General features: G+C 43.2%; 103 protein-coding genes and 1 other annotated feature (2 of these 104 cut by a window edge). Of the genes, 18 read left to right on the forward strand and 85 right to left on the reverse strand.

The features are described 5' to 3' along the window. The 19 genes from IAE45_RS06185 to IAE45_RS06275 form a co-directional block, all read right to left on the reverse strand. A protein-coding gene (locus IAE45_RS06185) for a LysM peptidoglycan-binding domain-containing protein (RefSeq protein WP_008380639.1) crosses the window boundary here: on the reverse strand, nt 1-129 show its beginning. 489 nt of this gene lie to the left of the window's left edge; the window shows 129 of its 618 coding nt (coding positions 1-129); the start codon lies at nt 127-129; the stop codon falls past the left edge of the window. A gap of 328 nt (nt 130-457) precedes the next feature. Continuing rightward, on the reverse strand, nt 458-1,741 hold the full coding sequence (locus IAE45_RS06190; RefSeq protein WP_016612741.1) for a uracil-xanthine permease family protein: 1,284 nt from the start codon (nt 1,739-1,741) through the stop codon (nt 458-460). Nucleotides 1,742-1,781: 40 nt separating this feature from the next. After that, nucleotides 1,782-3,146, reverse strand: coding sequence for a guanine deaminase (gene guaD, locus IAE45_RS06195; RefSeq protein ID WP_200125444.1), 1,365 nt, complete (start codon nt 3,144-3,146; stop codon nt 1,782-1,784). A 252-nt stretch (nt 3,147-3,398) separates the two neighbouring features. After that, nucleotides 3,399-3,674 carry a helix-turn-helix domain-containing protein gene (locus IAE45_RS06200; protein ID WP_005228477.1) on the reverse strand — a complete coding sequence of 92 codons (276 nt, stop codon included), beginning with the start codon at nt 3,672-3,674 and terminating at the stop codon, nt 3,399-3,401. Then, the gene (locus tag IAE45_RS06205; protein WP_060791427.1) at nt 3,661-4,029 is read right to left on the reverse strand and encodes a type II toxin-antitoxin system RelE/ParE family toxin; all 369 of its coding nucleotides are present in this window, start codon (nt 4,027-4,029) and stop codon (nt 3,661-3,663) included. The genes IAE45_RS06200 and IAE45_RS06205 overlap by 14 nt, the downstream gene beginning before the upstream one ends. A 169-nt stretch (nt 4,030-4,198) precedes the next feature. Then, nucleotides 4,199-5,533, reverse strand: coding sequence for a hypothetical protein (locus tag IAE45_RS06210; RefSeq protein ID WP_200125446.1), 1,335 nt, complete (start codon nt 5,531-5,533; stop codon nt 4,199-4,201). Between the two features lie 156 nt (nt 5,534-5,689). Continuing rightward, nucleotides 5,690-6,031 carry a PTS lactose/cellobiose transporter subunit IIA gene (locus tag IAE45_RS06215; RefSeq protein ID WP_061053195.1) on the reverse strand — a complete coding sequence of 114 codons (342 nt, stop codon included), beginning with the start codon at nt 6,029-6,031 and terminating at the stop codon, nt 5,690-5,692. 1 nt (nt 6,032) lies between these two features. Beyond that, nucleotides 6,033-6,332 carry a PTS sugar transporter subunit IIB gene (locus tag IAE45_RS06220; protein WP_010749922.1) on the reverse strand — a complete coding sequence of 100 codons (300 nt, stop codon included), beginning with the start codon at nt 6,330-6,332 and terminating at the stop codon, nt 6,033-6,035. A gap of 28 nt (nt 6,333-6,360) precedes the next feature. Then, on the reverse strand, nt 6,361-7,626 hold the full coding sequence (locus IAE45_RS06225; RefSeq protein WP_200125448.1) for a PTS sugar transporter subunit IIC: 1,266 nt from the start codon (nt 7,624-7,626) through the stop codon (nt 6,361-6,363). Nucleotides 7,627-7,641: 15 nt separating this feature from the next. After that, nucleotides 7,642-8,427 (reverse strand): tyrosine-protein phosphatase, encoded by a 786-nt coding sequence (locus IAE45_RS06230; RefSeq protein ID WP_200125450.1) that lies wholly within the window; start codon nt 8,425-8,427, stop codon nt 7,642-7,644. A 3-nt stretch (nt 8,428-8,430) separates the two neighbouring features. Continuing rightward, entirely contained in the window at nt 8,431-10,311 is a 1,881-nt protein-coding gene (locus tag IAE45_RS06235) for a BglG family transcription antiterminator (protein ID WP_200125452.1), read from the reverse strand. A gap of 244 nt (nt 10,312-10,555) precedes the next feature. Next, nucleotides 10,556-11,581, reverse strand: a complete 1,026-nt coding sequence (locus tag IAE45_RS06240; protein WP_200125454.1) for a LacI family DNA-binding transcriptional regulator — start codon at nt 11,579-11,581, stop codon at nt 10,556-10,558. A gap of 3 nt (nt 11,582-11,584) precedes the next feature. After that, nucleotides 11,585-13,711 carry a glycoside hydrolase family 65 protein gene (locus IAE45_RS06245; protein WP_200125456.1) on the reverse strand — a complete coding sequence of 709 codons (2,127 nt, stop codon included), beginning with the start codon at nt 13,709-13,711 and terminating at the stop codon, nt 11,585-11,587. Then, nucleotides 13,698-14,534 carry a carbohydrate ABC transporter permease gene (locus IAE45_RS06250; protein WP_016612747.1) on the reverse strand — a complete coding sequence of 279 codons (837 nt, stop codon included), beginning with the start codon at nt 14,532-14,534 and terminating at the stop codon, nt 13,698-13,700. The genes IAE45_RS06245 and IAE45_RS06250 overlap by 14 nt, the downstream gene beginning before the upstream one ends. Nucleotides 14,535-14,539: 5 nt before the next feature. Further along, complete coding sequence (locus tag IAE45_RS06255) at nt 14,540-15,448, reverse strand: carbohydrate ABC transporter permease (RefSeq protein WP_008380619.1); 909 nt, start codon at nt 15,446-15,448, stop codon at nt 14,540-14,542. Between the two features lie 62 nt (nt 15,449-15,510). Next, on the reverse strand, nt 15,511-16,788 hold the full coding sequence (locus IAE45_RS06260; protein ID WP_200125458.1) for a sugar ABC transporter substrate-binding protein: 1,278 nt from the start codon (nt 16,786-16,788) through the stop codon (nt 15,511-15,513). 11 nt (nt 16,789-16,799) lie between these two features. Then, nucleotides 16,800-19,127: a glycoside hydrolase family 65 protein gene (locus IAE45_RS06265; RefSeq protein WP_200125460.1), complete on the reverse strand. Its 2,328-nt coding sequence runs from the start codon at nt 19,125-19,127 to the stop codon at nt 16,800-16,802. A gap of 50 nt (nt 19,128-19,177) precedes the next feature. Next, nucleotides 19,178-19,471 carry a hypothetical protein gene (locus IAE45_RS06270; protein WP_005234082.1) on the reverse strand — a complete coding sequence of 98 codons (294 nt, stop codon included), beginning with the start codon at nt 19,469-19,471 and terminating at the stop codon, nt 19,178-19,180. Beyond that, nucleotides 19,449-19,862, reverse strand: a complete 414-nt coding sequence (locus IAE45_RS06275) for an RDD family protein (protein ID WP_200125462.1) — start codon at nt 19,860-19,862, stop codon at nt 19,449-19,451. Before IAE45_RS06275 ends, IAE45_RS06270 begins: the two co-directional genes overlap by 23 nt. Nucleotides 19,863-20,090: 228 nt before the next feature. Here IAE45_RS06275 and IAE45_RS06280 point away from each other — a divergent pair, with 228 nt between their 5' ends. Beyond that, a complete protein-coding gene (locus IAE45_RS06280; protein ID WP_200125464.1) occupies nt 20,091-21,305 on the forward strand; it encodes an amidohydrolase family protein in 1,215 nt (404 codons plus the stop codon). An 89-nt stretch (nt 21,306-21,394) separates the two neighbouring features. Here the strand turns inward: IAE45_RS06280 and rbsK are convergent, their stop codons facing one another. The 11 genes from rbsK to IAE45_RS06335 all read right to left on the reverse strand — a co-directional run bounded on the left by rbsK (nt 21,395) and on the right by IAE45_RS06335 (nt 33,180). After that, nucleotides 21,395-22,330, reverse strand: coding sequence for a ribokinase (gene rbsK, locus IAE45_RS06285; RefSeq protein ID WP_200125466.1), 936 nt, complete (start codon nt 22,328-22,330; stop codon nt 21,395-21,397). A gap of 4 nt (nt 22,331-22,334) precedes the next feature. Beyond that, nucleotides 22,335-22,829: a GNAT family N-acetyltransferase gene (locus IAE45_RS06290; RefSeq protein ID WP_200125468.1), complete on the reverse strand. Its 495-nt coding sequence runs from the start codon at nt 22,827-22,829 to the stop codon at nt 22,335-22,337. Between the two features lie 4 nt (nt 22,830-22,833). Then, entirely contained in the window at nt 22,834-24,204 is a 1,371-nt protein-coding gene (dcuC, locus tag IAE45_RS06295) for a C4-dicarboxylate transporter DcuC (protein WP_200125470.1), read from the reverse strand. 12 nt (nt 24,205-24,216) lie between these two features. Further along, the gene (rihC, locus tag IAE45_RS06300) at nt 24,217-25,137 is read right to left on the reverse strand and encodes a ribonucleoside hydrolase RihC (protein WP_200125472.1); all 921 of its coding nucleotides are present in this window, start codon (nt 25,135-25,137) and stop codon (nt 24,217-24,219) included. 140 nt (nt 25,138-25,277) lie between these two features. Further along, on the reverse strand, nt 25,278-26,291 hold the full coding sequence (locus IAE45_RS06305; RefSeq protein ID WP_008380606.1) for a LacI family DNA-binding transcriptional regulator: 1,014 nt from the start codon (nt 26,289-26,291) through the stop codon (nt 25,278-25,280). A 151-nt stretch (nt 26,292-26,442) separates the two neighbouring features. Continuing rightward, complete coding sequence (locus IAE45_RS06310; protein ID WP_016621637.1) at nt 26,443-27,252, reverse strand: alpha/beta hydrolase; 810 nt, start codon at nt 27,250-27,252, stop codon at nt 26,443-26,445. A gap of 10 nt (nt 27,253-27,262) precedes the next feature. Then, a complete protein-coding gene (locus IAE45_RS06315; protein ID WP_200125474.1) occupies nt 27,263-28,729 on the reverse strand; it encodes an alpha-L-fucosidase in 1,467 nt (488 codons plus the stop codon). After that, nucleotides 28,726-29,382, reverse strand: a complete 657-nt coding sequence (locus IAE45_RS06320) for an SGNH/GDSL hydrolase family protein (protein ID WP_200125476.1) — start codon at nt 29,380-29,382, stop codon at nt 28,726-28,728. The genes IAE45_RS06315 and IAE45_RS06320 overlap by 4 nt, the downstream gene beginning before the upstream one ends. Before the next feature lie 138 nt (nt 29,383-29,520). Next, nucleotides 29,521-31,269, reverse strand: coding sequence for an ABC transporter substrate-binding protein (locus IAE45_RS06325; RefSeq protein WP_081117917.1), 1,749 nt, complete (start codon nt 31,267-31,269; stop codon nt 29,521-29,523). Between the two features lie 21 nt (nt 31,270-31,290). Beyond that, nucleotides 31,291-32,223 carry a carbohydrate ABC transporter permease gene (locus tag IAE45_RS06330; RefSeq protein WP_005234069.1) on the reverse strand — a complete coding sequence of 311 codons (933 nt, stop codon included), beginning with the start codon at nt 32,221-32,223 and terminating at the stop codon, nt 31,291-31,293. A 15-nt stretch (nt 32,224-32,238) separates the two neighbouring features. Continuing rightward, complete coding sequence (locus IAE45_RS06335; protein WP_005228459.1) at nt 32,239-33,180, reverse strand: ABC transporter permease; 942 nt, start codon at nt 33,178-33,180, stop codon at nt 32,239-32,241. A gap of 235 nt (nt 33,181-33,415) precedes the next feature. On the opposite strand from IAE45_RS06335, the gene IAE45_RS06340 reads away from it, so the two are divergent. Both IAE45_RS06340 and IAE45_RS06345 read left to right on the forward strand, forming a co-directional pair. Then, complete coding sequence (locus IAE45_RS06340) at nt 33,416-34,021, forward strand: YesL family protein (RefSeq protein ID WP_005234068.1); 606 nt, start codon at nt 33,416-33,418, stop codon at nt 34,019-34,021. Next, a complete protein-coding gene (locus IAE45_RS06345) occupies nt 34,018-35,814 on the forward strand; it encodes a sensor histidine kinase (RefSeq protein WP_086298007.1) in 1,797 nt (598 codons plus the stop codon). Before IAE45_RS06340 ends, IAE45_RS06345 begins: the two co-directional genes overlap by 4 nt. A gap of 58 nt (nt 35,815-35,872) precedes the next feature. Here the strand turns inward: IAE45_RS06345 and IAE45_RS06350 are convergent, their stop codons facing one another. From IAE45_RS06350 to xylB, 7 genes are all read right to left on the reverse strand, one after another. Beyond that, entirely contained in the window at nt 35,873-37,336 is a 1,464-nt protein-coding gene (locus IAE45_RS06350) for a glycoside hydrolase family 43 protein (RefSeq protein ID WP_200125478.1), read from the reverse strand. Beyond that, nucleotides 37,337-39,607, reverse strand: a complete 2,271-nt coding sequence (yicI, locus tag IAE45_RS06355; protein ID WP_200125480.1) for an alpha-xylosidase — start codon at nt 39,605-39,607, stop codon at nt 37,337-37,339. Continuing rightward, the gene (locus tag IAE45_RS06360; protein WP_096741644.1) at nt 39,604-40,503 is read right to left on the reverse strand and encodes an ROK family protein; all 900 of its coding nucleotides are present in this window, start codon (nt 40,501-40,503) and stop codon (nt 39,604-39,606) included. The genes yicI and IAE45_RS06360 overlap by 4 nt, the downstream gene beginning before the upstream one ends. Nucleotides 40,504-40,640: 137 nt before the next feature. Continuing rightward, complete coding sequence (locus tag IAE45_RS06365) at nt 40,641-42,050, reverse strand: response regulator (protein ID WP_200125482.1); 1,410 nt, start codon at nt 42,048-42,050, stop codon at nt 40,641-40,643. A gap of 36 nt (nt 42,051-42,086) precedes the next feature. After that, nucleotides 42,087-43,553 carry a glycoside hydrolase family 1 protein gene (locus IAE45_RS06370; protein WP_200125484.1) on the reverse strand — a complete coding sequence of 489 codons (1,467 nt, stop codon included), beginning with the start codon at nt 43,551-43,553 and terminating at the stop codon, nt 42,087-42,089. Between the two features lie 141 nt (nt 43,554-43,694). Further along, nucleotides 43,695-45,002: a xylose isomerase gene (gene xylA / locus IAE45_RS06375; protein ID WP_008380597.1), complete on the reverse strand. Its 1,308-nt coding sequence runs from the start codon at nt 45,000-45,002 to the stop codon at nt 43,695-43,697. 117 nt (nt 45,003-45,119) lie between these two features. Further along, nucleotides 45,120-46,616 (reverse strand): xylulokinase, encoded by a 1,497-nt coding sequence (xylB, locus tag IAE45_RS06380; RefSeq protein ID WP_200125486.1) that lies wholly within the window; start codon nt 46,614-46,616, stop codon nt 45,120-45,122. Nucleotides 46,617-46,866: 250 nt separating this feature from the next. Between xylB and IAE45_RS06385 the strand changes: the two genes are divergently transcribed. Next, nucleotides 46,867-48,045, forward strand: a complete 1,179-nt coding sequence (locus IAE45_RS06385) for an ROK family transcriptional regulator (protein ID WP_200125488.1) — start codon at nt 46,867-46,869, stop codon at nt 48,043-48,045. Between the two features lie 55 nt (nt 48,046-48,100). Here IAE45_RS06385 and IAE45_RS06390 read toward each other — a convergent pair whose 3' ends face one another. From IAE45_RS06390 to IAE45_RS06405, 4 genes are all read right to left on the reverse strand, one after another. Then, the gene (locus tag IAE45_RS06390; protein WP_005228444.1) at nt 48,101-48,934 is read right to left on the reverse strand and encodes a carbohydrate ABC transporter permease; all 834 of its coding nucleotides are present in this window, start codon (nt 48,932-48,934) and stop codon (nt 48,101-48,103) included. Beyond that, on the reverse strand, nt 48,935-49,846 hold the full coding sequence (locus IAE45_RS06395; protein WP_042890501.1) for a carbohydrate ABC transporter permease: 912 nt from the start codon (nt 49,844-49,846) through the stop codon (nt 48,935-48,937). It abuts the gene before it with no gap. A gap of 128 nt (nt 49,847-49,974) precedes the next feature. Continuing rightward, the gene (locus IAE45_RS06400; protein ID WP_200125490.1) at nt 49,975-51,300 is read right to left on the reverse strand and encodes an ABC transporter substrate-binding protein; all 1,326 of its coding nucleotides are present in this window, start codon (nt 51,298-51,300) and stop codon (nt 49,975-49,977) included. After that, the gene (locus IAE45_RS06405) at nt 51,297-52,913 is read right to left on the reverse strand and encodes a glycoside hydrolase family 43 protein (RefSeq protein WP_096741650.1); all 1,617 of its coding nucleotides are present in this window, start codon (nt 52,911-52,913) and stop codon (nt 51,297-51,299) included. Before IAE45_RS06405 ends, IAE45_RS06400 begins: the two co-directional genes overlap by 4 nt. A 266-nt stretch (nt 52,914-53,179) precedes the next feature. On the opposite strand from IAE45_RS06405, the gene IAE45_RS06410 reads away from it, so the two are divergent. Continuing rightward, nucleotides 53,180-53,974, forward strand: a complete 795-nt coding sequence (locus IAE45_RS06410) for an AraC family transcriptional regulator (RefSeq protein ID WP_172634710.1) — start codon at nt 53,180-53,182, stop codon at nt 53,972-53,974. 263 nt (nt 53,975-54,237) lie between these two features. On the opposite strand, the gene IAE45_RS06415 is transcribed toward IAE45_RS06410, so the two are convergent. The 11 genes from IAE45_RS06415 to gnd all read right to left on the reverse strand — a co-directional run bounded on the left by IAE45_RS06415 (nt 54,238) and on the right by gnd (nt 63,524). After that, nucleotides 54,238-54,960 (reverse strand): HAD family hydrolase, encoded by a 723-nt coding sequence (locus IAE45_RS06415; protein WP_200125492.1) that lies wholly within the window; start codon nt 54,958-54,960, stop codon nt 54,238-54,240. A 96-nt stretch (nt 54,961-55,056) separates the two neighbouring features. Continuing rightward, complete coding sequence (locus tag IAE45_RS06420; protein WP_200125494.1) at nt 55,057-55,674, reverse strand: bifunctional 4-hydroxy-2-oxoglutarate aldolase/2-dehydro-3-deoxy-phosphogluconate aldolase; 618 nt, start codon at nt 55,672-55,674, stop codon at nt 55,057-55,059. Then, the gene (gene uxuA, locus IAE45_RS06425) at nt 55,671-56,768 is read right to left on the reverse strand and encodes a mannonate dehydratase (protein WP_005228437.1); all 1,098 of its coding nucleotides are present in this window, start codon (nt 56,766-56,768) and stop codon (nt 55,671-55,673) included. Before uxuA ends, IAE45_RS06420 begins: the two co-directional genes overlap by 4 nt. Nucleotides 56,769-56,788: 20 nt before the next feature. Further along, on the reverse strand, nt 56,789-57,244 hold the full coding sequence (locus tag IAE45_RS06430) for a PTS sugar transporter subunit IIA (protein WP_081117905.1): 456 nt from the start codon (nt 57,242-57,244) through the stop codon (nt 56,789-56,791). Nucleotides 57,245-57,436: 192 nt separating this feature from the next. Then, nucleotides 57,437-58,144, reverse strand: a complete 708-nt coding sequence (locus IAE45_RS06435; RefSeq protein WP_233618972.1) for a hypothetical protein — start codon at nt 58,142-58,144, stop codon at nt 57,437-57,439. 102 nt (nt 58,145-58,246) lie between these two features. Next, entirely contained in the window at nt 58,247-58,753 is a 507-nt protein-coding gene (locus tag IAE45_RS06440) for a PTS system mannose/fructose/N-acetylgalactosamine-transporter subunit IIB (protein WP_005228434.1), read from the reverse strand. 17 nt (nt 58,754-58,770) lie between these two features. Beyond that, on the reverse strand, nt 58,771-59,628 hold the full coding sequence (locus IAE45_RS06445; RefSeq protein ID WP_008380577.1) for a PTS system mannose/fructose/sorbose family transporter subunit IID: 858 nt from the start codon (nt 59,626-59,628) through the stop codon (nt 58,771-58,773). A gap of 19 nt (nt 59,629-59,647) precedes the next feature. Next, nucleotides 59,648-60,481 carry a PTS mannose/fructose/sorbose/N-acetylgalactosamine transporter subunit IIC gene (locus IAE45_RS06450; protein ID WP_081117903.1) on the reverse strand — a complete coding sequence of 278 codons (834 nt, stop codon included), beginning with the start codon at nt 60,479-60,481 and terminating at the stop codon, nt 59,648-59,650. 11 nt (nt 60,482-60,492) lie between these two features. After that, nucleotides 60,493-61,596: an iron-containing alcohol dehydrogenase family protein gene (locus IAE45_RS06455; protein ID WP_142424704.1), complete on the reverse strand. Its 1,104-nt coding sequence runs from the start codon at nt 61,594-61,596 to the stop codon at nt 60,493-60,495. 15 nt (nt 61,597-61,611) lie between these two features. Beyond that, on the reverse strand, nt 61,612-62,613 hold the full coding sequence (locus tag IAE45_RS06460; protein ID WP_074535420.1) for a D-isomer specific 2-hydroxyacid dehydrogenase family protein: 1,002 nt from the start codon (nt 62,611-62,613) through the stop codon (nt 61,612-61,614). Nucleotides 62,614-62,624: 11 nt separating this feature from the next. Next, nucleotides 62,625-63,524 carry a phosphogluconate dehydrogenase (NAD(+)-dependent, decarboxylating) gene (gene gnd / locus IAE45_RS06465; protein WP_200125496.1) on the reverse strand — a complete coding sequence of 300 codons (900 nt, stop codon included), beginning with the start codon at nt 63,522-63,524 and terminating at the stop codon, nt 62,625-62,627. Between the two features lie 152 nt (nt 63,525-63,676). On the opposite strand from gnd, the gene IAE45_RS06470 reads away from it, so the two are divergent. Further along, the gene (locus IAE45_RS06470) at nt 63,677-64,528 is read left to right on the forward strand and encodes a MurR/RpiR family transcriptional regulator (protein ID WP_005228428.1); all 852 of its coding nucleotides are present in this window, start codon (nt 63,677-63,679) and stop codon (nt 64,526-64,528) included. 256 nt (nt 64,529-64,784) lie between these two features. Here the strand turns inward: IAE45_RS06470 and IAE45_RS06475 are convergent, their stop codons facing one another. The 3 genes from IAE45_RS06475 to IAE45_RS06485 all read right to left on the reverse strand — a co-directional run bounded on the left by IAE45_RS06475 (nt 64,785) and on the right by IAE45_RS06485 (nt 67,574). Further along, nucleotides 64,785-65,156 (reverse strand): YccF domain-containing protein, encoded by a 372-nt coding sequence (locus IAE45_RS06475; RefSeq protein ID WP_010749951.1) that lies wholly within the window; start codon nt 65,154-65,156, stop codon nt 64,785-64,787. A gap of 161 nt (nt 65,157-65,317) precedes the next feature. After that, on the reverse strand, nt 65,318-66,382 hold the full coding sequence (locus tag IAE45_RS06480; RefSeq protein WP_008380562.1) for a DUF1002 domain-containing protein: 1,065 nt from the start codon (nt 66,380-66,382) through the stop codon (nt 65,318-65,320). Nucleotides 66,383-66,560: 178 nt separating this feature from the next. Further along, a complete protein-coding gene (locus IAE45_RS06485) occupies nt 66,561-67,574 on the reverse strand; it encodes an acyltransferase family protein (protein WP_200125498.1) in 1,014 nt (337 codons plus the stop codon). Nucleotides 67,575-67,806: 232 nt separating this feature from the next. Between IAE45_RS06485 and IAE45_RS06490 the strand changes: the two genes are divergently transcribed. Continuing rightward, nucleotides 67,807-68,598: a helix-turn-helix domain-containing protein gene (locus IAE45_RS06490; RefSeq protein WP_200125500.1), complete on the forward strand. Its 792-nt coding sequence runs from the start codon at nt 67,807-67,809 to the stop codon at nt 68,596-68,598. Between the two features lie 48 nt (nt 68,599-68,646). Here the strand turns inward: IAE45_RS06490 and IAE45_RS06495 are convergent, their stop codons facing one another. Continuing rightward, nucleotides 68,647-69,315: a CPBP family intramembrane glutamic endopeptidase gene (locus IAE45_RS06495; RefSeq protein ID WP_144771260.1), complete on the reverse strand. Its 669-nt coding sequence runs from the start codon at nt 69,313-69,315 to the stop codon at nt 68,647-68,649. A gap of 389 nt (nt 69,316-69,704) precedes the next feature. Here IAE45_RS06495 and IAE45_RS06500 point away from each other — a divergent pair, with 389 nt between their 5' ends. The 4 genes from IAE45_RS06500 (at nt 69,705) to IAE45_RS06515 (ending at nt 72,649) form a co-directional block, all read left to right on the forward strand. Next, nucleotides 69,705-70,679: an ABC transporter ATP-binding protein gene (locus tag IAE45_RS06500; protein WP_200125502.1), complete on the forward strand. Its 975-nt coding sequence runs from the start codon at nt 69,705-69,707 to the stop codon at nt 70,677-70,679. After that, nucleotides 70,676-71,479, forward strand: a complete 804-nt coding sequence (locus IAE45_RS06505) for an ABC transporter permease (protein WP_081117894.1) — start codon at nt 70,676-70,678, stop codon at nt 71,477-71,479. Before IAE45_RS06500 ends, IAE45_RS06505 begins: the two co-directional genes overlap by 4 nt. 5 nt (nt 71,480-71,484) lie before the next feature. Continuing rightward, on the forward strand, nt 71,485-72,258 hold the full coding sequence (locus IAE45_RS06510; protein ID WP_200125504.1) for an ABC transporter permease: 774 nt from the start codon (nt 71,485-71,487) through the stop codon (nt 72,256-72,258). A gap of 223 nt (nt 72,259-72,481) precedes the next feature. Further along, nucleotides 72,482-72,649, forward strand: coding sequence for a hypothetical protein (locus IAE45_RS06515; protein WP_005234033.1), 168 nt, complete (start codon nt 72,482-72,484; stop codon nt 72,647-72,649). Between the two features lie 667 nt (nt 72,650-73,316). Here IAE45_RS06515 and IAE45_RS06520 read toward each other — a convergent pair. From IAE45_RS06520 to IAE45_RS06535, 4 genes are all read right to left on the reverse strand, one after another. Next, nucleotides 73,317-73,580 carry a type B 50S ribosomal protein L31 gene (locus IAE45_RS06520; protein ID WP_005233979.1) on the reverse strand — a complete coding sequence of 88 codons (264 nt, stop codon included), beginning with the start codon at nt 73,578-73,580 and terminating at the stop codon, nt 73,317-73,319. 99 nt (nt 73,581-73,679) lie between these two features. Beyond that, a complete protein-coding gene (gene rho / locus IAE45_RS06525; RefSeq protein WP_005228301.1) occupies nt 73,680-74,975 on the reverse strand; it encodes a transcription termination factor Rho in 1,296 nt (431 codons plus the stop codon). Nucleotides 74,976-74,977: 2 nt separating this feature from the next. Next, nucleotides 74,978-76,237 carry a UDP-N-acetylglucosamine 1-carboxyvinyltransferase gene (locus IAE45_RS06530; RefSeq protein ID WP_074536819.1) on the reverse strand — a complete coding sequence of 420 codons (1,260 nt, stop codon included), beginning with the start codon at nt 76,235-76,237 and terminating at the stop codon, nt 74,978-74,980. Between the two features lie 174 nt (nt 76,238-76,411). After that, on the reverse strand, nt 76,412-77,281 hold the full coding sequence (locus tag IAE45_RS06535; RefSeq protein WP_005228297.1) for a class II fructose-bisphosphate aldolase: 870 nt from the start codon (nt 77,279-77,281) through the stop codon (nt 76,412-76,414). A 368-nt stretch (nt 77,282-77,649) separates the two neighbouring features. Here IAE45_RS06535 and IAE45_RS06540 point away from each other — a divergent pair, with 368 nt between their 5' ends. Further along, complete coding sequence (locus IAE45_RS06540) at nt 77,650-78,105, forward strand: YehR family lipoprotein (RefSeq protein WP_195266128.1); 456 nt, start codon at nt 77,650-77,652, stop codon at nt 78,103-78,105. Between the two features lie 261 nt (nt 78,106-78,366). Here the strand turns inward: IAE45_RS06540 and IAE45_RS06545 are convergent, their stop codons facing one another. Beyond that, a complete protein-coding gene (locus IAE45_RS06545; RefSeq protein WP_005233972.1) occupies nt 78,367-79,974 on the reverse strand; it encodes a CTP synthase in 1,608 nt (535 codons plus the stop codon). A gap of 748 nt (nt 79,975-80,722) precedes the next feature. Between IAE45_RS06545 and IAE45_RS06550 the strand changes: the two genes are divergently transcribed. After that, on the forward strand, nt 80,723-81,403 hold the full coding sequence (locus IAE45_RS06550; RefSeq protein ID WP_200125508.1) for a hypothetical protein: 681 nt from the start codon (nt 80,723-80,725) through the stop codon (nt 81,401-81,403). 56 nt (nt 81,404-81,459) lie between these two features. Here IAE45_RS06550 and IAE45_RS06555 read toward each other — a convergent pair whose 3' ends face one another. The 8 genes from IAE45_RS06555 to IAE45_RS06590 all read right to left on the reverse strand — a co-directional run bounded on the left by IAE45_RS06555 (nt 81,460) and on the right by IAE45_RS06590 (nt 89,053). Next, nucleotides 81,460-82,167 (reverse strand): zinc metallopeptidase, encoded by a 708-nt coding sequence (locus IAE45_RS06555; protein ID WP_016612795.1) that lies wholly within the window; start codon nt 82,165-82,167, stop codon nt 81,460-81,462. 94 nt (nt 82,168-82,261) lie between these two features. Next, a complete protein-coding gene (locus IAE45_RS06560) occupies nt 82,262-82,594 on the reverse strand; it encodes a zinc ribbon domain-containing protein YjdM (RefSeq protein WP_005228268.1) in 333 nt (110 codons plus the stop codon). A 183-nt stretch (nt 82,595-82,777) separates the two neighbouring features. Continuing rightward, on the reverse strand, nt 82,778-83,437 hold the full coding sequence (locus tag IAE45_RS06565) for a methionine ABC transporter permease (RefSeq protein ID WP_010749973.1): 660 nt from the start codon (nt 83,435-83,437) through the stop codon (nt 82,778-82,780). Then, on the reverse strand, nt 83,430-84,455 hold the full coding sequence (locus IAE45_RS06570) for a methionine ABC transporter ATP-binding protein (protein WP_200125510.1): 1,026 nt from the start codon (nt 84,453-84,455) through the stop codon (nt 83,430-83,432). Before IAE45_RS06570 ends, IAE45_RS06565 begins: the two co-directional genes overlap by 8 nt. Nucleotides 84,456-84,469: 14 nt before the next feature. Then, nucleotides 84,470-85,327 (reverse strand): MetQ/NlpA family ABC transporter substrate-binding protein, encoded by an 858-nt coding sequence (locus IAE45_RS06575; RefSeq protein ID WP_200125512.1) that lies wholly within the window; start codon nt 85,325-85,327, stop codon nt 84,470-84,472. A 50-nt stretch (nt 85,328-85,377) separates the two neighbouring features. Then, nucleotides 85,378-85,612: a binding site (T-box leader), on the reverse strand. Between the two features lie 93 nt (nt 85,613-85,705). After that, nucleotides 85,706-86,539, reverse strand: coding sequence for a diaminopimelate epimerase (gene dapF / locus IAE45_RS06580; protein WP_077452097.1), 834 nt, complete (start codon nt 86,537-86,539; stop codon nt 85,706-85,708). 23 nt (nt 86,540-86,562) lie between these two features. Further along, nucleotides 86,563-87,879, reverse strand: coding sequence for a diaminopimelate decarboxylase (gene lysA / locus IAE45_RS06585; RefSeq protein WP_086291711.1), 1,317 nt, complete (start codon nt 87,877-87,879; stop codon nt 86,563-86,565). A gap of 4 nt (nt 87,880-87,883) precedes the next feature. Then, a complete protein-coding gene (locus tag IAE45_RS06590) occupies nt 87,884-89,053 on the reverse strand; it encodes a M20 metallopeptidase family protein (RefSeq protein ID WP_200125514.1) in 1,170 nt (389 codons plus the stop codon). Nucleotides 89,054-89,275: 222 nt separating this feature from the next. On the opposite strand from IAE45_RS06590, the gene dapA reads away from it, so the two are divergent. The 3 genes from dapA to dapD are packed head-to-tail and all read left to right on the forward strand — an operon-like array spanning nt 89,276 to nt 91,652. After that, complete coding sequence (gene dapA / locus IAE45_RS06595; RefSeq protein WP_008380503.1) at nt 89,276-90,157, forward strand: 4-hydroxy-tetrahydrodipicolinate synthase; 882 nt, start codon at nt 89,276-89,278, stop codon at nt 90,155-90,157. A 13-nt stretch (nt 90,158-90,170) separates the two neighbouring features. Further along, nucleotides 90,171-90,926, forward strand: a complete 756-nt coding sequence (dapB, locus tag IAE45_RS06600; RefSeq protein WP_005233953.1) for a 4-hydroxy-tetrahydrodipicolinate reductase — start codon at nt 90,171-90,173, stop codon at nt 90,924-90,926. A 12-nt stretch (nt 90,927-90,938) separates the two neighbouring features. After that, nucleotides 90,939-91,652, forward strand: a complete 714-nt coding sequence (dapD, locus tag IAE45_RS06605; protein WP_005233952.1) for a 2,3,4,5-tetrahydropyridine-2,6-dicarboxylate N-acetyltransferase — start codon at nt 90,939-90,941, stop codon at nt 91,650-91,652. 140 nt (nt 91,653-91,792) lie between these two features. Here the strand turns inward: dapD and IAE45_RS06610 are convergent, their stop codons facing one another. From IAE45_RS06610 to IAE45_RS06645, 8 genes are all read right to left on the reverse strand, one after another. After that, nucleotides 91,793-92,746, reverse strand: a complete 954-nt coding sequence (locus tag IAE45_RS06610) for a DHH family phosphoesterase (protein WP_200125516.1) — start codon at nt 92,744-92,746, stop codon at nt 91,793-91,795. 54 nt (nt 92,747-92,800) lie between these two features. Beyond that, the gene (locus IAE45_RS06615) at nt 92,801-94,132 is read right to left on the reverse strand and encodes a DRTGG domain-containing protein (RefSeq protein ID WP_005228249.1); all 1,332 of its coding nucleotides are present in this window, start codon (nt 94,130-94,132) and stop codon (nt 92,801-92,803) included. A gap of 37 nt (nt 94,133-94,169) precedes the next feature. Continuing rightward, nucleotides 94,170-94,853, reverse strand: a complete 684-nt coding sequence (locus tag IAE45_RS06620) for a metal-dependent hydrolase (RefSeq protein WP_200125518.1) — start codon at nt 94,851-94,853, stop codon at nt 94,170-94,172. A gap of 198 nt (nt 94,854-95,051) precedes the next feature. Further along, the gene (locus IAE45_RS06625; RefSeq protein WP_015510327.1) at nt 95,052-96,491 is read right to left on the reverse strand and encodes an MFS transporter; all 1,440 of its coding nucleotides are present in this window, start codon (nt 96,489-96,491) and stop codon (nt 95,052-95,054) included. 242 nt (nt 96,492-96,733) lie between these two features. Further along, on the reverse strand, nt 96,734-98,416 hold the full coding sequence (locus tag IAE45_RS06630) for a ribonuclease J (RefSeq protein ID WP_010749981.1): 1,683 nt from the start codon (nt 98,414-98,416) through the stop codon (nt 96,734-96,736). Between the two features lie 122 nt (nt 98,417-98,538). Continuing rightward, complete coding sequence (locus tag IAE45_RS06635; protein WP_200125520.1) at nt 98,539-99,591, reverse strand: aspartate-semialdehyde dehydrogenase; 1,053 nt, start codon at nt 99,589-99,591, stop codon at nt 98,539-98,541. 304 nt (nt 99,592-99,895) lie between these two features. Further along, nucleotides 99,896-101,683: a glycoside hydrolase family 13 protein gene (locus IAE45_RS06640; RefSeq protein ID WP_200125522.1), complete on the reverse strand. Its 1,788-nt coding sequence runs from the start codon at nt 101,681-101,683 to the stop codon at nt 99,896-99,898. Between the two features lie 160 nt (nt 101,684-101,843). After that, nucleotides 101,844-102,329 carry a MarR family winged helix-turn-helix transcriptional regulator gene (locus IAE45_RS06645; protein WP_008380390.1) on the reverse strand — a complete coding sequence of 162 codons (486 nt, stop codon included), beginning with the start codon at nt 102,327-102,329 and terminating at the stop codon, nt 101,844-101,846. Nucleotides 102,330-102,467: 138 nt separating this feature from the next. Here IAE45_RS06645 and IAE45_RS06650 point away from each other — a divergent pair, with 138 nt between their 5' ends. Both IAE45_RS06650 and IAE45_RS06655 read left to right on the forward strand, forming a co-directional pair. Next, nucleotides 102,468-104,810, forward strand: a complete 2,343-nt coding sequence (locus IAE45_RS06650; RefSeq protein ID WP_200125524.1) for an ABC transporter ATP-binding protein/permease — start codon at nt 102,468-102,470, stop codon at nt 104,808-104,810. Nucleotides 104,811-104,967: 157 nt separating this feature from the next. Continuing rightward, nucleotides 104,968-106,317 (forward strand): Nramp family divalent metal transporter, encoded by a 1,350-nt coding sequence (locus IAE45_RS06655; protein ID WP_200125526.1) that lies wholly within the window; start codon nt 104,968-104,970, stop codon nt 106,315-106,317. A 43-nt stretch (nt 106,318-106,360) separates the two neighbouring features. Here the strand turns inward: IAE45_RS06655 and IAE45_RS06660 are convergent, their stop codons facing one another. From IAE45_RS06660 to IAE45_RS06695, 8 genes are all read right to left on the reverse strand, one after another. Next, complete coding sequence (locus IAE45_RS06660) at nt 106,361-107,584, reverse strand: DUF1015 domain-containing protein (protein ID WP_200125527.1); 1,224 nt, start codon at nt 107,582-107,584, stop codon at nt 106,361-106,363. Then, on the reverse strand, nt 107,584-108,768 hold the full coding sequence (locus IAE45_RS06665) for a phosphoglycerate dehydrogenase (RefSeq protein WP_200125529.1): 1,185 nt from the start codon (nt 108,766-108,768) through the stop codon (nt 107,584-107,586). The genes IAE45_RS06660 and IAE45_RS06665 overlap by 1 nt, the downstream gene beginning before the upstream one ends. After that, on the reverse strand, nt 108,769-109,848 hold the full coding sequence (gene serC / locus IAE45_RS06670; RefSeq protein WP_005228215.1) for a 3-phosphoserine/phosphohydroxythreonine transaminase: 1,080 nt from the start codon (nt 109,846-109,848) through the stop codon (nt 108,769-108,771). It abuts the gene before it with no gap. A 125-nt stretch (nt 109,849-109,973) separates the two neighbouring features. Further along, a complete protein-coding gene (locus IAE45_RS06675; RefSeq protein WP_200125531.1) occupies nt 109,974-110,900 on the reverse strand; it encodes an alpha/beta fold hydrolase in 927 nt (308 codons plus the stop codon). A gap of 204 nt (nt 110,901-111,104) precedes the next feature. Continuing rightward, nucleotides 111,105-112,511: a glycoside hydrolase family 43 protein gene (locus tag IAE45_RS06680; protein ID WP_200125533.1), complete on the reverse strand. Its 1,407-nt coding sequence runs from the start codon at nt 112,509-112,511 to the stop codon at nt 111,105-111,107. A 30-nt stretch (nt 112,512-112,541) separates the two neighbouring features. Further along, nucleotides 112,542-114,335, reverse strand: a complete 1,794-nt coding sequence (locus IAE45_RS06685; protein ID WP_200125535.1) for a glycoside hydrolase family 2 protein — start codon at nt 114,333-114,335, stop codon at nt 112,542-112,544. A gap of 18 nt (nt 114,336-114,353) precedes the next feature. Beyond that, a complete protein-coding gene (locus IAE45_RS06690; protein WP_081117855.1) occupies nt 114,354-115,187 on the reverse strand; it encodes a carbohydrate ABC transporter permease in 834 nt (277 codons plus the stop codon). Between the two features lie 11 nt (nt 115,188-115,198). Beyond that, nucleotides 115,199-115,343, reverse strand: the final stretch of a protein-coding gene (locus IAE45_RS06695; RefSeq protein ID WP_016612866.1) for a carbohydrate ABC transporter permease. Its footprint extends 731 nt past the window's final position; 145 of the gene's 876 nt are visible here — the last part of the coding sequence; its start codon lies off the right edge, out of view; the stop codon is at nt 115,199-115,201.

Here is a 115,343-nt window from a genome sequence, read left to right on the forward strand (position 1 = left end):
GATTGTTGATAATGTATCACCAGATTGAACAGTGTATTGTTCGTCTGCAAAGGCGTCTTTCCCACCTAAGAAAAGGCCGAAACCGGCAAGGACAGCTGTACTAAGTAAAACAGTTTTTAAAGACTTCATATAATTAAATCTCCTTCTTTGAAACTCATTTTGCGTCATTTGAGATGACTCAAGCGCATAAACAAGTCTAACACCGAAGAATATTTCATAGGTAAAGAAATCATTACAGATGATTACGAAAACGACAGTTGCCTTACGTTTCGTAAGAATCGGAAAAGACTATCATATCAAGCTTTTCTCTGCTGTAATTTTTAACATTACAGTTATTTTGTTTTTAGGTAAACCAGTTAACCTTAGAAAACCTTTCCTATATTACAAAAAACCCTCTTTTTACACAGGTTTGTAACAAAAGAAGGAACGAGACAAAGGCTCATTCCTCATTTACTTCCTATTTTTTCTTCACTGGGATCAATTTATTCATGACGATCGCCGCAATAGCGCTTAAAGCAATCGGTGAATCTAATAAATATTGTAAGAATTGAGGCGCAGATTCTTTGATTTCTGCTGGCATAAACAACAAGCCGATGGCAATAATCAACGGTACCCCGATAATATACAACTCCCGCTCGGAAAACTCTTCATTCTTAATGACCCGAAAGCCGCTCAACAAAATAATGACGCAGACGACCGCGAACACGCCGCCGATGACAGCAGAAGGTACTGCGTGAATCAAGGCTGAAAGTTTTCCCATAAAGGACAATAGGATAAACCAGACGGATGCCATCACAAAGACTTTTTTACTAGCAACCCCTGTGATCGAAATGATCCCTGCATTGGTAGAATAACCAGTCACAGGGGTCGTTCCTACTAAGGCGGCAACCAAGCAGCCTAGCCCTTCGCCGATCACGCCTTTATTGATCTGTTCATCTGTAACAGGTTCTTCTGTCACAGAACTGACCGCATACCAAGTTCCTGTTGTTTCTGCTAGGAGTACCATATAGATCACTAGCATCGTTAAGATCGCTGAAACATCAAAGTGCAGGCCATAGTTTAGAAATACCAGTTTTGGCAGACTAAAGAAAGAAGCATCCGCCACCGACTGAAAATCAACGCCCCCCATAAAGGAAGCAATCACGGTACCGATAACCAATGCAATAATGACTGAACTGATCCGGAAGTATTTTCCCATTCCCGGAAAATAATCACCTAACATAGAAAACAAGATCAAAATCGCCGCAGTAATCGCAGCTAACAACATGTTTTGATTGGCACTTAGTGTTTCAGTGGCAGGATAGATATTGCTGGTAAATGCCGTTGGCAGCAAGGTCAACCCAACGATCATAATGATCGTTCCACTGACGATCGTAGGAATAAAATGACGAACGATATACTTATAGATGCCCGTAAAACCTAGTAAAATGACTGCTGCGGCACCAACGATGCTGGCTCCTAACACCGTGTCCATGCCGTTGGCACCAAAATAAATACCGATGATCGCTCCAACGGGGACAAAGGATGGTCCTTGACATACGGGTAATTTCAAGAAAAAGAGGACTTGGATCAAAGAAGCGATCCCTGCTCCTAAAAAGGTCGATTGGATCAAACCTGATGCGTCTGAAGAGGACATCGCCACCGCCGTTGCGATAATAAATGGCGGCACATACACGTCCATTGCCAACACATGCTGCAACCCTAAAAGTACTGCTTGACCAAAGGGAATGTCTTCATTCATTCCGATCGTTAAATGTTTGTTTTTCGTTGATTCCACTGTCTCATTCTCCTCGTTTTTCGTGTACTTTTTTTCCTTGGACCCAGACTTGGCGAATATTTTGCATCGTTGCTAAGTACAGGATTTTTTGTAATCTTGCTTCGGGTGAGGTGAACACACCGAAGTCAGGCAAAGGATTTTCTTTTTGTCGCTTATCGATCACTTGCACATCAAACGCATAACCTTCTTTGATGACACCTACAGGTAATTTCAGTGCCTCACCGCCGCCTTTTGTCGCCAATGAGAACGCATCGATCACGGATATACGAGAATCAGCTACTCCTCGTGTGTTTTGGGGAAGCGTGACGTCTACACCATCTTCTAACATTCTCGAAGACATCACAGCTTGTTTGATGTTGTCATACAAACTCGGTGAAAAACCACCGGAGATATCCGTCCCTAACCCAATCGTGACCCCTTGCTCTTTCAAGCGCTTGATTGGGATCACACCATTGGCAAAGTAGGCATTTGAGATGGGACAGTGCGCAACTGCGGCGCCGCTTTCGACAAAACGGGCGCCGTCAGCTGGGCTGATGAAATTGCCATGAGCCATCACTGCTTTTTCTCGCAACAAGCCGAAATCTTGCAGCACTTCGGTATCCGTTTTGCCAAATCGTTCTTGAACAAAGTCATGTTCCCATTGCCCTTCACTGCAGTGGGTCTGAACATGGACATCATACTTTTCAGCCAATGCGCCTAACCCTGCCAAGCCTTTATCGGTACAGCTGGGGACAAATCGCGGAGTAACCACAGGATAAACGCCTTGAGGTGCAGTCTTTGCGATTGCTTGTACTTCTTGAATAAAACGTTCTGTATCCGCTAATGCCTCTTCTGTTGACGCGTCCCGATAAAAAGCAGGATTGGCTTGGGGATCGTCCATAACGACTTTTCCGACTAATCCCCGTTGACCAAGAGCGGCACAAGTCTTCGCCAATTGAAGGCTCGCTTCTAGATGGATCGTTGCAAAATAAAGAACCGTTGTCGTTCCTCTTGCCAACAACTGTGCCACCAAATCCTGATAGACAGCTTTGGCAAATGCCGGATCGGCATATTTTGCCTCCAGCGGAAACGTGCATTCATCTAACCAGACATTTAACGGTTCATCTAACGCGATCCCTGCTTGCGGCCATTGTGGTGCATGGACATGCAGATCGACAAACCCTGGTAAAAAACACTGGCCTGCAGATAAAGCCTGCAGATTCTCTGATGCTTTCGCCAGCTCTGACTCATACCCTTGATCTGTTTTAGCAGTGACTTTTGTGATGATCCCTGCGTCATCGACTTGAATCAAAGCTTCTTCTATATACTCCAATTTTCCATCACTTGGCGTATGGAAAACATCTCCTTTAAAATAGCGAATGGTTGCCATTTGGTTGATTTCCCCCGTTCTCTAAGACATTGTCAGGAAAAAGCTGTTCATTTAATGTTCCTTTTTCACTAACACGATGTTCTTATTTTAACGCTATTCGAAAATAGTGCAATAAAATTCACTATCATAAAGGAAGATAAAACGCTGAACGTTCGGTTTTTATGCGATTTCAAAAAAAGACACCGTCTAGAAATAAGACAGTGTCTGCTTTTTGAGAATATTCGCTTGGTTTATCTATAACTAAGGCGTTACCTAAACTAGACTAACGGTCAGGGTTTTTCCGAGGGCGGAAGCAAGTTTGGATAATGTTTCGAAACTTGTATTATCCCCTCTCTCAATACGTGCAATGGTTGACTGAGGAACAGCGGCGAGCTCTGCAAGTTCTCTTTGTGTGAGTCCTGCACTTTCTCGCGCTTTCATCAATGCTACAGCACTAGCAAGTTTCGCTTTTTCAGCTTCATATTCAGCTTTGAATTCAGTGTCTTTCATTTTTTCTTTTAAAAAATCATTGAATTTAACTGTTGGCATCTTTGATCTCCTCCTCAAATTCTTTTCGGATCTCTATCGCTTTTGCTATTTCTTGAATTGGCGTCTTCTGCGTTTTCTTGGTGAAACCATGGGTAATAATGAATTTAGAACCTAGCCAATGAAAATATAAAGCTCTTTGAATGTTTCCTCCAATTCCTGATCTCAGCTCAAATAGGTTATCTCCCAGTTTTTTCACCCATTTCATTTTTTGAGCGATCAGTATTCCATGTTCTTCCACATTCGCAATGACTGCTAACATTTTTTTCTGGTCTTTCTCAGGTAACTGTTCAAAAAACTCAATAAATTCATTGTGTCCATTTGGTCGCTCATAAAACTCAAACTTAGGTTTGTCCATATACAAATGATAGCATATATGCCATCATTTGTCGATTCAAGTTACCGTTCATTATTCTTTCTTAGACTTTATTCCCTATAATTGGTTTCATCTTTTTTTCTAGTTGATACAAAACTACTTAACATTCTCTTTGTCGATGAAACCGAATCAACTCCAAATCATTTCTCCATCATTTTTCTTTACGATTCCTACGAAAAACCACCAGTCCACCTACTAGCAAACACAGTAATCCTGCAATCGAGCCCCATTTTGCTGGCTCTAAAAAGCTTTGGATCCTTGAGGTTTGATTCGTTGCCGTCGTTCCTGATAGCTGAAACAAGAACGCCAGCGGCTGATGTTCAAAACGAAGAATGACAAATAGGAGTGTCATCAAAAGAAATTGATGTACCAGACTCCCTTTGCTTTGTGTGGCATACTTGGCTAAGCTCTGCTGTTCAATTGCTTCCGGTTTTGCCGCCAAATACTGTTTCGTGAGCCATTGATTCAATCCCGCATTAAAGAAACTAATGACAAATAAACTTATTGGGATCAAAAGATCGCTGCTAAATAGAAGAACACCAACCATCAATCCAAGCAAATACGCCGGTACTAACTGTTTTTCTAGCAAGCGTGCGAGTTTTCCTCCGAGAAACATTGCGCCAAAGAGGCCCAGTGCATAAGGCAAGTAAACGTGAGTACTGAGCGCTTGTGCCCCAAATCGACCGGTAACATAGACCGAGCCGAAAAGAAAAAGAAAGTTACCGATCACTCCCCGAATAAAGGTGAGGATGTTCAAGTGAAGCGGCTGTCTCCACGACTTACTGCGTTTCGTTAAAGTGATCAGCAGCAAAGCAAAGAGAAACAAGAAACCAGTGATCGCCCACTCAAAGAGGGCATTCGACTTGATCAGCCTGGCTGCTCGCAAGCCAAACAGTAAGAGAAAGAAAAAGAAATACAACAAAAATTGCTTGTTGAATAACTGGTTGCGCTGCATCAGCGGTCTTTTCGGTAGGTTTTTGAAGGTTTGACTACTCTTAGCCGCAAGCACAAAGAGTGCAAGATAACTGCCAAATAGACCAATGCCTTGAAGGTCATCAGGCAACCGTAAGGCAAACAATAAAACGAAAAGAAAGAACAGCGCCTCCTTCCAATCATTTTTCAGCGGCTGTTCAGTGAGCTTGGCTTTTTGGCGTACCATCAGGTCAGCTGGCGGCAACCAAGAAGCACTGATCCCCAACAAACCAGCAGCTGGCAAGAGTGCAGCGCTCCACCAAGTGCTCAAGATACCTACCAATGCGCCGGCGCCGCCGATCAAGACACTGGCTGCTAAGAGCGATGGTGCGAAAAGCGCCGTAAGCGTCTGTAAGAAAAAGACCCCTGTCATGCGAAAGGTATAAAAGAGCGCAAAGGCTAATGCTGCACTTAGCGACTGCTCTTTGCTCAAAGATAAAAAATAAAGATACGGGATGATCGTGATCGTATTGCTGATGATCAAAAGTGCGGTATGGGATTTGAAAGCTTTCATCGTCCGACTCCTTGGTTTGATTTAAGGTTCCATCTTTCTTCTATCCTACACCTTCAAGCAATCCTGTCAACTTGCGTGTCAAATTTAAGCAAAAAGAAACCAAGTGTGTTGTCAAAGGACTGACACTTCGTTTCTTTTTCTTATTGCGATTTTCGGTTAGGAGCCAGTAGACTGAATCGTTTGCTTAATTGCCTGAATTTCTTCATACAACCCTTGAAACTCTTTTGCAAGCTCACTCATGATGTCTGCGCTCATCAAAAGATCTTCCGCATGACTTAATAGTAAGGACATCCAAACTTTGTCCCCTTGTGCTTCTTGTTGAACTAACTTCCGATGTGCCAAATGGGCTTCATGATAGTGTTCTTTTCCTTTTTCGATTGCTTGCAGTGCAGCCAGATTCTGGGCTTCTCTTCCTTTTTGAATACTTTCAAAAAAGCAACTTCTTGCCATACCCGCTTGCGAGATAATCTGAAAACAAATTTGTTCTTTTTCTTCCATTCTACTCTCCTATTAGTTCAAGTGCTTGTTCCAATGCTTTTTTTCCATCCATCATGCCATAGGTGCGCATGTCGATACTGGCTGCTGGACAAGCAACTAAACCTTGGACTTCATTTAATCTGTAAGAAACTTGCGGTCCTAACAGTACGCAATCAGCATCTTTTGCTGCAGTCGTGACCGATTCAATGGAGAACGCATCGATCGCCACCGTTTCTCCTTTTTCTTGCGCTGCTTTTTTCATATTATTTACTAAGACGCCAGTAGACATGCCGCCAGCGCAAACTAACACTATTTTTTTCATCATTGTTCCTCCATTTTCTCGTTATTTGTTACTCAACGACTGCCGCTTGGGTTTGCAGATTCTTTTCTTCAGCGAGTGCTGCTTTGTCTTGCAGACGCATAAAAGGGATGTAGATAATGACACATAAGACAAATTGAATCAATTGTGCAATGATCCCTTGCCAGCCATTCACTAAGAAGCCACCGAAAATAATCGGAAATCCAGTTGGGATATTGACTCCATTGTGATAAGGCAAAAAGCCGACAATTGTTAAGAGATATGCTGACAACACGGAAACAGCCGGTGTTAACATCAAGGGAAGCAGCATTCTGATATTCATCACCTGAGGAATCCCAAATTTGATTGGCTCAGAAATACCAAACATGGAAGGGATTAAACCAATTTTACCAACAGCTTTTAGCTGCTCTGATTTGCAACCAAAAATAGCCAATAAAGCGACTGCAAATGAACGAGCCCCGCGATTGTTCAAAATAAACCCAATCGTAAACAAATGTGGTAATGCTTGGCCGGCACTGTACGCCGCCAGATTATCAAGCCCTGGTTGGTAAAAGACCAACATCAAGATCGGATAAACAGCCAACACTCCATGAATGCCAAAGAACCAAAGAAATTCGATAAACGCCACAATGATCATACAAGCAAAAATATTCGCTCCTAGCAAGGTCAATGGAGCTTGTACCCAAGTATAGATCATATCTGTCAGCGTGCCGTAAGGCGTTGCCGCCATGCCCACATAAATGATGCCCATAATGGCTGAAACAATAATTGCTGGCACGATCGCTGCAAAGGATTTGTTGACGATCGGCGGTACCGAATCCGGCATTTTGATCATCAAATTCTTCTGTACACATAAAATGTAAATTCTGGCACCCAACAATCCGCCAAACATGGCGACAAACATCCCACCGGAGCCAAGGGACGACAACTCCATCGTACGGGTTTCTTCTAAAGTCGAAATCGGACTCAAGATCAAAAATGAGACCAAACTCATGATACCGGCATTTAGTTGATCCGCATTTAAATGCTCGGCTAATTTATAGCCGACTAGAAAGGCGACATAAACGGAAACGACATCGATTGTCATCGCGTTGACTTGGGTTAATAATGCTTTCAAACCAATTTGTTCCATTATCTGTTGCGTTGCCCCAATGTCGATCGCATTGATCAAGGAAGCAATGGAACTGATCATCATGACGGGCATTAAGCCCATCATTGCATTGGCAATGGCTTTCATATAAATATTGTTTTGTACTTGAACGGCTGCAGCTAGTATTTTATCTTTCAGTGTATTCATAAGGTCCTCCTTCACTTAATCCCGCAAGTATTTATCTTTAAGCAGCTGGATTTTCTGCTGTGAAAAACCCAGTTCTTCTTTTACATACGTTTCAATCCCCCCATGAGCCTCAATCAAATCCAAAGCGGTTTGTAAAAAACACCGATCAGCTTCTTTGAAGTATCGCATTGCTGCCACAAAATCGGGGTTGTTCGTTTCTTCTTGTATCAGCTTGAGACTCTTGGTATTTTTCTCCCTTTTGTACTCGTTGGTCAGCAGGTAATCTTCCATGACCTCTTCATAACTGACACCCAACAGTAACTGAATCAGGGCAACCCCATACCCGGTGCGGTCTTTGCCACCACGGCAGTGCTGAACCACTGCACCTTCAGCTTCCAAATGAATGTCCAATACTTCTTTAAAAACGGTCTTGCATTGACTGTTTTCAACAAATTCATAATTTTGCCGAATCATCAATTCTTTTGCAACTTCGGCGGTGATTTTTTCTGCAGAAAGCGCCATTGGCTCCCCTTCTTCTGAAGAAGCTAAAGCAGCAATATCAGCAATTGGCGTCAAATAAAGGATCTGAGCATTCCCAATGGGTTTGTCTTCATTGTCTGCTCTTTCTTGGGCATTACGGTAGTCAATAATTTTCTCAATTCCCAGAGCTGCTAATTTTTTTTGATCGGCTTCTGTCAATTTGCTCAACTCGTCTGAGCGGTATAGTTTTCCAGTCACTACGTATTTGCCCTCTTTGGTCCGATAGCCGCCAAAATCGCGAAAATTATACGCACCCTCTAAGGATACTTTTTCATTTGTCATATACTACTCCTTTAAAAAATTAATGAACGTCATAAAGTCCGTTGTCGCAGCTAGTTTGTTTACTTTATCCAACGAAGAACATTGTTTGATCAAATGATCATTCAGCGGTTTCACTTTTAAATGATCTTGTTCCGCAATCACTAATAAAAAAACGAGACGAACCGTCTGTTTGTACCAGAACACTGGCTTTTTCAAGTTTGCAACGGCAATCACGGTTTCTGAACCAATCAGTGCATTGGGATGAGGGAAAGCGACTGACGGTAAGAAATCGGTTCCAAAAAAGGCTTCTCGTTCAAAAACCAATGTTTCAAAATTCTCAGGCATTGAATACTGTTCTTTGATTTGTTGGCATAAAAAATGCAATACCGCTTCTTTTGTTTCAAATTCTTGTTCACAGATGAATAACGATTCCCTAAAGTAGTTCAAAAGCACTTCTTCTGTGAAGACAGCGGCCAATGCGGCTTCGATCTTTTTGATCATATCCGGTTGCATAAAATAATCAACATTCATAACAGGAATCGTTCCTTCGTAAGGAAGTGGAATCGAAGAAAAGATAAAATCGAACTCCTGCTCTTCGATCATTTGCAAAAATTCATATGGATTGCATACCGTGACTTTCTTGATATAATTGCGAAAATAAAACTCAAATTTCTCTTTAAGGAAGGTATTGGCCGCTCGGCCGAGGTCATTGACCACTAAAATATACTTGCGCTGTGTTTGCGAATCTTTCTTATTTAAAGCCACATCAAAGTGCATCGCCAAATAGCTGAGTTCATGATCACTGATGGTCTTTTCAAATTGCTTTGCAATGACTTGACCGGCAATGATGGCTAAATCATAAGCGACATTACAGTGTACCTTCACCTCATTCAACAAAGGATTTTTCAGCTCGATCCCCAATTCGATCCGATCGATCAGCGGAGCAAAGTGCAACATCAACATCGTTTGCAGATCCAAGTCTTTACTGAAATCGATTTGGCGGCTTTCCTTGATCGCTTTTAAAATTTTGCTGACCAATTCTGCTGCTTCATCAGAGACAGTCATCTTTTCATTTCTAGGGACTACTCGTTTGCCAACGATTTGCCCTAAAACATAATTTCGCTCGTATTCGGTAAAATGTACAGCACACTCTTTTTCAATTCTGGCGATGATTCGCTCTCCTAATAATGTCTGTTCATCATTGGTCCTGCCGCTGATCGGTAGGTTTCGATCTAAGTAGCGGCCGCTTTGCATGCGTAAGACAGCGATCGCTAAATGATTTACCAGATTGTTCAAAATAGCCTCCGACATGGGGTAGGCTTTTTGCGAAAACTCCGACGAAACGATCGCTTTTATCTGCTGGTGAAGAAGCGACGGTGTATTTTCGCTGATTGTGCCCTCTTCTAACTGCTTGATATGGGTTCTTTGCAAATAATTACTAGCCATAAATCGTCTCAAGTCAAATTCGCTGCCGCTAAGTTTCATTCCGTAATACGGCTTCGTTTGAATGGAGAGCTGGTAATGGCTTAGTATCCGTCGCAGCTTTTTCAATTCTTGAGATAGCTTGCTTTGAGAAATGAATAAGCGTTCGCAAAGCATTTCGGACTTAATATACGTTTCTTCTTGAATAAAGAATTCAATAATTCTAGAAACAAAGTCGTCATTGTGGGACGCTTGTTCTTTTCTTCGCTGAAAAGCTTCTTCGTTCGTTATTTGTAAATACAACCCACTCCCTTTTTTCGCTTGAATCATACAACCGTATCGTTCATGATGCTGGTTGATTTCTTCTGCATAACGGCGAACGGTTTTCCTGCTAACACCCAACTCGGCAGCAGCCGCTTTACTCGTCATAAAACCGTCATGCTCCGAAAGTGTTCTTAACAACAATAGGCTTAATTTTTCCATCTCTCTCTCCCTCGCTTACTAGTTTAGAGTCAAACCCAAACAACCTCCATAGGTATATCTTCCCTTTCATTAAGGGAAATTTCTACAAGAAGTTGCTTGACTTGTGCTTTGCTTCTTATCAAAAAAACGAATGGTCGTGACTTTCACTTTGTTGTTGCCACATATGACCGACCAATTTGTTTGAGTTTTCTTCTCCACAAAAAAAGACATGATCTTCACTAAATGAAGGTCATGTCTTTTTTATTTAGCAAACCTCGCTGATTTTCTCTACCGACTGTCGCACTTTTAATTGATGGGGACTAATTTTTCGATGGCTCGTTTCTGCTTGATTGGTGATGATGTCTGCTAGTAATTCAGCTGCTTCATAACCGATTCGTTCCATATCTTGAGCAACGGTTGTTAATTCAGGCGTTACGTAGCTAGCCAAAATAATATCATCGAACCCGATGACCGAAATGTCTTCAGGAACCCGCAAGCCCATGTCTTTGATTCCACGTATCGCTCCGATTGCCATAATATCACTAGCACAGAACAGTGCAGTGATTTCTTGATTGTTTTCTAACAGATTTTTACAAATCAAATAGGCAATTTCTTCTTCATAGTTGGCGTACTGGATATACGACTCATTCACTAACAAGCCATGCGCTGCCAAAGAAGCGCGGTAGCCTTTTTCTCTAAGTTCACTGACATTGGCATCACGACTCCCGTTGATCATGCCAATTTGTCGATGATTATTGGCAATCAAAAAATCCACAGCTTCTTGCGCCGCTTTTTCATTGTCAATCGAAACCAAGCCGATCTTAGGATTGTCGATTTCCATATCAATCAGAACTGTCGGCAAAGAGGTTTGCTGTACTTCCTGGTAGTAAGGATCGGTGGTTTTTAACCCTTGGATCACTACACCAGTGATATTGTGCTCATTGCAGAACTGACTAAACGTCTTTTGCTTTTGTTTCTCAGTACTTGTCCCATAAAAGACAAACTCAAAATCTGACTGATCCGTATAACGATAGACCCCATTCAACACTTCCAAAGGCATCGTTGATTTTCGGTTGAAATTCAACTCATTTAAAATCAAGGCGATGGTTTGTTGTTTCTTGGAAGACAGTGTCCTTGCTGCCATGTTTGGGGAATAGTCTAATTCTTTCGCTATTTTTAAAATTTCTTGCTTGGTTTGCTGGTTGATATCACTATACCCGTTAAAAACTTTGGATACAGTTGCTATTGATACACCGGCTGCCTTTGCCACATCGCGAATCGTTGTTCGCATTTGCTATCTCTCCTTTATCCAAATACCACTATCAGCTTTTGTAGCGAGCAATTGGGTTGTCTCCGCTAACTGACAGTCAATATCGCGATCCTTTAAACTGATTTTAACAGGTTCTCCTTGATAAAAGAGCGTAAATTTTAGTTCTTTTATTTTCTGTGGCAAGTGATTCGCTAATCGCAACCCTTGATCGTAATACAAACCAGCAAATCCGTAAATCAAGCTCAGCCAGCTTCCGCCCATATTGGCTGCGTGAATGCCATCGACAACATTTTTTTGTAAATCCGTTAAATCCATCAAAGCCGTATCCATGAAATAACGATACGCCTTCTCAGAGTCCCCAATTCGACTCGCCATCACGCTGAAAATAGAACGAGATAAGGAGGAATCATGCGTCGTTACTTGCTCGTAATAATCATAATCTTTTTTTAATTGCTCAAGACTGAAATCTCCTGTATAAAGCATTTGGGCCAAAACCGTATCGGCTTGTTTACAGACCTGATGTTTATAGATGACCATTGGATGATAATGTAACAGGAGAGGATACTTTTCAGCCGGTGTAGTTTCAAACGGCCAGACTGCTTGTTCTAAGAATCCATCATCTTGTTTCGTAATGCCTCGCTGTTCATCGTAGCCAAAATACATTAAATCGGCTGCCTGCTGCCAAGCACTAATTGATTCTTGGTATTTTCCAAATCGCTGTGCTAACTCAATTGCGTAGTAAAGATTGTTTTGAACCATTTTATTCGTATAAAAATTATTATTAACAAGGGCACTGTACTCATCAGGCCCAGTCACTCCATTGATGCAAAAGGCAAGCTTGCCGTCTTTTTCTACTAGATCGCCATAGCTCAACCAGAATTTCGCCGTTTCAAAAACAACTTCACTGCCAACCGTTTCGATGAATGCCTGGTCGCCAGTCACTCGTTCATACAATTGGAATGCATAAACGATATCCGCATTGATATGGACTTGGGCAGTTCCCGCTGGATAATAAGCACTCGTCTCATTTCCATCAATTGTTCGCCAAGCAAACAAAGCACCCTCTTGGCTTAGCTCCTGCGCCCGTTGTTTGGCTTGCGGCAAGATCTTCCCGCGATAGGAAAGCAATGCCTTGGCTATTTCAGGGTTCGTGAAAATAAAAAATGGCAACAGATACATTTCCGTATCCCAAAAGTAATGCCCTTCATATCCCTCGCCAGTCAATCCTTTGGCTGCGAAATTTGTTCTGCCGTCTCGCCCCGCACCTTGATTCAAATGAAACAAATTGAACCGAATGCCTTTTTGAAGAACTGGATCTCCTTCGATTTGGATATCACTTGCCGCCCAAAATTGCTGATAACTTTGTTGCTGCTCTTGCAAGAGAACTTCAAAATCGGCTAACTCTTTGTTAAAAGGTGTTTCGTGATTTTGATTATCTTCAAGTAGTTTCATTTGGAAAACCGTCGTAAGCGTTTCCTCTGCTTGTAATTGCTTTTCGCCATTGATTACTCGAATTGCTATACTTCGTTGACTATTTTCAGCCGTCCAAATCGCATAATCCTGATAATCAGCTTTTCGTAAGTGATGTGCTTTACTGGCAACCCGAGGATCATCTGTTTGAACAATTGCTGCTTTTTGTTCTAACGGATGTGTCATGGAAATTGGCTCTGAGAAATTGGTGTTCTTAATTTGATACTGACAGACGTAGAGTTCACTTCGTGTCACAGAGGCAAACGATTGCATCACCAATTCAAAAGTTTTACCAAGTGGCGTTACTACTTTATAGGATTCATCCAACACGCCTTTTTCCAAATCTAAAGTCATCTGTATAGGCTTTACTTGCCATTCTAAAGCACTAGAGTCCTCGTCACCAATCTGTAAACGTACGCCTCTTAGATTCGGCAGCTTGATGATCGTCTGATGCTCTTTGGCATAGCCGTATGCCCATTCACCATATTGGATCGGCTCACTATCAAAAAAGCCATTAACAAAGGAGCCTGGGTTTCCCTCGTAAAGCTCATTGACTTTTAAGGGATGACCTGCCCGCACGCCAATTTGACCATTGCCAACTGCAAACAATGTTTCTAAGTATTCAGGGGTTTGATGAGAAAGTTCCTGTGCTCTTACTTTAAATGAATCATTTTTCGCCATCCATTCGCACTCCTTGTAAGAAATATTTGTTGAACAGCAAGTAAATGATCACAATGGGAATGATCGTGATCACACTTGCCGCCATCGTCTGATCCCATCGTACACCACCATTTCGACTTTGGAAAGTCTGCAACCCTAGAGTCAAAGTATATTTACTTGGCGTGGTCAAATAGAGCATTGGTTTCATGAATTCATTCCAAAAGCCCATAAAAATAAAGACAGCTTGGGTTGCGATGGATGGTTTTGCTAATGGCATCACGATACGAAAGAATGTTTGAAATCTGCCGAGACCATCGATTGCCGCAGCTTCTTCCACATCTTTTGGAAAAGATAAAAAGAATTGACGCATCATAAAGATATTCCCGATGTTGATCGCAGCTGGTAAAATCAACGCTGAAAAACTATCTAACATTCCTAGATTCATCAAGATTAAGTAATTTGGAATCAACAAAACCTGAGCTGGCACCATCATCAATGCCAAAAACCCATAGTAAATTCGTTCACGCCCCGGAAAATTTAATCTTGCTAAGGCATAACCTGCCATCGTATTTAATAAAATATTGATGGTCGTTCCAATAACGGATATAATCACGGAGTTTAGAAACCAGCGCATAAACAAAGAAGAGCGCCCCAAGACATATCGAAAATTGTCTAAAGTAAACTCATTGGGGATCAAACTCATATCCCCAGAAACAATTTCTCTATAGGGTTTGAAAGATGCAGCAATTGCCCAGACAAAAGGATAAAAGGTCAGTACTGCATAAAGAATCAAGATCGTATAGAGCAAGATCTTTAAAATTTTTGTTTTCTCTTTTCCTCTCACGGACGTTACCCTCTTTCTTTGTTCAATTTTTCTGCTAAAAGTGACGTGATAAAGATAATAATTGCTAAAACGATCGCTAATGCTGCCGCATACCCCATCGTGTTCATTTGTCCAAAGGCGTATTGGTAAATCATTAGTGACAAGGTCAGAGTCGAATTGTTGGGTCCCCCTGATCCGTTCGAGAAGATATACGCCTGGTCAAACATCTGAAAGGTACCAATGATCCCCGTCAGCAGTACATAGGTAGTGATTGGGCGTAGATAAGGAATCGTGATATACCGTAATTTATCCACGGTTGTCGCACCATCGATCTCTGCTGCTTCGTACAAAGAATGAGGCAGATCAACTAAAGAAGCCAAATAGATTGTCATATAATAAGGCACGGTCGACCAGATATTCATTACCATAATCACTTTCAACGCATAGGCCGGTTCTTGTAAAAAATTGATTGGTTCTGAGTAAAATCCTAAATTCATAAATAAGTCATTGACTGGACCGTAAATATTAAAAATAAACATAAAGATGATCGTCAATGCTGAACTAGAAGTTAAAGTTGGCAAAAAATAAACCATCCGAAACAGTTTCTTCCCCTTGATTCCTTTGCTGCTTAAAATATACGCGATAATCAAAGCAAAAATCGTTTGTAACGGAACGACGACCAAGGCAAACGTGGCCGTATTTCTAAGAGCGATTCGCGCTTTTTGATCGGTGAAGATACGTAAATAGTTTTCTATCCCTTTAAAAGAAAATGTATTGGTAAACAAATTGACGTCGTTGAAAGATAGATAAAAAGCAAAGAGAACAGCTAAGACGAAAAAGATTCCTACGACAATGATTGCTGGAGCCAGAAAGAGCCACGCTTGTCGGATTTCTTGCCATTGGCTTTTTGTATAGTTAGTTTTTTTTCGTTCCATCATGTTGTCACCTTTCCCAAAAGAAAAGAGAGAGGAGTTCCTCTCCCTCGTTCAAATTCAGACTAGTTTGCTGTAATATCTGCGTTCGCTTGTTCATCAGCAGCTTCCATTGCTTCTTCAAAGGTCATGTTTCCATTTAAAGCATTCGGTAAAAAGTTTTGATAGGCTTTGTTGATCGTATCTAAAGTGGTGCCCTTTTGCCAAATCGTTGCATAATCCCAAGCCTCTAGGTGAACATTCAAGTCACTGTTTTCTGTGATTTTAGCTGCATCTGCTACATCTTGACGACTAGGTAATGTCCCGGTTCCTTCAACCCATGCTTGCATACCGCTTTGACCAGTAGCGTGTTGAATCCATTTATCTGCCAAGGCACTTTTTTCAGTCCCAACATATTTTCCCCAACCGACAGAAAACATCATTGACCCTTCCGTTCCTTTATACGTTGGCATTTCTTTTACAACAAAAGGAATATCAGGAAATTCTGTCTTAAGTGTCTCATACACCCAGTTTCCTTCATCCATGATCGCAATTTTTCCAGATCCAAAAGCTTCGCCATTCCAACCTGTTCCGATATCTTGCGGTGTAACAGCTGCTTTCGTATCGACCAACTCTTTTAAAATCGAAAGATTATCAACTACTGCTGGATCAGCTAAATTAGCCGTCCCATCTTCATTGACTGGTTGAGCATTTTCACGCGTTGCAAGATGATAGTTGCGAGCCATATCTTGGTTATAGCTCATGGCAAAAACATTTCCGTCACCATATGCCTCATTGATTTTTTCTTGGAACGACGGCAGCCACTCAACATACGCTTCAAGTGTGTCTGGCACTTCATCGATCGATACACCCGCTTCTTCAAAAATCGCTGTATTGAAATAGAGTGCTAAAGTTGACATATCTTTGGGAACAGCTTGCAGTTGTCCATCCGAAGTCGTAAAAGCATCGATCAAGCTATCATAAAACTGCTCACTTTCAAAATTAGCCGGATCCAGCTCTGCAAGTGTGCCATTCTCTGAGAACCATGGGAACATATAGGCATCCACGTAAAAGACATCTGGTGCCGTTCTACCAGCCATGTCAGCTTGAATTTGGGTATTATAATCGGTATATACTTTCTTTTCAATTGTTGCACCCGTTGCTTCTTCAAAAGATTGGATCATCTCATCCAACGATTTTTCTTCTGCCTCGTTGCCACCCCAAACACCGATCGTTAACGAATCCCCTGTGAAATCCGTCTGATTTGTCGAACTACTGGTGTCTTCGTTTCCGCCACAAGCTGCCAGCACCACTGCTGCAGACAATAGAAGCCCTGTTCCTACTACTTTTTTCCATCCAGTCATTTTATTTCCCCCTAAAAAGTGATTTTGATTTGTTCTTCAAGCAGATAAACCTTATCAAAAGCGATAAACTCAATCGCTTGTTCCCCATGGTTGGTGACCGTAAAACCTTCCTGTGTGACCTCAATCTTTAATGGCTGTTGGTGCCACATAATACCAAATTCAAGTGCTTCCCAAGCCTTTGGTAAATGTGGTTCGATTCTTAACTGGCCGTCTAAACAACGGACACCGCCATAGCCGAAGACCGTCATTTGCCAAATACCGCCGAGTGATGCTGCATGGATCCCTTCATTAGAAGACAGCATATTTTCTCCCATATCAATGTTGATTGCTTGTTGAAACAGATCATAAGAAAGTGCTATTTCCCCTAAATCAGCAGCGAGGATGGCATGTGTCGATAAGGATAAGGAAGAATCATGCAACGTTTTCGGCTCATAGTAATCCCAATTCAACCGTTTCTCTTCTTTTGGAAAAAGGTTCTCAAATAAGAACAAGAGCAAAAGAACATCCGCTTGTTTCGAAACTTGCATCTCGTTGACTTGTTCTAAGTTATACTCATGGAACAGTGTGCCTACCTGCGAATCATTTTTATATTTCGTGAGATCGATCTCTTTTTTCGTCAAATAGGTATCATCTTGCGGGATGATTCCCGCTTCATTCGGTTGCGGTAAATAAATAGCAGCTACTTTTGTTTGCCATTCTTGATAAGCTTCATTTAATGGTAATTTTTCAGCTAGTTTCGCAAATTGTTCTGGCTGGTTCTTTTTCAACTCTTCATACAATGAAATGGCTAATTGAATGTTCCAGTGCGCAGTATGATTCGTGAAAGCATTGTTATCGACATGCTCCTTATATTCATCTGGTCCGACTACGTCTAAAATTTCAAAGCGCTGGTTTTCTTCGGACCACTCTAAACGACTCGCCCAGAAGATCGCCGTATCAAAAATCACTTCATAGCCTTTTTCCCATGCAAATTGTTCATCATTCGTTACATCAATAAATTGTTTGATGCCATAGGTGACATCACTGGTAATATGCTGTTCAATAAATCCTGACCAAATTTTCGTTGGTAAGCCCGTAAGGATATCCGCAGCGCCCCAAACTGGCGTAGTCTCACCATCTTCAGGCCAAGCAGCTTCCCACGGAAATTGGGCGCCTTGATAGCCGTTCTCAGTAGCTTTTTTATGGGCACCAGCCAAACCTAAATAGCGATAAGTCACTAATTTTTTTGCGATTTCTGGGTGTGTGAAGGTAAAATATGGCAGCATAAAAATCTCTGTATCCCAAAAGGTATGTCCTTTGTACCCTTCACCAGATAGGCCTTTGGCACCTATGTTCATGCGTTCGTCATGGGCTGGTGTCATCACATGTAGATGATATTTTGCAAAATGAATCGCTAATTGATCTAGTGTGTTCTCTGTCTTGATTTTGATTGGAAAGACGGACCAGACTTCTTTGTCCCATGCCGCTGCTGAAGCTTTTGCTAATTCCTGATAGCCGTTTTTGCGAATCTCTTTCAGCTCTTCAAGGGCAATCTTCTTCAAATCTTGTGGTGTCTTTCCTAAATGCTCTTTGTCGATCGTGGTATAAACAGAAGAAAACTTCTCAAGCTTCAACGTCTCATTAGGTGCCAAGGTTTGCCAGTAACGATTGTAGATTTTCCGTCTTCCCATCTCGATCCGCTTCTTGGTTCCATCATAACAATCTTCCTTTTTTTCTAAATTATGTGCTGTCGAAAGAACAAAGGCGATCTTAGATTGAGTGGTCTTTGGCATCATTTGTAAGAAACGATTTTCTGTTAATGATTTGTCACCTTCAGTAAAATGCTGCGAGCCGCTATTTGTCTTTTGTCCGTCAATACCAGAAATAATTTCCAACGTGACTTCTTTTCCTAAATTTTTGACCAGCACTTGTTGCGCAAACACATGCTTTTGGGCAAAGGAAACACATCGCTTAAAGGTCAGTTCGACATGAATCTGACCATGTTTCCATTGAAAGGAGCGCGTGAGTTCCCCAGTTCTCAAATTTAAGACACGTGAATAGTTTGAATATTTGCCTTTTGATAAATCTAATCGTTCGCCATCAAAAAGGAGCTCCATTCCAATCATATCCGGCACATTAGGAAGCTCAGTCACTTCATTTTCGTCGAATTTATTAAAGGTTCCTGCAACAAAAAGATTACGCGTTTCGCCAACATATTTCTCTTCTGTCACAGAGCGCATCCCCAGATACCCGTTGCCCAAACACATGATGGCTTCTGCTTTGCCTAACCATTTTGTATCAAAGGTCTTTTCCGTAATTTTCCAAGGGTCTTCTTTTAAATACTGCATCGCTGTCTCCATTTTTTCCTCCTATTTCTTCAGAAAACGTTTTAGTTTCTTTCAAAAATTTTTTATTTATAAAAATAGTTATTGGACCGAAACAAAAGTACAATCAAGCCCATGAAATAACTACCAATTACTAGGACAATTGCTGCGTTAAGAAACACCCATCCTACGATCAAGTGGAGTGGCGCATAGTAAGCATAATCTCTAATTATTTTTGCGGCTTGGTATTCGTTTCGCCACTTCCAAGCAATAAGACTAGCACTAGCCCAAGCAAAAATAACTAACAAAAGTAGCGCTTGTGTATTGATCTCCAATAAAGGATTCCCTGTTAACAACTCATCGAAGGAGGTTTCGTTCATACTGATCATTCCCCTGTTTCTTATTGAACCCCACTACACTTTGTCCTAAAATGTCGTGTAACGTTTTTTTCGTACCTAGATAGAGGAAGAAAGAACCAGTGAAAAACAACCAACCGATCATTGGTAAAAAGTAGAGCAATTTTGCTACTTCCCTCATTCCTACAGTTAATATATTACGTTGATTCGTAAAAACAACGAGTTTCGCAAAATGTTTGCCAATCGTTTTCCCCTCAAAACTACTCAAACAAATCATGTTGTAGACCACAAAGAGAAGTTGTGGCAAGACAATCGTTACTCCAGCAGGTACCATTAGGAGATAGCTAAGCATGGTACTTGGTAAAAAAATGATCATGCAATCAATCAAAAATGCTAGCAATCTTAGTAACAGCATATTTGTCCCCTCTTTCCGAAAACCTTTTCGTTACATCCACATATTACCAGACATCTTTTCTCTATTCAAGCGTTTTCATAAAAAATAATTTTTATTTTTTTCGATTTCCTAATGGAAAATCGCGCAAACACTAAAACGTTTTAGATTGTCTGTTTTTTTGCAAGCGATTTGGTTGGGAACCAGCTTTACTTGTGATACCATGAAGCAAATACGAAAGAAGGCGATTTCTTGGATTTATGGCTTACAAATGTACAACTTGAGACGAGTTATTTAAAAGAAGGCGATTGGTCTTATGGAACCAAAACAGAAAATAAAGCAATCGGGATCAACGATGGAAAAATAGCGGAGATCGTGCCGATGACCGAATGGCAGGCATCAAGCGAAGCGACGATCATTGATGGGGAAAATCAGTTATTGTTGCCAGGATTGATCGAAAAACATTGTCATTTGGACAAAAGTAAATTAGGTACTCCTTGGCGTCCAGTAACGCCGGCAGCTAGCTTGGTAGAAAGATTTGAAACTGAGATTCCCCAATTAGATGCCTTACCACTATCGATCAAAGGACGTGGACAAGCGCTGATTGATTTAGAACTGCCTCATGGTGCGGTGATGTTCCGCTCACATATTGATATTGAACCAATGACTCAGCTGCGTTATTTTGATGCAATTACCGAATTAGTTGCCGAACAACCTTTTGGCTCGGAGTTGGTCTTATTCCCACAACATGGCTTATTGCGCTCAAATGCTGCTTCTTTGATTGAAGAAGCCTTAGCAACGGGCAAAGCTTCTTTTATTGGCGGTGTTGATCCGTATACACTCGATCAAGATTATAAAACTTCCTTACGGACAACTTTTGAACTTGCTCAAAAAGGGCATGTCGGTATTGACCTCCATCTTCATGATCGGCAAGAAGCTGGCAGAGCGACCGTCAAAGAAATGATTCGTTTGACGAAGGAATTCAATATGCAAGGAAAAGTGGCGATCAGTCACGCCTTTGGTCTAAATGACTTTGAAGGCGCAGAACGCAAAGAAGTCTTTCAAGCGTTAGCAGATTTAGAGATCCATATCATTTCAAGTATTCCCATCAGCCCTGGCACGATTCCACCGCTTAAAGAATTGCAAAGCTATGGCGTTGCTGTTCATATTGGTTGCGACAACGTCTATGATTCCTGGTCTTCTCTAGGAGATGGTTCTTTACAAGAAAAACTGGCCCGCTATTTAGAGATTTTTGCCGTCAAAAGTCAGGAAGACTTGACGCAAGCATTAGGTTTAGTCACGGATGGCAAAGTGCCATTGGATAAAAACGGTGCGCAGCAATGGCCTAAGGTTGGTGACTCAGCTGATTTCTTACTGACACCAGCTGCTTGTACGGCAGAATTCGTTGCCCGCAAAGGCTTCGTCAGCAAAAGTTTTTATCAAGGGAAAAATGTTTTCACCGCATAAAATTGCTTATATCAAAAGCAGCTGCGCTTCTAAAAGAAACGCAGCTGCTTTTTTGTACCCAAACAACGATTGTTAATGTGCAGAACTTTTCAGGCAAGTGAATCTGCATCTGCCTGCTGTTTCATAAACTCTTCTATTTCGCTTTTCAGAGGCATCCCTGTCTGAGCGCCAAGCTTTTGAACGGACAAACTAGCTCCATTATTCGCCATAGAAACGGCTTCATAAAAATCCGCTCCTTCCCCTAAAGCTGCTGCCAAGATGCCATTAAAGGTATCCCCCGCACCGGTAGTATCTACAACTGAAACTTTGTTCGATGGAATCGTCACAACTTGTGACTTTTCTACAAATGTTACCCCTTTGCTTCCTCGTGTGACAACGATTCGCGTAGCGTAGTTTTTTTGCCAATCAGCAATGACCTGCTCAATTTCGTCTTCCAAAATGGCCTCTTTACCGATCAAAGCGGCAAATTCCGTTTCATTTGGTGTCAAAATATCAATATATGGCAGGAGTTCCGGTACGATCTCATTGTAAGGAGCAGGATTCAAAATCGTCAGAACTCCTTTTTTCTTAGCAAGAATCAATGCTTGTTTGATTGCTTCCACAGGAATTTCCAGTTGAGTAAGTAAGATATCCCCCTGTGAAAGTTCACTGATCGTTTGCTGAACATACACTTCATCGATCAGTCCATTCGCACCAGGAACGACAGTGATACAATTATCCTCTGCTAATTTAAAAATACTCGCAATTCCTGTGAAAATATTTTTTTCACGGGAAACAGCCGACAAATCGAGAGCTTCTCTGCTGAGGTGCTGAAGAACCTTTTCCCCAAAAGTATCTTCCCCGATTTTCCCTAAAAATTTTGTTGATGCACCGTAACGAGAAGCTGCCACTGCTTGATTTGCTCCTTTGCCCCCGACAAAATAATCAATTTGCTCCCCAATGATCGTTTCGCCAATCCTCGGCATTCGTGTTGTCGTGATCACGATATCCATGTTCACACTACCTAAAATCGTTATCTTACTCAAAAAATCACCTATTTCTCTTGAATATATAAAAAGGACCAAAGGCTTCCCGACCCTCAATGGTCGTTTCACCAACCTTTAAAAACCCTGTTTTTACAAATAATCGCTGCATGGGCAGATTGGTATGATTTGTGATTGAAAGAAGTGTTTCCCCTTCATCACACTGTTGTTCCAAACAGCTTCTGATCCACTGGCGGCCAAAGCCTTGCCCCGCTTGAGATGGTCTCGCAACGAGTCGCTGAATCGTTCTTATCCCATGATATTCTTTGCTACAATTTGACAATGAGTAAACTGACAAAACACCGGCACTTACAATGTTTTTATTTTCATCCTTCAACACCAACAGTTCCTTTTTCTCGATATCCTTCGCTAAGATTTCTAGGGAGGGATAAGTATCAGTCCACTGGTAGATTTTCCTTCTATTCATCTGCTGCTTTGCTTCGATGAACATTTGAAAAATCTCTGCTAATTCTTGTTGTGACGCCCTTTGAAGTTCATTCATGACTCTAGTAAGGGAGCAATACCAACGACAAAATGACCACTGCTATAATCCCAACGATCGTTGGAACGCTGGTTCGTTTCAGTAACCGAACAGGGCTGACGTCGATTGAAGAAGACACAATCATAATTACAGCGGCAACTGGTGAGATCGTTCTGCCAAGATTGGCGATCATCTGCATTGGCAAGGCGATCAAAATCCCGTCAATTCCCGCTTTAGCGGCAATATCGGGAATCAGTTCAATCACAGCGTAAAACATCGCCAATCCTCCGCCACTCAAAATACCGAACAATGCGGTTGCGCCGCTGAATATCAATGCCGTTAACACGCCAGCAGATTGAGAATTTTCTACCGCACTCATTAGTGAATCAATCACTCCTAAGCTTTGGATAGCTGTGGTAAATAATGATCCACCCACAACCAACATGACTACTTGACTAAACCCTTGTCCCATTCCTTTGAATAGTTCCACTGCACTTTCTTGCGCGATTTTGAAAGATTTCTTTCTCAAACATTCAATCAGTAATGAGACAAAAAAGGAAATCATCGTTAGGACGAAAATATCCATTGTTACACCTTCTTTGAATATACCGATTATACCAACGATAATGATCAACACCAAAGGAAGGAGTGGTAAAATTGCATAAAATCCAGGAACAGCCGTTTCTTCTGACTTACTTTCAATTTCTTTTAGTTCTACAAAGGCATCTTTGCCTTCTTTTTTATCACAATACGTTTGCCAAAAGTAATGAACAATGGCCATGATCAGCAGTGTTGGGATGGAAATTTTCGCATGGTACAGAACATAAGTTAAGATGTTGTAATTCAATGTCTGAGCCGCAATCACATTATCCGCACCTAATGGCGTCGGCATGATCGTGGCAGTCATTGCGATAACTCCGGCTGCTGTTAAGGAAGAGATACCAATCCCTTGAAGCAGTGGATAAAGGATTGCCATCAAAATTATTGCCAAACTAGATGCACTTGGGACGACTAACGACATCAAATTCCCTAATAAGAAAACGATCGGAATAAATAATGCCTTAGACTTGATTTTGGTCATTGGCTGAACCAGGATATTGACAGCTTTTTGATTGGCACCAATGAGATTCATATAACCTGAATATCCGAATAAGATCATGATCACTAGACCAGCAGAACTTACTTGAGAGATGATCGTATCTTTAAGCTTTAAAAAAATATCGAATAAGGCCAAGCCAGTCCCTTCGCCTTCTGGGTAAAGCGGATTTCCTAAAGCAACGGATGCACAAAGCAATGCAAGTGCCCCAATAATCAAAATCAATGCTGGATTATAACTCTTAATAATAAAATATCCGACGATCCCCAAAACAACGAGTACTAAAATCGCTTCTATCATTTCTTTCCCCTCCTATTTACACTTGCTGATTGCCTGTAAAAACCATTCTTTAAAGAGCGCTTCATCGATATCGACACAAACACGGCAATTGTTTTTCTGCTTCAGACGATTGTTGAGATCGACAATTGTCGCACCTGCTGTGTAGGCTCCTTGTGTTTCGATCGCAACAAAAGTCTCTTGAACAGTGAACATCTCCGGATACAAAAGATAAGCGATCGCGCAACTGTCATACATTTTCAGCCCCGTACCAAAACTGCCACCACGGTATTTTTTGAATAATTGAACCATCATATCTCCGGTTTGATTCATTTCTTTGATTTTTGCACTGTCTTCTGGGTAAACAAGCGCTTTGGCGCCCACATCTAATGGTGCTACAGAAAGTGGTAAGCCGCTCTCAAAAACAATCGTTGCAGCCTCGGGGTCAATCGCAATATTGAACTCTGACAATACACCAAAGTTTCCTCTGCCTAAGGCTCCGCCCATTAAAACGATCTCATCGATTTTTTCTTTGACTTCTGGATAAATCTTAAGCAAAAGAGCAATATTCGTTAGAGGACCTAATGCGACAATTGTGATTTTTTCTTTATTCTTTTTGATCGTTTGATACATCGCTTCCACAGCTGAAGTTTCCAGCAGCAATGAACGATCTGGTTCTGGAAATGAATAGCCAGCCATTCCTGTGACCCCATGAACATCGCTGGCATCTTTGACTGCTCGCGTTAGTGGCTGAGATGCACCTTGTGCTGCTGGAATCGACAAATCCCAAAAGGAAAGCAGTTTCAGTAAATTATTGGTGACATGTTCAATACTAACATTTCCGGCCACTGTCGTGATCAACTTGACCTCCAAGACTTCACTAAATAGAGCAATTCCCAACGCAACTGCATCATCGATCCCCGGATCCGTATCAATAATGACTTCTTTTTTTGACATACGTATTCTCCTCTCACCTTTGATAAAACGTTTTATCATTTTTCTAAAAAAAGTGAACATCTGATAAAGCGTTTTATCTAATGTTCACACAAAGAATAGCATCGTTTTAAAGCGCTGTCAATAGTAAAAAAAGAGTTTCTCTAGGAAACTCTTTCAGTCACACTGTTCTTTTTTATCAATCTAGGTGTCAATTGGACGTAACGTGGCTTCTGTCCGCTGATTGCATTCATCAAGGCAAGAACCGTTTTTTCACCTAAATCATTTACATCTTGTTCCACAGACGTTAGAGATACTTCTAAAAGATCATTCAAAACAAGATTGTCGTATCCTACGATCGAAACATCCTCTGGAACCTTGATTCCTAGTTCTTTGGCACGCTTCATAATTCCCAATGCAATCAAGTCGTTGCCAGCAACAATGCCGGTTACATCTCGGTTTTTTAAGAGAATGTCTGCTTTTTCATAGGCGTCTTCAAATTGGAACTTTGTTACCACATGCCAACTGTCTTTTCGTTGGAGATTGAATTCCTTCAGCGCATCTAAATAGCCTTGGTATCGATACACACAATTGATATTTTTATCAGGGTTCATCATCGTGCCGATCTTTTTGTGTCCTTTTTTTATTAGCTCACTGGTAGCAATATATCCCCCATGCCGATTATTATAAAAGACTTGATCGACCTCAAAGTTATCTATTCCTCTATCAACCAAAACGATTGGAACCGAAAGATTCTTCAATCGTTCTTTGGTTTGTACCTCATCCGCGTAGGATTCGGTTGAAAGGGCGATGATCAACGCATCAACGTTGCGGTCAATCAGGAGCTGAATCAATTCCTTCTCAACGTCAACTTTATCATCTGAGTTGACCAAAATCAGCAGATACCCCTGTTTTCGCAGCAAATCTTCTAAGACCTTGGCCAAGTTGGCAAAAAAAGGATTGTTGATATCTGGGATGATCAGTCCGATCGTATTGGTTTTTTTCAAAACCAGGCTTTTAGCCGCAGCATTCGGCGTATAATTGTTTTCTGCCGCCAAGCGCTTGATTTGCTGTTTTTTTTCTTCTGTGATCCGAATCGGTTTGTCATTTAACACTTGAGAAACGGCTGCGATCGATACACCTACTTCTTTTGCAATGTCTTTTAATCTGACTTTCACTGAATACCCCTTTCGCTTTCCTAATTTTGTAAATGAACCAAGCACTCAATCTTGTGTTTTCAGTAAATCCTTTTTATGCTGCTGAAAAAACGGATTTGAGAATTAGACAAAGATGATTGATTAGAGATTATACTGTTTTCTTGCATTCCTCTTAGATGTTCCACTTCACCCAATCAGCAAACAATTCTGGCCAACGGACAACCGATGCTTCGATCCCGTGTTGATTGCCGTTGGCGGTTTCCGGTGTTCCTAAACTTAGTCCATGACCACCGCGAGGGAAAATGTGCAGCTCATAAGGTATATTAAATTTGCGCAGCTGTTCGGCAAAAAGGAGGCTGTTTTCCGCCAAGACTAATCCATCTTCTAACGTATGCCAAAGAAACGTCGGCGGTGTCTGTTCATTGACTAAAGTCTCTAAAGACAAGGCGGCTTTTTCTGTTTCATAGCGATCTGCTAATAATGAACGGAAGGAATCTTGGTGTCCAAGTTCACCACTAGATAAGACCGGATAACTCAACAGTAACCCGTTAGGTCGCCATTCTTCATTGGCTCCTTGTAAAGCCTCTGCTAGAAAAGGTTGCTGCCAAGACACACCCAGATTAGCAGCTAAGTGACCACCAGCTGAAAAACCGGCAACAATGATTCTTTCAGGATCGACGTGCCAGACCTCATGATTGGTGCGCACAAGACGAACGGCAGCCGCCAATTCCTTTAAGGCTAGCGGATAGACAGCCGGTTTGATACTATAATGCAACACAAAGGCTTGGAAACCAAAGCTCATCATTTTGATGGCGATGGGTTCCGCTTCACGATCCGACAACATTTCATAGCCGCCGCCAGGACAGATGATGACCGCCGGTCGGACACGATCTGGTTCCATTTCAGGAGAATTTTCGACGACATAGGTAGTTAAACTGGCTTGGCTTTCTGGTAAAAGTGCGGTTATTTTTTCATGTATCACGGATTGCGCCTCATTTCATTGTAATTTTATAGACAATTGGTTGGTCGGCTTCAATTGGTTCAAAAGTTAGTTGCAAGCCTTCATCGGTCACTTGCCAATCAACAGAATGTTCTTCGTATCCTAGAATCGTCACGGTTTGGATGATGCCGTGAAATTCTGGCAAATTTTGATCTTTAGACTGGGCCAGTGCTTGGATCCTTGCGTGTCCATTCTCAGGACTTGCCATGCCAATAGCATACAACGAATCCCCCTGAACCGTAAAGCGGAAATCCTGGCTCGTGTATGTCGTCGCCTGTGCCTCTTGAAATTGTCCTGAGACAACGGTCGTGGGTCCTTCACCGGCTTTGCGCCATGGTTTCGCTTCATAAATGGCTTCACCGTTTACATCCAGCCACGCACCGATTTCTTTTAAGATCGTTTGATCTTTTTCTGGGATCGAACCATCCCCTTTCGGCCCGATATTCAAAAGAAGATTGCCATTTTTACTGACGACTTCGATCAAATCCTGTAAAATCTCACGTGTTGTTTTGTAATCCAACGTTGTGGTATAACACCATGAATTACGAGCGATCGCTGTATCTGTTTGCCAGTAAAAAGGTTGTGGTTCGGCAAATTTTCCCCGTTCGATCTCCACAATACCACTGCCAAACATCATGGCATCATGTTTGTAACAGATACCAACTTGTTTGCCCCATTCAGACCCACGATTGTAATAGTAAGCAGCGAAAAGTTGCAGGTGCTCCTTGAAGGCTTCGTGTTGGATCCACCAATCAAAATAGAGCAGCTCTGGTTGATAGTTATCGACGAGTTCACAGGTTCGCAGTAGCCAATCATCTAAAAACTCTTTTGATGGATATGGCTCGCTATACAAATCTTGATTATCAGGTTCTGGCATAGCAGGCCAATAAAAGTCGCCTTTTTCTAACGGTTCCTTGATGTCGCTGTCGAATTCCTTACCGTGTCCCATAAAAAACCAATGTTCGGCACGATGAGATGATGTGCAAAAATGCAGGCCTTGTTCCTCAGCTGCTTCTTTTAATTCCGCAAGAATATCTTTTTTCGGTCCCATAACTGCCGCATTCCATTCAGACAGCTCGCTTTTGTACATCTGAAACCCATCGTGATGTTCTGCAACGGGAAAAAGATAATTGGCACCGGCTTGTTTGATCAGTCGAATCCACTCATTTGCATCGAATTTTTCTGCAGTAAACATGGGAATAAAGTCTTTGTAGCCAAAGTTTTTTTGTGGACCGTAGGTGTTGATATGGTGATCGTATTCCGGATGGTCTTTGATGTACATATTTCTGGAGTACCACTCGTTATTAAATGCAGGAACACTATACAATCCCCAATGAATGAAGACCCCGAATTTTGCTTTGGGGAACCATTCTGGTAGAACAAAAGCACCCAATGACTGCCAATTTGGGAAAAAGGGACCTTGGTGCGCGACTTGGCGGATCGTTTCTACTGTGATCATGGTTTTTCCTCCAAAATACCGACTGTTTCCAGCCATGTTTTTGCAATCAACACATGTCCTGCAGTCGACGGATGCACACGATCACTGCTTAAGACATAGGATGACTGATAAAGCAAAAAATCATCAAACTTTTCCTGCGTATCTCCTAAAAGGATACCATACTCTTGCGCTACTTTAGCAAGCACTTGTTGGTAGTTGGTAAGCATTTCTCTTAGTGGATCTTCTTTGTTGGCTTCAACCATAAACGGGGTCAAGAGAATCATTCCTTTGACACTCGGTAACGTCTGAGCGATCAAATCACGCAACTCTGATTCAAATCTTTCAATCCCCACCAGTTCCGTTTGAGCAAATGTGCCATCAAAATGCCGCCACACATCATTTACACCGATCATGATCGTTACCCAATCTGGTTGAAATGCCAATACATCATCCTTCCAACGCTTCTTCAAATCGACGACTGTATCTCCACTGATGCCTCGGTTAACGATCATTAATTCCATTTGTGGGAGTAATGCTGTGGTATAGGCGTTGATCAGATGAACATAGCCGTCCCCCCATGACGACCATCCCGCAGGTATCGCTTGATAATTTCGATTACTATCTGTGATCGAATCCCCCATAAAAAGCAGACGATCTTTTTTATCCACTATCATTGTTTTCCTCCTTAAAGAAAGAAGACTGATCCGCTGGTGCTGGATCAATCTTCTTAAGTGATTGCTTAACCAAACGCTGTTTACTCACTTTTGTCAAGGAACCGTTGACCAACCATTTCTATGATTCTTTGTTTTTGATTAGTCCCCAAATTCTTTTGCTACTTCTACCCGTTTTTCGTTTTGATCTTTCGCATTATTCATGTCAAATTCTAGCACTGTTTGATAGCCTAAGCCGTCTGCTGTTTCTTGCATTTCTTTTAGCAATTGGTCAAATTCTGCTTCATCTTTGGCAAAAACCATTCGCCAAGAGTACTCGATGATCGTCGCTTTGGCTTGATTCCGCAACGTAGAGATCTCTGAACTATCTTCTGGCGCTACATAGCTGGCACCAGGGGCAACTAACAATTGGTCGTTCTCCTCTAAATAGCCAATGGTCGATTCTGCACCACCCATATTTTTTGACCAATCTTCTTTTACAGGATCGGTTGTTTCATTTTGATAGCTTTCCCACATTGTGTAAGCATATGGGAAGCCGGTATCAGGATTGATATCGATCGGTAATACCGTATTGACGTTTAGTGCGGATACACCATCTTTGTAACTTCCGCCACCATATTCTTCTGGCACATCCCCATCGCCATCTAGCAACGCTTGTTTTCCGAACTCAGTTAAGACAGGCTCGCCATCTTTCATTTCCCAAGTTAAGCCTTCAGGGCCACTACTACCGCTTGTTTGAGAAGAATTTGCTAACACGCCTTCTGAAGAGTAGAGCCAGTCAATAAAGGCTGCGATTCGCTCTGGGTCTTCGGCATTTGAACCGATCCCGATAAATTGTTTGCCACCGTAAACTTCCGCACCATAAGAGAAGATTTTTTGGTCTTGAATCGGTGCCAACATAAAGCCTTTTCCTTCATTCAAGTTCGTAGTCGTATTAAAAGCCGCTTGACCTAACCAAGGCCACCATGAGAATAACACTTGTCCTTCTTGGAATTTGGCGAAAAGTGTATCGTAATTTTGCGTCGTTGATTCTGGATCTACTAAGCCCATTTGGTTGGCTTGGAAATAAAACTTAAGTGCGCGAATATATTCAGAATCACTATCGAGAATGCTTTGATAATCAGAACCATCCGCTTTTGCCAAGACAAATCCTGATTCATCGTACCCATAGTAGGTGACTAGCTGTTTGCCTGCATTCATCATGTTGCCGTCCCAATCGCTGAATAGAGAAAACCCATAAACTTTTTTCCCAGAATCTGTTGTTGGATTGTCTTCTTGCATTTTTTGAATCACAGGAAGCAGGTCTTCAAGTGTCCCGATTTCTGGGTATCCTTGCTCCCCATAAAGATCCCAACGCACGTAAGCACCAAATGTAGGGTCTAATCCTTCTGAGGGATCGGTGGCTTTTAATGTAGAAACGGAAGTTGGAAAGCCATATAGACCATCGGCATCTTTGTTTAGATTTTGAACAGCCGCATCAAAGCGCTGAACATTTTCCATAGTTTCATAATACTCGCTCGCATCGGTCAACAAACCAGCTTCAACCAATTCGTTGTATTGTTGGCCATTATCAACAATGATCAAATCGCCCAAATCACCTGCTGCCGTCCTCGTTTGATAAAGAGTGTCTCCGTTTCCAGCAACGTTTGGTGCGATGATGTTCAATTCCATATTGAATTTATCTCGCACGATTTTGGCAAACCAACCTTCTTGCATCCCCATATAGTTGGCTAACCCATTATAGACATCGATCGTGATCGTCTCATCGTAACCACTTTCGCTAGAAGCAGCGTCTGTGTCAGATTCAGCCGCTCCTCCACAGCCGGCTAAACTACCTAGCAATGTCATGCCTAACAAACCTGTTGTTACATATTTCGACATTTTTTTCATTTTCTTCCCTCTTTCTTTTTATTAACCTTTCACCGCACCCAACATAATTCCTTTGACAAAATATTTCTGGAATAGCGGATAAATGAACATGATTGGTAAAACAACAATGACTGAAACGGTCATGCGAATCGAAGTCGGCGTCTGCGTTGTCGCTGCTGAAGCGATGCTGGAAAGTGATCCCGATGTATTTTTGACCATTTGTGCCAACGAATTGGCTTGATTGATATACGTATAAAGAAGGTATTGCAAGGAGTAGAGACTTTGATCCGTAATGTAAATCAGTGTATCTTGGAAAGAATTCCATTGACCAACTGCCGAGAAGATCGCAACTGTTGCTAAAATCGGCGTACAGTTGGGTAAAATTACCCGAAAAAATACTTGAATGATGCCAGCTCCATCCATTTCAGCTGCTTCTTGCAACGATTTGGGGATTGACTCAATATAGGTTTTCACTAAGATGATGTTAAAAGGCTGAACGACAGCCGGCAAAATATAAACCCAAAAATTATTCGTTAAACCTAATGTCTTCATCGTGATGAATAATGGAATCAGCCCTGCATTGAAATACATTGTAATCACGACAAAGCGATACCAAAATTTTCGTTTCCACATTTTTTCTTGGGTAAACATAAAGCCTAAGAAGGCTGAAGCTAAGACGGTTGCTGCTGTTCCGATCACCGTTCTAGCCACCGAAACGGTTGCGGCTAATGGCAACCCTTTTAGTTGTAACACTTGACTGTAGTTTTCAAAATGGATCTCTTGTGGAAAAAAGCGAATTTGTCCTAACGCACTCAACTCATTATTACTGATTGAATTAATAATCAAGTAATAAAAAGGATACGCGCAAATCAACGTAATCAGAAAGAAAAAGGTATAATTGAGGATACTAAACGTCAGGTTTTCACGTTTGGGTACTTTTTTCGCCTTTTTCTTTTCACTAATCGATAGTTCCATAGATATCCTCCTCTCCTAAATAATGGAAGTCCCCCGAATTTTTTTCGAAGCAATATTGACGATGGCTAACAAGGCAACAGAAATGACACTTTTTAGCATACTGATCGCGGTAGCCAGAGATAGACTATTTCCGCCCATCCCTAAATTGTAGACATACAAATCGAGGACTTGGATCGTATTTCGATTGAATGCATTTTGGAAAACAAAGTACTGATCCATCCCGTTGTTCAGCAAGTTGGCGATAGACAGCATCAGCATCACAAGGAACGTCGGCATCAAGGCAGGTAGTGTGATATGACGCATCAGATGGAAACGATTCGCCCCATCGATTCGTGCCGATTCATACAATTCGGGGTCAATTCCTGAAATGCCTGCCAGATACATGATGGCACCCCAGCCCAAGCCTTTCCAAATATTCCAAAGACACATCATCAGCCATGTATGATTGCCGCTATCCAAAAATTTGACTGGATCGGTAACGAAGCCCCATTCTTGCAGCAACGTGTTTACCAGCCCTGTTGAAGAAAACAAGCTAAAGGCGATCGTATACACCAAAACCCAACTGATAAAATTTGGCAGCGTGGTCAGCGTTTGGACCAAGTTTTTAAACCATTTGCACTTAATTTCGTTCAGTAAAATAGCGAAGCCTACTGGTAGGATCGAAGTGGCGATCCCTAAAAAACTCATGGCAAAGGTGTTTTTCATTACTTGTACGATCTGATCCACTTGTGTTGGACTAGAGACAAGAAGTCGAAACCATTTGAAGCCTACAAACTCGCTGCGCGCTAAACCTAATGCTGGTTTGTAATCATAAAGTGAATAAATCCATCCGTGCAAAGGAAAATAAGAGAACAAAAACACGAGAATCAGGAAGGGAACGATACATAAAAACAAAATCTTCCCTTCTCGTGTCACCCGCTTATTTTTTCTTGGGACACTGCTTAATTTACTTTCCATTTTCCTCCCCCTTTTTTTGTAACCGCTTTTACATTTTTAATACTAGCACCTGAAATCTTATTTGCCACCTGTTAAAAATAGAGGTCAATCCGTACATTTTAGACTTTATTTTTCTTTTATTTATAAGGAATGCTGATATATCAAGGTTTCAGATAAAAGACACCTAAATGGTAAGGCTTTCAATATTTGTTTTTTGCGAGTACTATAGGAATATATCAATTTTGGAGGGATAAAAATGAAGTACAATCCTGATGGTCAACTGTACAAAATAACCACCGTTTTTTCACAATTCACATTGTTAAATTTACTCTATATCATTAGCTGTTTGCCAATTATTACGATTGGAGCTGCGACAGCTGCCCTTTATGAAGTGACGATTCGTTATGCGGATGAAGAGCGTGGTGAATTGATCGTGGGCTATGTCCGAGCGCTACGAGCAAACTTCATGAAAGCAACCGGTAGTTTTCTCCTTCTTGGGTTGCCCATGGTAGCACTACTGTATAGTAGCTTGTTTTGGTTTTCCTCAAAAACCATTCTTGCCAGTATTTTTGCCTTCGTCCTAATTGTTACAGCTATTTATCTGTTTATTGTGTTAGTCTATTGCCTCGCGTTAATTGGACGTTATGAAAACAGCTTTAGGCAAACATTAAAAAACGCGTTTCTGTTACCGATCGCGGACCCTATCCGTTCGTTAGCCCTCGCGCTTATTCCTATCGCTGCGTTTTGTTTTGTTGTTTTATTTCCGTTGTTTAAATTCCTCTTGTTGATTTTTGGTTTTTCTTTTGTTATTTATTGTAGCTCGTTCCTGTTGCTTTCTATCTTTCGTAATCAACAAGCATGAAAAGAATCAGTCATCTCTCACTTTTTCGTCGTCTGAGTCAGTTTTCCATTCGGCGACAATTGTTCATTCTTTATCTACCTGTTGTTTTTTTATCCACAGTGACTATTGGTCTCTTATTGGTCTACGATTCAACCAAACAGCTGACAGGCAATTACCAACACTTGGCTGAGTTAAATGCTCAGCGTGTCAAATCTGTTCTTTTTGATACAACAAACACGCTGACCAACACGGCGAGTTCCTTATCAAACGATACTCATCTACGTCAGCTTTTAACTGCCAATTACCTTGACGACCAAGAAGCGATCGTGGACATCAATAGCTATGATCAGCTAGATGAGATCAGAAATCTTCAAACCTCGATTGCGAAATTAACCATCTATACGACGAATCAAACCATTCCGAACTATAAATATTTTCAACAGGCAGATGACACGATTCAAGCGACCGCCTGGTACCAAAGAGCTCTCAAGCAACCCGATGCTTTTTTGATGACGATGCCAGAGGATTACAAAGCAAATCGTTTGAGTCTTTATAAAACGTTGCCTTTGCCTTTATCAAAAGAAACTGCCGTTTTGGAGATCCAAGTCGATTACAATTATCTCAGTAACCGACTTCGTAATTCATCCTATGAATTGGAATTACAGTTAAATGATGATGTCATCTTTTATAGCGACAAAATCAATCAAGTTGGGGAACCGGGACAGCTGACAGCTCTTTCTGAGCCGCAAACGAGTGCTGCCTTTTTAAAAAATGATGGTACCAAGGTGATGCTGACCAAAAGCACCTTACCCATGAGTAACAAAGAAGACATCATCACGATTTATAGTGCGGATACCAATGCCTATCGCAATCTACGCGCCAATCTGATCCGGTGGAGCACGATCGTTTTGGTGATTTTGATCACTACTTTCATCATCGTCTTTCTCTTTGCTCGATTCTTTACCAAACGAATTTCTCAACTGCAGCAGGCGGTCTACTTTGCCTCGATCGAGGATTATGATTTCTTTCAAAATATTAGCGGCGAAGACGAGATTTCACAGATATCTCTTGATTTCCACAAGATCATTCAACGAATCAAGAAAAAAGAAGAAGAGATCTACCGTTCACGTTTGGCACAGCAAGAGCTGTTGACTCAGCAGCAGCAAATGGAATTTAATATCTTAGCGGGGCAGATCAATCCCCACTTCTTGTTCAATACATTAGAAACGATTCGTATGATGGCGCTGACTTCCGGCAATTCTGACGTCGTTTATGCCATCAAATTACTGGCAAAATCGATGCGCTATACGCTAGAAGCCCACGGAACCAAGCGAACGAGTTTAGAAGAGTCCTTAGATGCCGTTCACGTATATGTCAAGATCCAGCGGATGCGCTTTGGCGATCGAGTCAACTTTTCCTATTCAGTCTCCAATGAGATCGACCAAAAAGAGGTCCAAATATTGCCCCTCCTGATTCAACCATTGGTGGAAAACGCCATCTCCCATGGCTTGGAAGGCATCACCTATCCAGGATTTGTCCGTTTGACGATCACCAAAGACGGCCATGATCTGGTGATCGTGGTACAAGACAACGGCAGCGGGATACCGCCAGAAAAACTCGAACACTTGCAGCAAAAAATCAAGACGCCCTCCACCCATGCCAAAAAGAACATTGGGCTAGCCAATGTCAATCATCGGGTCAAAATGTTTTATGGACCTGAATACGGCTTAACGATCGAGAGTGTGTTGGGCAGCGGCACACAAGTCACCTTGCGGATCCACGATCTAAGCCAAGATTCATTTTCTCCTCGCTAAAACAGTAAAGCCCCCCTTCGATTCCTGTTTCAGAAATCGAAGGGGGGCTTTTGATTGATTAGAAATCCCGCACACGAAGGGTTTGTTGTGGTGAAGAAGCACTGGCGTAACAGCCCACCATGATTCCAGTAAAGACACCACCGACTTCAGTGGTCAGATATTTTGTTTCTCCACTGCCTAAAGGCTGTGCTTGTCCTTGTTCATCAAGAACAGAAAAACGATAGGTTTCTTTATCGGCGCTCAGCTGAAAGGTGACCGTATCCGCTGCATAAGGCAGTTTCTTTTCCACTTTCCATAAGGAACCGATTTGTCGGCGGAAAACCAGCTGCTGACTGGTCGCTGTTTTTTCCAGGTATCCCTCATAGTGATGGGTGGCATTTAAGAAAACCGTCAATCCCGCTTGTCCATCCGTTAGTTGCCGACAATCAAAGGTTGCTTGAAATTGTTGCTCAAAGGCGGTTTGCCGTTGGAACACAGCCGCGAGTTTGCCTTGATCAGACAGACCCGTCTGATTAGGATGCAGCAAGAGGCTATGTGGCTCTTCTTCAATCAATGTTGGGTCCCATTCGAATAAAGTCACGTAATCAGGCTTGCTGCTCTCCTTTCGTGTTTCCTTTGATGCTGCCGCTGTGTCTACCTGAATGGTTTCTGGCAAATGACCTTTTTCGCCAAACACCGGCCATGAGTTTGACCAGTCTACTGACAGCAAACATGTTTCCCGCCCTAACAAATGCCTCAAAGGATAGCTGATGGAGCGTACTGCTAGACAGACTGCCCACCAGTTGCCTTTAGTATCTTGCACGAGATCCGCATGCCCTGCGGCTTGCAGTGGCAAATTCGTACTGCGATTGGTCATCACTGGATTGTTGGGGCATGCTTCGTAGGGTCCCGTCAAGGAACGGCTGCGGGCCATGGTCAGCATATGCCCATAGGACGTTCCGCCTTCGGAGATCAACAGGTAGTAATAGCCGTCTTTTTTATACAAGTGGGGGCCTTCTGGATCAGCCGCTCCGCTGCCCGTCCAAATGTTTTGGCGCGGGCCTAGTTCTCCAGAAACCAAATCGATCGTCCGCAGATAGATCTCCTTATGGGTGCCTAAGTAATAGGTCTGTCCATCGTCATCTGCGAAAATCGTCGGGTCGATCCCAGGAGTGTCCAGCCAAATCGGGGCAGACCATTCACCGGCGATGTCATCCGTCCAGATCAGAAAGTTGCCTTCTCCTCCTTCGTTTGCGCCAACGTTGGTGCAAACGAGGTAAAAGCGGTCCTTGATAAAACGCAAGGTTGGGGCATACAGACCAAAAGCATTGGGATTTTCAGTCGATAACTGCAGCTGCTCAGGTCGCGAAAGTCCATGGCCAATCAGCTGCCAGTCTGCCAAGTTTTTACTGTGATAGATTGGTAATCCAGGAAAATATTCAAAGGTACTCGTCACCAGATAAAAGTCTTCACCGACACGGCAAATACTGGGATCTGGATGAAATCCAGGCAAAATTGGATTCGTGATGGTTCGCATGGGCATCTAGAACTCCTTTATCGTGGTTTGGTCAGCGGTCAGCTCATGGCTCGTTTTTCCAGCAGTCGTGTGAATCTGCAAGGATGCTTGCTGGATGCCAGTCAGCTTGACGATCAGTTCTTGAGCGACTCTTTCGACAGCTACCTCGCCAAGCCATTCACCGTGGTGATCATAGATAGCGGCAGCGGTCTTGTCTTGCGGATCAAAGAGATGGATCGTTGGATGTTCAGCATAGTCATAGACTGCTTTGGTTTGTTCATGGCCTTCGACAATCAGTTGATTTGGTCGGACTAACAGTGGCAAGTGGAAATAATCGTAGGTTTCTTGGTACCAGCGTCCGCCCTCGTAGGCTTTGCCAGATAAGTAGTCGATCCAATGCCCCTTCGTCTTCGGTACGTAAAAGGAGACCGTTCCTTGATCATTAAAAATGGGTGCAACTAAAAGGTGTTCCCCCAGCATGTATTGGCGATCCAAATGATGGGTCATCTCGTCTTCAGGAAACTCTAAGACCATCGCCCGCATCATCGGAATCCCCGTTTGGGCGGTTAGCACCGATTGGGCTTGCAAGTAAGGCATCAAGGACAATTTTAACTTGGTGAAGGCTTTGGCTACCGCCACGGCTTCGTCGTCATAAACCCATGGCACTTTGTATTCCCAGCTGCCATGGTAACGGCTATGGGAAGACAGCAGACCAAATTGTGTCCAGCGCTTGTAAAGGTCTGGGGTTGAACCAGCTTCAAACCCTGAGATATCGTGGCTCCAATACCCAAAGCCGCCTAACCCAAAGGACAGACCTGCCCGCAGTGACTCTGCCATCGATGGATAATCTGAGGTACTGTCGCCACCCCAGTGTACAGGCAAACGTTGCGAACCAACCGAAGCTGCCCGCGCAAAAACGATGGCTTCTTCTGCTCCCTTGACTTCTTTCAGCAAGTCAAAGACGACTTTATTGTATAGGTAGGCGTAATAATTGTGCATTTTTTCTGGATCAGAGCCGTCATAGTATACCGCATCGGTGGGAATCCGTTCCCCAAAATCCGTTTTGAAGCAATCCACACCCATGTCTAATAAGGCACGCAGCTTGCTATTGTACCAAGCGACCGCTTCAGGGTTGGTGAAGTCGACGATCGCCAAACCTGCTTGCCATTTGTCCCATTGCCAGACATCTCCATTGGCGCGTTTCAAAAAGTAGCCATTGGCCATCCCTTCGTCAAACAAGGGGGATTTTTGCCCAATGTAAGGATTGATCCAAACACAGATTTTCAATCCTTTGGCTTTCAAGCGCTGCAGCATTTTTTCCGGTTCTGGGAAAGTTCGTTCGTCCCACGTGAAGTTGCACCACTCGTATTCCTTCATCCATAAGCAGTCAAAATGAAAGACCTCAAGGGGAATCTCACGTTCTGCCATACCGTCTACAAAAGATGTTACGGTTTGTTCATCATAATCCGTCAAGAACGAGGTACTTAGCCACAACCCAAAGGACCACGCAGGCGGCAGCGAAGGTTTCCCCGTCAAATCAGTGTAGCGCTGGATCACTTGTTTTAACTCATCACCGGCGATCACAAAGTACTGCAGCAATTGTCCTGGACTGCTGAATTGAACACGCGAAACTTTTTCACTCCCCACTTCGAATTGCACCCGATCTGGTGAATTGACAAAGACGCCATACCCTTTATTACTTACATAAAACGGAATATTTTTATAAGCTTGCTCTGTACCAGTGCCCCCGTCGGCATTCCAAATATCAACACTTTGGCCATTTTTCACGAAATTAGTAAAGCGTTCCCCTAAACCATAGATCGTTTCTCCCACATCCAGGGTCAACTGTTCGCTGATATGGGTATTTGCTTGCGAATCAATCACTAAGGCTTTACTGCGAGGTTTGCTTTGGGTAATCAGCTGGTCTTTGTAATAAAACGAAGCTGTCACATTTTCCTCTTTGCTAATCACGACTTGCAAGTCTCCCGAGCGAAAAACATACGATTGCTCATCTTCTGAAATATCAGGAGTGATTTCTTCTGTCATCAATTCAAAATCGGGGGCTTTGGCTTGGACTCCCTTATAATTGTAGAGGGTGATCCCAATGATATTGGTTCTAGGGGTAGTGACTTCCATCGTTAACAATCCGCCATCCAGTGTTGCCCCTTTATGCCCGACATAGCTATAAGGCAGATATAAGACCAATTTGTTTTCTTCTTTACGGGCATCGTAGACATGCACCGCAAATTTCACATCAAATCCTTCACGAAATAACCAACCGCCATCTGAAAATTTCATTTTTTTCCTCCTTGCTGGATCAATGTCAACGCCCCTAACAGACCGGAATCATTATAGTAACGACAAGTCTCGATCGGCACTTGGAAATCCGGCCAATGGGGGTTCTCATTGATTGCTTGTTTGATTATAGCTAATAGATCAGGGTTTTGGCTGATGCCGCCGCCGATCAGTATTTTTTCGGGATTCATCGTGACAGCTAGGTTGTAAATCGCAAGTGCGACATAACGTGCCCACTGTTTCAGAATCTCCTGCGTTTCAGGATCACTCGACCGCTGCTGCATGATGGTTTCGCCTAAAATCTCCTCTGATTCAGGAATCGCTTTTGCCCGTCGATAGGCAGCAATCAGTCCTCTCGTTGAAGCTAGATCATGGAGGGTCGCAAAAGAAGATGCTTGAAAATCAGTGATCATCATCCCGAATTCTCCTGCCCGAAACCCATTCCCGTGAATCAACTGGCGCTGATGAACGAGCGCGCCACCAATACCGGTACCTAATGTGATCATGACAAAATCTTGTACGTCAGTAGCATTGCCGGTCGAAAGTTCTGCTAAAGCAGCACATTTCGCATCATTTTCGATCCAGATCGGATAGGGCTTGGTTAAACGCTGCTGCAGCTCTTGTACGACAGCACAGCCGTGTAAAGGAGCCAACGCCCCCGCCATGATCGCTCGGCCATTGACTGAATCAATGAAACCAGGAAAACTCAGCCCGATCGCTTCGATAACATGCGCTTGCTCGACTTCTTGTATTTTGGCAGCTAAGGCAGCAAAAAATTCATCCCGCGTATTACTCGGGGTTTTGATTTTGCCTCGGTCCAGCCATTGATTCTTCTCGGTAAAAACCCCAAATTTGATATAGGTCCCGCCTACATCAAAGCACAGGCGTACATCTGTCATTTTTCCTCCTCCGTTCAAAAAGCGCTTACAGTTTCATCTAAATTATATAAAAGAAAAAAAAGAAAGCCTACCAAGCAATTTAGTCATCGTTACCCTAAAAAATAGATGTCCGTAGAAAATCACGGACATCTTTGTGGTTATTCATTTTTCCGAAACTCATTTGGTGAAACCTGATGGTATTGTTTGAACTTTTTGTAGAAATAATCAACATTGCTGTAGCCTACCAATTCAGCGACTTCATAGACCATTAGATTGGAATGACGCAAGATTTCCACCGCCTTTTCCATTCGCACTTCATCCAAGAACGCCAAATAATTTTTACCGGTTTCTTTGCGAAACTTCTTGCCTAGATAGGCACTATTGTAATTGAAATGTTCCCCGATTTTTTTCAAGGTCAAATCTTCTTGATAATGCTTTTTTGTATATTGGATCAATTCTGCAATGATATCGATTTGGTTCAAACTGCTGGCGACTGTTGCTTGCAAGGCTGCTAGTTTTTCGGCGATGACCTTTTGCAGCATCGGAAACGTTTGGGCGAGAAAAATCTGCTGATGCACTTCGTCTGTCGACCATTCGATTGCTAAGGCTACTTTTTCACTGATTTGATGCTGCAACCATTCGATGTCACCATTGATTTGCCATTTGATCTCTTCTTCCAATGCCAATGAATGATAAAAGGTTTGATAATAGCGGAATAACGGCTGTTCCAACGGATCGTTTGCCAAAATCGCTTTTACTAATTCTTCACGCAAATCGCTTCGTTCTTCTGCTTCTTGGGTCGTATCCAAAACATGGTGAGAAATGACTTGATTGGGAAATAAGAAAATCAATTTACTCAATGTCTGGATATCGATCATCAATGGCTTCAAGTTATCTTGCGCCGCAAACCAGCGGGAGATCAAGATTTCTTGATGAGCCATTTTTTTGCGGCACCACGCATCGATCGCCTCGTCGGGAAAGCGTTCCTCGTTTAACAAAACCAAATACCGATGATGCCGATGGATCAAGGTGATGACTTGCGCCACTTGCTCCTGCAATTTCTCAACCAGCTTTTGGGCATCTGCCTCCTCGGGAAGTCGCAATAGCTTGATGGCTTGTGCGTCTTTGATCCCCGTTGGATCCCCGCCAAACAATTTCTCCATCAACTGACTCTTCTGATTTTTCTGCTGATCGGTCTTGGCTTTTTGATCGATTTTCGTCAAAATACCGATCAGCTCTTCTTCATCAACTGGTTTCAGCAAATAGGTCACAGCGCCCAGTTGCAACGCTTGCTTGGCATAGTCAAAATCTGAGTAGCCGGACAAAATAATGGCAAAAAACAAAAGCCCTTCCTCCGATGCTGCTTGTACCATCTCAAGACCATTTTTTCCCGGCATACGGATATCAGCGATCACAACATCTGGCTTCAATTCGCGGATCATTGCCAAGCCAGCTTCGCCGTTATCCGCCGCCCCGACGATTTGATACCCCAGACGTTCCCAATCGATGATCAGAGGCAGTCCATTTCGGATCGATGCTTCATCGTCAACGATCAACACTTTACGCATTTTCCAACCTCCATTTTCAGCTACTCCTTCGTTACATCATGTTTCACTTGTCAAACTTGCCCCGTTAGTGCGAATCACCTCTTGATACCAATAAAAACTATCTTTCGGGATGCGGGCCAACTGACGTTCGCTTTGATTGTCGCGATCGACATAAACAAACCCATAGCGTTTTTTGTATCCATTCAACCAGCTCAGTAGATCTGTAAAGGACCAAGCACAATAGCCGATCAGCTCAACCCCATCCGTGATGGCCTTTTGCAGTTCCACCAGATGTTCCTGCAAATAGGTGATGCGGTAGGGGTCATGGATCTGCTTGTCTTCTGTCAATTGATCGATGGCGCCTAACCCATTTTCAGTAATAAAAATCGGCAAGTCATAATTGGCTTGGATGCGCCGCAAGGCTACACGGAAACCAACGGGATCGATCTCCCAACCCCAATCCGTTTTTTTCAAGTGAGGATTTTCCGCCGTCGCAAACATGGTTTCTTCGGGTGAGAACTCACCAGCTGCCGCTTGCATCAAATACGGATCGACTTTAGAAAATTCTTTCTTTTCAGCTGACTGCTTTTGCAAATTGTTTTGCTGGGCCGTCCCACCGTGATAGTAATTGATTCCTAAGAAATCAGGTTTTGCCTGTTTTAATAGTGCTTGATCTTCTGGAGTGACTTCAGGAGCCAAGCCAACTTTGGCTAATTGCTTGTACACAAATTTCGGGTATTCGCCTTTGCAATAGACATCTAAAAACCACGCGTTGTTGAAGGCTTCGCCATTTTCTGCTGCTAGCACATCTTCTGGGTCACAGCTAAACGGATACATCGGTCCATAGCCAAAACTTGGGCCGATCTTGCCCTGAGGAACCAGCTCATGGAACAAATTGATTGCCTTAGCATTGGCAAGGTTGATGATATGATTGGCTGCATACATCCGTTTTAAGTCCTTCAAGCCCGGTGGATGTGCCGCCCAACGGTACCCTAAGGAAGTGAAGACATTTTGTTCATTCATGGTGACCCAATAGGTGACTTTCTTTCCTAAGCGTTCAAAAAGGATTCGGCAATACCGTTCAAATGCCGCTGCTGTTTCTCGCCCCTCCCATCCTTGGTACTTGTCTTGCAAAGCCTGAGGAAGGTCCCAATGATACAGCGTCAAAATCGGCTCTACTCCTTGCCGAAGCAATTCGTCCACCAGCTTTTCGTAAAACGCCACACCCGCTTCGTTGACCGCGCCTTCGCCATCAGGTAAGATTCGCGACCACGCCACGCTGAAGCGATAGGCTTTCAAGCCCATTTGCTTCATCAAGGCAACATCTTCTTTGTATCGATGGTAGTGATCGATCGCCACTTTGCCGTTGGTTTCCTCAAAGGTATTGCCGGGAATTTGGGCATAGGTATCCCAAATCGACGGACCTTTGCCGTCTTCTGCCCACGCACCTTCAATTTGATAGGCCGCCGAAGCCGCCCCCCATAAGAAGTTTTCTGGGAAAGGATCTAAGTTTGTGTGAAACATCAAGTTGCCTCCTTCAATTCCTAAACCGAGTTAAATCGGTTACATTTTATCGTATCATAATTTGGTTGATTCGTAACAATTGCCAAAAGATATTTTTTAGGTGAAAAAACTGTCGCTCCTCAGAACGACAGTCGTTTCTTATTAAAACAGGTAATCATTCAAACGAGATTTCACATATTCAATGTGGCTGGATTCTAATTCGATTTGATCATGCGCCAATGCGTAATCTGTCAGTGTTTCTAAGTTTTCCTCATCAGCAACGATCTTCGCTCCGATACCTTCTTGGAAAGAGGCGTACCGTTTTTCCTTCAACTCGTCTAAGAAGCGGTCTTCTTTTAGTTTGGCTGCTGCTTTCAACGCTCGGGCATACGTATCCATACCAGCGATGTGGGCTAACAACAGATCTTCCATTTCAAATGACGAACGACGGACTTTAGAATCGAAGTTGATTCCTCCCGGTGCGATGCCGCCGTTTTCTAAGACTTCGTATAAAGCGAGTGTCGAGTCAAAGACGTTGGTTGGGAATTCATCCGTATCCCATCCTAACAGCATATCTCCTTGGTTGGCATCCAGTGAGCCTAATGCGTTATAGCTGCGGGCAACAGCGATTTCATGTTCAAAGGTATGGCCAGCTAATGTTGCATGATTGGCTTCTAGGTTTAACTTGAAATCTCCTTCTAAGCCGTAGTGCTGAATGAAGGCCATCGTTGTCGCTGCATCAAAATCATATTGGTGTTTTGATGGTTCTTTTGGTTTCGGCTCTAATAAGAACTGCGGTTTATGACCGATTTTTTCTCCATAAGCGATCGCCATTTTGAATAGACGGGCGATGTTGTCTTGTTCAAATTTCATGTCTGTATTCAACAAGGTTTCATAGCCTTCACGGCCGCCCCAGAAGACATAGTTTTCACCGCCTAATTTTTTCGAGATATCTAAGCCTTTTTTAACTTGGGCTGCTGCATACGCGTAAACTTCCGCATTATTGGTGGAAGCAGCGCCGTTGTTGAAACGAGGGTGTGAGAACATATTTGCTGTATTCCATAATAGTTTGATTCCCGTTTGTTCCATTTTTTCTTTGATCAAATCGGTGATTTCGTCTAAGTTTTGGAAAAATTCTTCTAACGTTTCTCCCGCAGGTGCCACGTCAACATCATGGAAACAGAAGAACTCTGCCCCTAATTTTTCGCAAATCTCAAAGAAGGCTTCTACTCGATTTTTCGCCGTTTCCATTTCGGTGTCACCAATCCACGTCCGTTTGTTGACAGGTGCGCCGAAAGGATCAGAGCCGTCTTGCGTCATGGTATGCCAATAGGCGATTGCAAAACGTAGATGATCTTTCATTTTCTTGCCTAAAACAACTTCTTCGGCATCGTAGTGGCGAAATGCAAACATATTGTCTGTTTTAGGACCTTCGTAGCGGATTTTTTCGATCTCTGGGAAATAAGTCATTGTTGTTGCCTCCATTTTATGTTTTTTAGTGTAATAAACTAACTTACTTGTTTCCAATCATTTAGAACCAAAAACGATTCCTCACTTTGATCATGTAGATTGCCTGCTGCCTTTACGCTACTCGATTTGCGCCAATGCATGGCAAATAGGTGAGGTTTGTTGGTAGACGGTGCGGTAGATCGCATAAATTTCTTGGTATTTGGCGACATTTTCAGGAATCGGTGCAATGGCCTTGCCGTATTTGACAAAGCCGTTAACACAAGCGGCCGCATCTGGATAAATGCCGCTGCCGATTGCTGCCAGCATTGCTGCGCCCATACCTGGACCTTGTTCAGTAGATAAAGTCAGCATTTCTGCATTAAAAATATCGGCTTGCATTTGCAGCCATTCGGCATTTTTCGCACCGCCCCCCACAGAAACGATCTGGGTGAATTTCCGCTGTGCTCGTTCTTCCATGATCATTTGGGAATCTTTCAAAGAGAAGGTGATCCCTTCTAAGACGGCACGACTGAAATGCTTTTCGCGATGCCGTGTGTCAATGCCAATAAAACTTCCTCTGATTTGGCTGTCGGTATGTGGGGTGCGTTCGCCCACGATATAAGGCGTAAACAGCAGGCCTTCTGCCCCCGGTTTTACCTCACTGATCGCTGAAAGCAATTCCTGAAACGATTGGTTGGGGGCAAACGTATCACGATACCAGCTTAAGGAATTTCCAGCGGCTAACGTGACCCCCATTGAATACAACTTGTCTTTGATCGCATGACGGAAAAGGTGTAGATCGCCTTGATAATCAACCTCTTGCGCTTCTTCAAAGGATAAGAACACACCGCTAGTGCCAATCGACACCATGCCGACACCTTCGGCGATGATCCCTGAACCTAATGCAGCACAGGCATTGTCTGCGCCACCTGCACAGATCGTCACCTCTTGTTCAAAGCCAAAGGCTTCTTGCAGTTCTTTTCGCATTTGCCCTACTGGCGCTGCTGATTCAAAAAGCGGCGGCAGTAAATCCGATGCGATGGCGAATTTTTCTAGAATGGCTTCAGACCAGCACTTCTTTTCTATATCCAGCAGTAACGTACCCGCCGCATCAGAATAATCCATCGAATAGTTACCAGTCAGCCAAAAAGCCAAGTAGTCTTTTGGCAGCATCATGTGACGAACTTGTTGCCAATGTTCAGGCTCATGTTCTTGAACCCATAAAATTTTTGGTAAGGTGAACCCTTCCAAAGCAACATTCTTGGTGATTGCTTTTATTTCCTCTCCAAAGGATGCCATGATCGCTTGGCATTGTTTGGTGGTTCGAACGTCATTCCATAATATTGCCGGACGAATGACTCGGTTATCTTCATCCAATAAAACAAGACTATGCATTTGCCCGGAAAAGCTGATGCCGATCAATTCTTTCTGCAGCGTTGGAAGCTGCTGAATCAAGGTTTTGATTACCTTGTCTGCAGCCTCTTGCCAATGCACCGGCTCTTGCTCACTGAACCCCAGTCTAGGGGATGACAATGGATAGTCAGCACTTGCTGTTCCTTGGAGTTCCCCGGTTTGATCAAAAACTAGGCCTTTTAACGCACTTGTTCCTAGATCCAACCCTAAAAAATAAGCCATCTCTTCTCTCCTTCCTCTGTTTGAAGCAGTTAACCATTGATCCTCAATCGGTTAATTAGCATTCAAAACTAACTAATTGGATAGTAAACGATTCTCGCATTCCTGTCAAGCGCTTTCAACGATTCTTTTATGGTTTTTCGTTCTCAAACTACTGTTCCTACATTCTTCGTTTTTTCTTTATTCTTCAGCTTGCACAATATTAATTTGCACGGTAAACTAACACTAATCACATCTACGAAGAGGAGAACACATGATTATCAATAAAATGGGCATACGCGAACAAAATGAAGCGGCTGTATTGAAGACAATCATTGACAATGAAAATGTGTCAAGAGCGGAAGTGTCAAATTTGACCCATCTCAATAAAGCGTCTGTTTCTCAAATAACCAAAAAACTAATCGACACGGACTTCGTGCGCGAAGTCGGCATTGGGGATTCCACTTCGATCGGTGGTCGCAAACCGATTCAATTGCAATTCAATCACCGTAGCAGCTTAGCTGTTACCTTTGACATCGGCTATAACTATGTTCGTGGAATGCTTTCTTATATCAATGGCGAGATGATCGCCTCCGCCGATCATTCTCATGAATTGATCACCAAAGAAAATGTACTGGCGACGATCGATTCTATGATGAAAGAATTTTGGCCGCAAATGCCGCAAACCACTCATGGATTAGTAGGAATCTGTTTGGCGATCCACGGCATCGTTCACAATCAGACGATCACCTTTGCCCCCTACTACGACTTGGAACACTTTGATTTGATCGCCCCTTTGAGCCAAAAATACAATACGGCGGTCTATATAGAAAACGAAGCCAATTTAACAGCTTTAGGCGAGTACTGTTTTTCTTCTGATTCCACGAATTTACTGAGCGTCAGCGTCCATAGCGGGATCGGTGTCGGAATCATCGTTGATGGGCAGTTGCAAACCGGTACTCACGGTATGGCGGGGGAAGTTGGCCATTCTACGCTCTTTCCTCACGGCAACTTGTGCCCTTGCGGCAATCGAGGCTGCTTAGAGCAATATGCCTCGAACAAAGTCTTGTTTGACACCTACAGTCACTATACAAAAACTGCCTTCGTAAATTCGGATACCTTCGCACAAGCCTACCATGCCGGAGAAAAATCAGCAGTCGAATTGGCGCTACAAAATGTTGAGTTTCTTAGCATTGGGCTAAACAATGTCATCACTTTTTCTGATCCCGAAGAAGTCTATATCAACAGCTCGGTCTATCGCAAAATTCCTGATTTATTACTGGCGCTTCAGCAAAAATTGACCAGCCAGTTCACCAAAAACACGAAGATCAAAAACAGTCGATTAGGCGATCAAGCCCCGCTGTTTGGCGGTAACGTTCTAGTGGCAAAACATTTCTTGAATATCAACGATTTGCGCTTTGCAGCACTTGATCTCTCCCATGCGATCCGTTAAATGAACGCTGGACTGAAAACTCAGTCCAGCGTTTTCTTTTGGTAAAAAGGTCTCGCTATCCTTTGATTCCGCCAGCCGTCACACCGCCCACGATGTATTTCGAGAGAAACAGATAAATCAGCAGTAAAGGAATAATACTTAATGAGATCCCTAGATACATACTGCCAAATTCAGTACGGTAAACATCGGTTTTCAGCAATTGGACCAGCATCGGCAACGTATACTTTTCCGTATCGTTGATCAAGATCAAGGGCATCAAGAAATTATTCCACGAGGTTACGAATGAGAAAATCGCCATGGTGGCTAAGCCCGGTTTCATCAAAGGCAACATGATGCGATGGAAAATTTTGATTTCGCCGGCTCCGTCTAAACGAGCAGAATCTGCCAAATCAGGATGATAGATCGTTTCTAAATATTGCTTTAAGAAAAAAACGGTAGCGGGTGATGCGATCGCTGGTAAAATCAATGGCAGAAAATTATTTAAGAGCCCTAAGCGATTCATAAATTGATAAAAGCCAATCATGCTAATTTGCTGAGGAATCATGATCAGCCCAAGAATGACAGCAAACAGGACTTTCTTGCCACGAAATTCATAGGCGATCACGCCATAAGCCGTCAGCGCCGAAAAATACACATTGAGAACGGTAGCACCAGCAGCAATCAGGAAACTATTTTTAAACCCATTGAAAACATTGAAGCCTCTGCCCATTAAGACGGACCAGTTGTATTGGAGATTACCGCCGGGCCACAAGGACAGCCCTTGCTGGATCTGTTCCGCTGAACGGGTCGCATTGACTAAGACGACCCAAAACGGCAGTATACTTAGGATGGTCAGCAACACCAAAAAGACATAGATCAATAATCGTTTTGCTCGATAGCTATTTTCCATTTATTTTCGCCCCACTTTGCTGTTTTCTTTGAAAAATTGAAACAATAACGTGCTTAATACGATTGAAAGTACCAATAATAGTACCGACGCGGTTGCGGCAACGTTGAAATTCCGACTCCCGGTAAAGGCCTGGTTGTAGATAAACATCGTGATCGTTAAGACGCTATTGTTGGGATTGCCATTTGTCAGCAAAAAAGGAATATCGAACATTTGCAAGCCGCCAATCAAGGACGTCACCAATGTATAAAGCAAGATTGGTTTTAACAAAGGCAGCGTAATCTTGCGGAAAATTTGACCATCATTGGCTCCATCGACCATTGCTGATTCAAAAAGAGCATCATCAATGCTCAAAATGCCCGAAACCAAAACGATCGTGGTCTGACCATACCACATCCAAAATTGGATAAAGGAAACGATCAGCCGAGTGCCCGTTTCACTACGGAAAAAGTCATAGGGCTGGTCCAAAACACCGAAATGCTGCAAGACTAGGTTGATCGGACCTAACGGAAAACTGAACAAAACAAAAAATAAGATTGCTACTGAAGCGGCAGTAATGATGTTGGGTAAGTAAAAAGCGACTTTGAAGAATCCTTTCCCCCGCAAGCGCAGCTTGATATTGGTAAACCATGCCGCCAGCAACAAAGCCAAGCCAATTTGAGGAACAAAGTTTACGCCCCACAAAATAAAGGTATTGCTGATCGATTTTAAAAATAACGGGTTGCGAAAAATCGCAAGATAGTTATCCAGTCCGACAAGATTGGCAGTCGGATTCCACCCTTTTAGATCTGTAAAGCTCAGGTAAATCGTATAGAGAATTGGATAAAGCTGAAAAACCAAGAATGCTAGAAAAAATGGTGCGATAAATAATAGCCCATAGCGATGATACTGTTCAAATCTTCTCTTATTCTGCATCGTAATCCCCCTGATATTTTTTTCTTCCACTGTCAACTTTTGCCTATAAAGACAAGCCATTTAAGCAGCGCATAGTACCTAGAAAAGGTAGAAACCGACCCCGTCTTCGGTGCCGGTTTCTACAACACCTAATCTACTTGAACATCTGGATAAGCATTGACGACCGCATCTTTAAAGTTTTGGATCGCCGTTTCCTGATCCACCTCGCCTTTTGAATATGGTGTCAAACAACTATCCGTAAAGAGGGTTTCAATCGTCTGGTCATACTCGGTCAGAATTTTCGCGTTGATGTCTTGAACCATATCGGCAAATTCTGCATAGTGGTTTTGACCGCCTAAAAATTCCTCTTCATATTCGCCTTTAATTTCTTCAACGACTCGCTCATTTGATACAAAATCACCGGTATCTTCGGCCCATTGCTTTAAAAATGCTTGATCTGTGGTCAAGTAAGCCACCAATTGCGCCGCTTCTTCTTGCATCTCAGAATTTGCCGTAGCACCGATCCATGTGCCGCCCCAGAACCACGACGAAGGTCCTTGGATCATGCGCCAGTCCCCTTCTGTTGAGCTGGAGTTATCGGCAGCTGTCGCATTTGGTTTTAACCAATAGTGCAGCCCCCATGTCGGCAAACTATAACCGAATACATTGTCGCTATTCATTCCAGCAAACCAAGCTTCTGATTGTCCTTCTGTATCTTGTGTCAGGCCTTCTTCTACAAATTTTCGTGATACATCCAACAAGTCATACAAACTGTCGTCGATCACTAATTTGCCGTCTTCAACCCAGCCATGTTCGCGTTGACCATAAAAAGGCTTCGCCAAATCTTGGACACTAGAGATCATATAGGTGGTTCCACCACTTTTTTCTTTGACTGCTTTGGCTTCCTCATAGAACTTGTCGTAGTCTGACAAGGCCGCTTGCGCAGCCGCTGGATCATCGATCCCTAGCAGCTCTTCTGCCATCGACGCCCGGTAATAAAACCCGCCAGGAGCAGCTTGCCAAGCCAAGGCATGAAGAACCCCGTCTTTTGAAGTTCCTACGTCTTTGACATATTGATACGTATCTGCCGCGGCTTCATCAAGTCCCAGTGAACCAAGGTCTGCCATCATGCCTGATTCCACATATTTTTTGACAAAGGCAGATTCTAAAGCAATCACATCTGGTGCATCTTTGGAACCGAGAATCGGATCGAGCTTGGTCTCGAATTGGTCAGAAGGAATCTCCACGATCCGAATGTCATAGGCCAAATCGTCATGCGCCGGTAAATAGTAATCATTGATCATCGTTGATAATTCTGAAGTAAAGGTCCAAACCACGAGTTCATCCTTGCCACTACTTCCCGTTTCGCTATTATCTGAGCCGCTGTTTCCGGAACCATTCCCGCAGCCACTAAGCATAAAAGCCGCTAAGCCCGCCACTGACGCTGTTTGTAAGACCCGTTTCCAATTTTTCATCTTTCTTCCTCCTCGATTTTTTGATAGTCAAATGAATCAAAATCAGCCGCCAAACGATTGCCGGTCGTATCGATCGCAAACATCCCTACAAAAGCCCCTGTAAAGAACCCACCGTAATGTTCTGCTACATAGTCGTCAGACAATTGCAAGCTGTCAAATAGCTGATCGATGACCTGCCACTCTTTTTGATCAAACGAGTACGCGTATTGATAGTGGGCATAATTGACGATCGTCTTGAAATAGACTGTCTGTACATCGGCTGGTATCACAACTTCTGGTGCTTTTTGACTCTTCAGTTGGCCCTTTTCGCTTGCCAATACAGTGATGATTCTGCCTTTCGTCTCATCATGAGTGATGTAGATCGCCGACCAGTTTTGTGTATTGTAGTAATTCGTCATGCCTGCTAACTGTAGAAACGAGGTCGGTGAAAATTCGACGGCAGTCGTTGCTTCGAAACGAAAATCGCTCCATCTTCTTGCCACCAGTGCTTGATGGAACAAGGAATTGAACGACTCTCGCCCATACAAGCGCAAGTACCCTGGTCGTGCGGTCAAACTACCGATTTCCTCAGAAAAAGGAATCCGCAAGGTTTGAAACACTGGTGCCAACGACGCCTCTTCAAAATCATCAAACCCTGATTCTGTTTCCCACGGATGTTCGGGCAGCTGTGGCTGTGGGACTTCCTCTTTTGGAAAGTTTCCGCCTGTGATATACGGCCAATCATTTTCCCAATAAACAGACTGGATCGCTGTTTCCCGTCCGAGCGGGCAATAGCCGCGATTTTCTAAGAGGGGCGTTTCTGGATACTTCAGCGCTCGCCCTGTTAAGTGAACAAAATACCATTCATCGGTCTGCGTTTTCACAAATGAACCATGGCCAGCTTTTTGTAGCAGGATCTCTGGCTGTCCCCAGGAACTGATCAGAGGGTTTTGAGGATGAACTTCATAGGGGCCTTCAATGTGCGTTCCACGAGCGATGGTACTTGCATGTTCAAACTTGGTGCCACCTTCTGCCGTCAATAAATAATAATAGCCGTTTACTTTATACATAACCGGTGCTTCCGTCAATTTGCGCTCTGTTCCTTTGAAGATAATTTTGGGCTGCCCCACCAATTTCTTGGCTTGCCAATCAAACTCTTGAAGAGCGATCCCATAAAAGGAATGGTTTGTCGGGCGATAATCCCATACCATGTTCAGAAAATATTTTTTGCCGTCGTCGTCATGAAATAACGAGGGATCGAAACCAGAAGAGTTCATATAGATTGGTTCTGACCACTCCCCATCAATGGTTTCACAGGTGATCAAATAATTGTTCACATCTTTCCAGCTATTGGATTGGGTTTTGACATCTGAATAAATCAACCAAAAACGACCATCACTGTAACTTAAGTTTGGCGCCCAAACGCCCCCAGAATCAGGGTTTCCCAGCATATTCAACTGACTGACACGATTGACTGGTGTACTGATCAAGCGCCAGTTCTTCAAATCCTTCGAATGGAAGATGCGCACACCTGGAAACCATTCAAAGGTCGATGTAGCAATGTAATAATCTTCTCCTGCACGACAAATACTCGGGTCTGGATGAAAGCCTGTTAGTATCGGATTGGTAATCAAAAAAATTTCCTCCTCTTTCCCTTTTTGGCATTTTGTGATTCAACTGAGTGTCAATAGGAATAAGCAGCTTTCAGTTAGTAAGTTTTCTTTACTAATATACCTAACTAAAAAAAGAAACTTGCTGCTGTAGTTCATTTTAAAAATATTCACTAATCATTGTTCTATTTACTTTCTTCAGCTGAACTGTCATAATTATAAAATGAAATCGCTATCATTCACAGGACGATTTCCACACATCGATAGACAAAAAATGGAGGGAAGATTGCGTGACTATTTTAGAAGAATACCATTTTGGCGAATATCTAGGCGTTTCCAGTTACCATCCCTACTCGCTTAATTACATGGAACATTTTCATCGTTCCTTTGAATTGCTTTTTTGTAGTGACGGCGAAGCGGTTGTCAAAATCGAAGAAAGTCCCTATGTCCTTACAACTGGCCAAGTGTTATTAGTCATGCCTTACCAGACCCATGCCATCGAAACCCCTAAGGAATCACAACTACATATTCTGGTTTTTTCGCCGGAGTTTATTCCAGATTTTTATGCCAAAACCAAAGATTTCGCTTTGTCAGATCCCGTTATCACCATTGATCCGTCTGTCGCAAATCAGCTGTATTATCCTTTATTTGAAACGGATTCCCTCTATTTACGAAAATCGGCACTGTATCAAGTCCTTTACCTTTTTGAGCACCAAACGACTTTACTACCAGCCAAAAACCAAGAGGATATCCTGATCCAGCTGCTTGCCTATATCGAGTCACACTTCAAAGAAGAGCTGACGCTCGAAAAACTAAGCAGCAGTATCGGTTATAGTAGCGTCTACGTTTCCAGAATGATCACTGAGAAATTGAAAAGCACCTTTCCTCGGCTTTTGAATCAAGCAAGAATTCGCCATGCCTCTTTTTTGCTGACCCATAGTCTCTTGCCGATTACGGAAGTAGCAGAACAAGCTGGCTTTCAAAACGTGCGAACCTTCAATCGAAATTTCAAAGCATTGACCTCACTGACTCCGAAAGAATACCGCTTAACACACAATGCTCATTTTTCGTTGCTGAAGGAATAGCGTAAAAAAGCAGCTTCACTTACCTATAAAGTGAGCTGCTACAATCTTACTCGTTATTCTAGTCAACCTTTTGCCACGTTCCCAGAAAGTAGTGAAAAACGTTCTAACGCTCCCCTTCTTCATAGAGAAATGAGCAGGAAAAAACCAATTGCCAAAACCAACCTTTGTTGTTTTATCGATTCCGCAACACTATCCCTGATTTACAGCACTGTATGTTCTTGCTTAATGCCCGTTTGCTTGATCGAAGCTTCTTTAAATATCGATCAAGCCCAAGAAAAATGATTTACGACTAGCCAGTCTCTGACTTCCGTCAGATCAGAAAAAGTTTTCACCTGTGCAGCTACTTCTTGCTCAAGTTTTGGCTGTTTAAGCAAAGGATACTTCCCATTTTTTTTGACTGGCAAAGCACTCAAATCATCCGCAATCAGAAAAGCTGGGATCTCGGCTTGTTTTGCGGCTTTTATGCCGGCGAGAGAATCTTCTAATACCAAGGCTGCTTCAGGCTTTACGCCTAATTGTTGGCAAGCTGTTAGAAAGATTTCTGGATCAGGTTTGCCGTTTCGCACTTGATCCCCAGAAACCACCGTATCAAACCAATCTGGCATCTGTTCCATTTCAAAGTACACCTTGATTTTTTCTTTCGATGAAGAGGATGCCACGGCTATCAAGCAATCTTGTTTTTTTAATGCTTCCAACAGTTCAAGAAGGCCGGGCTTTTTGAACACCCGTTTCTCTTCAGCTAAAATCACTTCTTTCTGACGATTCATCGCTGCTCGCCACCGATCCGTTGGTACCGTACTGCCATAAAGTTCCTGCATCCCTATACGAATATCGGCTTCCGTTCTGCCAGTCAGGTAATAATAAACTTCTTGGCAAACTTCAAAATCATATTCCTCCGCGGCTCTTAAATAAGCGCGATAAGCTAGACGACCTGTTTCAAACATCAAACCGTCCATATCAAAAATCACCAGTTTTATCTTTTTCATCCTATAGCCTCCTTTACTTTTCTGCGAATAAAAAAGCAATGGTACCAAAATCCTTTGGCACCCATTGCTTCACCTTGTTTATTTACAGCTGACTGCTCAACTTAGCAATGATTTTACATGCGCCAAATGGCTGTCAGCCTTTTCCCGACCTTCTTTTACTAGTGATTCTGAAAGAATGAAGGAGCCGCCAACTGCTAGCACCTGCGGATCAGATAAATAGTCTTGAACATTTTCGAGAGTGATTCCGCCAGTTGGAACAAATCGAATATCATAAAACGGACCACTGAGGGCTTTGATTGCCGGTAAGCCCCCGTAGATATCCGCGGGGAAAAATTTCACAACTGATAAGCCATATGCCGCTGCTCGTTGAATGTCATTGGGGGTAGCTGTCCCTGGAAACACTGGAATGTTTTCGGCAAGACAAAATTCCACCACATCAGGTACAAGAGCAGGGGAAACAATAAAGCGCGCCCCTTTCTCAACTGCTGCTTTCGCTTGTTCTAAGGTGCGTACCGTGCCTGCGCCTACGATCAATTTGCCCGATTGAGAGAGTTCTTCAATCGCTGCTAAAGCAAGGTCACTGCGGAAGGTCACTTCAATAAAGGGTAGTTCATGTTCGATCAACAGTGATTCTACTACTGGCAAATAGGTAAGGTCTGTTGCCGTGTAAAGAGGCAATACCCTTGTTTTTGCCAATTGTTCATAGAGTGTCATACACTCTTTCCTCCCTTCGTTTCCTTCGATTGCATTTGTTCTTTCAAGACGGCTTCATGAAGCCCTTGAAGATAACTGATCCCAATCGCGCGATCATACAGACCATAGCCTGGCATCGCCACTTCCCCCCAGATCGTCCGTCCGTGATCAGGACGGATGACGCCATCAAAACCGACCTCAACCAAGGCTTTCATGATGGCATACATGTCTAACGATCCTTCAGTGGAAAGATGGGCAGATTCTTTAAATTTGCGTTCCCCCATAAACAACACATTGCGGAAATGAACAAAGTTGATGCGGCCTTTTAAGGCATGAACGATCTCCACCATGTCGTTTTCTGGATCGGCACCTAACGAACCGGTGCACAACGTCACCCCATTATAAGGTGAATCCACGATGGCCATGATTTTTTTCAAGTCCTCTAAATTTTTGGTGATCCGTGGCAAGCCAAAAATTTCCCAAGGTGGGTCGTCCGGATGGATCGCCATTTTCACATCTACTTCTTCACATACAGGAATGATTCGCTTTAAGAAATAGCTTAAGTTATCAAAGAGGATCTCTTGAGTGACCCCTTCATAAGTTGCCATCAAACGCTGGAACTTTTTCAGTCGTTCTTCTTCCCAACCTGGCAATTTAAAGCCTTTTGATTGGCTATGAATCAGCGTATACATCTCACTAGGTTCCATATCGTCTACAACGGCTTGATCATAGAGCAAGGAGAAACTGCCATCCTCGTTTTGATAAAATAGGTTTGTTTTTGCCCAGCCGAAGATCGGTTTGAAGCTATAGCAGATCATATGTACATCACAAGCTGCTAAATTCCGAATCGTTTGAATATATTGATCGATGTAGTGATCCCGTTCCTCTGTTCCGGCTTTGATCGCATCGTGGATTGCCACACTCTCAATCCCTAATAGCGAAAGATGCTCTTTTTCAATTGATGCTTTTAGTGCATTGATTTCGGAAATCTCCCAGACATCTCCGGGCATTTTATTCAGAAGTGTTCCTACAATGCCGTGCATTCCTGGAATTTGTCGAATATTCGTTAACGGGATCGTATCCCCTTCCCCGTACCATCGAAACCCCCATTGCATTTGCTGTCATCCTTTCGTTTTTAAAAATCATCGTCCTCATCAGTTTCTTTGCTACTATCACCTGCCGAAGAATTGTGCCAAAGCGCCACACTGTTTTCTCCTTGCTGGATCACTGCTGCCACCGCCTGTTCAATCGGTGTCGCCAAAAATTGGTGATTGATTGCTTCTAATACCATCGGCAGATTCACTCCGCCGATCACATACGTCTTTTCCTGAAGAGGTTCTTCTAATTGATTGATCGTTACAACCGACTGATTGTAGGGACTCGCACTCAATAGATCAGCAAACACCAATACACCGTCCCCTTGATCTGTTTCATGGATTGCTTCATGGATTTTGTTTCCCAGAAGTTGAATATCCTCTCCGTGGTTCAAATTAACGACCGCAATATTTTCGACACTGCCCATGATCACCTCTGCGGCATCTTTAAAACCAGTACTCAGCTGTCCGTGAGTTGCCAATACGATTCCTAACAAATGTTGTTCCTCCTTTTTCGCTTCCTAACCAAATAATGCAAGGACTTTTTGCATATTCCTCAGATTCAGCTCTTTTTGCTTTAATTGTTTTCTAGGCAACACATACGTCTGATCCTGTTGCTTTTCTGCACAAAACAGATAGTTGATGCTGCCCATTGCTTCACTGCTGTGTTCGATCGCCAGCTGCTGCAGTTACCCTTCATTGAATTGCTTGCCGATAGCTCGAATCGGCGCATCGGCACCAATAGAATCTAAATAATAAATCTTCGCATTCGGCCTTGCTGAATCACGTAACACTTCCAACCCGCGTTCTCCGTAACTTCCTTCATCAAGAAATGCGAAGGCAGTCGCTGTTTGACTGTTTTGACTGATCAGTGACAGCAGCGCTAAGATAGAGGAGGTATTGCGGGTCAAATTTTGCTCAAATCCTGCCCCGCGGCTTACGCGATTTAATAGCAGAAAATAAATACCGACTCCTAAAGCAAAAAGCGCTGTTTGCCATGAGAGCAAGGGAAATCTCCCTGAGGCAAAGTGGATATAAAGCCAGGTACCCAACAACCCTAAAAGAATCATCACTGCTGAAGCAGTCAGAATAAATTGATTTGTTTTGCGCCCTTGCTCCTGCCGATCAAAAAAATGGTAATCACCGAAATGCTGTGGCGGTGTATCATAATATGTGCAGATGATCCGTTTTGCTTTGGTCAGATCGCCAACATACAAATTGCGTGAGGCGTTTTTTTTCGTGTGATCATACTCGATCACCTGAAGGTCTTTGCGAAATGGAATGATATCCGCGATGAGTGCCTTCAAAAATCTTTGTTTGCTTTTATCCGTGGATCGCGACCGATAGACATACCGATAACGAAACAGCCAATCACGAAATGCTTCTGTTTGATTCATGGCGAATTCTCCTATTCACAAATTACCGACAAGGAAGGAGGAACTCTTTTTTTATAAGATCCTCCGCCTTCCTCTTCAACAGATGACGAACTCGCTCAATGATTACAAATTGAACTGCTTCAACACATCTTTAAGGGTTGATTTCGGTGCAGAAGGTGTTGCTTGAAAATAGATTGATTCCACACCGTACGCTTCGTTCATTTCTTTGAGTTTTTGCGCATCCGCTTGATTTAAATAAACAGATTTTGTAACGAGAAGGTCCTTTTCAGGATCTTTTTGGGCGATACCGCCTATGTTTAATTCTTTCATCGGCACGCCGTGTTTGACTAAGTCGTACATCACACTGACAGTTTTGGCGATCAAAATACAGTTGTAATCTTTGAAGTTGTATTCATCCCAGTAAAATTTGGCTTTTTCTGGTGTCACGACGATCGTTTTTTGTCCTGTGCGGCTACCGGCATTTTTGTATAATTCCCGCATGAACTTATCCTTAGCTACTACCTCATCCACTACAAAGATCGAGTTGACTCCGCTTTTTTGCGATAAGGTCATCATGACCTGCCCATGGATCAATCGTTCGTCGACTCGTGCTAAATTTACTACACCCATTTTTGACACTCCTTTTCTTATAAAATACCGACACCGGCTAAAATAATCAGAATCAAGGTCAGCCATAGTAATGCTTGCGTGACTTTTAATCCTTTCTTTGTATAGAACCAGTAGACGCCCATTACAACTGCTAACGGCAAAATCCCTGGTACAATCTGATCAAGGATATCTTGGATAATAAATTCTCGTCCAGAAATATCAAACTGTAGCGAAGAACTGACTTTGACATAGTTTCCAGCCAGAACCCCCATCATAAATAAACCGAGAACCGACAGTGTTTCAATTGCGGTTTGGACGCCTGTACTCTGCATCAAACCAGTTGCATTGCGCCCCATCGAAAATGCTTGACGGGCGAAAAACATTCCTAGAGAAACTTGATACAGTGCAAAGCAAATGAATGGGAACAACGCACCTAGCGGACTTCCTTGCTGTGCCCAAGGGACGGCAATCGCAATAAAGATATATTGAACGGTTCCTGAGTCGATGGCATCCCCAATTCCTGCTAAAGCCCCCATCAAACCAGCTTTCGTGTTGTACATTAGATCATCTTGCATCAAGATCTCTTTTTTCTCATGCTCTTCCTCGGCCCGCTGTTGTTCCATTGATGACATCAGCCCAGTGATGACTCCGCCACCCCAACTCAGCTGGGTATTGAAAAACAGCAGTTGGCGTTTGTAGGCAGCTTTCAGTGCCTCATCGTCTTTGTAAAGTTTGCGCAAAATCGGCATCATGGCGTATAAAAGCGAGGGTGATAAATACCGTTCAAATGAATGCGGGATCTCATTGGCGAAATGCCATCTTAGGTATGCTTTTGTGACATCTTTCTTCGTGATTTCTTCCGGTGCGCCTTGCGCTTTTTGAATTATTTCGGTCATTACTGCTCCTCCTTATCGATTAGAACCCGTCATCATAGTCATCGTCATCATCAAAGGATGGTGATGCTGTATTCGTTTCTGGGGCTGGGGCCAATTTTCCTTTTTGTGACTGAACAAAAATCAACGCGATCAAAATACCAAAAATCGCATAGGTGACCATGGTAATTTCCAGCGAACTGAAAACTACACTCATGAAATAGGCCAAGAAGAAAAAGACCATATAATCTTTTCGACCGATCACATAGACGGTAGTTGCAATCCCGATCGCTGCCAATCCGCCACCGACTACTTCTAAAATATGGATAACGACTGTCCCCTCAAGGGCATTGATGACATCAGCAATCAGTGGAGCGCCTAAATAAAGTGCAATAAATACCAGCGGAACAAATAAAATAAATGAAGCCAACGTTGGGTATAAAATAATTGAACGAGTCATTGCTTTGGCATTCAGATCTTCTACTGCTTTATCCGTATACTTTCCTAAGAAGGTATTGATAAAGAAACGGAACTGATACAAATAACTCCCTAGCAACCCAACAGGAACGGCAACAGCAATCGCTGCTTCTGGTTGCAGATTTCCTAGCAAAGCTACCGGTACGGCAATCGCCGCAGCAATCGAAGGTTCCGCCGGCATGGATCCGCCAGGAGAAAATACCCCCATGTAAATCATTTGTAAAGCGGCAGTGACGATCATGGCTTGAGCCACATTTCCCATCACCAGTCCGACAACTAATCCCGTCATCAATGGTGAAAAACGTAAAGTCAGTGTGGCGCCTCCGCCGAGCCAACGAGACATGACTGCTGCAACCCACAGCGCAATCAGTAAACTTTGTGTAACACTTAATGTATCCATTTTTCCTCCTCCTAAACTTCTTTCAAATAGTTTTCTAAATCAAGAACAGCTTCTTTCAAGCGTTCTTTGGTGATTAAGACTGGAATCAAGTGTACTTTTTCTTTCGAATCTATGAACTGCACCAACTGATCGATGACCTGTGCATCTTCAGGAAAAATACCCATTTGATGTAAACTCATTGGTAAGTGCAATTCTTGATAAAAAGGGATCAACTGATCGATGACCGTCCATTTTTCTTCAAGGGCTAATTGATAAAACATCCCATAGGCAACCTTTTCCCCGTGAAGAAAACGATGACTTTCAGGCAGATATTTACTAATGGCATCATGCATCGCATGCGCCGCTGCATTGCGGGCATATTTATCGCCTAGCCCGCCTACCATTCCAGCAACTGCAATAACGATCTCCGACAAATGACAAAAGGCGTCTGTCACTTCCTGCTGCTTCATATCTTCAATCGCTTGTTTCGATTGTGTCAAAATAGCTGTTTCGCATAATTTTGCTGTATAGCCTGCCATTTGCAAGAAGGGCTCATTTTCCAAATGTGGTTGGGCTAAGATTGCTTCCGATTCAATCCATTTTGCCAACGTATCTGCTAAACCGGCGATAAAGTAGGAGACTGGTGCATCGATCACTAACGTCGGATCGGTAATCAAAAAAGCAGCCTGTCTTAAATAGTGTTCCGACTTTCCTTCAGATTCTCCTGACTCTTTATACATGACAGACAAGGGTGTCCATGGTGCACAATTGCTGGCCAATGTTGGGATCAGTCCAAAGGGTCGATTGACTACATGTGCTGCATACCCCACTAAGTCGGCTAACTTTCCGCCGCCAACCCCCAGAATAAAATCGATCGCCAGTTCTTCAACAAGATCAGCAATCAGTCCAGCGCCATAATAACTACATTCTCCTGTGTAGCGATGATAAAAAATTTCCAAATGCGCATCTTCTAAAAAGGGTAATTTTGGTTTCGCTTTTTCCCAAGAAACCGTTCCATGTACGAGCAGCAGGCGTTTTACTTTATACTCTTTTAATACTTCCGGCACATAGTCGATCGCGCCTTCATGGTAACGATAAACTTGCGGTCCAACCTTTACTTTTAAATCCGTTAGCACGAGTTTCACTCTCCTTTATACAGCTAAAAACCGACTTTCCGCTTGAACAGCACGGTCTGGCAGCAGTCCCTTAACGATTCGTTCAATATCCGTGACACATTTGTTTCCCATCTCTTCTAAGCATTCCATAGTATAAGCTGATGTATGCGGTGTCATCACTACATTTTCAAAAGCTAAATACGGATGATCTTTATGACCAGGCTCTTCCTCTAAGACATCGGTGGCAAGACCAGCGATTTTCCCACTTTTTAATCCGCTTACAATTGCCTCTTCATTCAAAAGTGCGCCACGGGCACTATTGGAGAGATACACTTGATCTTTCATTTTTGAAATTTCTTCAAAGGAAATCATATGATAATTTTCCTCCGTCAAGTTAGCACATAGACAAATAATATCTGATTTTGCTAGCAGCTCGTCTAGCTCGACTTTTTTTCCGCCATAGCTTTGAATATGCAAAGCGGACTTATATGGATCGTATGCCAAAACCTCGCAGCGGAAACCATTTCTCAATATTTCTACTACACAACTTCCAGTATTGCCGACACCGATCACTCCTACCGTCTTGTTAAATAATGCCCGTCCGACAAAGTCCGCTCGTTTTTCCCATTGATCTTCGCGGACCTTTGTATTCGATTCAACTGTACAGCGCAGAAGCGCCAATAGATTGGTCACATTATTTTCTGCTACTGCATCTCGCTCGACCAAAGCTGGAATGATCGAAACAATCGTTTGGTGGTCCTTCGCTGCTTCTAAATCAATATTGTTATAGCCGATCCCGTGGCGTGTGATCAGTAGCAATTCATCTTTGTACTCAAAAAATTCTTTGGTAAAAAACGGGGTAACACTTGCTATAATGATGTTGTATCCCTTAAGCTTTTCTGCTAATTCTTTCCCATTGATTTCGCTATCGAACGTGAAATGACTGACAGTTCCGATTGCTTTCAACCGCTCGATATGTTGCGGAAAGATTTTTCCAAAGCTGCTGGAATTCACTATAGCGATCTTAAACTGTTCCATATTCTTCCTCCTTACTCTTTTGCAACAATCTCGTGACCACCAAAACCATTCCTTAGCGCAGAGACGACTTTTGCTGAGAAACTGTCTTCTTCTTGGGACAAATTTCTCATAAACAAACTCATAGCGATCGTCGGTACAGCAACATTCATCTCCAAAGCCGTTTCCACTGTCCACCTAGCTTCACCAGAAGCTGCAACAACCCCGCGATATTCCTCCAACTTAGGGCTCTCATTAAATTGGGCCGCTGCGATTTCCATCAGCCAGCTGCGAATAACAGATCCATGATTCCATACCTCTGCGACGGAAGCCAAATCAAAGTCATAGGCACTTTGTTCAATCAATTGAAAGCCTTCACCGATCGCTTGCATCATCCCGTATTCGATACCGTTATGGATCATCTTTAGAAAATGGCCGCTTCCTGATTCCCCTGCATAAAGGTAGCCTCCTAAAACAGCCACATCTGCAAACAAAGATTCCACCTCTGAAAAAGCGATTTCATTCCCGCCAATCATCAAACATGCATCTTTTCTAGCTCCGGAAACCCCACCAGATGTCCCACAATCAAAGTAATGCACCTCTTTTTCTTTAAACCAGGCTGCTCGGCGAATCGAATCTTTGTAATTAGAATTTCCGCCTTCAATCACGATATCTTTCGCTGATACAAGGGGCCATAGTTTTTCAAGAACCCCCTCAGTCACAGTTCCCGCAGGAAGCATCAACCATAAAATCCGTCGGCCGCTAAAAGAATTCGTCAAATCAGCTAGCGTTTGATAGAGTGTAATTCCAGCTTCTTGCGCTGTTTTCTGCGCATGTATCGAAAGATCCAGCCCTTTTACTTGATAACCTTGATCTTTTAAATTGAGGGCCAAGTTCAATCCCATTTTTCCAAGTCCGATAATTCCTACCTCCATGACAGCGCCTCCATTTCATACTTTCATTATACAAAAAAATATTTTTTTGTAAACATAAAAAATAAAAATAATTTTTATTTGCTTTTTTTCTTTAAAAGAGGTAACGTAACAATACAAAGATAATAATGTTCATATAAAGGAGGTAACCGTCTTTGACTGTTTCGATTCGCCTGCAAATAAAAACGCTTTATAAAGACTTAAGTCTCAAAGAACAAGCGATTGCCGACTACATTTTGGAAAATCCTAGTAAAGTCAGCCACAGTTCAATCAGTGATTTATCCAATGAATTAGGCATCGCTGATTCGACCTTTTTTCAATTCACAAAAAAACTCGGTTACAACGGATTTAAAGACTTCAAAATGGCAATGCTAATGCAGGAAAATGATTTTTCTGCCATTTCGATCCATGAAAATATCCAGAAGTCTGATAATGAATTGACTATGGCTCAAAAAGTATTTGATTCCAATATGACCACATTGACTGATACTAAAAATCTTTTGAAAGAAGAAGATTTAAAGCTTGCTGCTGCAATGATCAATCAATCTAAACGACTTTTTTTCTTCGGCGTTGGTGGTTCAGAGATCGTGGCAACCGATGCCTATCACAAATTTTTGCGCTCGCCGATCACTGTTTTTCACAGCAGTGATTATCACATCCAACTGATGGAGGCTTCATTGTTGACGCCAGATGATTGCGGCATTTTTATCTCTCATACTGGAAAATCAAGAGAAACCATTGAACTAGCTCAAGTTGCCAAAAACAATGGTGCCAAAATTATCGTCATTACTAGCCATGCTGCTTCCCCTTTAGCCAAACTCGGCGACGTGGTTTTCATCTCTATTTCCGAAGAAACTGAGTTTCGCTCAGAGGCATTGGCATCTAGAATCGCTCAACTGAGCATCATGGATTCCCTCTATGTCATCTTAATGTTTATTAATCGAGACAAAGCGCAACAATCGATTGCCAAAATTCGGCGCTCCATTTCAAAAATCAAAGAACCCTGAGAAGGGAAGAAAAAAACTTAACATTTTTCTGTGTTTCGCTAAATCTTTTGTGAATCACAGTTGATATGCAAAAAAACTTGTGCTTTTTTCTGTACTCTTCTTTGGTTTCTTATCAACTTTTTCAGTTCTGAAATTCAACTGCGGTGAGCCTGCCAAAAATCTTGTCCCTTACTCTTGCTGATGGTCGCAAAAAAACCACATCACAAAGCTATCCGCTCTGTAATGTGGTTTTTTAAGACTCTTTTTTTTTGGTAAATCAATAACGACTAGACACAATCTCTGCTCCAAAGGGCATCAACGCTAAGCGCGCCATTTTCAATGATTGCGCCGCAAATGGAATGCCGATGATCGTGATGGCTAGAATGACTGCGCTAGCTAAATGTCCTAAAGCCAGTGGTATACCAGAAAAAATCAACCATAAAATATTTAGAATCACGGACACGCCACCGCCACGGTAAACGATGTCTTTCCCAAATGGTGCGAGTGACAAAGTCGCAAACTTAAAACATTGCAGACCAATGGGAATGCCGATGATGGTGATACACCATAAACACCCAGCCAAAAACCATGAGATCGCACCAATCAAGCCGCCAAAGACAAACCAAATCACGTTGCCTAAAAAATTCATCTGATTGCCCTCCTTCTTTTTTAATAAAGACTGCTCCTGTTTTAGCAAAGAAAGCAGGGGACATCGTTAGAACTCAGACATGCGCTATCGTCTGGTGCTCCTTCCCCTGCGCGCTTCTCTTTTTTCTTAATACGAGCGAAATGTGTTATTTTGTAAAATGCTTATTGCCCAGAATCAACCGTTGATTCGCTGCTATTGTTGGACTCATTTGAGTCATTGCCGAAGACACCGGTGATCGAAGACCAGATGCCGCTAAAGAAGCTCTTGATATTTTCCCAAAGGCCCTTAGAGGTTTCTTCGATTTGCTTGCGGGCTTCTGACAGATCCAATTCTTTGATGAAGTCATCGAAGATATTGTTGTCTCGCATGTCGCTCATTAAAGAGGTCAATTCAGAAATTTGATTTTCCGTAACGATTCCTTCAAGTCCATTATCCTTCAAGGCTTTTTCTACTGTCTCTTGAATGTCTGCTTGGGTTAATTCCGTACCGTCTGCGGTTTGAGCAGCCAAATCGGTTTTCGCTTGTTCTTGCGCTGCATTCAATGCTTCATCGGAATAGCCTTCTTTGTCTTTGTTCTCTTCGGTGATCGTCGAAAGCACATCCATCTCATCTTGAGCTACAGCTACTCGATTCTGATTGATGACGCCGCCTGATTCTTCAACGATTTTGTATACCCCAGCTAAAGCTCCGGAACCGTCGATCGGTACGGCAGAAGCAACCGTTAACTTCGCATCAGTGATCCCTGCCGTCAGCGCTGCATTTTGGTACTGGGCTGCAGTGATGCGGGTAATGTTATCTGGTGTCGCGATATCGACAGTGATTCCTGCCCCGCTTTCTAGCGTCTGCATTCTGACCGAGCTATAGACCGCCCAATCTGCGGTAAAGCCGCCATCGGGAATGTATTTCATCAAGTCATTACCGTTTGTCGTATAGATCGGTGTTTCGCCTTGGATGCCTAAGCGCTCAAGTGTGTAGTCTTCTTGTGCTTTCGTCAAGGCATTTCCGATCGCCACAGCATTGACTTGCAAACGATCTGAACTGCTGTCAGAGGTACTTGTTTGACTGTCGGTAGTGGCTGTCGTTGCGGTAGAACTGCTTGTTGCAGTGGAACTGCTCGTCGTTGAATTGGTTTCGTCAGCAAAAACTTGTGGTGCTGCTAATAAAACTTGGCTAGATACCAAGAGAGTCGCTAAAATCATCGCTGGTTTTCGAGTCTGTTTTTTCATCACTATATCCTCCAAGTGTTGCTCTCTTTTTTCAGGGATTTTCCCCTCCTACTGCTGTTATTGTACTATAGGTTTTCTTGCAAAGCCTACGTCTAGGGTCTGAAATGAAGAAAAACTTAGAACTCTGCTGCTATTAAAAAAAGGTGTAACTTGGTTTTATCCTTGGTGCAGCAATACTTTAGGCGTTTTTCTTTTCATCAACTGTTTTTTTAGCAAACCCAACCGCATAGGATTTTAAACTTCTGCCCACTTTCCTCAAGCCGAGAAAGACTCCCGTTAAAACTATCGTATAAAAGAACAACGGAAACCCTCCTAGTGAAAAAAAGACTTTCCCGGATTCCAGAAACAGCGGGTGACTCAGAAAGATCAATCGACTAGCCTCAGCTGCTTGTTTTGCTTGCCAAGTCCGCTTTTGTGGTTGCTGCTTGATCAGCCAAGCAAGGAAAAAAAGAGTCGTCGGCACAAAGAACAGCATGAAATTCTTATCGTCCCCCTGATTGAGATACACCTGTCGACCTTCAATGCCTAATAAACAAAGAGAGACCGCGAATTTTCTGCCAAGATGCTTCGTGAAAAAAGGACGTTTCTGGTGTTCACCTAAACAAAACCCGCACAGCAAAAAAAGAAACCCATAAAAAAGACCGTTTCTCGTTGTAAAAAATAGGGTCCGATAATTTTGATAAAATACCAATAAAGGTCCACTTAAATAACTGCTGTACGTTTCAAGACAGCCAATCACATACAAACTGATCGCCAGTAAAAACTGCCGCCGATAGCCAAGAAAGCGAGTTTTTCGTACTAACCACATGCCAAAGAGCAACGCTGGAAAATACCAAAGATGGTACCAGACCCCTACTGTAAAAAAGCCAGTAGCCAAACCGATGACCCGTAATGAATCAGCAAGATTTTGCTGCCCTAAATAAAACCAGCCTAAGGGAAGATACACGATCGACCAACGCAAGTAAAGCTTGAGTTGTCGTTTGCACCATTGCTGCCATGAACAGGTACTCTTTTGAAAAAAATAGCCATTCAGCAGCAGAAAAAAAGGAACCGCCAAACGACATAAGAGACTCTTTAACAAAAAATGAAGCCCGTTGTTTTCTGCCAGTCGGCCACAATGAACGAGAATCACCAATAAGGAAGCGATGAATTGGATGTAGCCAATTGGAACCATAGGTTGTTTTGTCTTCATTCAATCGTTTCTCCTTTCTCCGTCAAATTTGATCAAACATACTTCACTCTACTGGTCCTTTCTTTTTGTGACCAGCACGGAAAGCTTCCAAGATAGAAAGGCAGCGCAACAAGTAGAAACATTGATAAATAAAGATGTTACCCTTTGTTGCATCGCTAATTTCATAGATCCTCGTTCGCATAGAAAAGAGTTTGCTATAATATAAGAAGAATGATGGAGGCAAAACAGACACATGGATATTGGGAAAATTATCAAAGAAGAACGCACCAAACGAAATCTCACACAAGAACAATTGGCGCAGGAATTTTTTGTCACTCGGCAACTGATTTCAAAATGGGAAAACGGCAAGAGCTATCCTGATCTAGACCAAGTAGTCAAGCTGAGCAGCTATTTTGAATTGACCTTGGACTATTTATTAAAAGAAGATCAGCAGATGGTGCAAGAACTTAATCTGACCACCCACCGCAAACGAATTGGCCTCGTATTGATCGCCCTTTTGACTATTCTCAGTATTAGCTTAAGTACGATTTTGTTGGCAGCATTTTGGATCGATCCAGTCTTTTTTACAAAAGAAGACCTAAAGATCACTTCTATAAAAAAGTATCGCTTGCCTGCCACTGAGATAACGAATCAGGCAACCGGACAAGTGATTCAACTGCCTGAAGATACGGAATACTTGATCACTTATACGATCGATCGGCCGCTGGTAAAAACGGATCGTCTGTCGGGTTATAAAGAATACAGCAGCGAAAATGCCAGCCAATTAACGGCTTTGGGTCATCGCGGTTTTCATTTTGGCGCGCAAACAAGCAAAATCGTCATTCGCAGCAATCGCGAAGACAATTTAGCTGCACCAGAATTAAATGCAGGCAAGGATCTTTATCTTCGTAATATGAATAAAGCGCGCGTCTATCAAAAATCTGCAGCAGGTGCCGCATTTTCTATCGAAGATGAAGGCGACCTCCTCTTTACTGCAGAAGAACTGGCGCAATTGCCCTTTGAACAAGGACAGCTGCCAGAGTAAACAAAAACCACCGAATCGCTTTGATTTGGTGGTTTTTTGCTGACTTTCTTATCCTAGCAAGATCATTGCGATCGCCGCCAAGGCGTTGTTGAGAAAATGCATGGCGATGGCTGTTTCTAAGCGCTTAGTTTTTACATAAATCAGCGCCATGATCAATCCCATAGCACCGTAAATCAGAAACTCGACCAGATTAGTGACGGAATGGATGATACTAAAAGCCGCCACACTTGAGATGATCCCGACTATCGGGTATTTCTTGAATAAAAGGCCGATGAATCCGCCACGGAAAACGATCTCTTCCATGATTGGCGCCGCCACGGCAATCAATAGAAAGATCAAAAGCGGATTTTCGCCTGTAAACAGTTCCCCTAACACTGCATCATTGGCGGTCGCTTCTTGATCGGAAATATGCTGCAGATACATGGTACCACCAACAGCAATAACTCGTCCTAAAACAAAGCCACCGATGATCCATAACCAGTTGCGCTTCGTTGACCAGCCAAAGTCAAAGGTGGCAAGTCCTAGCTTCCGAGCCAAATACATCATCAGGCCAATGTTTGCCAAAAGTAAGGCAATCAATCCGTAGCTCATCATCGCAGGAATCCTCGGCTCTCCGGCTTCCAAATAATAGATTTTTACCACACTGAATACGGTCATCCCTACTTGACTAAGTAAGAATAAGCCAATCAAAATAAATAAGTTCTTTACTGCTTTCATGCTCTCCTCCTTTTTTCTCATTGCATTTTGCAGGATTGGGTTACGACAAATCATGACACAGCTCATCACTTGGTTCCCCATATATCCAGAAGCAAGCCGCTATCGGCTTGTTTCTAATGATACTGAGTTTCTTCAGTTTTTACAACAAATAAAAAATAAAAACAGTTATTTTGCGTATTTTATCCAATAAACCACGTTTTTTCTTTTGCTGCTCGCAAAAAATATAAGTAATATTTGAAAAAAACGCTCTCTTATGCTACACTGTTCCTACTTTTGTTTGGCTGACGAACCGCTGCCCCAACCATGTTCGTTTGGACCAACTCGTTGCGAGTATTCGATTTCGAATGCTCTTTTTGTCGCGTTTGTCAAAAGAAAGTGAGTGAATCCAAATGATCCAAGTAGAACACCTCAGCAAGACCTTCCAAGTATCCAAGCGAAAAAGCGGCTTTCGCCAAGCAGCCAAAGCCTTTCTTTCTCGTGAAACCACCACCGTCCATGCATTGCAAGACATCAGCTTTACCATCAATGAGGGCGAAATGGTTGGCTACATCGGGCCTAATGGTGCTGGAAAAAGTACCACCATCAAAATCATGTGTGGGATTTTGACCCCTGATCAAGGCGTTTGTCACATCAATGGTCGTACCCCTTGGCAAGAACGTATCCAACATGTCAAAGACATCGGCGTCGTCTTCGGTCAGCGCAGTCAACTTTGGTGGGATGTCCCCGTCAATGACAGCTTTGATTTGATCCGTGATATCTACAAAGTTGACGCTGCTAGTTATCAGCGCAACCTAGAAGAATTAGTCACCTTACTAGATTTAGGTGAGATCTTAAAAACCCCTGCTCGGTCCTTGAGTCTCGGTCAGCGTATGCGTTGTGAGATCGCCGTCTCCTTACTCCATGACCCAAAAATCTTATTTCTTGATGAACCCACCATCGGTTTAGATGCTGTATCAAAAATTGCTGTGCGTCAGTTCATCAAAAAAAGAAACCAAGAAAAAGGCACCACAGTCATCCTGACGACCCACGATATGCAAGATATCGAGGCGCTGACACAACGAATTCTGTTGATCGGCAAAGGGCAAATTTTGCTGGATGGTCGCCTCGATGAACTAAAGCATCGTTTTTCTGATGTCAAAACGCTGGAGATCGACTATCAAGGGAAGGAGCCCCATCTGCCAGAAAATGTCCAGCTGCTTCAAAAAGACGTTGGTCGCCTGGTTCTGAAGCTTAATCCCAAAGAAGTGTCAGTCGCTCAGCTCCTCAGTCTGCTCAGCAATCAAGTCGAGATCACCGATTTGGCCGTTGCCAGTATCACCGCCGAAGAAATGGTCGCCAAGCTGTATCAGGAGTATCAAATATGAGGAAATATCAGGCATTTTTCCGCATTCGCTTTATCAATACCTTGCAATACCGCTCGGCGGCGATTGCCGGGATGGCTACACAACTAGCTTGGGGCTTGATGGAAATTCTGGCATTCCACGCCTTTTACCAAGCAGATCCTAGTGCCTTTCCCATGACCTTTCAACAAACCGTCTCCTATGTTTGGCTCCAGCAAGCCTTCTTATCCTTATTTATGTTGTGGTTCTTTGAGGCAGAAATTTTCGATACCATCACCACAGGGTCGATCGCCTACGAACTTGTGCGGCCGATGGATCTATACAATCGCTGGTTTTGCCAGTCGGCTGCCAATCGCTTAGCAAAAGCCCTCTTGCGTTGCGGACCAATTTTTGTGATTGCCTTTTTACTGCCAGCCCCTTATCGCTTGATTCTGCCAACAAACGTTGCTGCCCTGTTCTTGTTTCTTTTGTCGATGGTGCTGAGTTTAGGTGTAGTGATTGCTATGTCACAGTTGGTCTACATCTCGACTTTTTATACATTATCCTCCATCGGTGTGCGGATCGTCATCAGCTCCATCGGTGAATTTTTAGCTGGCGGGGTCATTCCTCTGCCTTTCTTTCCGCAGCCTTTTCGCCAATTCGTGGAACTATTGCCTTTTGCTTCCATGCAAAACGTCCCGCTGCGAATTTACAACGGGGATCTGACTGGCTTTGCGCTTGTTTCCGCATTGCTCTTACAAGCGTTTTGGCTCGTACTTTTGATCGTGATCGGAAAAATTTGGCTGCAGCAGGCACTCAAGCGTGTCGTTGTGCAAGGAGGTTAAGGAATATGGTTTATTGGCACTATTTTTGTATTCATATCAAAAGTCAGATGCAGTATAAAGTTTCCTTTGTGTTAACTGCTTTGGGACAATTTCTAGGTTCCTTTACTGCTTTTTTAGGCATTTGGTTTATGTTTACCCGTTTTCATCAAGTGGATGGCTTTACCTTTGAGGAAGTCCTGCTTTCCTTTGCGACGGTTTTGTTTGCCTTTTCGATTGCGGAATGCTTCTTTCGCGGGTTCGATCTTTTTCCACAAATGATCAGTAATGGCGAGTTCGATCGGGCACTCGTGCGTCCCCGCTCCTTGATCTTTCAAGTCTTAGCTTCCAAAATGGAGTTCTCGCGTCTCGGTCGTTTTATTCAAGCCTTGCTGTTGTTTGCTTATGCGATTCCCAATAGTGGAATTGCTTGGCATTTTGGAAGTGTCCTGACTCTTTTTCTAATGATCGTCTGCGGCGCCCTCTTTTTCGCCCTATTGTTCTTAGTGTATGCCGCCATTTCCTTCTTTACGATCCAAGGGCTTGAATTTATGAATATTTTTACCGATGGTGCCCGCGAGTTTGGCCGCTACCCCTTCAGTATCTACGGAAAACACGTCTTGCGTTTGTTGACCTACGTCGTGCCGATGGCTTGGTTTCAGTATTATCCGTTTTTGTATGTCATTGGTCGCGTAACTAATCCTTGGTGGATCTTATCGCCGTTGGTTTGTCTGCTCTTTGCCTTTCCCGCCTTCTTCTTTTGGCGAGTAGGTTTGAAGAATTATATTTCTACGGGTTCATAGAACAAGCAAGAAGCCCTTTTAGACATCAATCATTGAAGACGCATCCTCTAATGATTGATGCTCTTTTTCTTTTCGATAATTGTAAAATTGCTCAGTCGCTTTTTTATTTGAGCAATCACGTCCCTGATACACTGTAAATATTTATCCCCTTAAAGACAAAAACTGGCTAGGAAAAGCAAGCAATCTCTGGTAAGATAAATAAAAACGTAAAAGAGGACCAGTTATGGAATATTTAGCGATTTTACTTGTTTTCTTTCTATTGAATGTAGTGATACTTGTACTAGGATTGAAGAAGAAACGGATCATGCTGCTTTTTCTGTCACTCTCTGGTTTATTGTTGGTTTGTTTGATTGCCATTTCTTACGTTTTCTTCTATTCAAATACACTTTAAATTTCAAAAATATGTTCTTTTCTATGGAACACATCCATAAGCTTATACTTTTTGCCGGCATCTGATCCATAGAAAATGGCCAAAATGAACACACAAAAACCAGAACTTCTTATAAGAGTTCTGGTTTTTGTGAGGTATAGAGTCCTCTTGATCTATTAAGATCTTCAGATTTTGTTCTTAACTTTGCTATCCTTATCACAGCTACACGGTAAACTCTATTGACTCTCATTATTGCTTTTGTCGATTACCTGCTTCTCATTATCCAGTTGTCATTTTCTTTTAGAGAAGTCATAGTAATCACTTGTACTGTCTTTACACCCCTCGCTATTTCACATTACATCTTCTCTTCTTTTTCAAATGAAGTCACCTATTTTTTGAATAAATTCGCTCATGCCTCTTATATCGTTATATGTAAAATCAATGCTTCTATTGTTGATCAACAAAACAGATTAAAATAACTGTACAAAACCGATGGGTCAATCAACAAACTATCGCTAGATGATCGTCACATTCTTTTTTATCTTTTGAGATTCTAACTTAATCAGAATTAAGTGAAGCTATCTCATGTTTGACTACCTCAATTAAGCAGATAAAAAAACAAAAAAGGTTTCCCTCGTAAAGGGAAACCTCAGAAATGTTATCGAAACAACATTTGCAGTTATTTGTCTTATTCTGCAGCGTTTGTGTCTTTGAGACCGTATTTTTTGTTGAAACGGTCCACACGTCCGTCTGCTTGTGTGAATTTTTGACGTCCAGTGTAGAATGGATGTGAATCAGAAGTTACTTCGACACGGATCAATGGATACGTGTTGCCGTCTTCCCACTCAACAGTTTCTTGAGAATTCTTTGTAGAACCTGATAAGAATTTGAAACCAGTAGTTGAGTCCATGAATACAACTGGATGATAATCTGGATGGATATCTTGTTTCATTTCTTCTTCTCTCCTTTGCCCTGGCTCATTTGCTTCACCAGAGTTGATTTGTCGATTTTACAACATGACTATCTTACCATGTTTGGTTTTTAGATGCAATTATCTTTTTATATTTCTTTTTTGCCGTTTGTCTCCGAAATGGACATCATGAAAAGCCGCTAAAAACTCTTCATTGTTCTTCGTTTTACGCAAGAATTGAATGAATTGTTCTGTGAACTCCAAGGAATCCCCCAACATGTTGTTGCGTAAGCGCCAGGTTTCTTCCAATTGCTCGCTGCTCATCAGCAATTCCTCTTTACGGGTACCAGATTTCTTGATGTCGATCGCAGGGAAGATCCGACGTTCTGCTAAGCTGCGAGAAAGCTGCAGCTCCATATTGCCGGTTCCTTTAAACTCTTCATAGATCACATCATCCATGCGGCTGCCGGTATCCACCAGTGCGGTGGCAAGAATCGTCAAACTGCCGCCTTCTTCAATATTGCGGGCAGCACCAAAGAATTTCTTTGGTTTGTACAAAGCAGCTGGATCGATCCCGCCGCTTAGTGTGCGTCCGCTTGGCGGTACCACTAAGTTGTAGGCTCTTGCCAAACGAGTGATACTATCCATCAAAATCACGACATCACGCTTGTCTTCTACCAAACGCATCGCCCGTTCTAGTACCAATTCAGAAACACGGGTATGATTGCTAGGCTGCAGGTCAAAGGTTGAAGAAACAACATCGCCTTTGACACTGCGTTCCAGATCAGTCACTTCTTCTGGGCGCTCGTCGATCAAAAGAACGATCAATTCCACCTCAGGATAGTTGTCAGTGATCCCATTGGCAATTTCTTTCAAGATACTGGTTTTCCCAGCTTTAGGCGGAGCAACGATCAGTCCCCGTTGTCCAAAACCCACTGGCGACAGCATGTCGATCATCCGCGTAGAAAGGCGTCCTGACGTTGTTTCTAATTTTAAATGACGATTCGGATAAAGCGGCGTCAGCGCTGGAAAATGCGGACGCTCTTTGGCATCTTCTGGATCTTTGCCATTAACAGACTCAACGTGCATCAATCCATAATAGCGCTCAGATTCCTTGGGCGGGCGCGCCTTACCGGCGACTTTATCACCATTACGCAAACTAAACCGACGAATCTGTGACGAAGAAATATAGATATCTTCTGCACTCGGTCCGTAGTTGATTGGGCGTAAAAAACCGTAGCCTTCTTGGCCTACGATATCCAAGATTCCTTCCATATAAAAGAAGCCTTGTTTTTCCGCCTGCGCCCGTATCACAGCCAATGACAATTCTTTTTTATTCATCTGGCTGTAATAAGGAATTCGAAACTCTTTGGCAAAGGTGTAGATCTCTTTTAAGGTTTTGTTTTCCAACTCTGCCATCGTAAGATAATCGCTCATAATTACTCCTCTATCATTTGAATATCAGCTCCAAGAGCCGTTAGTTTTTCGATGATATGATCATAGCCGCGCAAAATATACTCGACATTAAAGACGCTGGTCGTGCCAGTCGCCATCAATCCGGCAATGACAAGACAAGCTCCTGCTCGCAAATCAGAAGCGACAACTTCTGCTCCGTGCAATTGGCTCGGCCCGCTAACAAAAATCATGTTGCCTTCTGTCGTTGCTTGTGCGCCCATCCGTGCTAATTCAGGAATATGGTTGACCCGTTTGGCGTAAATCGTGTCCATAATCTCCGATGTTCCGTTTGCTTTTAGCAATAATGGTGTGATCGGCTGTTGCAGGTCTGTGGCAAATCCTGGATAAGGATAAGTTTTCACAGTCGCTGGTTTCAAGTCTTTTGAGGGATGCACATAGATTTCATCTTCGCTGATATCCATTCGCACGCCGATTTCTTCCAATTTCGCAATGTAGCTTTCTAGATGCTCATAAATCACATTTTTGACAGTAATGCCTTCCCCCGCTGCTGCGGCTAAAGAAAGGTAGGTTCCTGCTTCGATCCGATCTGGAATGATGGAATGACGACAACCGTGCAATTCTTCCACGCCTTCGATACGAATTTCATTGGTACCTGCACCTCTGATTTTCGCTCCCATATTATTTAAAAGGGTCGCAACATCAATGATCTCAGGTTCTCGTGCGGCATTTTCAATGATCGTTTTGCCTTTGGCTTTTACTGCTGCCAGCATCACATTGATGGTTGCTCCGATGGAGACCATATCTAGGAAGATCCGTTCGCCAGCCAAGCCTTCTTCTTCGGTACGCAAGTACATGGCACCATGTTCGTTGGTGACTTTTGCCCCAAGTGCTTCGAAGCCTTTAATATGCAAATCGATTGGTCGCGGGCCTAAGAAGCAGCCGCCAGGCAATCCAACGACGCCTTCACCAAACTTCGCCAACAAGGCCCCCATGAAATAGTAAGAAGCTCGTAGACTGTTGATTTTTCCGTTAGGCATCGGGATCGAAACGATGTTTGTCGGATCGATCTCTAGCGTATTGTTTTCAAAATGGGTCTTCACACCCATGATTTCGATAATCTCAATTAATGAGTGCACATCTTGGATGTCAGGCACTCCTTCTAAAATGACCGGTGAATCAGCTAAGATCGCTGCCGGGATCAATGCGACTGCACTGTTTTTTGCGCCGCTAATGGTGACTTCACCTTTTAAGGGACGATTGCCGTTGATGACAATTTTTTTCATGGAATTCCACCTATACTCTTTTTTTAATTTATGTGTATCATTCCAATTTTAGCACAAATCCCTCAAAGAAAAAAGATGCAGGATATTTTTGATCCCCACATCAAAAATATTTTCTTGGAAAACAAAAAAACTCTTAGAATCAGTGATTCTAAGAGTTTTGATCTTTGATTAAGATTAAGCTTTACCAGCTGAACCGAACCAGTCGATGTGTTCTTCTGCATCTTTAACGATTGCAGCAACACCTGGTGCTAATAATTTACGAGGGTCGAATCCTTTACCTTCTTTATCTTTGCCAGCTTCGATGTATTCACGAGTTGCTTTAGCAAATGATAATTGGAATTCAGTATTTACGTTTACTTTAGAAACACCCATTGAGATTGCTTTTTCGATTTGGTCTTGAGGAATACCAGAACCACCGTGTAATACTAATGGTACATCAGAACCTACTGCATCAGCGATTGCTTGTAAGTGGTCAAAAGCAAGGCCTTTCCAGTTTTCAGGGTATTGACCGTGAATGTTACCAATTCCGCAAGCTAGGTAATCAATACCAGTTGCAACCATTTGTTTACATTCTTCGATGTCAGCTAATTCGCCAGAACCGATGATTCCATCTTCTTCTCCGCCGATTGAACCAACTTCACACTCAACAGAAACGCCTTTTGCGTGTGCTTTTTCGACAACTTCTTTAGCCAATTTCAAGTTTTCTTCAAATGGTAAGTGAGAGCCATCAAACATAACAGAAGTGTAACCAACTTCGATACATTCCATTGCTGCATCATAATCACCATGGTCTAAGTGGATTGCAACTGGAACAGTGATGTTCATTGAATCAACCAAGTTTGTAACGATGTCTTTAGCAACTTTGTATCCGCCCATATATTTGGCAGCACCCATTGAAGTTTGGATTAGAACTGGCGCTTTTTTCGCTTCAGCAGCTTTTAAAATCGCTTGTGTCCATTCTAAGTTGTTTGTGTTGAATCCGCCGACTGCATATCCGCCTTGACGAGCAGCTTTTAAGAATTCAGCTCCTGATACTACTGGCATAAAAAATTCCTCCTAAGTTTTGAAAAACTTTATTTGTTAAGCAATGCTTAACCGACAATGCTATTTTAGCAAAGATTTGCGGTATTTGCTACTAAAAAGAGGAATTTCTCTTTTCAAAAAAAGATTGCACAAATATAAAAATCCAGCATTTTCATCATCTTTTCTGAAAGTCTACGATTCTGTAAGGTTTTGCTCTCCTATATACGGTCATTAGATAACAAATCAGCATGTGAAAATTCGAGAAAAATTTCACATATTTTTTCGTCATTTTATCATAATTTTCCAGTAAATCCTTCCTTCTCCTCCTCTGAGCATAAGAATAGCCTTGTGAAAGCGGCTATATTATTATGTAAAAAAGGAGGGATAAAATGAAAAAAGCGTTTATTGGATTTTTGGCAGTCATCGGAGTTCTTTTCTTGGCAAGTTGCAGCTCGGGGGCCAAAGAAGAAACCAAAACATTCACAATGGATCAAAATGGGGTTTCGATGGAACTGGTCTTCACTTATGAAGGCGATAAAGTAAAAACCCAGACTGCGAACAATGTCATGCCTTATTCAGCGATTGGGGTAACGACCAAAGAAGAAGCACAGACGGTACTTGATCCGATTGCGGAACAGTATCAGCAAGTCAAAGGGTTGGACTATTCCCTCGACTATACAGATAGTGAAGCGACTGAATCCTTGAAGATCAATTACGACGAGTTGGATTATGATTCAGCAAAACAATTGCCTGGGGTTAGTTTTGAAGGAAATACCGAAAATGGGATCAGCATGGAACGTACAGAGGAAATGCTCTTGGATCAAGGGTATAAATTAAAAGAATAATCCTCTCTAGGCACCAGCAAATCAACACGCGTTTCCGCTGGCGGATTTCATTCGAACTGTTAGCGAAAAAAATAATGCATCAGCCTGAAACTTCCGGTCGTTTTGACGGAAGTTTTTTGTATGCAGAAACAGATGATTTCCACCAACGCTCACGCAAGTGTCAACCTTTTACGGATTACTGGGATCGCGCAACTCAAAAAACTCCCCATCTTGAGATGAGGAGTTTCGCACATTCATTTTTTGGTTTGCCACTAACGATTATTATGCTTGACGATTGTCTAATGAAGCTCCAACAAATGCTTTGATCAAGCGTTGTGGGCGTGTTGGACGAGAAATCAATTCTGGGTGGAATTGGCAACCCACGAAGAATTTGTTTTCTGGAATCTCAACGATCTCAACCAAACGATTGTCTGGCGATACACCTGAGAAGACCATACCATTTGCTTCAAAGATTTCACGGTATTTGTTATTAAATTCATAACGATGACGGTGACGTTCTTGAACAACTTCCTCCCCATCATAAGCTGCAGCTGTTTTGGTGCCTTTTTTCACTTTACATGGATACAAGCCTAAACGCAATGTTCCACCTAAGTTTTCGATGTTTTCTTGGTCAGCCATCAAGTCAATGATGTTGTTGGCTGTTTCAGGATCCGTTTCTGCGGAATTGGCATTTTCCAAGCCAACGACATTGCGGGCATACTCCACACAAGCCATTTGCATCCCTAGACAAATCCCTAAGAATGGCACATCGTTTTCCCGAGCATATCGGATCGCTTCGATTTTCCCTTCAATCCCACGATCACCAAATCCACCAGGAACAAGGATCCCGTCTACTTCACCTAAGTAAGACTCCACATTTTCCCGTGTGATTTCTTGGGCTTTGATCCAATCGATCTCGATGTCTGCATCAAAGGCAAAACCAGAATGTTTCAAGGCTTCGACAACCGATAGATAAGCATCTGGCAATTCCACGTATTTTCCGACTAATGCGATGCGTACTTTTTTCTTCAAATTCAGCACCTTTTCTTCCAATGCTTGCCATTCAGTCATGTCAGCAACTGGTGCGGTCAGTTTCAAATGATCACACACGATTTGGTCCATGCCTTGCGCTTGCAGTGCTAATGGGATCGAATAAAGGGTCTCAACGTCACGAGATTCGATCACGGCTTCTGGTGCCACGTCACAGAATTGTGCCAATTTATTTTTTGTTGATTGTCCTACGGGTTGTTCTGTCCGAACGACCAAGATATTTGGTTGAATCCCTAAGCCGCGCAGTTCCTTCACACTATGTTGGGTCGGCTTTGTTTTCATTTCGCCTGCTGCTTTCAAATAAGGAATCAGCGTCGTATGGATGTACATCACGTTGTCCGCACCTACGTCTGCTTTCATTTGACGCAAAGCTTCTAGAAACGGCAATGATTCAATATCCCCTACTGTACCGCCGACTTCTGTGATGATCACATCTGAATCAGTCATTTTGGCTGCCCGCATGATTTTTTCTTTGATCTCGTTGGTAATGTGCGGGATCACTTGAACAGTCGCGCCTAAGTATTCTCCTTTACGCTCTTTCCGCAAAACTTCTGAATAGATTTTTCCAGTTGTTACATTTGAGTATTTGTTCAAATTGATATCGATAAAGCGTTCATAGTGACCTAAGTCTAAGTCGGTCTCTGCTCCATCATCGGTTACGAATACTTCACCATGTTGGTATGGGCTCATCGTTCCTGGATCGACGTTGATGTACGGATCGAATTTTTGAATGGTTACTTTCAAGCCGCGATTTTTCAACAGACGTCCTAATGATGCTGCTACGATCCCTTTACCAATAGAAGAAACCACACCGCCGGTTACAAAAATATATTTTGTCATAAACTGAAAAACTCCTTTAATCTATTTTACAGGAAAAGCATTTAGAAAATAAGAAAAGCTCCCTATCCATAAATGAATAGGGAGCGAAAATTCTAAATCACTTTCTGACTCTTGTAAAGAGTGCCCAAACAGAATGATACATTCTCACCTAGCAAATGTCAAGAAAACTTTATCTGATTTTTTCAGAAAAAACGGAGGTTTCCAAACGAAGCGCTTTACGTTTTGATGCAGCTAGTTCCTCCTTTTTCACGCCGGCATTCTAAGGTTACTCTTTCTTAAACAACCTTCATGTTTTCTGCACAACTTTTTGCAATTTTTTCATTGCTTCTTACGAAATCGTTGAACTCTCTTTGGCATAATACAAAGTGTAGATGAAGTCTGGCGCTTTACTCGTTTTGGTAAAAATGATCGGAACGTATTTCTGGTTATTTTTGGCAAAGACGAGGTGCAGGTTCGATTCCTGCCTTCTACGCTAAGATAATTTTTCTTTTGCAGGATAGAGCTAATTATTCTGCTATTTTTGTCTGCCAAGTAATGTGCTCTGAATGATTATTCCCCAATAAGGAGTGCCCTCAATAAATATCAAAATTTGATTGCGCTTTTTGGTTATCTTTGAGATTATAGATATATATTTAAATTATTTTTTTATAGCATCTTCCGGTAATCATTTACCGATAAGGAAACAATCAAATTCTATTGTCTCCCAAAAGAGATTCTATAGAAGCCACAATTTTGGAGGAAGAAGACAATGACTGCTAAAAACCAAAAAGCACCAGATACTGTCAAGACACTAATTCGGCCTCGAAATCCTTTCCAGATTTTTTTCGCATTCTTGCTCGTGATAGGGCTGCCTACCATGCTTTATTGTTATTACTATAATTACAGTCCTTTCCCTAGTAAAAAAGTAGCTGGCGTTCCCAATAATCACCTTGTTCAGCTAGAGAACCCTATGGACCTTTCTAGTTTATTGTTGGATTTTGGCTCACAACTGAAATTTAACACAGTGGCTGAGTCCATGACGGTTTACTTTGATTATTATCAAAAAGGGGAGATAAAAGAACACAAAATAGTCGCTTCCCTGATAACAGAGCCAAGAAGTGATTATAATGGCTATTTGAATATAGGAATTACTAAGAGCGATTCTCTACTCTTCGTTGATTTATTTTCAAATGGTTCCTCATCAAATACAATGACCGACTTATCTAAATTCCACTATACGTCCCTTGGAGAAGATAGTTTATCTCCTACTGGAGCTAGCACTAGTATTCCCAATAACGAGCTTAACATTGAGAAAAAACAAGAAATTCCGTTGCTTTATATTGCCAAGGGCGGTGACGTCAAACTATATGCTGAAATGGAAAACAATCTATCCGAAGAAAATTTAAAAAGCGTTGAAAACGTCTATTACATTTACTTAATAGTAGAATAACGAAAAAAGACCAGTTCAGAATGCCTGAGCTGGTCTTTAGTCTATCACACTGTCGATTAATTCCGACGGTTGTTATTACCGAATAAAATAATCAAACGTAAGAGCTGCAATAAGGTTGCTACGGCAGCTGCGACATAGGTCAACGCTGCGGCAAAGAGCACTCTTCTTGCTTGTGGTACTTCCTCTTCTGTTAACAAGCCACCATCTGCCAAAATACGGATCGCCCGTTTTGAGGCATCGAACTCGACTGGCAAGGTCACTAATTGGAAAATAAACGCCAATGAGAAAGCCAACAAACCTAAGTTGATCAGAAACGAGCCTCGTAACAGGACGCCGATCAAAATCAATGGGATCGAGATGCTGGTTCCGATATTAGCGATCGGTACGATCGCATGACGCAAACGCAAAGGAAAATAACCTTTGGCATCTTGGACTGCGTGTCCACACTCATGGGCCGCAACACCGATTGCTGCTACCGAAGTTGATTGTGCGGTGGATTGTGATAAACTCAGCATTTTGTTGCCAGAATTGTAATTATCCGTCAAATCACCAGCGATCGCTTGCACACCAACATTATTGATTCCTTGGCTTTGCAAGATGTACTGCGCCGCTTTTGTGCCGGTAATATTATTTTTACTTCTGACTTTGTCATATTTGTTAAAGGTACTTTTGACATACGCTGACGCTGCTAGCGAAATCACCATACCGATAATTACGAGAATGAAAGTCGGGTCATAAAAAAAGCCGAACCCGTATCCGCCCATACCATACACGATAAAATTCCCCCTTTTAATCTTTGACCTTATTTTACCATTAAAGTGGTGAAAAAATTATGAAGATGACTGGAAGATTTTGTTTTTAACCTTTTTTTACAAATTCTGATTTTAGTTTCATCGCGCCGAAGCCATCGATCTTGCAATCAATGTTGTGGTCGCCTTCGACTAATTTAATGTTTTTCACTTTGGTTCCTTGTTTGATGGCGCCAGATGCGCCTTTGACTTTCAAGTCTTTGATGACTGTTACTGTATCACCATCTACTAAAATATTGCCATTGGCATCTTTGTATACTGGTGCTTCTTCCGCCGCTTGTTGCTCTTGCCATTCGTTTCCGCATTCAGGACAAACAAACAGCCCGCGATCTTCATAAGCGTATTCAGATTGGCAATTGGGACAGTTAGGAATTTGAGTCATAATGTTGCTCCTTTAAAATATAATTTTCGCTGTAAAAAAACAACTCACCATCAGCATACCGAAAAACCATTAGAGGTGCAACCAAAAATCAGTGACCTGTAAGTAAAAAAAATCGCTTCTGTAGAGTAATAACAGAAGCGATAACTCAAGTGTATTCGAAAAGGAACTACAAAGCGTTGGGTATTATTTTGAGAAATGATTCGCACAAGCATCGCCGACCCACTGGATGATTTGTACCAGAAGAATCAGCAGGAGAATCACCACAATCAAAATCGCCGTTTCATAGCGATAATAACCATACTGAATTGCTAAATCGCCAATGCCGCCTGCGCCAATTGTTCCCACCATCGCTGAGTAACCTAAAAGACTGATCAAAGTTAGCACAAATCCGCGAATCAAAGCTGGCAGACTTTCTGGTAAAATCACTTCGCGAACGATCTGTCCTGTCGATGCTCCAGAAGCGACGCTGGCTTCAAGGACGCCATAGTCGATTTCGGCAAATGCGGATTCAGCGATTCGGGCGTAAAAAGGAATCGCGGCAATCGATAAAGCAATCGCACCACCCGCTGGGGTATAAGGATCACCGATCAGCATCGCTGATAACGGAATCAGCGTAATCAATAAGATCAAAAATGGCAGCGAACGGATTGCATTGACGACAAAATCGGCCAGATGATGCAAGAAAATATTTTTATGAAAAAGGTTACTGCCGACTAAAAACAGGACTAATCCAATCAATAAGCCGAAAACTACTCCTATAATTGCTGAGGTCCCCACCATAAAGAATGTTTCCCATAGTGCTTGAGGCAGGTTTGTTTTTAAAATCTCAATCGTTTCAGCCATTTTTCTCACCTATCTTTCTTAGAGAAAAGACGTTCGCAGCTAAGTGTTCTCGGGCTTTTGCTGCTTCTTCGTCGGGTCCCGTCAAATAGATATACAAAATACCGATCACATCTTTTTTGATATACTCAATTTTCCCATGGATAATATTGATCGACACATCATAGGCTTTGGCTACAGTCGAAATCAATGGTTCTAACGTATACTCCCCTTGGTAGCGCAATTCCAGCAAGTCGCCTTCCGTGAAGGATGCTAGAATCTCTTCAGGAAGCGTCAGATCCAAGTAGCGGCCTACCAGTTTTTTCGTAATAGGCTGTTTAGGCTGACTGAACAAGCCATAGGTCGTTTGTTCTTCAACGATGCGACCCTTTTCCATCACTGCCACCCGATCAAAAAACTTACGGGCAACATCCAATTCATGGGTGATAAAGACGATGGTGATGCCTGTCTGTTCCTTGATTCGGATCAATAATTTCAAAATTTCTTCAGTCGTTTCAACATCTAACGCACTGGTAGCTTCATCACATAACAAAATCTCAGGTTCATTGGCAATCGCTCGTGCAATGCCGATCCGTTGCTTTTCTCCCCCAGACAAATTATTCGGATACTCGTGAATTTTGTGAGGCAGATCTACCATTTCCAACAGTTCCTTGATCCTCGCTTCTTGCTGATCTTTCGGATAATCACCAGCGCGCAAAGCAAAGGCTAAATTTTCCTTGATGGTTCGATTATGGATCAGATTGAAATGCTGAAAGATCATCCCGATTTTTTGTCGTACTTCACGCAAGTGTTTGCCTTTGGCTTGCGTGATGTCTTGACCATCAATCAGAATTTGACCGCTAGAGGGCACCTGCAGTAGATTCAACGTACGAACCAAGGTACTTTTCCCAGCCCCGCTCAATCCGACGATCCCGTATACTTCTCCAGCTTGAACGGAAAAATCAACGGAATCCACTGCTTTTTTGATTTTTTTTTTATGAGTGAATGTCACTGATACTTGTTTTACTTCTATTTTTGCCATAAGATATGCCCTTCTTACTCAGTCCAAAATTTCGGTTGATCAAAGTTGCTGAACGGTGATTCGGCAATCGCTTCTTTAAATGCATCACTTTCTAATACTTCCGTAACTGCCTTAGCAAAATCACTGTCTTCTTCTTCGGTGGACACCACAAAGACATTTTTATATTCTTCTTTCAACGACTCCAACGCCAAAGCATCTGCAGGATCAAGAGAAGCCGCCCAAGCGAAGTTTCCTGGTACTAAAGCTAAATCGACTGTATCTAACGAACGAGCCAATTGGGCTGCGTCTAATTCTTTAAATGTCAGATTCTTCGGATTTTCTTCGATATCATTCACCGTTGCCTTCGTTTCGTCGATATTGTCTGCGATGGTGATCAACTCATTGGCAGCTAACAGTTGCAAGGTCCGAGCTAAATTTGAGGCATCATTGGCAATCGAAACAGTCGCCCCGTCTGCTAACTCATCCAAGCTGGACAGTTGCTTCGAATAGATGCCCATTCCCAATGTTGGCACTTTTTGTAATGCCGTAAGAGATAACTGGTTATCTGCCGAAAATTTTTCTAGATAGGCCGTATGCTGAAACAAATTGGCATCGATTTGGCCATTCGCCAAGGCATTGTTCGGCTGAATATAATCATTAAACACTTTGGTCGTTAGTTGATACCCTTTTTCTTCCAGTAATGGAGAGACCACCTCTGTCACCATATCCCCATATGGTCCAGGTGCCACTCCAACGACTTTTTCTTCCACTGCATTTACACTGTTTTCACCAGACTGCGTATCCTCTGTGCTGCTAGTATTGCCACAAGCTGCCAATGTAATTAAGACAGCAGCAGCAACTAATCCAACGACTCCCTTTTTCAACTGTTTCATTTCTTTGTTCCCCCTTTTTATAATAAAAAAACGTCCTTTCTCCATCATAGAGAAAGGACGAAACAACCTTGTTCGTGGTACCACCTTTAATTTATTGGCTGAACCAGCCAACCTTATCAGTTTATTAACTGCTTTGCTGTATCGGGCAATCCCGCTGCACGCTTGCTTTTGCTCACGTCCAAACGCTCCAAGTCCATCTTCAGTCAAACGGCTGTGCTCTTTCTCACCAATCCGAGCTCTCTGATCCAATCGAAACTGACTTACTCTTCTTATCATCGCGTGTTTTTTAATTTGTGTTTAACTATACGATAGCCTCAAATGAATGTCAATTCTTTTTTTCACGAAAATATCATCTTTTTGCAATAATTTTCACAGTGTTTACAGAGCCAAATTCTCATCTAGAATCAAGCCTTCAGAGACCATAACCGCATCGCCGATCAATTCTAATGCGCCCTGATCGACATCAACTTCGACCGTTAACTCGCCACCTAACACGTGCAGCAAGACATTCGCTGCCGCTTGCTGGTGACGTTTGGTCACGACATACGCAGTGGCACCAGATCCTGTGCCGCACGCATAGGTAAAACCTTCTACCCCTCGTTCATATGTGCGAACGATCAGCTCACCCTTCTCGTCTTCTTCATAGAAATTGACATTGGCCCCTTTGGGGAAAACCTCCCAATAGCGTATCTCTTTGGCAAGTTCAGCCAGCTGTTCCAACTCAGTTTCTGCCAGACCAGGATAGTGAACCACCGCATGAGGGATTCCTGGATCACCCAGTTCCACATAGTCCACGAAAGAAACCGTTGGATTCGGGTACGCTTGATCAAATGTAGTCACGGTCGGTGGATTCAAGGTTACTTTGTAGTGTTTTGCCGACAAGCGCCATGCAGGGACATCGCCAGCAACTGTTTCGATGGTCATCTGCTCGCCAGCAATTCCCTTCTCAAAGGCATAACGGGCAATACAGCGAGCGCCGTTGCCGCACATTTCTGCTTCCGTCCCATCAGCATTGTAAAACCGCATCCGAAAATCAGCGGTTCCTGTGGGGAAATCCACTGCCATGACTGCATCCGCGCCGACAGAAAATTTCCGATGGCAAACTTGAGCAGCAAATTGCGACAGTTGTTCACGGGAGAATTTCAATGTGCGGTTATCGATTACGATAAAATCATTTCCTGCACCTTGCATTTTTGTATAAGGAATCGTCATGTTGTCACCTGCTTTTCAAAATTTTACTTGCTGGAAGTTCCCTCTTTTAGAAACGAAGGAACCACTTCATTTTGCAGCATTTGCTCGTAGGACTGGCGTTTAACGGCTAATTCCGCTTGGCCGTTTTCTACAAAAACGACTGCGGGTATCTGTAAATTATTGTAGCTGCTGGCCATCGAATAGCCGTAAGCTCCTGTTGCGAACGTAGCAAACAGATCCCCAGTTTCAACGGGCGGTAATGCAAGATCTTTTACTAAGATGTCTGTGCTCTCACAAGCTTTACCAGAAATGGTGATCTTCTGTGTCGCTGCTTCGGAAGCGCGGTTGGCTAAGATCCCAGTATAAGTTGCTTGATAAAGACCAGGACGAATATTGTCTGTCATGCCACCGTCAATGCTGGCGTATGTTCTGATTCCCGGCAATGTCTTGATACTGCCGATGGTGTGCAAACTAATGCCTGCTTCTGCGACGATACTGCGCCCAGGTTCAATAACGATGGTCGGACGTTCGCTCTGGTGCTGCGCATAAAAGGCGTCGATTTTTTCCATCACAGGATCTAAAAAGTAGCTGTAGGGTTGGCGAATATCTGCATCTGTGTATCGAACGCCAAAGCCGCCGCCAACATTTAGTTCTTTGATCCAATAATCAAAACGTTCATGAATAGTTTGGACAAGGGCCAAAGCCGCATCAACTGCCGCTAGATGTGAGCGATTGTCCGACAATTGACTGCCGACATGAAAATGCAGGCCATAGAAATCCAATTCAGGTGCTTGAATCACTTCTTCCACTAACGGAAATAAGATTTCTTCATCTAAAGGAATCCCGAATTTTGAATCTTTTTGTCCGGTCGAGATAAATTGATGGGTGCTGACCGAAACCTCGGGTGTGATGCGCAACAAAATTTTAGCAACGACTTGCTTTTCTTGACATAACGCGCGGATCAAGCCGACTTCTTGAATGCCATCAACGATGATCCGTCCTACGCCATAATCAAGGGCGGCTGCTAATTCTTCAATGGATTTGTTATTGCCGTTAAACTCGATGTGTTCTGCTGGAAAATCAGCTTGGATCGCTGTATACAGCTCTCCACCGCTAACCACGTCTAATGAAAGTCCTTCTGACTTGATCACTTGCAGCATCGCTGTGGTACAGAAAGCTTTAGCGGCATATGCTGCCCGTGTCTTGCTGTAGCGCGTCAAAAACTGCGCCTGAATCTTTTGGCATTCTTCGCGAATCTCCGAAACGGAATACACGTAAAGGGGAGTTCCAAAGGTTTTTGCCAGCTCAACGGTATCGCAACCGTCAATGTATAAGTGATTGTTCTTGATTTCTTTTGCCATCGCTTTACTCCTTGTCTGTCGGCTCGTTCAACGCCTCGATCAAACGAACGTAGCATTCGATGCCTTGCAATAGATTTTTTTCGTCAAAATTCATTTTGCTGCTGTGTAAAGGGTGGACATAACCTTTTTCTTCATTTCGGGTACCGACAAAGAAAAAGACGCCGGGGATTTCCTTTTGGTACATCGAAAAATCCTCTGCCAACATATATGGCGGTGTTTCTCGGTAACTCTCCCCGACCACTTTTTCCAATACTTCCACCATCTCAGGATCATTGTCCACGACACGATAAAGATGCTCGAATTCGACATCCGCCGTGCAATCATATCCTTTGGCGATTTCTTGTGCGACAGTGGTGATTCTGCGTGTCATCGTTTCATAGACTTCATCTTCAAACGCCCGCATCGTTCCTTTTAAAACGACCTTGCCGGGAATGATATTTTCCGCATCTCCCCCATGGATCTTCCCAAAAGTGATGACCCCAGCAGAAAGCGGGCTGATATTGCGTGAAATGATCGAATGCAATCCTTGAATGATCGCAACCGCAGCTAAAATGGCATCATGTCCTTGATGAGGCTGGGCACCATGGGCACTCGTGCCGTTGATCGTTAGATTGATCTCGCCGTTACGGGCCATCATCGGACCTTTCCGACTCGCAATGACTCCTTCGGGAAAGTCTGGGAAGACATGTAGCCCCACGATTCTTTCCACGCCAAAATCTCGTAAGATGCCTTCATCGATCATCAATTGAGCGCCACCGGGGCTTTCCTCGGCTGGTTGGAAAATCAAAACGATCGTTCCACGAATCACTTCAGGATGTGTTGCTAAATATTTAGCAAACCCTAGCATCGTTGCCATATGGCCGTCATGACCGCAGGCATGCATTTTCCCTTCATGTTTGGAAACAAAAGAAACACCTGTCTCTTCTTTGATCGGTAGTGCATCGATGTCCGTTCGAAAGGCCAGTGTCTTTCCTGGGCGATCGCTGCGAAAGACCGCAATCAAGCCGGTTTCAATCACTGGATAGATTTCTTTGATTCCAAAGGATTGCAGCTGACGCAGCAAATATTCCTTTGTTTTGTACTCAGTTAACCCTAATTCAGGGATTGTATGTAATTCACGACGAAAACGAACCACGTCTTCGGTTAATTCTTTGACTGCTTGCGATACTTGCATGTTAAAACACCTTTCTATTCATTCCTTTTAAAAATATCCATAAAAACCAGCGAATATTCAGTTTTTCATTGATATTGTTTAATATTATAGTATATAATTCGAATAATCTATAGTATAAATTGTCGAAATGTTTCGATTTTTATTGAAAATTTTACCCCTCGTTTTGGTACACTTATACGTAGAGTAACGAAAAATAAATTGGTTGAAAGGATGTGTCGTAGTTTGACAATATTCAAAGGTTCTGGCGTTGCGTTGATCACCCCTATGCTTCAAGATGGTTCGGTGGATTTCGATAAGCTGAAGGAGTTAGCGGAGTGGCATGTGCAGCAAGGAACGAATGCAATCATTGCATGCGGTACGACCGGTGAAGCATCCACGTTAGACGATGAAGAACATATCGCGGTGATCGAAGCGGTGGTAAAACAAGTTGCTGGTCGAATCCCCGTCATCGGCGGAACAGGCTCCAACAACACCCAACATGGGATCCATCTTTCAAAAGAAGCACAGCGCGTTGGTGCTGACGCATTATTGGTTGTAACACCTTACTACAACAAAGCGACCAAGAAAAGTTTAGTCGCTCACTATGAAGCAATCTGTCAAAGCGTTGAGTTGCCAGTGATCTTATACTCCGTCAGCTCAAGAACCGGCTTAAATTTAACACCTGAAGCCGTGGCAGAACTAAAAAAAATCCCTAACATCAAAGGCATCAAAGAGGCCAGCGGTGACATTTCGCAAATCGCAGAAATCGCTCGTCTTGCGGATGATGACTTTGCGATCTATTCAGGAAATGACGATCAAGTAACCCCAATTCTAGCTTTAGGTGGCTCTGGCGTGATTTCAACGATCGGCAATATTGCACCGAAACAAACGGCACAACTCGTTGCTGATTTCTTAAATGGTGATGTAAAAGCAGCCATCAAAGAGCAGTTGCGACAAAAACCGTTGATCGATGCGATTTTCAGTGAAGTAAATCCTGTGCCGATCAAAGCAGCGGTCTCCTTGCTAGGCAAATGTGAATTGCATTATCGTTTGCCTTTGGGTGTCCCAGAAGATGCGACTCTCGTTCATTTAGAAGAAGAAATGACCAATTACGGATTGCTGTAAGGAGGAGTTTTTGGTGAAACAGATTTTATTAAGCGGTGCAAACGGTCGCATGGGCAAAGTGTTGCAAAGCCTGATCGCAAAGCACCCTCAGTTAGAAGTGGCCGCCGGCTTGGATCGTACCGAGCAATTAGATGGTCCTTTTCCAATCTATGATCGTCCAGAAAAAATCACGCAGCCGATCGATTTGGTGATTGATTTTTCTCATTACAGCAATGTCCCTGCCTTGTTGAACTATTGTGTCGAACAGCAGCTGCCAATCGTGGTTGCTACAACTGGTTTGACGGAAGACACGCAGATGATGCTGCCGTTAGCTGCTAAAGTGATTCCGGTTTTCTATTCTGCCAATATGTCGTTGGGGATCAATGTGCTGATCAAAGCACTACAAAGTATCACCCCCGCATTAGAAGCTGACTTTGACATTGAGATCATCGAAAAGCATCATAATCAAAAACTCGATGCGCCAAGCGGTACAGCTTTGCTGTTGGCAGATAGTATCAATGACAGCTGTGAAACAAAAAAAGAGTATCTCTACGGGCGTGAAGGCAGTGATCTAGTAAATGACCGCAAGCAGATGGGCATCCATGCCGTTCGCGGCGGAACGATCCCTGGGGAACACATTGTCATCTATGCTGGGCAGGATGAAATCATTGAATTAAAACACACTGCGCTCTCCCGCGAAATCTTCGCCAATGGTGCGCTAAAAGCAGCGGAATTTTTAGCCGATCAACCAGCCGGTTTTTATTCCATGCAAAATCTAATCGACAAGTAAAGGTGGTCTCTCATGACAGAATTACAATTTTCCGATCCTTATCAATTAGCAAAATATATCAAAGAAGCAAATAAACAAACACCTGTAAAAGTCTATATCAATGGAGATCTTGGCGACGTCCAAGCAGATGGCATCCAATTGTTTGGTAACGGCACCTTCTATTTCGTGGTTGGTGACAGTCAAAAAGTAGCTGAGTTTTTAACTGCGCACCAAGACAAGATCACCGATCACTATCTGGAAAATGATCGTCGCAACTCAGCGATCCCTTTGTTAGACTTGACGAAAGTCGATGCCCGTATCGAACCAGGTGCCTTTATCCGCGACCAAGCCATCATTGAAAAAAATGCCGTTATCATGATGGGGGCCGTGATCAACATTGGTGCCGTCGTTGGTGAAGAAACCATGATCGACATGGGTGCGATTTTAGGTGCCCGGGCAACCGTTGGGAAAAAAGCCCATATTGGCGCTGGTGCTGTCTTGGCTGGCGTTCTTGAGCCACCTTCAGCAAGCCCAGTCATCATAGAAGACAATGTTTTGATCGGTGCAAATGCCGTCGTCCTTGAAGGTGTCCGTGTTGGCGAAGGTGCAGTCGTCGCTGCTGGTTCTGTGGTGACTGAAGATGTCCCTGCTGGAGCAGTCGTTGCTGGCTCACCAGCCAAAGTCATCAAAATGAAAGACGAGAAAACGAAAAGCAAAACCGAATTTTTAGATGATCTACGGGGCTAAGCCGTGCTTTTCTCAAATATAAGCAAAAAACGCAGTGCCGGTTCAGTGATGAGCCTGCGCTGCGTTTTGTCTAAAAAAGGGCATGCCGAAAGCTTTTGGCACGCCCTTTTTTTTATTGGCAAATGTTCTTGTGAAAGTGTTTATTCTGCTTGAAATTCTTTGATCGCTGCTTGGATCTCTTGATAGATTACTGCAACTTCTTCAAGGTCTTTTGCGTTTGCTCCACTGGCAAGGGGATGTCCGCCGCCATGATGACGTTTGGCGATCTCATTGATCACTGGACCTTTCGAACGCATCCGCACTCGGTAATAGCCTTCTGGTTGTTCGACAAAGATCGCCCAAGCCAGCACCTCATCGATTTTCCCTGGTAAGGAAACGACTGCTGAGGTTTCCGAATCCACTACGCCAAAACGCTGCAGCAATTCTTGTGATAGGATCACTTTGCCAGCACCAATCTCATCGATTTCGATGTTTTCGTAGACATACCCTGAAAGGCGGGCAACACTGCGAGAGACTTGATCCAATTGCCGATTGATCTTCGCTGCATCAAAGCCGTAATCCAATAGTTCAGCCGCTAAGCGCAGGGTTGTCGCTGTCGTTGCCGGATATAAAAACCGTCCAGTATCACCAACAATGCCCGCATACAGTAGACGAGCCGCTTCTTGCGTCATCGTCAGCTCGTTTTGAAACATTTGCCAAAATGAAACGATCATCTCACTACAGCTGCTGGCTTTCGTATTGACCCAGACCAGCTCTCCGTAAGGTTCATCATTAGGGTGATGATCGATTTTGATCAATTTCGCCCCTTGATCATAGCGTTGGTCACTGACCCGTGGTGCATTGGCCGTATCTGTAACGATCACTAGTGCCCCTTTATACAAATCATCAGGGATCGTCTGCATCAGCGCCAAGTAATCCAATCCTTCAACGGGTCCGCCGACTTGATAGATTTCTTTTTTTGGAAAACTAGCTCGTAAAATTTCTGCCAACCCTACTTGTGATCCTAATGCATCTGGATCAGGGCGTTGGTGCCGATGGATAATGATTCGGTCGAATGTTTTGATTGTTGCAAGTATTTCTTCTTGTACCTTCATGAATGGTCTCAACTTTCTCTCTAAAATTTTTCCATAAGTGCCGTTTTCGATGATTTATGGGCGTTCCATTACTTGGCATACCACGATCGCTTTTGCCACTAAGGAATTTTCGATCGATACTTCAATATCGATTTTCGCCGAACGTCGCCCCAGTTCTAGAATCTTCGGTTGAATGATGATCTCGCTTTCTAATTGGATCAAACGGAAGTAATGCAGATTGACTTGTTCGATCCAGCTATTGCGTCGTTGATTCAACTGCATCGTACGTTTCGCCGTATTAGCGATCACTTCACTCAAGACACCAAAAGAGATCGTTCCGACTTCATTGACCATTTGGGGCGTCACCGCAAAACTGAAATGCGGCTGCGGCAATTTGTTTCCTTCAAAATCTTGTTCGATAACTTGCATCTGTCCCGAGATTTGGTCAGAAATCGTATCTGAAATTTGCGTTTGTCGTTGGACCATCTGCATCGCTTTCATGATGTCTTGGCGTGTGACAATCCCAATCAAAGAAAGGTCATCTGCTACGACGGGCATCACTTCTAAGCCATCCCAAATCATCTGATGGCTGGCAGAGGCCACACTCATCTCTTTTTTTACGACCCGGGGTTCCCGGGTCATGATTCGTTCGATGATCTGCGTGTCAGGCTTTTCTAGGACATCTTTGGCTGTGATGATCCCAACGACCCGCATATTCTTGTTGACAACTGGATAGCGGGAGTGATTGGTAGACTCCGAAAGCAGTTTGTAATCCTTGACCGTATCAAAGGTGTGCAGATACTTGGTTTTTTCCAATGGCATATAAATGTCACTCACCAGCATGATGTCCTTTTTGATCAGCTGGTCGCTCAAGGCACGGTTGATCATCGTTGCCACGGTAAAGGTGTCATAGGTCGTTTGTAAAATCGGCAGCTCCAATTCGTCTGCTAAGCGACAGATTTCCTCTGAGGTTTCAAAGCCCCCCGTGATCAAGACGGCTGCGCCATCTTCCAGTGCCAACTTGTGGACTTCGTTACGGTTTCCGACGATCACTAAGGAACCAGGCGTGATGTAGCGTTCCATTGCCGATTCCTTCATGGCGCCGATAACAAATTTGTTCAAGTCTTTGTCTAAACCGGCTGCGCCGCCCAAAACATCGCCTTCAATGATTTGGACGACTTCGCCGAAAGTTAGTTTTTCAATGTGTTTCTTTAGTTTCCGTTCAATCCGAATGGTTCCCACACGTTGGATCGTTGAAACCAAGCCGATATTTTCCGCATCTTTGATCGCCCGATAGGCTGTTCCTTCACTGACATTCAAGTCTTTTGCGATTCCCCGCACCGAGATGCGATCGCCTACAGGCAGATTCTCGATATGCGCTAAAATCAAGTCGTGTTTTGTCGCCATAATTATCCCCTATTCCTACTACGAATCTTCCTGTTGCTTAAACTTCTAATGTCTCACCGACTGCAAGGATCTGGCCCACACCTGCCGGCAATAAATTCACGAAGGTTTGCGGATCTTGCTTGATCATTGGAAACGTATTGTAATGGATCGGTACTACTTTGCTCGCGTTTAAAAGCGCCGCTGCTGTTGCAGCATCTTGAACGCCCATCGTAAAATTATCCCCGATCGGTAAAAACGCCACATCGATGTCGAAACGTTCACCGATCATCGCCATATCGCTAAAGAGGGCAGTATCGCCAGCGTGGTAGATGGTTTTGCCTTCTGCTTCTAAAATGATTCCCACTGGATTGCCCATATAGATCATCGTTCCGTCTTCTTCAAGACCAGAGCTGTGTTTCGCTTCCACCATTGAGATTTTGCCAAACGGAAACTCAAAAGAGCCTCCCATATTCATGCCATGCGTCTCAGCAACGCCTTTGCGGGCTGCATAGCGGCAAATTTCAACGACACTGATCACTGGTGCTTCATTTCTTTTGGCAATCGACACCATGTCCCCAATATGATCGCTATGACCATGCGTGATCAAAAGCCAATCGGTTTCTACTGTGTCTGCATCCAAATCAGTCAGAGCATTTCCAGTAATAAAAGGGTCAAACAACAATTTTTGGCCATCCGCTAATTGGATAGCAAGCACCGAGTGTCCGTGATACGTAAGTTTCATACAACATTCCCCTTTCCATCTAAGTAATACAGTCTAATATTTTTCATTATAACAGATAACGCCAGAAATCCAAAAGCACAAATTCTGGCAGCTTTATTACATCCGTCCTTTTTCTGGTTCTTGTCAAGAAAAATAAAAAAACTGTTCTACCCTTTCTGAATAAGGAATAGAACAGTTCGACCTGATGACTTCAAGCGATCATAGCGTTTTCTTACGTCCACCTTGTTTATAGATGCGCCAGACTGTTAAGAATAACGCCGTGATACAAAGAAGGAACGCCCCAAAGAAGGTGATTTTCATGCCATAGGCAAAAATATCTGCCCGACCTGCGATATAGGTCGTCACATGCTTCCCATAGGCTTGACTCATTGCGGCATAAAGAATCGTCGTTGCTAAGGATATCCCTAAGACCATGCCCAAGTTACGGGCAAAGGAATTTAGACTACCTGCCACCCCAAGATTTTCTTTGGTGACGCTGCTCATCACCATCGTATTGTTGGGGGATTGGAACAACGAATTGCCTAACCCCATGATGGCAGTAGCGACGACATAGTACCAAATCGGCGTATGCTGATTCATAAACATATACATCAGCTGAGTGATGGATAGTAACGCTAAGCCAGCTAAGACCAAGATCTCCGGTCCTACGCGGTCCGTCAAATACCCGCTAAGTGGTGAACCAATGACCATCATCAAAGGAAAGACCATCATCAGCATTCCTGCCACGCTCGGCGTTAAGCCTCGGGCACTTTGCAAGTAAAAGGGAATCACGACATTGACAAAAAAGTTTGCAGAAAAGATCAGCAACGCCGTAATCAGGCTCATGGTGAAAATTTTATTACGAAAGATCCCAAAGGTAATCAGCGGTTTGCTCACACGCGCTTCTACTCGCAAAAAGACGATGAATGCCACTAAGGCGATCCCCACCAACAGCAGCGGCAGCCACGTTAGAAAGCCACGCTCTTGTCCAAGAAAAATGCCGCCGAAGAAGCTAATAATTGCAATTGAAAACAGCACAAACCCGGTTTTATCGATGGAATCATGACTCATGGTGATATCTTTTGGCAACACCTTTTCTCCAGCAATCATCGTCAGAATACCGACAGGAACATTGATCCAAAAAATAAACGGCCAAGAAAAATGCGCCAAAATCACTCCGCCTAATCCAGGACCGGCGATGGAGCCTAACGAAACAAAGGCACCGATCATCCCTAAGGCGCGTCCTCGTTCACTCATAGGAAAGACTTCGGTAATAATTCCGGTATTCGTCGCCATTGTCATGCTAGCACCGATCGCTTGCACCACTCGGGCAAATAGCAGAAATGCTAAGGAGTGATTAAACCCGCATAACAGCGAACCGATAATAAAGATCAGCATCCCCAAGCGGAATACTTTGATTTTGCCCCAACTGTCCCCTACCTTACCGAATAATAAAAGGCAGGCACAAACGATCATCAAGTAGACGGATACGACCCATTCCGCTTGATTCATAGGTACACCCATATCTGCTGAGATCGTCGGCAATGCGATATTTACGATACTCCCATCCAATGTTGACATAAAGGTAAACATCGAAACAGCAATGAGAATCCACCACTTTCTCTGTTGTACTACGGGATTTTCTTGATAACTATTCACAAATCGACCATCCTCTCTTTGCTTGTTTTGTTCCTCTAGTCTTAGGGGGACAACTTTGTATTATTGATCGAAATCCATTCGCCGTCAATCCTTATCTGCTCATCACGACCAAAATAAAGGTCATTTTGTAAAAAAACCGCCGCTTGTTTTCTTGCACAAAAAAAGACAAAAGCTTCGGTGAAAAGAAATCGGCCGTCAAACGGCTATTCTTTCACCTGCTTTTGTCAGTAGGTCAAAACGAATTATTTACGGTTGCGATTTCTTTGGCTTGATTCCATGATGACCGGCAAGATGACTGGACGGCGTTTGGTTTGTTCAAACAAGAAACGACTCAAACGATCACGGATATCTTGTTTCAATTTGCTCCATTCAAACTCTTCATCATGAAGGTGTTTTTCTACGATTTCTTCTACGATCTCGCCACTTTCACGAATCAGGTCACGGCTGGCTTTCACGTAGACAAACCCGCGAGAAGTGATTTGAGGGGCAGAAATAATTTTCTTTTCACGACGATTGATCGTCACTACCGCAACGAAGATTCCGTCTTCAGATAAGACTTTGCGGTCTCGCAGGACGATATTCCCAATGTCACCGACACCGATCCCATCGATCATGACGTTTTCAGCTGGAACCGCACCTGCGGCAAGCATTTCGCCTTTTTTGTATTCTAACACATCTCCACGTGCAGTAATGAAGATATTTTTCATCGGAATCCCGACTTCTTGCGCCAAGTCCACATGGGCGGCTAATTGGCGGTACTCGCCTTGAATAGGGATAAAGTACTTCGGCTTCATCATATTCAACATCAGCTGCAGATCATTCGGGTTGGCATGACCAGAAACACGGAAATTATCCGAGATCTGTTTTACGGTACCGCCAGCGCGATAGATGATATCTTCCGTTTTCGCAACCACCGTTTCCATTGCCGTTGTCGGCGTCGTTGTGATGTAAACAAGATCTCCTTCTTTGATGCGCAGCGTCCGGTGAGAGCCGTTGGCCATTTTTTGCAACGCTTTGATTGGTTCACCCATACGACCTGTTTCTAAAATCAGCAACTGTTCGTCTGAGTATTTTTTCATTTCTTTTTGGGTGATCAGCAAGTCTTCGGCAGGTAATTTTAATTTCCCTAACTTCATGGCCGTTTTGATGATCCGACCAAAATCTTGCCCGGTCAAAACGACTTTGCGATCAGAACGAAACGCCGCATCTAATACTTGTTGCACCCGTTGCAAATTGCTGGCAACACTAGCGACGATGATTCGACCTTCCCAGTAACGGATATTGTCGTAAACTTCATCTTGGATCGTCAATTCAGAAGCGATCGGCGTTGGATTTTCGGCATTTGAAGACGTGCTTAGCAATGCTAAGACGCCTTCTTTTCCAATTTCCGCTAAGCGGCCAAAATCGGTTTGATACATAGGGATCGCTGTTTGGTCAAACTTGAAATCTCCTGTATAAACGATATTGCCAGCTTCTGTTTTGACGCTGATCCCAACAGAATCAGGGATAGAATGGGTCGTACGGAAAAAGCTGATGGTCGCATGACCAAAGTCGATCTCCGAATGTTCATCGATCACATGAAAATCTTTGAAGCGCTTGGTAGCTTCATTTTTATTCACGGTCAATTTTGCTAATTCGATCGTTAACTCGGTCCCAAAGACCGGTACTTGGATATTCTCCAAGAAATAAGGCAATGCACCAATCGCATCTGCATGCCCATGGGTTAAGAAGACACCCGCCACACGGTCGGCATTTTCTTCTAAATATGTGAAGTCTGGAATCACTGTATCGATCCCTAATAATTCATTTTCTGGATAACGGACACCGCAATCCAGCACAAATATATCCTCGCCAACTTCAGCAATGTACATGTTCTTTCCGTTTTCGCGTACACCGCCAAGAGGAATGATTTTTATCGTTTCCACTTTTATTCACCTCTTAATTTTTTTCTACTGTATTATTTCCCAAGCATAAGCCGTCCCTATTATTATACAACAAAAAAAAGAAAAGCGTGGCATTCACCACACTTTTCTGAAAAACTTATGGTTTACACATGAACTAATCCTTGCTGATGCAGGCTTTCGGCGATTTGAACAGAGTTCCATGCCGCACCTTTCAGCAAATTATCAGAAACGACCCATAAATGCAAGCCGTTTTCGACATCCAAATCTTTGCGAATCCGACCAACAAAGGTTTCCGTTTTGTCCACACTGGTCAAAGCTTGCGGGTACACTTGTTGACTCGGATCATCTTGCAAGACAGCTCCTGGCGCTTCGCTGATCCACTGCCTAACTTCCTCAACACTGGCATGGTCTTTGGTCTCGATATAAATCGACTCCGAATGACCGCTAAACACAGGGATTCGCACACACGTAGCTGCTACTTTGATCTGCGCATCTTCCATGATCTTCTTCGTTTCATTGATCATTTTCCACTCTTCGTAAGTATAATCGTCTTCAGCAAAGACATCGATTTGTGGCAAGGCGTTAAACGCGATTGGGTAGTGCTTTTTATCGCTGCCTGCTGGTAAAATCTCAGGGTTTAGTTCATCAGCGGCTTTTCCGGCTAATAGTTCTTGAGATTCACGAGTCAATTCAGCCAAGGCTTGTGCGCCAGCACCTGAAACTGCTTGATACGTTGAAACCAAGACCCTCGATAAACCGACTTTTTGACGAATCGGTTCTAATGCCACCATCATTTGAATCGTTGAACAATTCGGATTGGCAATGATTCCTTTATGTTGCGCTAATGCATGAGGATTCACCTCAGGAACGACTAGAGGAACATTCGGATCCATCCGAAAATGACTGGTATTGTCGATTACGACTGCACCGTGTTTGACTGCTTCTGGAGCAAATTGTTTTGAAATGCCACCACCGGCACTGAACAATGCAATATCGACGCCCGCAAAGGAATCTGCGGTCAGCTCTTGAATAACGAGCGGTTTATTTTTGAACACAAGGGTCTTCCCAGCAGAACGTTTGGATGCCAACAACGTTATTTTTTTGATCGGCAACGTGGTCTTCTCCAACATCTCAATCATTTTTGTTCCTACTGCGCCGGTAGCTCCGACAACTGCTATGTGATACCCTGTACTCATCAAATCACTCCTCGAATAAAAATACATTTTTACTAGTTTATCATATCTTGTAAAAAAGAAAAGGCCTTTCGTGGAAAGAAGCGTAAAAAGAAGGCAGAACTATCTAAATTTTCTATCGTTTTCCCCGTTTCAGGAAAAAACTACCTATATTTAAGGGTTATCATTTGTCACATTTAGGTGTTATAGGATATAATACCGACAGAAGGAATTTTGGGGAAGATTCTTTCCAACGTGCATGGGGAAATTAAAAATACCCAAAACATTGAATGAGGCAAGAATTGCATATGCAATTCTTGCCTCATTTTTATGCTTCATTCGATTCTTCGTTATTTACTTTCACGATAGCAAAGCCTTTGTTATCGATGATCATCGTCTCATCTTCCAGTTGGACAAACTGTTCCATCAAAATTGAATCAGGACGAGAGAGTGTAAGTTGGTCCTCGCCAGTGTTGAAAATACCGATGATCCGCTGTGCCCCCAACTCTCGTTCGAAAATGATCAGGCCATCTTCTTCCGAAACCCAGTTCCAACTCAAGGAACCTTCAGATAAGACTTTTTGGTTGTCTTTGCGTAGTTTGATCAATGACTGGGTGAAATGCAGCAAATCACGATCTTGCTTTTCCTCATCCCAAATCATACATTTACGACAATCCGGATCCATATCACCGGTCAAACCAATCTCATCGCCGTAATACAGGCAAGGAACGCCTTGTTGCAGATACGTAAAGGCCATCACTTGGCGCATCAAGTCTTTGTCTCCCCGAGCCAAAGTTAACAAACGCGGGGTATCATGAGAATCCAAAATATTGAACTGCACTTGGTTGGTTTGCTCCCGATACAACATCAGCTGGTTATTTAATTCCGAGACCATTTTCGTCATGGAGATCTCGTCTTTGACAAAATATTCAATAATTGCATCTGTAAAGGCGTAGTTCATCACTGCATGAAACTCGTCGCCTTGTAACCAGCGTTGAGAAGAATGCCAAATTTCCCCAAGGATATAAAAATCATCTTTGGCCTCATCACACACTTGGCGGAATTTTTTCCAGAAGTGATGACTGACTTCATTGGCAACGTCCAAGCGCCAAGCATCGATATCAAACTCTTCGATCCAATAACGAGCGATCTTCAACAAATAATCTTGCACGTCGGGATTTTCTGTATTGAGTTTTGGCATATGCGGCGTAAAGGCAAACACATCATAGGTGATGTCATAGGCATCTTCAAAGTTTTCCCCTTCTTTGTAGTTGACAGGAAACTCATTGATGTGGAACCAATCAGCAAAGGGCGAATCTTTGCCGTTTTTGATGACATCTAGCCATTGATGCGAAGTATCCCCCATATGATTGAACACAGCATCTAGCATGACTTTGATACCGCGTTTGTGGCATTCCTCCACTAAGCGTTTAAAGGTGTCGTTATCCCCAAACGCTGGATCGATGGCTAAATAATCGATGGTATCATACTTGTGATTCGAATAGGCCTCAAAAATCGGACAGAAGTAGATTCCATTGATGCCTAGATCGACGAGGTAATCCAAATGATCGATGACCCCTTGCAGATCCCCGCCGAAAAAGTCTTGGCGATCGGGATTTTTTGAACCCCATGGCAATACACCTTCTGGATCATTTGATGGGTCCCCATTTGCAAAGCGTTCAGGGAAGATTTGATACCAAACGGTTTCTTTTGCCCACTCGGGAATTTTGAAACGATCGGCTTCTTGGAAGTAAGGCATCCGAAAATAATTGTTGTTCATTTCTAAATATTGCTGCTCAAAAGGATAGACCCCGTGGTCTCCATAAAAGACATGCAACCCATCGTAACTTTCGATGGAAAAGCCGTAAGACAAACGGCGGAATTCTGCTCCGACCGATACTTGCCAATAATCATGCAAATCCGTGGAAAGAATTTTTTGCATTTCAATTCTTTGTTGGTACCACGCTTCTTTATATAGTGTGTAAGGATCACCACAAAGCAGCTGGACATGGCGGACGTCTTGACGGGCGGTACGCAAACGGATATGCATTTTATCCTTCTCGTACAAATACGCAAATTCACTTTCGGGACGATGATAAATGGCAGTAGTATTCATAGCAGACTCCTTTGACTTGTTTGATATACTCATTGTCGCACAAATCAGAAGTCAAAACAAGAGGAAAACGCAATCGGTTGCTTTATCTAAAAAATCGATAATATAAGTCAATATGAAATTAATTCAGTAATTAAAAAGCAAACGATTGCTTCACCCTTTTTTAATCAAACGGTGTCTTCTTCTCACATTGATTGCCAGTCCGTAAAATGTCATATTTCCGCAAGATCCCCACTGCTTCCGTCAACGACTGACTCAACTGCTGGATATCTTCCACAGCCATTTGAGCGGTTTTGGCATTCAAGCGGTCTTCCACTTGTTTTTTCTTTTGGACAAACAACTGCTTCCCAGCTTCTTCCAAATAAACATTGACGTTGCGACGATTGACGCCGTTGGTTTTGCGTACCACAAAGCCAGCCTTTTCCAACCCCGAGATCGAACGACTGATTTGGACTTTTGACGTACCGATTTGCTGGGCCAACTCGGACATCGTGATTCCTTCATTACTAGAGATCACCACGAGTTCCAAGATTTCCATTTTGGTCAATTTTAAATCTTCCAGACCGATTTCTTCAAACAATATGTTTCCCATCAGCGAAAAGATCTCCGCAAATACCGCCATATTGAATGTTCCTAACGCTTTTTCCATACTCTCCCTCTTTTCTGTCTTTAGTTTAGTATAAATTATTTGTTTAAACAATGATAATCGTTGATTTTTGTTAACCATTATGATAGCGTGGTTACATAATGAAAATAATCGTGAAAACGGCAAGAAAAGAGTGACAGCATGTTAGAATTAAAAGATATCAAGAAGTATTATACAGTTGGCTCCAGTACTACGAAAGCCCTCGACGGCGTCACCGTCGCCTTTCGTAAACAAGAGTTTGTTGCCATTTTAGGGCCAAGCGGCTCTGGGAAAACAACCATGTTGAACGTGATCGGCGGCTTAGATAATTACGACTCTGGTGATATGATCATCAATGGCAAATCAACGAAATCCTTTAAAGATCGTGACTGGGATGCCTATCGGAACAATTCGATCGGCTTTGTCTTCCAAAGCTACAATTTGATCAGTCATTTAGGCATCATCGACAACGTCGAGCTTGGGATGACCTTGAGCGGTGTGTCAAAAGAAGAAAAACGCGCAAAAGCAACCGATGCTTTGACGCGTGTGGGCTTAGCTGAACATATGCACAAAAAACCAAATCAGCTTTCTGGTGGTCAAATGCAGCGGGTAGCGATCGCTCGTGCCTTAGCAAATGATCCTGATATCCTTCTTTGTGATGAACCTACAGGTGCCTTGGATTCAGAGACCAGTGTCCAAATCATGGAACTGATCCAAGAACTATCAAAAGAAAAATTGGTCATCATGGTTACCCATAATCCTGAATTGGCCCACAAATACGCTGGACGGATCATTGAGTTCAAAGACGGACGAATCATAAAAGATTCAACCCCCCATGTCGAAGGACAAAAGAAAGACCAATTCGAATTAAAGCACACAAAAATGAGTTTCATGACGGCCTTACGTTTGTCGTTTAACAATATCCGCACCAAAAAAGGGCGCACCTTCTTGACAGCCTTTGCTTCTAGTATCGGAATCATCGGAATCGCCATTGTTTTGTCACTGTCAACGGGATTCCAAAAACAAATCGACAATACCCAGTCAGAAACATTAGCTCGTTTTCCGATCACGATCTCACAAGTGGCCACTGAACAAGATCCATCAGCGATGGGTACGCGGGATAAATCGGAAGATTTCCCTTCAGATAAAGAGGTCACTGCCAAATTAAGTGATACGGATCGTGCAACTCATATCAACAAAATCGATCAAGAGTTTCTCGATTACATCAACGACATTGATCCTGAATTAAGCAACAATATCGGCTACACTCGTTCAACTTCATTGAATCTTTTCCGCAAGATCGATGATACTGTGGAACAAGTCAGCTTCTCCAACGCATCACCTGACAATGAACAGACCAATGCCATGATGTCTGCCATGAGTGCCTCCACCGGGATTGGGGTTTCGACTTTCCCCGAGCAGTTATCAGAGGATAACGGCAATTTCTTAAAAGACAACTACGACCTTTTAGAAGGCAGCTACCCAAGTGCTAGCACAGATGTCGTTTTGATCGTCGATGAAAACAACGTAACGAATGTCAATGCATTGATCAATCTCGGTTTTGACATTGAAGATGGCGACAAGGTGTCCTTCGACGATATCGTGGGAACAAAAATCACATTGGCGTCTAATGATGCCTTTTACACCGAATTACCAACTGGAAACTTCATTCCAAATCAAGATTTAAATGACGTTTTCGATAACAGTAACAACAAAGAATTAACGATCAGCGGAATCTTACGTATCAAGCAAAACTCTACGATGAACTTGCTTTCAACCGGCATTGCCTACAGTGATGCCCTCGCGCAAGAAGTCATCAAAGAAAACCAAGACTCAGCGATCGTCCAAGCCCAAAAAGATAGCGACACCAACGTGATGACGAATGAACCCGTTGACGAAAGTGCCAAAGATTCATTGATCGCTTATCTTGGCGGCAGTGATTTACCAAACAGCATTATGATCTATCCAAATGATTTCAGTGCCAAAGAAAAAATCCTTGATTACTTGGATGACTTCAACAAAGGCAAAGACAAAGAAGACCAAATCGTTTATTCCGATTTAGCCGGTACGATGACTCAATTGACTGGTGGCTTGATGGATGCGATCACCTATGTCTTGATTGCTTTTGCAGGCATCTCCTTGGTAACCAGCATGATTATGATCGGTATCATCACTTATACCTCTGTACTAGAACGTACGAAAGAAATTGGGGTCTTAAAAGCATTAGGTGCTCGTAAAAAAGACATCACCCGCGTCTTTGATGCCGAAACCTGTATTTTAGGGATCGCTTCAGGGGCTTTAGGTGTCCTAATTGCTTGGTTAGCTACATTCCCGATCAACGCGATCTTATATAGCATGACTGATCTCGAAAATGTTGCTCAATTAAATCCGGTTCACGGCCTGATCTTGATTGCCGTCAGCACCGTCCTAACCATGATTGGCGGCCACATTCCAGCTCGAATGGCAGCGAAAAAAGATGCAGCGATCGCTTTACGCGCCGACTAATTTTATAAGAAAACCCAACAGACAGCAGCCATTCCTTTGGCTGCTGTTTTTTTGTCCTTTTCTTCCGACCTCCAAAAGGTTTCTCTTGAAAAATTCATAAATGAGGAATACAATAGATTTGTTTTTAGGTATACCTAAAAAGATAGGACGTGAAACGATGAATGATGAAAAAAAATTGATCCAAGCGGCCAACGGTCCTAGCTTGGAAGAAATAAATAATACAGTTGCCATTCCAAAAAACGGCAGCTTTTGGCGCAATCTCTTAGCGTTCTCTGGTCCTGGGGCATTGGTAGCCGTGGGCTATATGGACCCAGGAAACTGGATCACCTCGATTGGTGGCGGTGCTGAATATGGCTATCTCTTACTTTCTGTGATCTTGATTTCCAGTTTGATCGCTATGCTGCTGCAATACATGGCAGCCAAGCTAGGGATCGTGACCCAGATGGACCTTGCGCAAGCAACTCGTAAACACACCAGCAAAGGCTTAGGCTTTGTCTTGTGGATCGTTACCGAATTGGCTATCATGGCAACGGATATCGCGGAAGTGATCGGAGGAGCGATCGCTCTCAATCTACTATTCGGCTTACCTTTATTAGTTGGGGTCATCTTAACGATTTTCGATGTCCTGCTTCTGCTCTTTTTAATGAAATTGGGTTTCCGAAAAATCGAAGCGATCGTCATGACACTGATTTTGGTCATTATGCTGGTCTTTTGTTACGAAGTCATTATTGCTCAACCAAATTTGCCTGCTGTCTTGCAAGGCTTTATTCCCCAAAAGCAAGTCTTGAACCATGGGCAGCTGACAATGGCGTTGGGGATCGTTGGTGCGACTGTGATGCCCCATAATCTCTATCTGCATTCTTCGATCTCCCAGTCACGAAAAATCGATCGCAGCGATACCCAAGAAGTGGCAACGGCCGTGCGGTTCGCTACTTGGGATTCCAATATCCAATTATCCGCTGCGTTTTTGGTCAATTGCCTGCTTTTGATCTTAGGAAGCGCCTTGTTCTTTGGTCATAGTGAAGAAGTCGGCACCTTCTCCGCGCTGTTTGATGCATTGCAAGATTCCGCCATTGCTGGTGCTGTCGCCAGTCCAGTCTTGAGCGTTCTGTTTGCCGTGGCGCTCTTGGCATCTGGTCAAAATTCAACGATCACTGGGACACTGACGGGGCAAGTCGTGATGGAAGGATTTATCCATATGAAGATCCCTACTTGGGCGCGACGTTTGATCACCCGTGGCTTATCGGTGATCCCCGTCTTGCTTTGTACGATTTACTTTGGCGGCAACGAACAAGCCTTGGACGATCTGCTGATTTATTCGCAAGTCTTTTTAAGCATCGCCTTACCCGTTTCGATGATTCCGTTGGTTCTTTTTACCAGCTCAAAAAAAATCATGGGGGAACGCTTCAAGAATCCGCTATGGGTCTCTACCTTAGGCTGGATCTGTGCCATTGCACTGACGGTCTTGAATGTCCGCTTGATCATCGAAACACTCGGCAACTTCTAATAGCGAAAAAAAGCTTACGAGGCAGCCTCGTAAGCTTTTTTGGTTAATTCGTTTCTAAATCATGTAAAAACAGACCGCTCAACAGTTTTGGTTCAAACCAAGTTGATTTTGGCGGCATGATTTCTCCCGCATCGGCTACTGCCAAAAGATCGGCCATTTGCGTTGGATACATGGAAAAAGCCAATGTCCATTCTCCGCTATCCACCAAACGTTCCAATTCTTCTGGACCACGAATCCCGCCGACAAAATCAATGCGTTTGTCTGTCCGCACATCTTGGATCGCGAAAATATCAGCCAGCACGTATTGTTGTAAAAGCGACACATCCAGCTGTCCTACCGCATCTTGCGGCACAGCTTCCGGTTTGATGGTCAACTCCCACCACGCATGGTTTAGGTACAGATGAATCGAACCACGTTGCGCTGGTTTCTTCCTTGTAGTTTCTCGAATCGTAAAATGCTGGGCTGCCTGCTCAAAAAAGGTATCTGGCACTGGTACCCGCAAAACCCGATTGTATTCCCAAATCGCTAATTCATTTTCTGGGAATAAAATCGCTAAAAAGCGGTCGCTTTCTTGACTGCTTTGGCCATCGGCTCGCTTTTGCAAGCCGACTTTGACTGCTGACTCTGTGCGGTGATGCCCATCCGCAATATAAAGGGCATCTACAGCTTGAAACTGCTGGGCAAAAGAGGCGACTAGCGCTGGATCATCGATCAGCCAAACACGATGTTGCACTTCATGATAGCTGACAAAATCATAGATTGGTGCATGCTCTGCTTGCCACGCATCGATCGCTTCTTTGACTGCTGCTGGTTGGCGATAGCTCAAGAAAATCGGACTTGTATTGGCATCACATGCCAGAATATGATTGATCCGATCGATTTCTTTTTCTGGACGGGTAAACTCGTGTTTCTTGATTTTCCCAGCGACGTAATCATCGATCGAGGTACAGGCGACAAGCCCAGTTTGGCTTCTACCAGCCATCGTCAATTCATACAAATAATATGCGGGCGCCGTTTCTTGAATCAACCAGCCTTCTTCTTGAAAAGATGCAAGATTTTCCGCCGCTTTTTGATACACCTGTGGATCATAAGGATCGATTCCTGGCAAGTCGATCTCCGAACGGTCGACGTGGAAATAGCTGTAAGGATTGCCTTGCGCAAACGCTGCGGCTTCTTGTGAATTGACCACGTCATACGGTAGCTCGGCCACTTTTTCTGCCAATGAGGCTTCTGGACGAATGGCTTTAAACGGAAATACTTGAACCATTAATACCCAACCTCCTGATTCTTGATGACCCGTACACGAACGATATTTTCGTTCTCCCGCAGTTTATCGGCTAATTGATTCAATAAGGCTTCATCTTCAGAAGCGACATCGGCTAGGGTGTAAGCAAAGTCTTCCCGTCCACGATTCAGCATATTGTCGATATTGATTCCAGATTCCGCAATGATCGATGAAATCTGACCTAACATATTCGGTACATTGCGATTGATGATCGTCAGACGATAAGGCGAATGAAAAGCCATCTCAACAGTTGGAAAATTCACTGAGCGCTTGATGGTCCCAAATTCCAAGAATTTTTTCAATGTTCGGGCTGCCATCTTGGCACAGTTGACTTCAGCTTCTTCTGTTGATGCACCTAAATGCGGCAAGACGAGGACTTTTTCATTGTGCAGCAATTGTTCATCCGCAAAATCAGTCGTATAGCCCGCTAGACGGTCAGCTTTTAATGCACGTAAAACGGCATCTGTATCGACGATTTCTTTACGAGAAAAGTTGAATAGCTTCGTTGTTGGTTTCATTTTCGCAAGTTCGGCTTCCCCGACGAGATGATGCGTGTTTTCCATTAGCGGCACATGAACCGTAATAAAATCACAGGTTGAAAAGACTTCCGCAATATCATTGGCACGCTTGACCCGACGAGAGATCGTCCAAGCAGTATCCACTGATACGTAAGGATCATAACCGACTACTTCCATCCCTAGACGATAAGCATCGTTGGCGACCATCGCTCCAATAGAACCAAGGCCGATGATTCCTAACTTTTTGCCTTCTAACTCTGTTCCAGCAAATTGACTTTTTTGCGCTTCTGCTTGTTCTTCCACATTATCACCGCTCAAGGTTTGCACCCATTGGGCACCTCGTAAAATCGGACGGACGCTTAAGAGCAGACTAGCGATCACTAATTCTTTGACCGCATTGGCATTGGCACCTGGCGTATTAAAGACGACGATCCCTTTTTCAGTACATGCTTTGACGGGAATGTTGTTGGTCCCAGCCCCTGCACGGGCAACACCTAAGACACTTTCAGGAAAAGCGTAATCGTGCAATTTCTGGCTGCGCAGCAAAATCCCTTGCGGTTGGTCGCTTTCGTTGATGACATACTTTTCTTTTTCTAAACGCTGTAATCCTTCTGGTGCGATCGCATTGAATGTTTTGATTTGGAACATTTATTTGACCTCCGCTTCAAATGATTTCATAAAGTCGACTAACGCTTGAACGCCAGCTAATGGAAAGGCATTGTACAAGCTTGCTCGCATTCCTCCGACGGAACGATGCCCCTTCAGGTTCTCAAAGCCAGCTTTAACAGCTTCTTCATTGAAGCGCTGATCTAATGCTTTATCCCCTGTCACAAAAGGAATATTCGTTAGTGAACGGCTGTCAACAGCCACAGGACTACTGTAAAGAGCAGAGGCTTCGATCGTTTCGTATAAAAGCGCCGCTTTTTGGCGGTCTTGTTCTAAAATTGCAGGAATGCCGCCTAATTCTTCCAACCATTCAAAAACCAATTTAGCAATATAGATAGCATACGTTGGTGGTGTATTGTACAATGAGTCATTTTTAGCCTGTAGACGATAATCCAGCATTGGAGCGAAAACAGCATCATCATTGAGTAAATCTTCTCGGATGATCACTACCGTCAACCCTGCAGGACCAATATTCTTTTGGGCCCCAGCATAAATCACACCGAAGTCTTCTACGCGATAGTCATTGGCTAAAATATTTGAGGACATGTCTGCTACGATCGGCACATTGCCAGCCTGCGGAATCGTTTGAAAGGCCGTCCCTTCAATGGTGTTGTTCGTGGTGATATGCAAATAAGCCGCTTCTTGATCGATCGCATCCTCTGAAATTTCTGGAATATAGGTAAAATTTTGATCCTCACTAGAGGCAACAACTTCCACCGTCACGTTTCCAAGCGCTTTTGCTGCTTCAATAGCTTTCTTCGACCAAGAACCGGTATTTACGTATAAGGCTTTTTTGTTTTGTGCAAGATTCAAAGGGATCATACTGAATTGGAGACTCGCGCCGCCTTGTAAAAACAGTACCTGATAGTTTTCAGGAATTCCCATTAATTTTCGTAAAAGTGCTTCTGCATCTTTAATGATCGCTTCAAACAAGGAGGATCGATGACTCAGCTCCATAACGGACATCCCACTTCCGCGGTAATTCAAAAGTTCGGATTGTGCTTTCTCCAATACGGGACGGGGCAATACGGCAGGACCAGCTGAAAAGTTATAAACTGTCATACAAAAAATCTCTCCTTTATGTTAGATGTGAAAATCATTATAACAGATAGCCGAAAATGAAAAAAGCCTTAAAAGAGAAAATAATTTTGAATTTTCAGAAAAGACTACCAATTTCTTAACGTTCGTCATTTCGGCATTTTTTCAAACAGCCAGCGAGAAATTTCATTGTAAACGATCTCGCGGTTGCGCTCATTCAAAATCTCATGACGTCCCTGCTCAAGCAAATACATCGTCACGTCAGCATTTTGCTTCAGCTGATGAGCCAATTGGCGGACGCTTTTGCCATAGTGACCAACAGGATCGTCTGCACCTGAAATCAAGAGCAGCGGCAATTCTGGGTCAATCCTGCGCAGTTGATCCGGATCACTGGCAGCTTGCGTCAATGTAAAGAGATCCTTGTAAGCCGCTAAGGAAAAATGAAATTGGGTGTAAGGGTCCTTCAAATAGCGATCCACTTGCTGCGGATCACTGGTCAACCAGTCCTTGGCGGTTCGATTGGGACGAAAACGCCGGTTGTGCTGACCAAAAACTAGCTGTTCCATTACGTGATAAGGCCATTGCTGAGCGGCAAACGGGCGCAACAAGTTCGTGACAAGTTTGCCTCCTTGCATCAGCGCAGCTTTTTCCATCGTGGTGCCCATGATGATCGCTCCTGTCAATGGATATGGCTGACTAAACAAATAATTCCGCAAAACCAGCGATCCCATACTGTGACCTAAGATAAAGTATGGTCGGTCTGGATAGCAAGCAGCGGCGTACTGATGGACCACTCCCACATCTGCCACTAAATATTTGGCGCCCTCTTTTTCACCAAAATGACCATAGGCCTGTGTTTCTTTCACGGATTGCCCATGCCCTAAGTGATCATGACCGACCACCGCATAGCCTTGCGCAGTTAAACATTCCGCAAACTCGTGGTAACGTTCAATGTGTTCGATCATTCCGTGGACGATTTGCACGACTGCTTTTGGCTGTTCTTCTGGCAGCCACGTTTTGACAAAAAGCTGATCCTTCCCATTTGATGAAGTCAGCTTTTCTTGATTCATCCTCATAGTTTGCACCTCTTTTGCTTTTTCTTTTCTCTCCGCCAAATAAAACGGTTGTTTTCTTTATTATACATGGAATTTTAGGCTATGGCGGTAGGAGTTGGGAATTTTCGAGGACGAAAAAATCCTGCCACATTGTCTAAAGACAAAGTAGCAGGAGTCAAACGATCATTCCCCATCGCTTGGATTGGAAAACTTCCTCACTATTTTTTATTTGAATTTGACGAGTTCTAAACGATCAATACTTAGCGTATCCACCCCAATCTCAGACGAAAGGGTGATTTCCTGCGCCCCTTTCGGTAACTTCATGCGGACTTGTAGCGGTTGATAATATTCGGAAGGATAGACATCCACCACGTGGCTTGCTTGTTTCGTTTCAATCCTGACCTGAATGGGGTCATTTAAGGAGAGGTAATCAGTGGTTTTGACATAGGCAATCACTAGAAATTCGTCTGCTTCTTCAATCTGCGGGGTAAAGATAATTTTGTCAGTCGTTGATTCAAAGCCTTGGACGACTTTTTTCGAGAGTGCTGCCTCATCTTCGACAAGCACTAAATCGCCTTCCAGCAAAGCACGGCTAGCAGTTAATCGCAGTCGATTCGGCTCAGCTTTCGGCAACGCTTGAACATGCCATTCATCCAAAGGAGCTTCCAGCAGAATTTTATCCTCTTGATCCCAACCAAACTTTTGTAAGCGGATCGAACGGTTCCAGCCCGAATGATCCCACCGAGCAGCATGATAAATCAGCCAGTCTTCAGAACCGTCTTTTGATTTGGCAAATCCATTATGACCAGGTCCATAGACAGTGTTTGTCTGTTGGAAAATCGGCGCTGGTTCCTTTTGCCAGTTCGCTCTTTCTAGCGGATCATCAGCCACATCTAAGGTCATAAGACCAAGAGCGTAATCATTGTCCCAGCTTCCACTGGCAGAGTATACCAAATTGACTGTTTCGTCTTTGATCATCACTTGAGGGGCTTCATTGATCAATGGTGTTTGCCGCATTTCCCATTCATATTCTGGTTCTGAGATCAGCCGTTTCTCCCCAATCACTTCCGTAGGGGAGGCCATTTCCGCTAAATAAAGATTTTGCGCAACATTTTCATACCCTTCCCAGCCCGACCAAAGGAAATAGCGTTTGTCATTGATCTCTAAGACTGTTCCATCAATCGCAAATTTATCATCCATCCCTTTGATCTCTTCCAATTGCCACTCACCCATGTAAGGATCTTTCTGATGATTGACTAATGCGTACATACGATGTGTTTCTGAAGGGCGATTAGCCGCGAAATACATCACCCAGCGATCATCTAAGTAATGAAGCTCAGGTGCCCAGATACTTTCAAATTCTGCTGGCATTTCCCAGATGATCTTTTTTTCCCCAGCAGCAACGTGAGAGAGGTTTTCAGCACGCCAGAGCGTTAAATTATTCCCAGTCGTTTTGGTATAATAAAAGAACGCTTCCGTTTGTAAGATCCAAGGATCTGCCCCATTATTATCGATAATTGAAGTAAAATCGGACACTTCTTCCCCTGGATCAGTTCCAGTGCTACAACCGGTTATCATAAGCGCAGCAATCAAGATACTTACTCCACTGAGCCAAGCTGCTGATTTCCCCATCGGACATCGCCCCTTTCCTTACCAATCATTTTATTCTATCTGTGGTGGATGAAACTGCTCATTGATCTCTTTAATCGCTGCCAAATCAACTTTTGGTTGGCGGTCATAGGTCAGTAATCCATTGATTTCTTGTTCAACATCTGTCAACTGAGTGTAGCAATAGCCCCAGAGCCCGACAGAATCATAAACAGCTGTCATGATTCGCTGATAATCCTTCAAGAAATCTTGTTGATTTTCCACTGAGGTATAGCCCCAACCGGGTTGCCCCGAAACATCGAAGCCAATACCGCCAAACTCGGTCAATAAAATAGGCTGATCCTGATAAGAAAATCCTCCAGCGAAAATCGGCCATGGGGTCGATACTCGATTCACCAATTTTTCTCTCGTGCTGAGACTGTCTTTGAAGTATAGATATTTTTGCCGCTCAGATTCTTGCCCATGCGCATAATTATGAATCGCACAAATATCTGTCTCTGTCATCGCCCAACCATCATTTGAAATAACCAACCGTTGCTGGTCTAACGAATGGATAAAGTGATACATCGCTTGAGAAAAATGCTGTTGCTGACGATCAAATGAGATTTTTGGCACACCCCAGCTCTCGTTGATTGGGACCCAAGTAACGATCGAAGGATGACTATAATCTCGAGTAATGATTTCTGCCCACTCTTGCATCAAGCGCGTTACCGAAAGATCGGTATAGATTGCCGGCGCCGCACACTCTCCCCAAACAAGAAATCCTAATTTATCTGCCCAGTATAAAAAGCGTGGGTCTTCTGTTTTTTGGTGTTTCCGGCAACCATTGAACCCCATTTCTTTGGCCAATAAGATGTCTTGTTTAAAGTCCTCATCTGTTGGTGCAGTTAACAAGCCGCTCGGCCAATAGCCTTGATCGAGAACCAACTTCTGGTAGTAAGGCTTGTTATTTAAGTAAATCATACCGTTTTCTGTATGTATTTTACGCATACCAAAATAACTTTTTAGCTGATCGATGGCATTCCCTGCTTCTCTAAGCGTCAATTCAACATCAAATAATTGCGGCTTTTCAGGTGTCCAAGACCAGCCTTCGTGGTGAAAATTCGTCCGAAAAATTTCTTGCTGGAAAATATCAACTGCCAAACTCAACTTAGCAGTGATAAAGTCTGCCTTTCCGCTGGTAACTAAAGCACCTTTATAATAGATTTGATATTCTAAGACTACTTGCGGCTGTAACTGGTTCAGTTCTACATCGATCTTCACGGCGCCAGCATCAAAATCACTCGTAAATTTCACCTGTTTCAGATGGGTTTCGGCAACTACTTCAAGCCAGACTGGCTGCCAGATCCCTGTTGAGTTTGTGTACCAGATTCCTGCTGATTCTTCTTCCCAAAATTGTTTCCCCCGTGGAATGCTTTCATCAAAATGCGGGTCAAATGCTCGCACACTTAGTATTTGCTCTTGTCCAGATACTAAAGCATCCGTGATGTCTATATCAAAAGAGGTATGCCCTCCGCAATGATTTTTCACATGATTGCCATTGACAAACACATCTGCTTCATAGTCCACCGCCCCAAAATGCAAAAGGACACGACTTTTTTCAGGGACTTGCACATTGAAGGTCCGATAATACCATACAACGTCGTGCACTTCTCGATGATCAATGCCGCTCAATGCACTTTGATAGACAAAGGGAACATTGATCTTGTACGGATAGTTTGCTTCGTTTGTGTACCACTTTTCTTTTAAACCAAGATTTTGGTCATCAAAGGCAAATTGCCATTCACCATTTAAGCTTAACCAATTCTCTCTCTCAAATTGCGGTCTCGGATATTCTTCTCTACTCATATTTCCTCCAAAAACAAATTATTTTATGCCACTTTGCAACGACATTGACGCCATAAAACTCTTTTGCGCCACCAAATACAATAAAAAGGTAGGGATCAAAGCCAAGATTGCTCCAGCAGTTCCAATTCCCGGATAGGTCATGTATTGCCCTTGTAGCAATTGCAGCCCCGGTGTAATCGGCAATTTATCAATATCGTTTATCACGATCGATGGCCACAAGAAGTCATTCCATGAGCCAGTAAAACTAAATAACGCAACCACCGTCAATACAGGTTTGATCAACGGTAAAATGATATGATAAAAGATTTGAAACTCGTTGGCCCCATCGATCACAGCCGATTCATCCAATTCTTTAGGAATCCCTAAAATGAACTGCCGAACGAGGAAAATGTTATAAACACCTGCAGCCCCAGGAACGATGACAGCTAGAAATGTATTGGTCCAACCTAACGTATCAACGATTTTGAAATTCGGGATCAAATTAACCACCCCCGGAAACATCATCGTTCCTAACAATAGGGCAAAAATCAAATCTCTCCCCTTAAAGGTGAGTCGTGTATAGCCATAGGCTGCAAACGAGACGATCACCATAACCAACAGCGTATGTGAAGTTGAAATAATCATTGAATTCACAAACCAACGGAACACAGGAGAAGAATCATTGCCTTGTAACAAGCCCAAAAAGTTAGCCAGTGTCCAATCTTGCGGAATCAAACTGAACCCAACCTTTTGAATCTCTGCCTCCGATTTAAACGAGGTAAAAATTGCCCATATCAAAGGAAAGATCCAAATCACACAGACGATCGCTAGCAAAATAAAGGCAATTCTTTTCCCTAGTTTGTTTTCTCGCATCTTCTTCCCTCCTATCTTTCCATTTTTTTGATGACCATAAATTGCACAATCGAAACTGCCATGATTACAAAACCTAGTAAAATAGCCATCGCTGAAGAAATTCCTGCAACCGAGGTACTACTACCAAAAGCATTTTCTTGGATGTACATCATCAAC

The sequence above is a fragment of the Enterococcus sp. S53 genome (genome assembly GCF_016516865.1).
In the GTDB taxonomy this organism is placed as follows: domain Bacteria; phylum Bacillota; class Bacilli; order Lactobacillales; family Enterococcaceae; genus Enterococcus_D; species Enterococcus_D innesii.

What these genes read in the sequence shown, in the direction of transcription:
- IAE45_RS06190 (WP_016612741.1), bottom strand. Translation starts at nt 1,741, where the DNA reads ATGAATGAAGACATTCCCTTTGGTCAAGCAGTACTTTTAGGGTTGCAG.
- guaD (WP_200125444.1), bottom strand. Translation starts at nt 3,146, where the DNA reads ATGGCAACCATTCGCTATTTTAAAGGAGATGTTTTCCATACGCCAAGT.
- IAE45_RS06200 (WP_005228477.1), bottom strand. Translation starts at nt 3,674, where the DNA reads ATGCCAACAGTTAAATTCAATGATTTTTTAAAAGAAAAAATGAAAGAC.
- IAE45_RS06205 (WP_060791427.1), bottom strand. Translation starts at nt 4,029, where the DNA reads ATGGACAAACCTAAGTTTGAGTTTTATGAGCGACCAAATGGACACAAT.
- IAE45_RS06210 (WP_200125446.1), bottom strand. Translation starts at nt 5,533, where the DNA reads ATGAAAGCTTTCAAATCCCATACCGCACTTTTGATCATCAGCAATACG.
- IAE45_RS06215 (WP_061053195.1), bottom strand. Translation starts at nt 6,031, where the DNA reads ATGGAAGAAAAAGAACAAATTTGTTTTCAGATTATCTCGCAAGCGGGT.
- IAE45_RS06220 (WP_010749922.1), bottom strand. Translation starts at nt 6,332, where the DNA reads ATGAAAAAAATAGTGTTAGTTTGCGCTGGCGGCATGTCTACTGGCGTC.
- IAE45_RS06225 (WP_200125448.1), bottom strand. Translation starts at nt 7,626, where the DNA reads ATGAATACACTGAAAGATAAAATACTAGCTGCAGCCGTTCAAGTACAA.
- IAE45_RS06230 (WP_200125450.1), bottom strand. Translation starts at nt 8,427, where the DNA reads ATGACAAATGAAAAAGTATCCTTAGAGGGTGCGTATAATTTTCGCGAT.
- IAE45_RS06235 (WP_200125452.1), bottom strand. Translation starts at nt 10,311, where the DNA reads ATGGAAAAATTAAGCCTATTGTTGTTAAGAACACTTTCGGAGCATGAC.
- IAE45_RS06240 (WP_200125454.1), bottom strand. Translation starts at nt 11,581, where the DNA reads ATGCGAACAACGATTCGCGATGTGGCAAAGGCAGCCGGTGTATCAATA.
- IAE45_RS06245 (WP_200125456.1), bottom strand. Translation starts at nt 13,711, where the DNA reads ATGGCGAAAAATGATTCATTTAAAGTAAGAGCACAGGAACTTTCTCAT.
- IAE45_RS06255 (WP_008380619.1), bottom strand. Translation starts at nt 15,448, where the DNA reads ATGGAACGAAAAAAAACTAACTATACAAAAAGCCAATGGCAAGAAATC.
- IAE45_RS06260 (WP_200125458.1), bottom strand. Translation starts at nt 16,788, where the DNA reads ATGACTGGATGGAAAAAAGTAGTAGGAACAGGGCTTCTATTGTCTGCA.
- IAE45_RS06265 (WP_200125460.1), bottom strand. Translation starts at nt 19,127, where the DNA reads ATGGAGACAGCGATGCAGTATTTAAAAGAAGACCCTTGGAAAATTACG.
- IAE45_RS06270 (WP_005234082.1), bottom strand. Translation starts at nt 19,471, where the DNA reads ATGAACGAAACCTCCTTCGATGAGTTGTTAACAGGGAATCCTTTATTG.
- IAE45_RS06275 (WP_200125462.1), bottom strand. Translation starts at nt 19,862, where the DNA reads ATGCTGTTACTAAGATTGCTAGCATTTTTGATTGATTGCATGATCATT.
- IAE45_RS06290 (WP_200125468.1), bottom strand. Translation starts at nt 22,829, where the DNA reads ATGAATGAACTTCAAAGGGCGTCACAACAAGAATTAGCAGAGATTTTT.
- dcuC (WP_200125470.1), bottom strand. Translation starts at nt 24,204, where the DNA reads ATGATAGAAGCGATTTTAGTACTCGTTGTTTTGGGGATCGTCGGATAT.
- rihC (WP_200125472.1), bottom strand. Translation starts at nt 25,137, where the DNA reads ATGTCAAAAAAAGAAGTCATTATTGATACGGATCCGGGGATCGATGAT.
- IAE45_RS06315 (WP_200125474.1), bottom strand. Translation starts at nt 28,729, where the DNA reads ATGATCACAGTAGAAACGATCCGCCAAGTCGCGCACCAAGGTCCCTTT.
- IAE45_RS06320 (WP_200125476.1), bottom strand. Translation starts at nt 29,382, where the DNA reads ATGATAGTGGATAAAAAAGATCGTCTGCTTTTTATGGGGGATTCGATC.
- IAE45_RS06325 (WP_081117917.1), bottom strand. Translation starts at nt 31,269, where the DNA reads ATGAAAAAAATGTCGAAATATGTAACAACAGGTTTGTTAGGCATGACA.
- IAE45_RS06330 (WP_005234069.1), bottom strand. Translation starts at nt 32,223, where the DNA reads ATGGAACTATCGATTAGTGAAAAGAAAAAGGCGAAAAAAGTACCCAAA.
- IAE45_RS06335 (WP_005228459.1), bottom strand. Translation starts at nt 33,180, where the DNA reads ATGGAAAGTAAATTAAGCAGTGTCCCAAGAAAAAATAAGCGGGTGACA.
- IAE45_RS06340 (WP_005234068.1), top strand. Translation starts at nt 33,416, where the DNA reads ATGAAGTACAATCCTGATGGTCAACTGTACAAAATAACCACCGTTTTT.
- IAE45_RS06345 (WP_086298007.1), top strand. Translation starts at nt 34,018, where the DNA reads ATGAAAAGAATCAGTCATCTCTCACTTTTTCGTCGTCTGAGTCAGTTT.
- IAE45_RS06350 (WP_200125478.1), bottom strand. Translation starts at nt 37,336, where the DNA reads ATGCCCATGCGAACCATCACGAATCCAATTTTGCCTGGATTTCATCCA.
- yicI (WP_200125480.1), bottom strand. Translation starts at nt 39,607, where the DNA reads ATGAAATTTTCAGATGGCGGTTGGTTATTTCGTGAAGGATTTGATGTG.
- IAE45_RS06360 (WP_096741644.1), bottom strand. Translation starts at nt 40,503, where the DNA reads ATGACAGATGTACGCCTGTGCTTTGATGTAGGCGGGACCTATATCAAA.
- IAE45_RS06365 (WP_200125482.1), bottom strand. Translation starts at nt 42,050, where the DNA reads ATGCGTAAAGTGTTGATCGTTGACGATGAAGCATCGATCCGAAATGGA.
- IAE45_RS06370 (WP_200125484.1), bottom strand. Translation starts at nt 43,553, where the DNA reads ATGTTTCACACAAACTTAGATCCTTTCCCAGAAAACTTCTTATGGGGG.
- xylA (WP_008380597.1), bottom strand. Translation starts at nt 45,002, where the DNA reads ATGACTTATTTCCCAGAGATCGAAAAAATCCGCTACGAAGGTCCTAAA.
- xylB (WP_200125486.1), bottom strand. Translation starts at nt 46,616, where the DNA reads ATGGCTTATTTTTTAGGGTTGGATCTAGGAACAAGTGCGTTAAAAGGC.
- IAE45_RS06385 (WP_200125488.1), top strand. Translation starts at nt 46,867, where the DNA reads ATGATTATCAATAAAATGGGCATACGCGAACAAAATGAAGCGGCTGTA.
- IAE45_RS06390 (WP_005228444.1), bottom strand. Translation starts at nt 48,934, where the DNA reads ATGGAAAATAGCTATCGAGCAAAACGATTATTGATCTATGTCTTTTTG.
- IAE45_RS06395 (WP_042890501.1), bottom strand. Translation starts at nt 49,846, where the DNA reads ATGCAGAATAAGAGAAGATTTGAACAGTATCATCGCTATGGGCTATTA.
- IAE45_RS06400 (WP_200125490.1), bottom strand. Translation starts at nt 51,300, where the DNA reads ATGAAAAATTGGAAACGGGTCTTACAAACAGCGTCAGTGGCGGGCTTA.
- IAE45_RS06415 (WP_200125492.1), bottom strand. Translation starts at nt 54,960, where the DNA reads ATGAAAAAGATAAAACTGGTGATTTTTGATATGGACGGTTTGATGTTT.
- IAE45_RS06420 (WP_200125494.1), bottom strand. Translation starts at nt 55,674, where the DNA reads ATGACACTCTATGAACAATTGGCAAAAACAAGGGTATTGCCTCTTTAC.
- uxuA (WP_005228437.1), bottom strand. Translation starts at nt 56,768, where the DNA reads ATGCAATGGGGGTTTCGATGGTACGGGGAAGGGGATACGATCCCGTTA.
- IAE45_RS06435 (WP_233618972.1), bottom strand. Translation starts at nt 58,144, where the DNA reads ATGAATCAAACAGAAGCATTTCGTGATTGGCTGTTTCGTTATCGGTAT.
- IAE45_RS06440 (WP_005228434.1), bottom strand. Translation starts at nt 58,753, where the DNA reads ATGGGTGTAGTAAATTTAGCACGAGTCGACGAACGATTGATCCATGGG.
- IAE45_RS06445 (WP_008380577.1), bottom strand. Translation starts at nt 59,628, where the DNA reads ATGACCGAAATAATTCAAAAAGCGCAAGGCGCACCGGAAGAAATCACG.
- IAE45_RS06450 (WP_081117903.1), bottom strand. Translation starts at nt 60,481, where the DNA reads ATGGATACATTAAGTGTTACACAAAGTTTACTGATTGCGCTGTGGGTT.
- IAE45_RS06460 (WP_074535420.1), bottom strand. Translation starts at nt 62,613, where the DNA reads ATGGAACAGTTTAAGATCGCTATAGTGAATTCCAGCAGCTTTGGAAAA.
- gnd (WP_200125496.1), bottom strand. Translation starts at nt 63,524, where the DNA reads ATGGAGGTAGGAATTATCGGACTTGGAAAAATGGGATTGAACTTGGCC.
- IAE45_RS06475 (WP_010749951.1), bottom strand. Translation starts at nt 65,156, where the DNA reads ATGAATTTTTTAGGCAACGTGATTTGGTTTGTCTTTGGCGGCTTGATT.
- IAE45_RS06480 (WP_008380562.1), bottom strand. Translation starts at nt 66,382, where the DNA reads ATGAAAAAACAGACTCGAAAACCAGCGATGATTTTAGCGACTCTCTTG.
- IAE45_RS06485 (WP_200125498.1), bottom strand. Translation starts at nt 67,574, where the DNA reads ATGAAGACAAAACAACCTATGGTTCCAATTGGCTACATCCAATTCATC.
- IAE45_RS06490 (WP_200125500.1), top strand. Translation starts at nt 67,807, where the DNA reads ATGGATATTGGGAAAATTATCAAAGAAGAACGCACCAAACGAAATCTC.
- IAE45_RS06495 (WP_144771260.1), bottom strand. Translation starts at nt 69,315, where the DNA reads ATGAAAGCAGTAAAGAACTTATTTATTTTGATTGGCTTATTCTTACTT.
- IAE45_RS06500 (WP_200125502.1), top strand. Translation starts at nt 69,705, where the DNA reads ATGATCCAAGTAGAACACCTCAGCAAGACCTTCCAAGTATCCAAGCGA.
- IAE45_RS06505 (WP_081117894.1), top strand. Translation starts at nt 70,676, where the DNA reads ATGAGGAAATATCAGGCATTTTTCCGCATTCGCTTTATCAATACCTTG.
- IAE45_RS06510 (WP_200125504.1), top strand. Translation starts at nt 71,485, where the DNA reads ATGGTTTATTGGCACTATTTTTGTATTCATATCAAAAGTCAGATGCAG.
- IAE45_RS06515 (WP_005234033.1), top strand. Translation starts at nt 72,482, where the DNA reads ATGGAATATTTAGCGATTTTACTTGTTTTCTTTCTATTGAATGTAGTG.
- IAE45_RS06520 (WP_005233979.1), bottom strand. Translation starts at nt 73,580, where the DNA reads ATGAAACAAGATATCCATCCAGATTATCATCCAGTTGTATTCATGGAC.
- rho (WP_005228301.1), bottom strand. Translation starts at nt 74,975, where the DNA reads ATGAGCGATTATCTTACGATGGCAGAGTTGGAAAACAAAACCTTAAAA.
- IAE45_RS06530 (WP_074536819.1), bottom strand. Translation starts at nt 76,237, where the DNA reads ATGAAAAAAATTGTCATCAACGGCAATCGTCCCTTAAAAGGTGAAGTC.
- IAE45_RS06535 (WP_005228297.1), bottom strand. Translation starts at nt 77,281, where the DNA reads ATGCCAGTAGTATCAGGAGCTGAATTCTTAAAAGCTGCTCGTCAAGGC.
- IAE45_RS06540 (WP_195266128.1), top strand. Translation starts at nt 77,650, where the DNA reads ATGAAAAAAGCGTTTATTGGATTTTTGGCAGTCATCGGAGTTCTTTTC.
- IAE45_RS06545 (WP_005233972.1), bottom strand. Translation starts at nt 79,974, where the DNA reads ATGACAAAATATATTTTTGTAACCGGCGGTGTGGTTTCTTCTATTGGT.
- IAE45_RS06550 (WP_200125508.1), top strand. Translation starts at nt 80,723, where the DNA reads ATGACTGCTAAAAACCAAAAAGCACCAGATACTGTCAAGACACTAATT.
- IAE45_RS06555 (WP_016612795.1), bottom strand. Translation starts at nt 82,167, where the DNA reads ATGGGCGGATACGGGTTCGGCTTTTTTTATGACCCGACTTTCATTCTC.
- IAE45_RS06560 (WP_005228268.1), bottom strand. Translation starts at nt 82,594, where the DNA reads ATGACTCAAATTCCTAACTGTCCCAATTGCCAATCTGAATACGCTTAT.
- IAE45_RS06565 (WP_010749973.1), bottom strand. Translation starts at nt 83,437, where the DNA reads ATGGCTGAAACGATTGAGATTTTAAAAACAAACCTGCCTCAAGCACTA.
- IAE45_RS06570 (WP_200125510.1), bottom strand. Translation starts at nt 84,455, where the DNA reads ATGGCAAAAATAGAAGTAAAACAAGTATCAGTGACATTCACTCATAAA.
- IAE45_RS06575 (WP_200125512.1), bottom strand. Translation starts at nt 85,327, where the DNA reads ATGAAACAGTTGAAAAAGGGAGTCGTTGGATTAGTTGCTGCTGCTGTC.
- dapF (WP_077452097.1), bottom strand. Translation starts at nt 86,539, where the DNA reads ATGACGATTCCTTATACAAAAATGCAAGGTGCAGGAAATGATTTTATC.
- lysA (WP_086291711.1), bottom strand. Translation starts at nt 87,879, where the DNA reads ATGGCAAAAGAAATCAAGAACAATCACTTATACATTGACGGTTGCGAT.
- IAE45_RS06590 (WP_200125514.1), bottom strand. Translation starts at nt 89,053, where the DNA reads ATGCAAGTATCGCAAGCAGTCAAAGAATTAACCGAAGACGTGGTTCGT.
- dapD (WP_005233952.1), top strand. Translation starts at nt 90,939, where the DNA reads ATGACAGAATTACAATTTTCCGATCCTTATCAATTAGCAAAATATATC.
- IAE45_RS06610 (WP_200125516.1), bottom strand. Translation starts at nt 92,746, where the DNA reads ATGAAGGTACAAGAAGAAATACTTGCAACAATCAAAACATTCGACCGA.
- IAE45_RS06615 (WP_005228249.1), bottom strand. Translation starts at nt 94,132, where the DNA reads ATGGCGACAAAACACGACTTGATTTTAGCGCATATCGAGAATCTGCCT.
- IAE45_RS06620 (WP_200125518.1), bottom strand. Translation starts at nt 94,853, where the DNA reads ATGAAACTTACGTATCACGGACACTCGGTGCTTGCTATCCAATTAGCG.
- IAE45_RS06635 (WP_200125520.1), bottom strand. Translation starts at nt 99,591, where the DNA reads ATGAGTACAGGGTATCACATAGCAGTTGTCGGAGCTACCGGCGCAGTA.
- IAE45_RS06640 (WP_200125522.1), bottom strand. Translation starts at nt 101,683, where the DNA reads ATGAATACTACTGCCATTTATCATCGTCCCGAAAGTGAATTTGCGTAT.
- IAE45_RS06645 (WP_008380390.1), bottom strand. Translation starts at nt 102,329, where the DNA reads ATGGAAAAAGCGTTAGGAACATTCAATATGGCGGTATTTGCGGAGATC.
- IAE45_RS06650 (WP_200125524.1), top strand. Translation starts at nt 102,468, where the DNA reads ATGTTAGAATTAAAAGATATCAAGAAGTATTATACAGTTGGCTCCAGT.
- IAE45_RS06655 (WP_200125526.1), top strand. Translation starts at nt 104,968, where the DNA reads ATGAATGATGAAAAAAAATTGATCCAAGCGGCCAACGGTCCTAGCTTG.
- IAE45_RS06660 (WP_200125527.1), bottom strand. Translation starts at nt 107,584, where the DNA reads ATGGTTCAAGTATTTCCGTTTAAAGCCATTCGTCCAGAAGCCTCATTG.
- IAE45_RS06665 (WP_200125529.1), bottom strand. Translation starts at nt 108,768, where the DNA reads ATGTTCCAAATCAAAACATTCAATGCGATCGCACCAGAAGGATTACAG.
- serC (WP_005228215.1), bottom strand. Translation starts at nt 109,848, where the DNA reads ATGACAGTTTATAACTTTTCAGCTGGTCCTGCCGTATTGCCCCGTCCC.
- IAE45_RS06675 (WP_200125531.1), bottom strand. Translation starts at nt 110,900, where the DNA reads ATGAGGATGAATCAAGAAAAGCTGACTTCATCAAATGGGAAGGATCAG.
- IAE45_RS06680 (WP_200125533.1), bottom strand. Translation starts at nt 112,511, where the DNA reads ATGGGGAAATCAGCAGCTTGGCTCAGTGGAGTAAGTATCTTGATTGCT.
- IAE45_RS06685 (WP_200125535.1), bottom strand. Translation starts at nt 114,335, where the DNA reads ATGAGTAGAGAAGAATATCCGAGACCGCAATTTGAGAGAGAGAATTGG.
- IAE45_RS06690 (WP_081117855.1), bottom strand. Translation starts at nt 115,187, where the DNA reads ATGCGAGAAAACAAACTAGGGAAAAGAATTGCCTTTATTTTGCTAGCG.